Origin of the sequence: Pseudomonas sp. SJZ074 (assembly GCF_007828215.1) — a bacterium.
GTDB lineage: Bacteria > Pseudomonadota > Gammaproteobacteria > Pseudomonadales > Pseudomonadaceae > Aquipseudomonas.
In genome coordinates this window covers 115,343-208,757 of the sequence record NZ_VIUE01000007.1, presented here as the reverse complement: position 1 = coordinate 208,757, position 93,415 = coordinate 115,343, and the positions used below count along the sequence as shown (strand labels likewise).

General features: G+C 60.9%; 86 protein-coding genes and 1 pseudogene (1 of these 87 only partly in view). 52 read left to right on the top strand and 35 right to left on the bottom strand.

The genetic code is table 11. The annotated features are described in order from the left end of the window. Positions 1-184 precede the first annotated feature (184 nt). A pseudogene (locus FBX99_RS29550) lies at positions 185-304 on the bottom strand (transposase); the annotation flags it as partial. A gap of 288 nt (positions 305-592) precedes the next feature. Here FBX99_RS29550 and FBX99_RS11375 point away from each other — a divergent pair. Next, positions 593-2,200 (top strand): methyl-accepting chemotaxis protein, encoded by a 1,608-nt coding sequence (locus FBX99_RS11375; RefSeq protein ID WP_144930363.1) that lies wholly within the window; start codon positions 593-595, stop codon positions 2,198-2,200. Positions 2,201-2,330: 130 nt separating this feature from the next. On the opposite strand, the gene FBX99_RS11370 is transcribed toward FBX99_RS11375, so the two are convergent. Both FBX99_RS11370 and FBX99_RS11365 read right to left on the bottom strand, forming a co-directional pair. Continuing rightward, positions 2,331-3,008 (bottom strand): RES family NAD+ phosphorylase, encoded by a 678-nt coding sequence (locus FBX99_RS11370; RefSeq protein ID WP_047699872.1) that lies wholly within the window; start codon positions 3,006-3,008, stop codon positions 2,331-2,333. After that, positions 3,008-3,415: an MbcA/ParS/Xre antitoxin family protein gene (locus FBX99_RS11365; RefSeq protein WP_144930364.1), complete on the bottom strand. Its 408-nt coding sequence runs from the start codon at positions 3,413-3,415 to the stop codon at positions 3,008-3,010. Before FBX99_RS11365 ends, FBX99_RS11370 begins: the two co-directional genes overlap by 1 nt. A gap of 351 nt (positions 3,416-3,766) precedes the next feature. Here FBX99_RS11365 and FBX99_RS11360 point away from each other — a divergent pair, with 351 nt between their 5' ends. Then, positions 3,767-4,693 (top strand): LysR family transcriptional regulator, encoded by a 927-nt coding sequence (locus FBX99_RS11360; protein ID WP_145131614.1) that lies wholly within the window; start codon positions 3,767-3,769, stop codon positions 4,691-4,693. Here FBX99_RS11360 and FBX99_RS11355 read toward each other — a convergent pair. The 10 genes from FBX99_RS11355 to FBX99_RS11310 all read right to left on the bottom strand — a co-directional run bounded on the left by FBX99_RS11355 (position 4,610) and on the right by FBX99_RS11310 (position 15,016). Then, positions 4,610-4,927 carry an AzlD domain-containing protein gene (locus FBX99_RS11355; RefSeq protein WP_047699877.1) on the bottom strand — a complete coding sequence of 106 codons (318 nt, stop codon included), beginning with the start codon at positions 4,925-4,927 and terminating at the stop codon, positions 4,610-4,612. The two genes, FBX99_RS11360 and FBX99_RS11355, sit on opposite strands and share 84 nt — an antisense overlap. Then, a complete protein-coding gene (locus tag FBX99_RS11350) occupies positions 4,906-5,619 on the bottom strand; it encodes an AzlC family ABC transporter permease (protein ID WP_144930366.1) in 714 nt (237 codons plus the stop codon). Before FBX99_RS11350 ends, FBX99_RS11355 begins: the two co-directional genes overlap by 22 nt. Next, the gene (locus tag FBX99_RS11345) at positions 5,616-6,053 is read right to left on the bottom strand and encodes a GNAT family N-acetyltransferase (RefSeq protein WP_178111900.1); all 438 of its coding nucleotides are present in this window, start codon (positions 6,051-6,053) and stop codon (positions 5,616-5,618) included. The genes FBX99_RS11350 and FBX99_RS11345 overlap by 4 nt, the downstream gene beginning before the upstream one ends. A 13-nt stretch (positions 6,054-6,066) precedes the next feature. Beyond that, the gene (locus FBX99_RS11340) at positions 6,067-6,813 is read right to left on the bottom strand and encodes a 2OG-Fe dioxygenase family protein (RefSeq protein WP_144930367.1); all 747 of its coding nucleotides are present in this window, start codon (positions 6,811-6,813) and stop codon (positions 6,067-6,069) included. A gap of 233 nt (positions 6,814-7,046) precedes the next feature. After that, entirely contained in the window at positions 7,047-8,333 is a 1,287-nt protein-coding gene (locus FBX99_RS11335; protein WP_145131612.1) for an OprD family porin, read from the bottom strand. A gap of 239 nt (positions 8,334-8,572) precedes the next feature. Continuing rightward, positions 8,573-9,247 (bottom strand): DsbA family protein, encoded by a 675-nt coding sequence (locus tag FBX99_RS11330; RefSeq protein WP_144930369.1) that lies wholly within the window; start codon positions 9,245-9,247, stop codon positions 8,573-8,575. A gap of 200 nt (positions 9,248-9,447) precedes the next feature. Further along, positions 9,448-9,648 (bottom strand): hypothetical protein, encoded by a 201-nt coding sequence (locus FBX99_RS11325; protein WP_047699889.1) that lies wholly within the window; start codon positions 9,646-9,648, stop codon positions 9,448-9,450. Between the two features lie 244 nt (positions 9,649-9,892). Next, the gene (gene aguA, locus FBX99_RS11320) at positions 9,893-10,999 is read right to left on the bottom strand and encodes an agmatine deiminase (protein ID WP_145131610.1); all 1,107 of its coding nucleotides are present in this window, start codon (positions 10,997-10,999) and stop codon (positions 9,893-9,895) included. A 3-nt stretch (positions 11,000-11,002) separates the two neighbouring features. Continuing rightward, positions 11,003-11,881: an N-carbamoylputrescine amidase gene (gene aguB / locus FBX99_RS11315; protein ID WP_145131608.1), complete on the bottom strand. Its 879-nt coding sequence runs from the start codon at positions 11,879-11,881 to the stop codon at positions 11,003-11,005. A gap of 222 nt (positions 11,882-12,103) precedes the next feature. Next, the gene (locus FBX99_RS11310) at positions 12,104-15,016 is read right to left on the bottom strand and encodes an aminotransferase (protein ID WP_145131606.1); all 2,913 of its coding nucleotides are present in this window, start codon (positions 15,014-15,016) and stop codon (positions 12,104-12,106) included. Positions 15,017-15,269: 253 nt separating this feature from the next. Here FBX99_RS11310 and rfbB point away from each other — a divergent pair, with 253 nt between their 5' ends. The 7 genes from rfbB to FBX99_RS11275 all read left to right on the top strand — a co-directional run bounded on the left by rfbB (position 15,270) and on the right by FBX99_RS11275 (position 22,529). Further along, on the top strand, positions 15,270-16,352 hold the full coding sequence (rfbB, locus tag FBX99_RS11305) for a dTDP-glucose 4,6-dehydratase (RefSeq protein WP_144930373.1): 1,083 nt from the start codon (positions 15,270-15,272) through the stop codon (positions 16,350-16,352). Then, positions 16,349-17,224: a glucose-1-phosphate thymidylyltransferase RfbA gene (gene rfbA, locus FBX99_RS11300; protein ID WP_145131604.1), complete on the top strand. Its 876-nt coding sequence runs from the start codon at positions 16,349-16,351 to the stop codon at positions 17,222-17,224. Before rfbB ends, rfbA begins: the two co-directional genes overlap by 4 nt. Next, positions 17,221-17,766, top strand: coding sequence for a dTDP-4-dehydrorhamnose 3,5-epimerase (gene rfbC, locus FBX99_RS11295; RefSeq protein WP_144930375.1), 546 nt, complete (start codon positions 17,221-17,223; stop codon positions 17,764-17,766). Before rfbA ends, rfbC begins: the two co-directional genes overlap by 4 nt. Further along, complete coding sequence (rfbD, locus tag FBX99_RS11290) at positions 17,763-18,644, top strand: dTDP-4-dehydrorhamnose reductase (protein WP_144930376.1); 882 nt, start codon at positions 17,763-17,765, stop codon at positions 18,642-18,644. The genes rfbC and rfbD overlap by 4 nt, the downstream gene beginning before the upstream one ends. Positions 18,645-18,839: 195 nt before the next feature. Then, positions 18,840-20,648 (top strand): ATP-binding protein, encoded by a 1,809-nt coding sequence (locus FBX99_RS11285; RefSeq protein WP_047699905.1) that lies wholly within the window; start codon positions 18,840-18,842, stop codon positions 20,646-20,648. Then, positions 20,645-22,036 carry a sigma-54 dependent transcriptional regulator gene (locus FBX99_RS11280; RefSeq protein ID WP_145131602.1) on the top strand — a complete coding sequence of 464 codons (1,392 nt, stop codon included), beginning with the start codon at positions 20,645-20,647 and terminating at the stop codon, positions 22,034-22,036. The genes FBX99_RS11285 and FBX99_RS11280 overlap by 4 nt, the downstream gene beginning before the upstream one ends. A gap of 37 nt (positions 22,037-22,073) precedes the next feature. Beyond that, positions 22,074-22,529: a YiiD C-terminal domain-containing protein gene (locus tag FBX99_RS11275; RefSeq protein ID WP_144930378.1), complete on the top strand. Its 456-nt coding sequence runs from the start codon at positions 22,074-22,076 to the stop codon at positions 22,527-22,529. 81 nt (positions 22,530-22,610) lie between these two features. On the opposite strand, the gene cysQ is transcribed toward FBX99_RS11275, so the two are convergent. Both cysQ and nudE read right to left on the bottom strand, forming a co-directional pair. Beyond that, positions 22,611-23,438 carry a 3'(2'),5'-bisphosphate nucleotidase CysQ gene (gene cysQ / locus FBX99_RS11270; RefSeq protein WP_144930379.1) on the bottom strand — a complete coding sequence of 276 codons (828 nt, stop codon included), beginning with the start codon at positions 23,436-23,438 and terminating at the stop codon, positions 22,611-22,613. Continuing rightward, positions 23,435-24,001: an ADP compounds hydrolase NudE gene (nudE, locus tag FBX99_RS11265; protein WP_041024607.1), complete on the bottom strand. Its 567-nt coding sequence runs from the start codon at positions 23,999-24,001 to the stop codon at positions 23,435-23,437. Before nudE ends, cysQ begins: the two co-directional genes overlap by 4 nt. 88 nt (positions 24,002-24,089) lie before the next feature. Between nudE and yrfG the strand changes: the two genes are divergently transcribed. After that, positions 24,090-24,752 (top strand): GMP/IMP nucleotidase, encoded by a 663-nt coding sequence (gene yrfG, locus FBX99_RS11260; RefSeq protein WP_144930380.1) that lies wholly within the window; start codon positions 24,090-24,092, stop codon positions 24,750-24,752. Between the two features lie 105 nt (positions 24,753-24,857). On the opposite strand, the gene lysM is transcribed toward yrfG, so the two are convergent. After that, positions 24,858-25,307, bottom strand: coding sequence for a peptidoglycan-binding protein LysM (lysM, locus tag FBX99_RS11255; protein WP_145131600.1), 450 nt, complete (start codon positions 25,305-25,307; stop codon positions 24,858-24,860). A 136-nt stretch (positions 25,308-25,443) separates the two neighbouring features. On the opposite strand from lysM, the gene FBX99_RS11250 reads away from it, so the two are divergent. The 4 genes from FBX99_RS11250 (at position 25,444) to FBX99_RS11235 (ending at position 30,298) form a co-directional block, all read left to right on the top strand. Continuing rightward, positions 25,444-26,331 (top strand): LysR family transcriptional regulator, encoded by an 888-nt coding sequence (locus FBX99_RS11250; protein WP_144930382.1) that lies wholly within the window; start codon positions 25,444-25,446, stop codon positions 26,329-26,331. A 92-nt stretch (positions 26,332-26,423) separates the two neighbouring features. Then, a complete protein-coding gene (gene fdhD, locus FBX99_RS11245) occupies positions 26,424-27,263 on the top strand; it encodes a formate dehydrogenase accessory sulfurtransferase FdhD (protein WP_144930383.1) in 840 nt (279 codons plus the stop codon). After that, on the top strand, positions 27,260-29,608 hold the full coding sequence (locus FBX99_RS11240) for an FdhF/YdeP family oxidoreductase (protein ID WP_144930384.1): 2,349 nt from the start codon (positions 27,260-27,262) through the stop codon (positions 29,606-29,608). Before fdhD ends, FBX99_RS11240 begins: the two co-directional genes overlap by 4 nt. Positions 29,609-29,818: 210 nt before the next feature. Beyond that, on the top strand, positions 29,819-30,298 hold the full coding sequence (locus FBX99_RS11235) for a glycine zipper domain-containing protein (RefSeq protein WP_144930385.1): 480 nt from the start codon (positions 29,819-29,821) through the stop codon (positions 30,296-30,298). 66 nt (positions 30,299-30,364) lie between these two features. Here the strand turns inward: FBX99_RS11235 and FBX99_RS11230 are convergent, their stop codons facing one another. Together FBX99_RS11230 and FBX99_RS11225 are read right to left on the bottom strand one after the other, a co-directional pair. Next, entirely contained in the window at positions 30,365-30,784 is a 420-nt protein-coding gene (locus FBX99_RS11230; protein ID WP_145131598.1) for a thioesterase family protein, read from the bottom strand. Between the two features lie 40 nt (positions 30,785-30,824). Continuing rightward, positions 30,825-32,042: a 3-hydroxyacyl-CoA dehydrogenase gene (locus FBX99_RS11225; protein ID WP_145131596.1), complete on the bottom strand. Its 1,218-nt coding sequence runs from the start codon at positions 32,040-32,042 to the stop codon at positions 30,825-30,827. Between the two features lie 265 nt (positions 32,043-32,307). Here FBX99_RS11225 and FBX99_RS11220 point away from each other — a divergent pair, with 265 nt between their 5' ends. Both FBX99_RS11220 and FBX99_RS11215 read left to right on the top strand, forming a co-directional pair. Next, positions 32,308-33,372, top strand: a complete 1,065-nt coding sequence (locus FBX99_RS11220; RefSeq protein WP_145131595.1) for a S8 family peptidase — start codon at positions 32,308-32,310, stop codon at positions 33,370-33,372. A gap of 458 nt (positions 33,373-33,830) precedes the next feature. Next, complete coding sequence (locus FBX99_RS11215) at positions 33,831-34,097, top strand: hypothetical protein (RefSeq protein WP_144930389.1); 267 nt, start codon at positions 33,831-33,833, stop codon at positions 34,095-34,097. A gap of 245 nt (positions 34,098-34,342) precedes the next feature. Here the strand turns inward: FBX99_RS11215 and FBX99_RS11205 are convergent, their stop codons facing one another. The 3 genes from FBX99_RS11205 to FBX99_RS11195 all read right to left on the bottom strand — a co-directional run bounded on the left by FBX99_RS11205 (position 34,343) and on the right by FBX99_RS11195 (position 37,556). Then, positions 34,343-35,887: a phosphoenolpyruvate carboxykinase gene (locus FBX99_RS11205; RefSeq protein ID WP_145131593.1), complete on the bottom strand. Its 1,545-nt coding sequence runs from the start codon at positions 35,885-35,887 to the stop codon at positions 34,343-34,345. Positions 35,888-36,065: 178 nt separating this feature from the next. Continuing rightward, the gene (gene hslO / locus FBX99_RS11200) at positions 36,066-36,968 is read right to left on the bottom strand and encodes an Hsp33 family molecular chaperone HslO (RefSeq protein WP_144930391.1); all 903 of its coding nucleotides are present in this window, start codon (positions 36,966-36,968) and stop codon (positions 36,066-36,068) included. Between the two features lie 183 nt (positions 36,969-37,151). Continuing rightward, positions 37,152-37,556, bottom strand: coding sequence for an RNA-binding S4 domain-containing protein (locus FBX99_RS11195; protein WP_144930392.1), 405 nt, complete (start codon positions 37,554-37,556; stop codon positions 37,152-37,154). Between the two features lie 241 nt (positions 37,557-37,797). On the opposite strand from FBX99_RS11195, the gene FBX99_RS11190 reads away from it, so the two are divergent. Together FBX99_RS11190 and rimK are read left to right on the top strand one after the other, a co-directional pair. Next, on the top strand, positions 37,798-38,280 hold the full coding sequence (locus FBX99_RS11190; protein WP_047700161.1) for an ATP-dependent zinc protease: 483 nt from the start codon (positions 37,798-37,800) through the stop codon (positions 38,278-38,280). Then, positions 38,277-39,182: a 30S ribosomal protein S6--L-glutamate ligase gene (gene rimK, locus FBX99_RS11185; protein WP_144930393.1), complete on the top strand. Its 906-nt coding sequence runs from the start codon at positions 38,277-38,279 to the stop codon at positions 39,180-39,182. The genes FBX99_RS11190 and rimK overlap by 4 nt, the downstream gene beginning before the upstream one ends. 68 nt (positions 39,183-39,250) lie before the next feature. Here the strand turns inward: rimK and FBX99_RS11180 are convergent, their stop codons facing one another. Both FBX99_RS11180 and ompR read right to left on the bottom strand, forming a co-directional pair. Beyond that, complete coding sequence (locus tag FBX99_RS11180; RefSeq protein WP_144930394.1) at positions 39,251-40,564, bottom strand: ATP-binding protein; 1,314 nt, start codon at positions 40,562-40,564, stop codon at positions 39,251-39,253. Between the two features lie 110 nt (positions 40,565-40,674). Further along, entirely contained in the window at positions 40,675-41,415 is a 741-nt protein-coding gene (gene ompR / locus FBX99_RS11175; protein ID WP_025211284.1) for a two-component system response regulator OmpR, read from the bottom strand. 356 nt (positions 41,416-41,771) lie between these two features. Here ompR and FBX99_RS11170 point away from each other — a divergent pair, with 356 nt between their 5' ends. From FBX99_RS11170 to tauD, 7 genes are all read left to right on the top strand, one after another. Continuing rightward, entirely contained in the window at positions 41,772-44,096 is a 2,325-nt protein-coding gene (locus FBX99_RS11170; RefSeq protein WP_145131590.1) for a Tex family protein, read from the top strand. Further along, positions 44,096-44,479: a PaaI family thioesterase gene (locus FBX99_RS11165; RefSeq protein WP_145131589.1), complete on the top strand. Its 384-nt coding sequence runs from the start codon at positions 44,096-44,098 to the stop codon at positions 44,477-44,479. Before FBX99_RS11170 ends, FBX99_RS11165 begins: the two co-directional genes overlap by 1 nt. 255 nt (positions 44,480-44,734) lie before the next feature. Further along, positions 44,735-46,318 carry a glutamate--cysteine ligase gene (gshA, locus tag FBX99_RS11155; RefSeq protein WP_145131587.1) on the top strand — a complete coding sequence of 528 codons (1,584 nt, stop codon included), beginning with the start codon at positions 44,735-44,737 and terminating at the stop codon, positions 46,316-46,318. A gap of 187 nt (positions 46,319-46,505) precedes the next feature. Then, complete coding sequence (gene tauA, locus FBX99_RS11150) at positions 46,506-47,483, top strand: taurine ABC transporter substrate-binding protein (protein WP_145131585.1); 978 nt, start codon at positions 46,506-46,508, stop codon at positions 47,481-47,483. Between the two features lie 28 nt (positions 47,484-47,511). Next, entirely contained in the window at positions 47,512-48,306 is a 795-nt protein-coding gene (tauB, locus tag FBX99_RS11145; RefSeq protein WP_144930399.1) for a taurine ABC transporter ATP-binding subunit, read from the top strand. Further along, a complete protein-coding gene (gene tauC, locus FBX99_RS11140) occupies positions 48,303-49,142 on the top strand; it encodes a taurine ABC transporter permease TauC (RefSeq protein WP_144930400.1) in 840 nt (279 codons plus the stop codon). Before tauB ends, tauC begins: the two co-directional genes overlap by 4 nt. A 47-nt stretch (positions 49,143-49,189) precedes the next feature. After that, positions 49,190-50,032 carry a taurine dioxygenase gene (tauD, locus tag FBX99_RS11135; protein ID WP_145131583.1) on the top strand — a complete coding sequence of 281 codons (843 nt, stop codon included), beginning with the start codon at positions 49,190-49,192 and terminating at the stop codon, positions 50,030-50,032. A 60-nt stretch (positions 50,033-50,092) separates the two neighbouring features. Here tauD and mgrA read toward each other — a convergent pair whose 3' ends face one another. Further along, positions 50,093-51,130 (bottom strand): L-glyceraldehyde 3-phosphate reductase, encoded by a 1,038-nt coding sequence (mgrA, locus tag FBX99_RS11130; RefSeq protein WP_144930402.1) that lies wholly within the window; start codon positions 51,128-51,130, stop codon positions 50,093-50,095. Between the two features lie 255 nt (positions 51,131-51,385). Next, positions 51,386-52,276, bottom strand: coding sequence for a LysR family transcriptional regulator (locus FBX99_RS11125; RefSeq protein ID WP_144930403.1), 891 nt, complete (start codon positions 52,274-52,276; stop codon positions 51,386-51,388). A gap of 117 nt (positions 52,277-52,393) precedes the next feature. On the opposite strand from FBX99_RS11125, the gene FBX99_RS11120 reads away from it, so the two are divergent. Further along, a complete protein-coding gene (locus FBX99_RS11120) occupies positions 52,394-53,134 on the top strand; it encodes an SDR family oxidoreductase (RefSeq protein WP_144930404.1) in 741 nt (246 codons plus the stop codon). 11 nt (positions 53,135-53,145) lie between these two features. Here FBX99_RS11120 and betT read toward each other — a convergent pair whose 3' ends face one another. Next, on the bottom strand, positions 53,146-55,107 hold the full coding sequence (betT, locus tag FBX99_RS11115) for a choline transporter BetT (protein ID WP_178111902.1): 1,962 nt from the start codon (positions 55,105-55,107) through the stop codon (positions 53,146-53,148). A 396-nt stretch (positions 55,108-55,503) separates the two neighbouring features. Here betT and FBX99_RS11110 point away from each other — a divergent pair, with 396 nt between their 5' ends. From FBX99_RS11110 to FBX99_RS11055, 12 genes are all read left to right on the top strand, one after another. Further along, entirely contained in the window at positions 55,504-56,502 is a 999-nt protein-coding gene (locus FBX99_RS11110) for a D-cysteine desulfhydrase (RefSeq protein ID WP_145131579.1), read from the top strand. 300 nt (positions 56,503-56,802) lie between these two features. Beyond that, positions 56,803-57,597: a cystine ABC transporter substrate-binding protein gene (gene tcyJ / locus FBX99_RS11105; RefSeq protein ID WP_145131577.1), complete on the top strand. Its 795-nt coding sequence runs from the start codon at positions 56,803-56,805 to the stop codon at positions 57,595-57,597. After that, the gene (gene tcyL, locus FBX99_RS11100) at positions 57,597-58,262 is read left to right on the top strand and encodes a cystine ABC transporter permease (protein WP_144930408.1); all 666 of its coding nucleotides are present in this window, start codon (positions 57,597-57,599) and stop codon (positions 58,260-58,262) included. The genes tcyJ and tcyL overlap by 1 nt, the downstream gene beginning before the upstream one ends. A 3-nt stretch (positions 58,263-58,265) precedes the next feature. Next, a complete protein-coding gene (tcyN, locus tag FBX99_RS11095) occupies positions 58,266-59,027 on the top strand; it encodes an L-cystine ABC transporter ATP-binding protein TcyN (RefSeq protein ID WP_144930409.1) in 762 nt (253 codons plus the stop codon). 462 nt (positions 59,028-59,489) lie between these two features. Beyond that, positions 59,490-60,260 carry a hypothetical protein gene (locus FBX99_RS11090; protein ID WP_145131575.1) on the top strand — a complete coding sequence of 257 codons (771 nt, stop codon included), beginning with the start codon at positions 59,490-59,492 and terminating at the stop codon, positions 60,258-60,260. A 216-nt stretch (positions 60,261-60,476) separates the two neighbouring features. Beyond that, a complete protein-coding gene (locus FBX99_RS11085; protein WP_145131573.1) occupies positions 60,477-61,718 on the top strand; it encodes an SfnB family sulfur acquisition oxidoreductase in 1,242 nt (413 codons plus the stop codon). A gap of 23 nt (positions 61,719-61,741) precedes the next feature. Further along, positions 61,742-62,935 (top strand): SfnB family sulfur acquisition oxidoreductase, encoded by a 1,194-nt coding sequence (locus FBX99_RS11080; RefSeq protein ID WP_144930412.1) that lies wholly within the window; start codon positions 61,742-61,744, stop codon positions 62,933-62,935. Continuing rightward, complete coding sequence (locus tag FBX99_RS11075; protein ID WP_144930413.1) at positions 62,935-64,293, top strand: LLM class flavin-dependent oxidoreductase; 1,359 nt, start codon at positions 62,935-62,937, stop codon at positions 64,291-64,293. Before FBX99_RS11080 ends, FBX99_RS11075 begins: the two co-directional genes overlap by 1 nt. A gap of 55 nt (positions 64,294-64,348) precedes the next feature. After that, positions 64,349-65,158, top strand: coding sequence for a MetQ/NlpA family ABC transporter substrate-binding protein (locus tag FBX99_RS11070; protein ID WP_144930414.1), 810 nt, complete (start codon positions 64,349-64,351; stop codon positions 65,156-65,158). A 2-nt stretch (positions 65,159-65,160) separates the two neighbouring features. Next, positions 65,161-66,279, top strand: a complete 1,119-nt coding sequence (locus tag FBX99_RS11065) for a methionine ABC transporter ATP-binding protein (protein WP_144930415.1) — start codon at positions 65,161-65,163, stop codon at positions 66,277-66,279. Further along, the gene (locus FBX99_RS11060) at positions 66,269-66,913 is read left to right on the top strand and encodes a methionine ABC transporter permease (protein WP_144930416.1); all 645 of its coding nucleotides are present in this window, start codon (positions 66,269-66,271) and stop codon (positions 66,911-66,913) included. Before FBX99_RS11065 ends, FBX99_RS11060 begins: the two co-directional genes overlap by 11 nt. Positions 66,914-66,970: 57 nt before the next feature. After that, a complete protein-coding gene (locus FBX99_RS11055) occupies positions 66,971-67,597 on the top strand; it encodes a bifunctional 2-polyprenyl-6-hydroxyphenol methylase/3-demethylubiquinol 3-O-methyltransferase UbiG (RefSeq protein WP_144930417.1) in 627 nt (208 codons plus the stop codon). Between the two features lie 73 nt (positions 67,598-67,670). Here the strand turns inward: FBX99_RS11055 and FBX99_RS11050 are convergent, their stop codons facing one another. Further along, entirely contained in the window at positions 67,671-68,237 is a 567-nt protein-coding gene (locus tag FBX99_RS11050; protein ID WP_144930418.1) for a transporter substrate-binding domain-containing protein, read from the bottom strand. 133 nt (positions 68,238-68,370) lie between these two features. Between FBX99_RS11050 and FBX99_RS11045 the strand changes: the two genes are divergently transcribed. Next, positions 68,371-68,796: a DUF4399 domain-containing protein gene (locus FBX99_RS11045; RefSeq protein ID WP_144930422.1), complete on the top strand. Its 426-nt coding sequence runs from the start codon at positions 68,371-68,373 to the stop codon at positions 68,794-68,796. Positions 68,797-69,006: 210 nt separating this feature from the next. On the opposite strand, the gene serA is transcribed toward FBX99_RS11045, so the two are convergent. Beyond that, positions 69,007-70,236 (bottom strand): phosphoglycerate dehydrogenase, encoded by a 1,230-nt coding sequence (gene serA / locus FBX99_RS11040; protein WP_041020979.1) that lies wholly within the window; start codon positions 70,234-70,236, stop codon positions 69,007-69,009. A 201-nt stretch (positions 70,237-70,437) separates the two neighbouring features. On the opposite strand from serA, the gene FBX99_RS11030 reads away from it, so the two are divergent. The 4 genes from FBX99_RS11030 (at position 70,438) to FBX99_RS11010 (ending at position 74,741) form a co-directional block, all read left to right on the top strand. Then, complete coding sequence (locus tag FBX99_RS11030) at positions 70,438-71,832, top strand: FAD-binding oxidoreductase (protein ID WP_144930419.1); 1,395 nt, start codon at positions 70,438-70,440, stop codon at positions 71,830-71,832. 40 nt (positions 71,833-71,872) lie between these two features. After that, positions 71,873-72,538: a fumarylacetoacetate hydrolase family protein gene (locus FBX99_RS11025; RefSeq protein ID WP_144930420.1), complete on the top strand. Its 666-nt coding sequence runs from the start codon at positions 71,873-71,875 to the stop codon at positions 72,536-72,538. A gap of 244 nt (positions 72,539-72,782) precedes the next feature. Next, positions 72,783-73,712 carry an SdiA-regulated domain-containing protein gene (locus FBX99_RS11015; RefSeq protein ID WP_144931601.1) on the top strand — a complete coding sequence of 310 codons (930 nt, stop codon included), beginning with the start codon at positions 72,783-72,785 and terminating at the stop codon, positions 73,710-73,712. Positions 73,713-73,829: 117 nt separating this feature from the next. Next, positions 73,830-74,741, top strand: coding sequence for an SdiA-regulated domain-containing protein (locus FBX99_RS11010; RefSeq protein ID WP_144931603.1), 912 nt, complete (start codon positions 73,830-73,832; stop codon positions 74,739-74,741). A 132-nt stretch (positions 74,742-74,873) separates the two neighbouring features. Here the strand turns inward: FBX99_RS11010 and rpiA are convergent, their stop codons facing one another. Next, complete coding sequence (gene rpiA / locus FBX99_RS11005; RefSeq protein WP_144931605.1) at positions 74,874-75,548, bottom strand: ribose-5-phosphate isomerase RpiA; 675 nt, start codon at positions 75,546-75,548, stop codon at positions 74,874-74,876. 137 nt (positions 75,549-75,685) lie between these two features. Between rpiA and ilvA the strand changes: the two genes are divergently transcribed. Then, the gene (gene ilvA / locus FBX99_RS11000) at positions 75,686-77,200 is read left to right on the top strand and encodes a threonine ammonia-lyase, biosynthetic (protein ID WP_144931607.1); all 1,515 of its coding nucleotides are present in this window, start codon (positions 75,686-75,688) and stop codon (positions 77,198-77,200) included. Positions 77,201-77,241: 41 nt separating this feature from the next. Beyond that, positions 77,242-77,670 (top strand): DUF2269 family protein, encoded by a 429-nt coding sequence (locus FBX99_RS10995; protein WP_144931609.1) that lies wholly within the window; start codon positions 77,242-77,244, stop codon positions 77,668-77,670. A gap of 93 nt (positions 77,671-77,763) precedes the next feature. On the opposite strand, the gene FBX99_RS10990 is transcribed toward FBX99_RS10995, so the two are convergent. Further along, the gene (locus FBX99_RS10990; protein ID WP_144931612.1) at positions 77,764-78,420 is read right to left on the bottom strand and encodes an HAD family phosphatase; all 657 of its coding nucleotides are present in this window, start codon (positions 78,418-78,420) and stop codon (positions 77,764-77,766) included. A gap of 143 nt (positions 78,421-78,563) precedes the next feature. Between FBX99_RS10990 and FBX99_RS10985 the strand changes: the two genes are divergently transcribed. Beyond that, a complete protein-coding gene (locus FBX99_RS10985; RefSeq protein WP_003186867.1) occupies positions 78,564-79,043 on the top strand; it encodes an RNA pyrophosphohydrolase in 480 nt (159 codons plus the stop codon). Between the two features lie 22 nt (positions 79,044-79,065). Then, on the top strand, positions 79,066-81,345 hold the full coding sequence (ptsP, locus tag FBX99_RS10980; RefSeq protein WP_144931614.1) for a phosphoenolpyruvate--protein phosphotransferase: 2,280 nt from the start codon (positions 79,066-79,068) through the stop codon (positions 81,343-81,345). A 110-nt stretch (positions 81,346-81,455) separates the two neighbouring features. Here the strand turns inward: ptsP and FBX99_RS10975 are convergent, their stop codons facing one another. After that, a complete protein-coding gene (locus tag FBX99_RS10975; RefSeq protein ID WP_144931616.1) occupies positions 81,456-82,202 on the bottom strand; it encodes an NRDE family protein in 747 nt (248 codons plus the stop codon). Positions 82,203-82,402: 200 nt separating this feature from the next. On the opposite strand from FBX99_RS10975, the gene FBX99_RS10970 reads away from it, so the two are divergent. The 3 genes from FBX99_RS10970 (at position 82,403) to FBX99_RS10960 (ending at position 85,084) form a co-directional block, all read left to right on the top strand. Further along, positions 82,403-83,185: a sulfite exporter TauE/SafE family protein gene (locus FBX99_RS10970; protein ID WP_144931618.1), complete on the top strand. Its 783-nt coding sequence runs from the start codon at positions 82,403-82,405 to the stop codon at positions 83,183-83,185. Positions 83,186-83,253: 68 nt separating this feature from the next. Then, positions 83,254-84,063: a prolipoprotein diacylglyceryl transferase gene (gene lgt / locus FBX99_RS10965; RefSeq protein ID WP_041021510.1), complete on the top strand. Its 810-nt coding sequence runs from the start codon at positions 83,254-83,256 to the stop codon at positions 84,061-84,063. Between the two features lie 49 nt (positions 84,064-84,112). Next, positions 84,113-85,084, top strand: coding sequence for a thymidylate synthase (locus tag FBX99_RS10960; protein ID WP_144931620.1), 972 nt, complete (start codon positions 84,113-84,115; stop codon positions 85,082-85,084). 148 nt (positions 85,085-85,232) lie between these two features. Here the strand turns inward: FBX99_RS10960 and cadR are convergent, their stop codons facing one another. Continuing rightward, complete coding sequence (gene cadR / locus FBX99_RS10955) at positions 85,233-85,679, bottom strand: Cd(II)/Pb(II)-responsive transcriptional regulator (protein ID WP_144929730.1); 447 nt, start codon at positions 85,677-85,679, stop codon at positions 85,233-85,235. A gap of 86 nt (positions 85,680-85,765) precedes the next feature. Here cadR and FBX99_RS10950 point away from each other — a divergent pair, with 86 nt between their 5' ends. Beyond that, positions 85,766-87,979, top strand: a complete 2,214-nt coding sequence (locus FBX99_RS10950; RefSeq protein WP_145131569.1) for a heavy metal translocating P-type ATPase — start codon at positions 85,766-85,768, stop codon at positions 87,977-87,979. A gap of 77 nt (positions 87,980-88,056) precedes the next feature. Here FBX99_RS10950 and FBX99_RS10945 read toward each other — a convergent pair whose 3' ends face one another. Genes FBX99_RS10945 through FBX99_RS10935 form a run of 3 tightly spaced genes read right to left on the bottom strand, consistent with a single transcriptional unit; the run spans position 88,057 to position 93,265 of the window. Next, a complete protein-coding gene (locus FBX99_RS10945) occupies positions 88,057-91,104 on the bottom strand; it encodes an efflux RND transporter permease subunit (protein ID WP_145131567.1) in 3,048 nt (1,015 codons plus the stop codon). Continuing rightward, positions 91,101-92,165 (bottom strand): efflux RND transporter periplasmic adaptor subunit, encoded by a 1,065-nt coding sequence (locus tag FBX99_RS10940; RefSeq protein WP_144929733.1) that lies wholly within the window; start codon positions 92,163-92,165, stop codon positions 91,101-91,103. Before FBX99_RS10940 ends, FBX99_RS10945 begins: the two co-directional genes overlap by 4 nt. Beyond that, positions 92,162-93,265: an efflux RND transporter periplasmic adaptor subunit gene (locus tag FBX99_RS10935; RefSeq protein ID WP_144929734.1), complete on the bottom strand. Its 1,104-nt coding sequence runs from the start codon at positions 93,263-93,265 to the stop codon at positions 92,162-92,164. Before FBX99_RS10935 ends, FBX99_RS10940 begins: the two co-directional genes overlap by 4 nt. A gap of 93 nt (positions 93,266-93,358) precedes the next feature. On the opposite strand from FBX99_RS10935, the gene FBX99_RS10930 reads away from it, so the two are divergent. Further along, positions 93,359-93,415, top strand: partial view of an AAA family ATPase gene (locus FBX99_RS10930; protein WP_144929735.1) — the 5' end (the start) only. The gene runs 1,104 nt beyond the window's last position; the window shows 57 of its 1,161 coding nt (coding positions 1-57); it begins with the start codon at positions 93,359-93,361; its stop codon lies off the right edge, out of view.

Here is a 93,415-nt window from a genome sequence, read left to right as displayed (position 1 = left end):
GCAAAGCAGTCTGGTCGGATATGTGCTCGACTCCCTCAGCTCCTCGATCAGGAAAAACGATCGGGATCCGACATCAAGAGAGCCGTAGCCTTTTTAAGATTTCAGCCTCAGTCTCCAGGCGTTTAATCTTGGCTCGCAGTTGTTGAAGCTCTCGCTGTTCGTCGCTGATTGCCTTGGTGCCTGCCACTGGCTGCCGTTTTTCACGCTCTTTGCGAACCTGATCTACCCAGCGGCGCAGAGCCGTAGGGCCAACGTCCATTGACGCACAGACGTCAGGAACTGAGCAGTTATCATCAAGAACCATGCTTGCAGCACGTTGCTTGAACTCGCGGGTGTAGGTCTTTCGCTCTTGCATGGATCCTCCTGATGGGGCGAATCATATCGCCCTTAAGAGGTGTCCGGGATCATTAAGCCAGTTCAGGGCTGCTCCGCACCCCAGCGGGAGCAAGCTCCCTCGCCACAGAGGTTGTGGTGCATTCATCTAATTATTCCCCCCGCCGATACCCCTGGATAACAGCACGCCCCAATCACGAGGCTCCGCTGGCGCTCAACTACACTTGCCCAGAAATCCCCGCTCCAGGAGCAATCGACAATGAAGATCCGCACCAAGATCATAGCTTCGGGGTTGGTCAGCCTTTTCTTTGCTCTTCTACTAGGCGGTATCGGGTTGTGGGGCTATCACTCCATGACCGAGTCCCTGGTGGAGAACGAGACCAGCATTTCCGCCATGCGCAAGCACATGGAGGCGGACATGATGCACGATGCCATTCGTGCCGATGTCTTGGCTGCGCTGGTGGCAACGCCCGGTGACGCTCAGGAGGCCAAGGAGGTGCAGGAGGCGTTTGACGAGCATTCGCAGCGGATGCGCAAGGTGATTGCCGAGAACGCCGAGGCAAGGTTGCCGGAAACAGTCGCCAAAGCCATCGTCGAATTGAAACCACAGGCCGACACCTATATCGATAAAGCCAAGCAGGTGATCGGCAAGGTGCTGGGGGGTGCCAAGGATATACAAGCGCTGCGAACTGAGTTCAATGCAGCGTTTTCGGCGCTGGAGGAGCGCAATGAAGCCGTAAGCGAGCTGATCGAGAACCAGGCCCAGGCTTCTCGCGAGAACCAGGATGACAGCATCCGATCTTCGGGACGCTGGTTGGTCGTGACATTACTGGCCACCTGTGTGGCATTGATACTGTCGTCCTGGAGCCTGCTCAAAGCGGTGCTCACACCGTTGAACAGAATCATCCTCAATACCCAGGCGATTTCCCAAGGCGATCTGCAACGGTCCATGGGGGCGCACGGCAAGGATGAACTGGGGCAATTGCAGGGCGTCATCGAACAGATGCAAGCCAATCTGCGGCAGATGATTGCCACGATCCGCAGTCAGAGCGACGAATTGCACGGCACTTCCCGTACCTTGGGCGACACTGCCAGGCAGATTGTCTCCAGCGCCGATCAACAGGCCCAGAGCGCGACCAGCATGGCGGCGAGCATGGAGCAGATGATGGCGAACATCAGCCAGATCCACCAGCACGCCGACAGCGCGCGGACGATTTCGGCGCAGTCGGAACAACTGGCGAGCAGTGGCGGGCAAGTGATTCTTGGAGTGGTGGAAGGCATGAGCCGCATCGCCGAGGTGGTCAACCAGTCCTCAACCAAGATCACGGCGCTGGACGCTTCGTCCGAAGACATTCATTCCATCATCCAGGTGATCAAGAGCATCGCCGAGCAAACCAACCTGCTGGCGCTCAACGCCGCCATCGAGGCCGCTCGCGCCGGGGAGGCAGGTCGGGGCTTTGCCGTGGTCGCTGATGAAGTGCGTAACCTGGCAGCGCGTACCACCCAGTCCACCCAGGAAATCACCGCGATGATCGAACGCATCCAGACCAGCGCCCGGGATGCCGTTTCCAACATGCAGGCTTGCGTCAGTCGCGTGGATGAAGGGGTGAACCTGGCCCAGCAGGCCGGGGTGTCCATTAGCGAAATCCGTACTGGCGCCCGTCATGCCGCCGAAGTGGTCGAGGAGATATCCCAGACGATTGCCGAACAATCGAAGGCCAGTGATGAGATGGCTCAGCGGGTGGAGGCGATTGCTGCCCAGTCACGGGAAAACACCCTCTCGATTCACCATCTGCAGCAAACGGCCAATCAATTGAACACTGCGGCGGGGTCGATGCAGTCTTCGGTGCAGCAGTTCAAGATCTAAGTTCTCTTTTTGTGGCGAGGGAGCTGGTTCCCGCCTGGGTGCGCAACGCTCATTTGGGGTCGCTAGGCAGCCCAGCGGGAGCAAGCTCCCTCGCCACAAAGCCACTTCTGTTCGATTTTTTGTTTCCGAATCACACCTGACTCACCTCGAACACAAACGAAATCTCCCGCTTCTGGGCACTCCAGACATACCGGATATGCTTGCCCTGCACCGGAATCGAAACCGCCGGCGGGCGAAATGCGGCGACGCATTCGTGACCAGGCAGGCGGACGCTGTTATAGAGCAGGCCCCAGGACAATGTTTCACGCAGTTGCCGGGCGAATACCTGGGACGGGCCATAGGCAGTGGGGTCCGGGTCGTGGAGGTGGGGATAATCGTGGCGGATGTCGTGCAAGGGCTTGATGACTTGGTTGACGTAGGTGCGCATGGTCAACTCCAGGTCCGGCTCGTTGGTCGCTCCGAGAAAGCGCGCCTGGTGATAGCAGGTTTCGGCGATAGCGGCTTCCTGGCTGCTGGCGGCATAGTAGACGCCAAAGGTACCGTCGCTGAAACGGCTGCTTTTGCCGATATGCGTGAACGCCGCCATCACCGGCGAAGATCCAGGTCCGGAAACCCGATCTTCGGGGCGTACCCGTGACAGCACCCCGGCCTCTTCCATCAATCGATCATTGGTCAGCGCTTCCAGGGCATAGGCCGTGGGCAGATCCTCGGGATCGAGTACATCTTCGAACAGCGTGATCGGCGGGAAGCTGCTGTTGACGATCCGATAGGCACGCTTCCATTGCGGGTCCGTCAGAGGTGGCGTCATCAGCCGCGTACTCCGTCGAGATAGCGCCTAACATCGGCGATATCCACTACCCGCCCGGCCAGCATGTAGGACAGCGCCGATTGGCCGTTGAACGGCGCAGCGGTGTTGGGGCTGCTGACCCATTGATAGGCCCGGTCCCGGCTGTTGCTGAAGATGATGCTCAGCGCCTTGTGAATGCCCATGAGGTAGGAGATGCGCTCAAGCGTGTCGCGAGGCAACCTGATGTTGGAGGGTAATTGTTTGTACTTGTAGAAGGTGGTGTTCCCCACCTTACCCAATAACGTGCGCTGTTGCTCGACGCTGCAGCCCCACAACTCCATGAGGTTGAAGAAGAACTTCAAGGCGATTCGACCCGCGTCCGGGGAATCCAGTTGCTGTGCGTTGAGGGTGATGGAGGAAGTAGCCATGGGATCTGGGCTCCTTGTGCGGGTGATGTGTAGAGGATAATACACATACGGATATAAATTAAGTTTTAATTCGAAAATGAATTATCAAAGCTGAGATCAAGTCCGGGTCCATCAGATTTTGTCACTTATCCGTCTGGCATCAGCCCTGACAAAAAGAATTACACAAGCCAACACCCGCCAAACCAGCAAAAAAACAGAATCCCACATAAGCTCCAACCAGCACCTACCAGAGCTTTTCACCACAAAACCGCGACAACCGTGGCAAGCTGCACGATGATAGCCACACGCACAGCCTGACCCGGGCCAGGTGCACAACAATAGCGAGCCCACTTAAGCAGAGGGCATTACCTCATGGATAGCAGAACCCTACGCAACCTCATGCGCATCGTGCAGACCGGCTCGTTGTCGGCGGCGGCGGAACATTCGTGTCTCACGGTGCAGGCATTGGCGGCGCAGTTGAACAAGGTCGAGGAGCAATTCGGCTTCCGGTTGTTCAGGCGTTCGAACAAGGGCCTGACGTTGACGAGCCAAGGCTCGGAACTGACCCCTTTCATGGATCAGGTGCTGGTGGCCACACGGCAGCTCGAAGAAAAAGTCATGGCGCTCAAAAAGCCCCGGCAGCGCACGCTGAAGATGGCGCTCAATACCACTCTGCCGGCGGAATTCAACCGGCGGATGATCGATCGGTTGATAGCCGTTTTCCCCCAGTATCAGCTGGAATTCAGTTACGCCGAATCAATGGAGAACCTGAGTAAACTCAAGAACGAAGGCTTTGACCTGGCCATCCTGATCGGGGCGCAGCAGAGCGGCTTTTCCAGCATCGCGATGCCTGATGTGCAGGTGCGGGTGGTGGGCGCCCATTGCGGCAATGAGGGCGATTCCCTCGGTTTGCTCGGAGACAGGTTTCAGGTACGCCCCGCAGAAGAGTGTCCGTACTCCCACAGCTTCCTCCGTTTTCTCGATGCAGGTCTGAGAGAGTACGGTTCGAGTCAGCGGATGGTGTATTCCTGCAGCGAAACGCTGACGTTGTCGTTGATCACCCAACTCGATGGCCTGGGGCTGGTGTCCCGGGATGCGGCACTGCGCAACGGCCTGACGATTTTCCCAGACTTCGAGGACTCTCTCGAGGTACGCCTGGTAGTGAACAATCCCGAATTGTCCGGCGAAGCGCTGCACGACGTGGTGGACCTGGCACTACAGGAACGAACCGAGCGCGATATACGCCGCCGTACCCACCGCCACACTGAGAAACAGGTTACGGCTGAAATACGCACATAACAGCGTCGGAATTGCGGCGTAGAACTCCGGGCGGTCAAGCTGTATCTGCTGATCCTTGATCAACAAGGGGGTAAGGCTGATGGCAGCGACGATCGCCACCGGCAGGTATTCCAGAGCGCGGGCAATGAAAGGCGGCCAGTGTTCCGTGTTGACCTGCAACGGCAAGGCACGGGGCAGGAAGGTTACGGCCATCATCAGGACCACCACCAGGATCAGGAACGTTTGGTCAGGCATACGCCCACTCCGCAGCCAACGAACGTGGCGATAAAGACGTTGAATGGCGAAGTGCCCAACAGGCTTAACACGCCCATGCAGACGACGGCCGCCAGGGCTGCGATCAGCTTGTTACGGGTATTGCACAGCGAAACCAGCACGTAGAGCATCATCGCGGTCAAGGCATAGTCGAGCTGGTACTTGATCAGGTGCGCGGCATATTGCGCGCACACGGCGCCCAACAAGCCGCCGAGCACCCACGAGGTATGGCAGAACAGGTTGAAGCCGATCAGATAGCGCACACTCACCGGCGCCCCGCTGCCCAGCTTGACGCTGTGAAAAGCGAACGACTCGTCCGTAAGCCCGGATGCATAGCACCAGCGCTCAAAGCGACTGAGCCCCAATGTACGCAAGGCCTTGGCCATGTAGACCGACATCAGCATGTGTCGCGCATTGATCAGGAATGTAGTAAGCACGATGGTGGTCAGCGACGCCCCGCTGGAAATCAGCGCCAACGCCGCGAACTGCGACGCACCCGCGTAGACGAACAGGCACATCGCTACCGGCAGCCACAAGGGCAACCCGGCGTTGACCGCCATCAGACCGAACACAAACGAAACCGTAAAATAACCCGCGACCACCGGGCTGGCTTCGGCGAAGGTGCGCGAGGCTTGTGGTTCGACCACCAGCGGCTGGCTGGAAGTCTTGCTCATAGATCCCTCTCGAAAGTGATTTCACCCCGCGGTTCACAGAACCCCTGGGCTGCCCAGAAACGCTTGCCGGCCAGGTTGGCATCGTCGACGAACAGGAACATGCGCAGCACGCCCACCCGTTTCATGTCGGCGGATGCCGCTTCCACCAGGCGCTGGCCCAGCCCCCGGGTGCGATGCCTTGGGCTGACCGCCAGGTGATTGATGGTGCCACGGGTACCCAGCATACCGCCAATCACCGCGCCTACCACACAACCACTGGTATCGATAGCCAGGTAAGCCGTGGTGGTTTCCTGCAATAACACCCCCCGCAGGAACCGCGCATCCTGCCATTCGCAGAACGAGACTTCGTCGAAACCGCGAAAAAACCGCTCCATGCGTTCGGCATCCCTGACCATCGCCCGGCGCAACAGGACCTGCTGCTCCGGGTCGTCCATGGGTACCAACTGTTCAGCGAACAATGTCAAAAGCGGTCCCGGGCCGCGAGAAAGAAATTGCCAGGATCTGCCTGAACGCCATTTCATGGCTGTGGATATTACGGGCCGGGGTCACATAGTGACGCATGTCGCGGTCGAGGAAGAATGTCGTATCGAGGATGTCCTCGTAGGTAATCGCCGCCAATTGTTCTTCCTGAGGGGTATACAACCGGCTCTCCGCGCCCGCCACGTTGTGACGGCCCCAGAAATGCACGCCGCTGAACGGGTAGCCGTCGCAGTGAATGCCTTCGGGCGTGATTTCCAGTTGTTTGCCCGGTTTGATCTCGATGCGGATCTGATGGATCTGGCACTGCCAGATTTCATCGTGCAGCTCCTGCGGCAGGACGTTCTTGTAGACCTCGAAGTCCGTGTCGATCAGGCTGCGCATCACCGGGGAGTTGATCACTTCGTTGGAGAAATCCTGGAAGTGCCGCTCCAGACCGCCGACGTAGCTGTTGTTGGCCTTGGACTGGATATAGGCCCGATGTTCGAGCTGCTTGAGCTCGCGGGTCTGGGGGTTGTATTCGAAGTCGCTGTAACGGCGAAAACGCATGCCTGACTCGGCCTGGCCGTAATAGCTGTCGGGTTCCATGTTGTCCCAGCTTTTGGTCAGCCGGACAAAGTCACCGAAATGACCGTAGAGATTGAAGTCTCCACCGCGGACGTTAACGTATTTGTCACGTCGTAGCGCTTCGCCCACTTCCCTGTTCAGAACGATCATTTTTATTAGGTCTCCACTGCATTGAGCGGCCTAATCTAGTAGGTGCAGAATTTCCGTCCATGAAAAAGAATTTGAGTCACTTCAAGTCGCACTTGAAACGAAGGATGAAGGACCATCCGTGCGCTTTTTTATCGGGAAAACAGACGGCTAGAGCAATATCTCCGACGCCAAAAGCCAAAAAACCCCGAATGTGGATTCGAGGTTTTTTCCGGCTCAGTTAATGTGATCAGGCATCAGAAGACGTTGATCGGGTAATCCACGAACACTCGCAGCTCGTTGCCGCTGACGTTGTACTCGCTGGATTTCTGCGAAACACGCAGAATAGAACTACGCAACCTCACGCTGAGATCCTTGGCCGGGCCGTTCTGGACCACGTATTTGAGCTGGTTGAAGATCTCGCGCTCGGTGCCGCCTTCGCTGGTTGAAGTGGTGATGTTATCGCCACGCACATAAGCGACGTTATAGGTCAGGCCGGGAACGCCGAATGTGCTGAAGTCCAGGCCGTAGCCCAGTTGCCAGCTGCGTTCGTCTTCCGCGTTGAAGTCGGACCAGTAGGAGTTGGCCAGATAGATCGTATTACCACCGTCCCCTACCCGATTCTGTTCACGCTGATAGCCACCATAGGCATAGCCCAGATTGCTGTCGCCGGTGCTGCGCTGATGAGCGAGTGTGAAGCTGTGCGGCCCGGTGGCGAAGGTCGCGGCCAGGCTCCAGATCTTGTTATCGTCGCCGGTGACGTTGTTCTCACGAACGTAGTCGTTGTCGAGCTTGGTGCGGTAACCGTTGAAGTCCAGCGTCAGAGACTGATCCTTGGCCAGCGGGAACACATAGTTGGCGTTGACGTATTGCTTCTTCAGCACATCTTCGACATCCGAAGCGTAGAGCGAAGCCTTGAACTGCTCGGTGAACTGATAGCTGCCGCCCAATACGTTGATCGACTTCAGCCCACCGCTGTCGCGGCCTTCGGCACTCTTGCGCGATTCGGCGGTGAAACGACCGGCGTTCAGTTCCAGGCCCTTGATTTCTTTGGATGTGATCAGCGTGCCGGTATAGCTTTCCGGCAGCAGCCGCGAGTTGTCATAACTCAACACCGGCAAGGCCGGCATCTGGTCGCCATAGGCCAATACCGTGTTGGAAACTCGGAACTTCACCGCTGCACCGAACCTGGACAGATCATCCGCCGCGTTACCACTGTCGCCTTGCTTGAAGAAGTCGATGCCGCCCGCACCGCTGCGGCCTTTGCCGCCATCCAGACGCAACGCGTACAGGCCGAAGGCGTCTACCCCTACACCGACGGTGCCTTGGGTGAAACCGGACGAGAACGTGCCAATGGCCGCCTGTCCCCATTCTGCCTTGTCCTGGTTGCCATCTTTGTAGTCACGGTTGATATAGGCGTTGCGCAACAGCACTTTCAGGCTGCTGTCTTCAACGAAACCCTTGGACTCGGACTGGTCGCTGGCCAAGGCGTGTGTCGTGCTCAAAATCCCCAGTGCGATCAAACCGATGCGCGTGTTCAACATGATTATTTTCCTTGTATGGGTTGATACGCACTGCGACCGGCAGCCGAAATGGCGCTTTTTGCGCTCTTTTTCGGACTCTTGCCCCTGAAATAATAAAAAGGCCCGCCCACGAGTGATCGTGTCGGGCCTTTTTATTATTTAAGAATCATGGCTGTTAGCCACAGGCGTAGGACGAATCCTAGCCGTGCCGCCAAGAATGTGTCAATTTCGTGAATCGTCTTTGATCAGGCGAAAAACGTCTAAGAACCCGAACATCCATCGAGACTGCAAAGCGGTGTCGCAGAAGAGGTCTGCGCCGGCAGGGACAGATTCAACCATTCGACGAATGCCTCGGGCTTGCCAAGCCAAGGACCGATGTCCACTCGCGTGAACTGCCCATCTTGTTGCAGAGCCAGGGTTGGAAAGCCCTGGCCACCGACCTTGGCCAGCAAGGCGCGACTGGCGTTGATATGGGTTTCTACATCGACAGCGGTGAACGCCGACTGGAATGCCTCGGCTTCCAGCCCGATGGCCTGGGCCAACTCCAGCAGCACTGTTTCATCGGCAATTCTCCGGCCTTCGACGTAGTGTGCGGTTTGCAAACGCTCCAACAAGTCCAGCCCCCGACCACCCACCTGTTCGGCAGCGAGAACCGCCGCGATGGGTGGCGCCGAATCGAATACCGCCCGCTCGTCCCGCAACAGTCCTTCGAAATAGGCCTCGCCAAACGGCTGCCCGGTGTACTCGGCGATCCGCCGGTCATGGGGCATCACGTAATTGCGCAACTGGAGTGAGACCGGTTGGCGATGGGTACCGGTCATCATTCCGCCGCCATGGGCGATCACCGGCAACACCGCACGGGCGGCTTGCACCAGCGGTTTGGCACCGTAGCACCAGCCGCATAGTGGGTCGTAGATGTAATGAAGGATGCTCATGGAAATTCCGCTGCCTTAAGGACTAATAACGGCAGCGTAGCCTCAGGAATCCCGCGGAAAAACGTCGAAATGACTTTCAGTCTGTTTCGCGAATCGGTCAAATGCCGGGCCTCCCTGTGGGATGTTTCAGTCTCTAGTCCGAGGATATAAAAAAAGCGCTGCCATCCCGGCCAGCGCTGTTTTATCAATCCATCGAATTCTTATCCTTGCATGACATCCCACAACGCTTCCAGCTCCGCCTCGCTGAACAGTCCAGCGGGGTAGCGCTCCATGATCAACCGACGCGGATCAGGTTCTCTGATCTGACGCGTACCGTTGGACTTCAACCACTGAGCCAGGGCTTGAAGCGACTCACCATTAACGGTCAAGGGATGGCATGTGCGCTCGCTTATCATATTCATTCCAGCGCCCTCTCCTGGTCGATGAGCGGCCAATTTATCCAAGGTTTATTACAAAACAACTCAGCTCCGCTCTTCGGAACTGCTGGAATGCAGATACAAGAGCTATGCCAATGTATCCGGCGTCGCCATCAAACGGGCACAAAAAAGCCCGCACCCCAATCGGGCTGCGGGCTCGCTTGAATGGATCCAAAAACACCGCCGCAGAGCCACCGCGATCAATGTCATTTGGCTGTTACATCGCCACTCATTTTGTGTACGGCGCCGGTTGCTGTTGAGTAAGGCAATGGATATTCCCGCCTCCCAGTAACAGTTCGCGACCTGGCACCATGACCACTTCGTGCTGTGGAAACAGGTTCTGCAGAATCTCCCTGGCCGTGGCATCCAACGGATCGTCGAAGCTTGGCGCGATGATGCCACCGTTGACGATCAGGAAGTTGACGTAGGAACCGGCCAGTCGCACGCTCGGATTGCGCTCCTGGGAACCTTCCACCGCATCCACACCGGCGCATTCCGCCTCGGTGGCATACAACGGTCCCGGAATCGGCATCTTGTGCACCACGAACGTGCGCCCCTTGGCGTCGGTGCTGTTTTGCAACACGTCCATCGCGGCGTGGCAGCGCGCATAGTTCGGATCCTGTGGATCGTCAGTCCAGGCAAGTAGAACTTCGCGAGGACGCACGTAGCAGCAGAAGTTATCCACATGGCCGTCAGTTTCGTCGTTGAACAAGCCGTCCGGCAGCCAGATGATCTTGTCCACCGCCAATTGGGCGCTGAGCACCGCCTCGATCTCCTCGCGACCCAAGTGCGGGTTACGGTTGCGATTGAGCAGGCATTCCTCGGTAGTGATCACGGTGCCTTCACCATCGACATGGATCGAACCGCCCTCGAGCACGAAACCTTCAGTGCGGTAACGCGGGCTGCGCTCGATCTCGAGGATCTTGCTGGCTATTTGCGAGTCCCGGTTCCACGGTGAGTACAGCCCGTCGTCAAAACCGCCCCAGGCGTTGAAATCCCAGTCGACACCGCGTACTTCGCCATGGTCATTGATGACGAATGTCGGGCCGGTGTCCCGGACCCAGGCGTCGTCGCTGGACATCTCCACCAAGCGGATATTCGGTATGTCGAGGCGCGCCCGGGCGTTTTCATATTGAGCCGCAGACACCGCCACGGTCACGGGTTCAAAACGAGCGATGGCCTTGGCGACCGCTACGTGGGCAGCCTGCGCGGGCTTGCCGCCCAGGCGCCAGTTGTCCGGGCGCTCGGGCCAGATCATCCAGACCTGGGTCTGGGTTGCCCACTCGGCAGGCATGTAAAAACCATCCGCGCGGGGGGTACTGTGCAACGTAGTCATGAATCAGGACTCCAGTGAGCCATCGAGGGTTTTGATCGCGCCATACAGGTTCGGACGGCGATCCCGGAAAATGCCCCAGGCACTGCGAATGCGCTCCAGCTCGTCAAGATCGAAACTGTGTACCAATACACCTTCCTCGGTTTCGTTCAACTCCTGGACCTTTTCACCGAACTGATTGGCGATGAACGACGAGCCGTAGAAGGTAATGTCGTAACCGTCCTGTTCCTCATTGCCAATACGATTACTGGCCACCAGCGGCATCATGTTGGCGCCGGCATGGCCTTGTTGCACACGCTGCCAGTGATCCCGGGACGCAATAGCCTTGTCATGCGGCTCGCTGCCGATGGCGGTCGGATAGAACAGTATTTCCGCGCCCTGCAGCGCCATGCTGCGGGCACATTCGGGAAACCACTGATCCCAGCAGATGCCCACGCCGATCTTCGCATAACGGGTATTCCAGACCTTGAAGCCGGTATCACCCGGGTTGAAGTAATACTTCTCATGGTAGCCCGGACCGTCCGGAATGTGGCTCTTGCGGTACACCCCCAGGTTTTGCCCATCGGCGTCGATGATTGCAACGCTGTTGAAACGCGCACGTCCGGCCAGTTCGAAGAAGCTGATCGGCAACACGACCTGCAGCTCTTTCGCCAGCTTCTGGAAATGCTTGATGGCTGCGTTCTCTTCAACCGAGGTCGCCAGCAGCAGGTAGTCCGGATTCGTCTTCTGGCAGAAGTACGGAGTCTCGAACAATTCCTGGATCAGGATAATCTGGGCGCCTTTGGCTGCGGCCTCGCGAACCCGATTTTCAGCGGTCTCGATGTTGGCTTCGAGGTCCCAGGAACAGGCCATCTGGGTGGCGGCGACGGTAACGATACGGCTCATGAATCATCTCCGGGCGATGTGCAGCGGATGACAAAAGAGGATAAAAGCGGGCACGAAGGGATCAAGGCTTCGAGCAACGAAGACTTTATAGCCGATAAAAATCGGACTTTAAAGATAAAAAATTATTTCAGGCAAAAAAAATCGCGAATTTAATCGATAAAAATCGAAAATATTCGCGATCAATCTGCAGAAACAAGCCTGCAGGGAAGCGTCCGTCTCGGATCAGAGACCTTCGTCCAATACCTTCGATAGCATATCGACGAAGAAATCCACGCTCTGACGCGTCGTCACCATCGGTGGCTTGATCTTGAGGATGTTCAGGTAGTCACCGGTGGGTTGCATGAAGATGCCCAACTCCCGAAGGCGGTTGCACAGCGTCGCGGTTTCTTCGGTGGCGGGCTCCAGTGTTTCGCGATTACGGACCAGCTCCAGGCCCAGGTAAAACCCGGAACCATGCACCGCACCGACCAACGGGTACCGGTCCATCAGGGCTTGCAGGCGTGCCTTGAAGTGACCGCCCACTACCCGGGCATTTTCCCAGAGCCCTTCTTCCTCCATGACATCCAGCACCGCGATGCCGATCTGGCAACTGACGGGGCTGCCGCCAGACGACGAGAAGAAATAGCCCTCGGCTTCCAACGCCTCGGCGATTTCCCGGCGGGTGATGACCGCGCCCAGCGGCTGGCCATTCCCCATACCCTTGGCCATGGTAATGATATCCGGTACCACGCCCTGCTCTTCGAAACCCCAGAAAAACTCGCCCATGCGCCCGTAGCCGACCTGTACCTCGTCAGCGATGCACACCCCGCCCCGTTCGCGCACCAGCTCATAGACCTGTTTCAAATAACCAGGTGGCAGCGCGATACCGCCGGCATTGCCGTACACCGGCTCGCAGATGAAACCGGCGAGCTGGCGCTTCTGCTCGGCAATTTTCGCCAGGTTGTGCTCGACACTGCGCACGTAGTCCGGCGCGCTGTCGGGGCCACGGAACTCACCGCGATAAGTGTTGGGAGCGGTCACCGGGTGCACCCAGTCCGGGCGGCTGCTCAGGGCCTTGGGATTGTCGGCGATGGACGTCGAGACCGCATCTGCCGCCACCGACCAGCCATGGTAGGCTTCCAGCACACTGAGCATGTCTCGTCCGCCGCTGTAGGCCCAGGCCAGGCGGATCGCCAGGTCGTTGGCCTCCGTGCCGCTGTTGACCAGGAACACCCGATTCATGTTTGACGGCGCCAGCGACAATAATCGTTCGGAAAATTCGGCAATCGCCGCGTAGTGAAAACGGGAGTTGGTATTGAGCAGCGACCACTGCCGGGCAGCCACGGCCGCCATGCGTGGATGACCGTGGCCCAACACCGCAACGTTATTGAGCATGTCGACGTAGGAGCGCCCCTGCATGTCGATCAGGTGGTTTCGCCAGCCACGTTCGATGCGCGGCGGGTCGACGTAATAATGTTTCTGAGTGCGGGCGAAGCTCGCATCGCGACGGGCCAGCAATGTCTTGGCGTCGACTTCCTCTTGGGCGTCGCAAGCCAGCCCGAGCAATACCGCCGGTGAAGGGCACAATGCCTGCCAGGCCGGGGCTGTGGACGGGGTGCAGAACAGCGGTGGGTTCAGGTGCGCGCCCCGGCACAACTGCACCCGCAACGGGCCAGCCACTTCGCCCAGGACCTGTCCCTTGACCAGCGCAGCCCCGGCATGCAGCGGCGACGCCACACCCCACAGCCGAATGCTCAACTGTGAACTGTCCAGTTGCAGCATGCCGTCGGCGCTCTTGTGCAATACCCCGGCAAACGGCGACTCGAGCGGCGTGCCGTGAGGTACATGCAACTCCACATGCAGCGGGCAGGTTTCAGGCTCCACGGCACTGTCCGGCCGGGTGCGCGACAACCGATACTGGCCGTAGCGGCTGGCGGCCAATCCGTGAACGGTGGCGGCCTCGCTCAGCAGACGCTGGTCGATACCTGGCTGCACCCAGTTGCCGGCCTCGAAATGCGGGCTCAGCACACCCAGGTCGATCAGGGCGAACTCGCGGCCTACCAGGGTCGGCAACAACGGTACGAAGCCTTCACTGCCAATCGGTGGCAGATTCTGGCCAACGGCGCGCAGGATCGCCGCCTCCATCAGCTCGAACGGCACCGAGTGGGCAACCCGGAAGATTTCCCATTCATGCTCCAGGTTGGCGCGGCTGTAGGTGTTGTCCGGGTCGATGGACACTTGTTGTTCGCCACTGAGCACCAACACGGCGGCGCGTTCCACAATCATCGGCCAGAGCGCCAGCAGCTCTTCACGCTGCAACGGGTTCGTCTCGTGATAAGCCTGGACCGCCGGCAGGATGAAGAACGGATCGCCATTGGCGTGGTGCAGCAATGCCGCACAAGTCACCGACAACTCGGTAATGCGCCAGGTGCGGATCAGGTCGCCGAAATCGATGACGCCCTGCAATTGCCACTGGCGCTGGGCATCGCGCTGCCAGACCACATTGTCATCGGTCAGGTCCATGTGGATGGCTTGCACCGGCAGGTGGGCCTTGAGCGGATGCAGGCGTCGCTCGGCCTGTTGCGCAACCTCGGCGATCAGGCCGCGTCGTTGATCGTCCTGGATGACCGGCAGCAGATGGCCGATCAGCGCGTCGGCATGGCGGGCGTCCCATTGCAGGGTGCGCTCCAGGCCCGGATGGTCGAATGCGGCCAGGGCCTGGTCGACTTCCGCACACAAGCGCCCCAGGCCGCTCACCAGCTCCTGGCCCAGATGCTTGAGTTGGGTCAGAGGCTGGCCGTCGATGTATTCCAGCAATCGAACGTGAACCACCTGTCCGTCGACGTCGAGCGTCAACAGATCCTGGCCGTTATTGGCCACAATCACCCGTGGCACTTTTACCGTACCGTGGCTGGCCAGTTGCCCAAGGGCTGCATGCTGGGCCTGGAGCTCTTGGACGGCGTAGTCACCATGGCAAATTTTTAACACAAATCGCCCGCGCTCGCTGTCGACGCGGTAGTTGAGATCCTGCTGGCTGCCAAGGGGTCGCAGGTCACCGCTGAGGCCGTAGTTCAGGCGCAGCAGCACCAGCGCCTGCTTGGCGCTGATCTGTGGACTGGGCAAACTGGCACGATGAACCAACGTAGCGAGTGGCATACAACGACCCCTGATGTGGTTTTTATTGAACACCTATCACGCCATTGAGTTGGAGAATAAGCAACCCCTCTTTGCGGGAAGAAGGATATCCACACCTATTTTTTTGGAGCGACGGGTACTTTTGGCGAGTTTCCCCACCTTGGATTGACCTCCCGATTCGGGACATTCCTGGAACATCCCGCTTGCACCGTCATCCGCATGTCGACAAGCTATGCTCCATATTTTGTCGTCTCATGGAAAAAGGCTTAACCGGATGCGCATTCTCATCACTGGTGGTGCCGGCTTCATCGGCTCGGCCCTCGTACGGCATTTGATCCTTGATACCGAACACCAGATCCTGAACCTCGATAAATTGACGTACGCTGGCAATCTCGAATCGCTGAGCAGCGTCGATCACGACAGTCGTTATGAATTCGTACAAGCCGATATCGTCGATCAAGCCACAGTCAGTGCCGTGCTGGCGCGGTTCAAGCCTGATGCGATCATGCATCTTGCAGCAGAGTCCCATGTAGACCGTTCCATTGATGGCCCGGCGGACTTCATCCAGACCAATATCGTAGGCACTTATAGCCTCCTGGAAGCTACCCGCGCCTATTGGCAAACCTTGCCAGAGGCCCAGAAACAAGCGTTTCGTTTCCACCATATTTCTACCGACGAAGTGTACGGTGACCTGCACGGCGTCGATGACCTGTTCACCGAAACCACCCCGTATGCACCCAGTTCCCCTTATTCCGCCAGCAAGGCAGCGTCCGACCATCTGGTTCGTGCCTGGCAGCGCACCTACGGCTTGCCCGTGCTACTGACCAACTGCTCCAACAACTATGGGCCGTTCCACTTCCCCGAAAAGCTGATTCCGTTGGTGATCCTCAACGCCTTGGCCGGCAAACCATTGCCGGTGTACGGCGACGGACAACAGGTGCGGGATTGGCTGTATGTCGAAGACCATGCCCGGGCCCTGCTGAAAGTCGTCACCGAAGGCGTGGTCGGAGAGACCTACAATATTGGCGGCCACAATGAGCAGAAGAACATCGATGTCGTACGCAGCATCTGCGCGTTGCTCGAAGAACTGGCGCCCGACAAACCCGAAGGGATCGGGCGCTATGTCGACCTGATCACTTTCGTCAGGGACCGCCCCGGCCACGACCTGCGTTATGCCATCGATGCCGGCAAGATCGAACGGGAACTGGGCTGGACGCCCAGGGAAACCTTCGACACGGGCCTGCGCAAAACCGTGCAGTGGTACCTTGAGAATCTCCAGTGGTGCCGACGTGTCCAGGACGGCAGCTATCAGGGCGAGCGCCTCGGCTCGCTCGATGAAAAGGAATCGATTGCATGATGAAAGGCATTGTTCTGGCCGGTGGTTCCGGCACACGACTGCACCCGATTACCCTCGGGGTTTCCAAGCAACTGCTTCCGGTGTACGACAAACCGATGATCTACTACCCGATCTCGGTACTGATGCTTGCGGGTATCAAGAACATCCTGGTGATCTCCACCCCACAGGATCTGCCGCAATACCGCAACCTGCTGGGCGATGGCAGCCAATTCGGCGTGCAGATCAGTTACGCCGAACAACCATCACCCGATGGCCTGGCCCAGGCATTCCTGATCGGCGAACAGTTCATTGGCAGCGATCCGGTGTGCCTGATCCTGGGCGACAACATTTTCCACGGACAGTACTTCGGTGAACAATTGCAGACCGCTGTCAATCGGCCGCAAGGTGCGACCGTCTTCGGCTACTGGGTCAAGGATCCGGAGCGTTTTGGCGTGATCGACTTCGACGCCGAAGGCCATGCCCTTTCCATTGAAGAAAAACCCGCCGAGCCCAAATCCAGCTATGCGGTCACCGGTCTGTATTTCTACGATAACGACGTGATCCAGATCGCCAAGGCGATAAAGCCTTCCAAACGCGGCGAACTGGAGATCACCGACGTCAACAACGCTTATCTGCAACGCGGCGACCTGCATGTGGAGCGATTCGGTCGCGGTTTCGCCTGGCTGGACACCGGCACCCACGACAGTCTGCTGGAAGCCTCGCAATACGTGCAGACCATTGAACATCGCCAAGGCTTGAAAGTGGCGTGCCTGGAAGAAATTGCCTACCAACAGGGTTGGGTCAGCCGCGAACACATTCTTGAACGCGCCGAGTACTTCGGCAAGACCGGTTACGGCCAGTACCTGTTCAAGATCGCCGGAGAATCACGTTGAACGTCATCGCCACCCGACTGCCGGACGTCCTGATCATCGAGCCAAAAGTCTTCGGCGACGACCGCGGCTTTTTCTACGAAAGCTTCAATGCCCGCGCGTTCGCCGAGGCCACTGGTTGCGACCTGCAGTTCGTCCAGGACAACCACTCACGCTCGACCAAAGGTGTGCTGCGGGGCCTGCATTATCAGATCGAACAGGCCCAGGGAAAGCTCGTGCGTGTCATCGCCGGCGAAGTGCTGGACGTGGCTGTGGACATTCGCCGCAGCTCGCCCACTTTCGGCCAGTGGGAGAGTGTGCGTCTGTCGGCGCAGAACCAGCGGCAGCTGTGGATTCCGCCAGGCTTCGCCCACGGTTTCATGGTACTGAGCGAGTCAGCGGATTTTCTCTATAAAACCACCGATTACTATGCGCCCATGGCCGAACGCTGCATCCGTTGGGACGATCCGGACCTGGCCATCGACTGGGAGCTGGAGGGCGCGCCCACCCTCTCGTCCAAGGACCAGAACGGCAAGTTTCTGCATGAGGCCGACCTGTTCCCATGAGTGCGCCCTTGCGAATCCTGATCATCGGCAAGAACGGCCAGGTGTCCCGGGCGCTCCAATCGCGCCTGACCGACGCCGGTGAGCTGATCGTGCGCGGCAGCGATCAGCTCGACCTGGCGCGACCGGATCAGCTGCGCTTGCACATAGATGCCCTGCACCCCGATCTGATCATCAACGCCGCCGCACATACAGCCGTCGACCAGGCCGAGAGCGAGCCGGAACTGGCCTTTGCCATCAACGCCAGCGCACCGGGGATCCTGGCCCTCGCAGCAAATGAGCTGGGCGTCCCGCTGATCCACTACTCCACCGATTATGTCTTCGATGGCCGCAAGCCACAGCCCTACACAGAGGACGACACACCCAACCCGCTGAGTGTCTACGGACGCAGCAAACTGGCCGGCGAGGATGCCATCTACCAAGCCGGCGGCCAGTACCTGATATTGCGCACCAGCTGGGTGTATTCGACCGAAGGCCGCAACTTTCTCCTGACCATGCAGCGTCTGCTCCAGGAAAAACCGCACCTGCGGGTGGTAGCCGACCAGGTCGGAGCCCCGACTTGGGCTGGAACCATTGCCGACAGTACCGCCAGGCTTATCGAGCGCTGGATGACGGGGCGGGGCGGCGCCTGGGGCACTTATCACCTGACGGCCCAAGGCGAGACATCCTGGTTCGGTTTTGCCCAGGCCATCGGTGAACAATTGGTTGGGCAACACAAGCCTTGTGCGGTCATTGAGCCCATCCCGTCCAGCGAATACCCGACGCCAGCACCGCGGCCGCTGAACTCGCGCCTGGATTGCACCCGCCTGTTCCGGGAATGGGGGGTGAGCCAGCCAGACTGGCGAAGCGCGTTGCAGCAGTGCCTTGCCGAGCGACACTAGTGTCCGGTCTCGGAAATAAGCTGTTCATTTTTGGCGGTGTCTTGGGTGCCCGGCCGGCGTTGCCACTCCTCGCCATAGCCCTGCTATGACTCGTCGCGGCGCCTTGGCCGAACACCCAAGCCACTCGCCAAAAAAGAACGTATTTCCGAGACAGGACACTAGGCATAATGCGCTTGTTCCTACAGGCGCACGCTCATGAACTCCACCCTTCCCCGCAGACCCCGTTGGCGCAGCCTGGCCTTGCTTGCACTGTGCCTGGCACCGTTGCTATGGCCGCTGGAGCATCTGGCCGAGCGCTATTACCGCAGCGAATTGGCCGGGCAGAATCGCCAGACACTGGACCTTTACGTCGCCAACCTGCTGGGCACGTTGCACCGCTATGAGGTCTTGCCGCAGATTCTCGGTGACCTGCCGGCACTGCGCGCGACGCTATCCGCCCCGGACGATGAATTCACCCAAAGCAACGCCAACCAGCTTCTGAAAAAAATCAGCACCCAGACCGGTGCCGAGGTGATGTACCTGATGGACGCCACCGGCAAGACGCTGGCGGCCTCGAACTGGGACAAGCATGACAGTTTCGTCGGGCGCAATTTCGCCTTCCGGCCGTACTACATCGAAGCCATGGCCGGGCGTCTGGGGCGCTTCTTCGGCCTGGGAACTACGTCGGCCAAGCGTGGTTATTTCTTCGCCGCCGCCGTGCGTGAGCGCGACCGTGTCATCGGTGTGCTGGTGGTCAAGGTCGACCTGGACCATACCGAAAGCCTGTGGGGCAAAACCCCGGAACAGTTGCTGGTGACCGATCATAACGGGGTGGTCATCCTGACTTCCCGGCAGGAATGGCGATTTCGCTCGACCCGCCCGTTAAGCGACGAGGAACATAGCGCAATCAGCGCCGTGCAACCCTACCCGACTCGCGATCCGAAACCGCTGAATCTGGATCCACAGGCCTGGCTGACCCAGACCCAGACCATCGAAGAAACGGGATGGAGCGTGAGCATCCTCGCTCCACGCACCCTGATCGACAGGCCCGTGCGTACCGTCGTCGCCACTGGCGGTGCAGCGCTGCTGGTCTTGATGCTGTTGCTCGGCTTGATGATGCAACGCAGGCGCCATTACCTGGACCGGATCGCTTTCGAAGGCAAGGCGCGCCACGAGCTGGAAGGCCGGGTGGCCGAGCGCACCAGCGATCTGGAAGGCCTGAACCGGCGCCTGAAACAGGAAGTCCTGGAGCGCGAGCAGGCGCAACAGGAGCTGGTCCGCGCCCAGGATGACCTGGTGCAGGCCGGCAAGCTGTCGGCATTGGGCACCATGTCGGCCAGCATCAGCCATGAACTCAACCAGCCGCTGGCGGCGATTCGCAGCTATGCGGAAAACGCCGAAATATTGCTCGACCATCAGCGCACCGAGGACGCCAGGGGCAACCTCAAACTGATCAATGAACTGACCGGACGCATGGCGTCGATCATCGCTCACCTGCGGGCCTTCGCCCGCCGCGACCGTCATGCACCGGAAAGCGTCGCCCTGCAACCGGCCCTGGACGATGCCCTGGCGCTGCTCGCCAAGCGTCGGCGCAGCATGGAGGTGGAGCTGATCCGCGACCTGCCGGCAGCCACGCTGTGGGTAGAGGCCGGCGAAACCCGCTTGCGCCAGGTGCTCGGCAACCTGCTGGCCAACGCCCTCGATGCCCTGACCGAAAAAGGCCCTCCGCGCAAACTCTGGCTCAGTGCCCAGGCCACCGAAACCGGCGTCAACCTGTACATCCGCGATAACGGCCCGGGCTTTTGCATGGAAGCCCTGGGCCGTGCCGGCGAACCCTTCTACACCACCAAGACCCGTACCCAGGGCCTGGGGCTGGGGCTGGCGATCTGCGACACCCTGATGCGCGCCTTCGGTGGAGAACTGTCGTTCGCCAACCACAAGGAAGGCGGCGCCCTGATCACCCTCAAGCTGCGCGCCGGCGCGCCTGGGGTAAGCTTGCAACCGTCCGAGGACCGTAGCGTATGACCATCGATAACCGGATTGAGGTGGTGCTGATCGACGACGATCCCCACCTGCGTCAGGCCTTGAGCCAGACCCTCGACCTGGCCGGCCTGAATATCCTGTCCCTGGCCGAGGCCAAGGGCTTCGCTGGGCAACTGCCCCGTGACTGGCCGGGTGTGGTGGTCAGCGACATTCGCATGCCGGGCATCGACGGCCTCGAACTGCTGACTCAACTCCACGCCCAGGACCCGGAGCTGCCGGTGCTGCTGATCACCGGCCACGGTGATGTGCCGCTGGCGGTCCAGGCGATGCGCGCCGGTGCCTATGACTTCCTGGAAAAACCTTTCGCCAGCGATCACCTGCTCGACAGCGTACGCCGGGCCCTGGCCCTGCGCCGCCTGGTGCTGGACAACCGCAGCCTGCGCCTGGCCCTCAGCGACCGTCATGAGCTCAGCGCCCGCCTGGTCGGCCAGTCCGCACCGATGCTGCGTCTGCGCGAACAGATCGGCGCATTGGCGGCCACCCGCGCCGACGTGCTGATCCTCGGTGAAACCGGCGCCGGCAAGGAAGTGGTGGCCCGTGCGCTGCATGACCTTTCGGGCCGGCGCAACGGCCCATTCGTGGCGATCAACGCCGGGGCCCTGGCCGAATCAGTGGTGGAAAGCGAACTGTTCGGCCACGAACCCGGGGCCTTCACCGGCGCGCAGAAACGTCGCATCGGCAAGTTCGAGTTCGCCAATGGCGGCACACTGTTCCTCGATGAAATCGAAAGCATGAGCCTGGACGTCCAGGTCAAGCTGCTACGGCTGCTGCAGGAGCGCGTGGTGGAGCGACTGGGGGGCAATCAACAGATCCCGCTGGACATCCGCGTCATCGCCGCCACCAAGGAAGACTTGCGCCAGGCGGCCGACCAGGGACGCTTTCGGGCCGACCTGTATTACCGCCTGAATGTAGCCCCATTGCGTATCCCGCCATTGCGCGAACGAGGCGAGGACGCGCTGATGCTGTTCCAGCACTTCGCCGACGAAGCCAGTGCGCGCCATGGCCTGCCACCCCATGAACTGCAACCGGCACAACGGGCGCTGCTGCTGCGCCACAGCTGGCCGGGCAACGTCCGGGAGTTGCAGAACGCCGCCGAACGCTTTGCCCTGGGCCTGGAACTGGCCCTGGACAATGGCGTGCCGGAAGGCACGCCCGGCACACCGGTAAAGATCGTCAGCGGCGGCCTGAGCGAGCAGGTCGAGAATTTCGAGAGAACCCTCATCGCCGCCGAGCTGGCCCGCCCCCACAGTTCGGTACGCAGCCTCGCCGAAGCCTTGGGCATTCCGCGCAAGACCCTGCACGACAAATTACGCAAGCATGGGCTGACATTCGGCGACAGCAGTTCTGGCGCGGCCGATGACTCCGATTGAGTTATCGTTGCCCTCCTTACAAACAAGAGGCCCGGCAATGAACCGCAACAGCCGTTACCTGGAATCGATCCTGCATCACGACATACCGCTGACCCGTGACATGGGTCTCAAGGTGCTCGATTGGCAGGCCCGACAACTGCGGCTGTTCCTGCCGCTTGCGGCCAATGTCAACCACAAGAGCACCATGTTCGGCGGCAGCCTGTATTGCGGCGCAGTGCTCGGCGGCTGGGGTTGGCTGCACCTGGCCCTGCGCGAGGAAGGCATCGAAGACGGGCATATCGTGATCCAGGAAGGGCAGATCAGCTACCCACTGCCGGTCACCCGCGACGCGGCGGTTCTCTGCGATGCGCCTGAAGAAAAGGTGTGGAAGCGCTTCCTGGCCACTTACCAGCGTTACGGACGGGCGCGGCTGACCCTGCAAACGCGGGTGGTGAATGACGGTAGCGAAGAAGTAGCGGTGCGGTTCGAGGGGCAGTACGTGTTGCACCGCTGACAGGGCTGTCACAAACCTTTGTGGCGAGGGATTTATCCCCGCGCCACAATGATTCATGGACCTTAAGTGAACCCATCAGCCTCAGGAACGGGCGAGCGCCAGCAGCTGCTCACGCCACGCCGCTTTCGCCGGCAACGCGAGGAACGAAGCGTTCAGAAGCGACTCCCGCGGCGGATAGCAGAACCGCTCGCCGCTCAAGTCCAACACCTCGCCGCCTGCGCCTTCCAATACCCCCTGGGCCGCGGCGGTGTCCCACTGGGACGTCGGCGCCAATCGTGGATAGCAATCCGCCGCGCCTTCGGCCACCAGGCAAAACTTCAATGAACTGCCGATGCTGGTGAGCTGCAGTTCCCCCAGTTTCTGGCTCAAACCGCTCAAGAGACGCTCCTGCTCCGGGCTGGTATGACGGCGACTGGCGACCACGGTGAACGCTTCACCCGGCCCAGGCACATGACGCACCTCGACCGGCACAGGCTCGGCACCCTTGTCGCCACGCCAGGCGCCCAGCCCCGCGCCGCCGACGTAGAAACGGCCGTTGGTAGGCATCGATACCACGCCAAACACCACGTGTCCCCGCTCGATCAGCGCAATGTTGACGGTGAACTCCTCGCTACCGGAAATGAACTCCTTGGTCCCATCCAGCGGGTCCACCAGCCACCAGCGCTGCCAGCCAGCGCGTACATCCTGGGGGATATCGGCGTCCTCTTCGGAAAGGATCGGGATCTCCGGGGCCAGGGCCGTCAGCCCGGCCACGATGACATCGTGAGCAGCCATGTCCGCGGCGGTCACCGGCGACTCGTCGGCCTTCTGGACAACCTGCACGTTGGCTCGCCAGAAAGGCAGGATCGCCGCGCCGGCCTTGAGCGCCAGTTCGACCACTGGGGCCATCAGGGGATGGGGGTAATTCATGCCAGAAACGCTCCGCGCAGGGTCAGCAGGTCACGGGCCAGGTATAACGCCGCCAAGGCCCGACCCTCGGTGAATTGTGGGTTTTGTGCCAGGGACGACAATTCGCGCAGGTTGACCTTGTCCACGCGCATCGGCTCAGGCTCGTCACCTTCCAGTCGCTCTTCGTACAGGTCCGTCGCCAGCACCACCTGGATTTTCTGGCTCATGTAGCCGGGAGACAGCGACAGCTCGGTCAGATGCTCCAATTGACGCGCACCAAAACCGGCCTCTTCCTTGAGCTCGCGCTCAGCCGCCGCCAGCACGTCCTCGCCCGGCTCGATCAAACCCTTGGGCAGCGACAGCTCGTAGGCGTCGGTACCGCCGCAATACTCTTCCACCAACACCGCGTGGTCGGCATCGAGCATCGCCACAATCATCACTGCGCCGTACCCCGGGCCCTTGCCCGCCAAACGCTCGTAGGTGCGCTCCACGCCATTGGAAAAACGCAGCTTCAGTTCTTCCACGCAAAACAAGCGGCTGGTGGCGACGATCCGTCGATCGAGTATGGTGGGTTTCTGGCGCATAAACGGCTCCCTGGGCGATAGCAGGCTACTATACCCGGCCTATTCTGAATGTTTATGGCGGATATCCGATTACCGCTGGAGAAGTTTTATGGCCTTGCTGCCCTGGCACGAGATCGACACGGTGCTGCTGGACATGGACGGCACCCTGCTGGATCTGCATTACGACAACCATTTCTGGATGGAACACCTGCCCCAGCGCTACGCCGAACTGCATGGCGTGAGCCGGGCCATGGCCGAGATGGAACTGCAACCGTTGTTCGAACGCAACGCCGGCCAATTGCAGTGGTACTGCCTGGATTTCTGGAGCACAGAGCTGAAATTGCCGGTGCGCGAACTGAAACTGGAAACCGCGCACCTGATCGCCCTGCGCCCGGATGCCGATACCTTCCTGGCGGCAATCCAGCGAGCCGGCAAGCGCGTGGTGATGATCACCAATGCCCACCGCGACTCGTTGTCCCTGAAGCTGGAACGCATCGAGCTCGCCCCTTATTTCGAGCGCTTGATCAGCTCCCACGACTACGGCTTCCCTAAGGAAAACCCGCAATTCTGGGACGCGCTGAAAGCTGACCTGGACTTCGACCCGGCTCGCAGCCTGTTCATCGACGACACCCTGCCGGTGTTGCGCAGTGCCCGGGATTTCGGTGTGGCACACCTGCTGGCCGTCAGCGAGCCGGACAGCCGCAAGGGGCCGAAGGATACGGGGGAGTTCGCGGCGCTGAAGGATTATCGGGATCTGATTGCAGGGCTTTGAACAGCGTTGCGCCCAATCGCGAGCAGGCTCCCACAAGGGATCTTCGGTTCCAGCGATCCCTGTGGGAGCGAGCCTGCTCGCGATTGGGACTATACGGTCCCGAGCCTACTCAGGAATGCGCAACGACTGCCCTGGATAGATCAGGTCCGGGCTCTTGAGCATCGGCTTGTTGGCCTCGAAGATTTTCATGTACTGGTTCGCATCGCCATAGAAACGCTTGGCAATCTTACTCAAGGTGTCGCCGCTTTCGACCGTCACGAATCTGGCCTCCTTGGCGACCGGACCGGTTACCGTGATCTGATCGTCGACACCGCTGATACCGATCACATTACCCAACGCCAACAGGATCTTTTCCTTCTCTTCCTGACTTGCGGCTTCACCCGTGGCTACGACTTTTTCGCCCTCGACTTTCACCTGGATCTTCGAAGTATCAATGCCTGTCAGTGCGTCTTTCACGTGCCGGGTCAGCGCTTCACCATTGGCCTGTGCCTTGTCGGGTGTCAACGCATCAAGAATTTTCTCACCGGCATCTTTCAAAAAACTGAAAAGGCTCATCGTATTCTCTCCCTGGGTTTGAATGTCCAGACGTAACAGACTAGACCCAAACGAAACGAACCTCGTTCCCGGCCGACCAATGACCGCGCCACGTGCAGGCGCTAGAATCCAAATCTCCCCGCGCCCTGGAGCGAAGATGGACATCAAGCAGCTGAAATTTCTCATCGCGCTGGACGAAACCCGCCACTTCGGCCAAGCCGCCGCACGCTGTCACATCACCCAACCCACCTTGTCGATGCGCCTGCGCAGCCTTGAAGAGGAGCTTGACTTGCCACTGGTCAATCGTGGCCAACGCTTCGAAGGCTTCACCGCACCGGGGGAACGGGTGCTGGCCTGGGCGCGAACGGTGCTGGCGGCCTATGACGGCCTGCAGGCCGAAGCGGCAGCCTGCCGTGGCAATCTGGCCGGTACCCTGCGCCTGGGCGTGGTGCCCCTGTCCGATTTCGACCCGCTGTCGATGATGCAACGGCTGCATGCCGAGCACCCCGAGCTGCATTTCGAACTGTCGTCCCTGAGCTCCGAACAGATCCTCGAACAACTGGCAAGCAACCGCATCGACCTGGGCGTTTCCTACCTGGAGCGCCTGGACAACGAACGCTTCGAATCCCTGCCGTTCAGTCCTACTCGCATGGGCCTGCTGTACGACCAGCGCTTTTTCTTCTTCGGTGAACAACCACTGACCTGGGAAGCACTGATCGAACTCCCCCTCGGTATGCTCACCAGCGGCATGCACTTTCGGCAGTCCATCGATCACAACTTCCACAGCCGCAACCTCGCGCCCCGTCCACTGTTGCAGACCGACGCCGTGCATCAGCTCCTGCAAGCCGTACATGGTGGACTGTGCTGCGCGGTGATGCCATTGAACAGCGGCCTGGATGTCCTGACCGAAGACCTGCGCATGCAGCCCATCGTCGACGCGCAGACACTGGTCCCGCTGGGGCTCATCATGCGCCGCGGTGCCCCGCGCTCGGCGTTGGCGGAGGCCTGTTTCGCCCTCTATCAAAAATCAACAGTAACATCTTGATCGACGTCATCTATCGAAAGATCGGTAATAGCGATTAGACGTGGCAGATTGCCGCATTTAGTCTTGTCACTATTCGAACCGTTGGTGATGCCATGAAAGCCAAGCCTCCGGCCTGTCCGGTGCCCGCCGCGCAAACACCCGCGCCCAGCGCCAGCCAGAGCTACCACTACAGCAATCTGGACCACGTCCAAACGCAGAGCACGGAGCTCGCCGAGGAAGTGGCGTTGGCGATCGCCTATAACGGCATCAGCCAGGCAGTCATGCTGGTCACACCCACCGATCTTGAGGATTTCATCATCGGTTTCAGCTTGGGCAGCGGCATCATCGAAGATTCGTCGGACATCTATGACCTGCAACTGAGCGGCACCGGCTCCGCACAATATGCCCAGGTGACCATCGCCAACCGCGCCTTCTGGAACCTCAAGCAACAGCGCCGGCAACTGGCCGGTACCAGCGGCTGCGGGCTCTGCGGCGTGGAAGCCGTGGAACAGGCGTTGCCAGACCTGAAAGTGCTGCCCGGCGCAGCGCTGCCACCTGCGCAATGGCTCGATGGCCTACGCCAGCGCATCGGCCAGTTCCAACCCTTGGGCCAACACTGCGGCGCGGTACACGCGGCGCTGTTCATGAATGGCCAGGGCGAACTGCTGCTGGGCCGCGAAGACATAGGCCGCCACAACGCCCTCGACAAGCTGATCGGCGCCTTGGTCCGCCAACAGATTCCGGTGGCCGATGGCGTGGCGATCGTCACCAGTCGCTGCAGTCTCGAACTGATCCAGAAAGTGTTGCGCGCCGGCATCCAGACCCTGGTCAGCCTGTCGTCTCCCACCGGCCTTGCGGTGCAGTGGGCCCGCAAACACAACCTCAATCTTATCCACCTGCCGCAAAAAAGTGCGCCGCGGGTCTATAGCCCTGCGATGGAGAAACACGCGTGAGCAAGCATCAACAAGTCGACCAGAAACCCGTACCGCGCTATAAGCCTTACAAAGGCCCGGCCGGTGGTTGGGGGGCGCTGATCAGCGTTACCCAGGCCTGGCTGACCAGCGATAACGCGCTGAAAAACCTGCGCATGATGCTCAAGACCAACCAGAACGGTGGCTTCGACTGCCCGGGCTGCGCCTGGGGCGACTCGCCGGAAAGCGGCATGGTCAAGTTCTGCGAAAACGGCGCCAAGGCGGTGAACTGGGAAGCGACCAAACGCCGTGTCGACGCTGCATTTTTCGCCCGGCACAGCGTCACTTCATTGCTGGAGCAGAGCGACTACTGGCTCGAATACCAGGGCCGCCTGACCGAGCCGATGAGCTACGACGCCGAAACCGATCGCTACAAACCCATCAGCTGGGAAGCGGCGTTTACCCTCATCGGCAAGCACTTGAAAGGACTGTCCAGCCCGAACCAGGCCGAGTTCTACACCTCCGGCCGGGCCAGCAACGAAGCGGCCTACCTGTATCAATTGTTCGTGCGCGCTTTCGGCACCAACAACTTCCCCGACTGCTCGAACATGTGCCACGAGGCCAGCGGTGTGGCGCTGTCCCAGAGTGTCGGCGTGGGCAAGGGCACGGTGACCTTCGACGATTTCGAGCACTCCGACGCGATTTTCGTCTGGGGCCAGAACCCAGGGACCAACCACCCAAGAATGCTCGAACCGCTGCGCGAAGCAGTGAAGCGCGGGGCCCAGGTGGTCTGCATCAATCCACTCAAAGAGCGTGGCCTGGAGCGCTTCCAGCATCCGCAGAACCCGTTCGAGATGCTCACCAACGGTAACAAACCCACCAACACCGCGTTTTTCCGCCCGGCCCTGGGCGGCGACATGGCCATCTTGCGCGGCATGGCGAAATTCCTGCTGCAATGGGAACGTGAAGCGCAAAAAGCCGGCGCTCCTGCCGTGTTCGACCACGTCTTTCTCAACGAGCACAGTGCCAACGTGCTGGAATACCTGGCCGTGGTCGACGACACCCCATGGGAGCAGATCGTCGAGCAGTCGGGCCTGACCCTGGTGGAAATCGAGCAGGCGGCGCGTATGTACGCCAACAGCAAGAACGTGATCATGTGCTGGGCGATGGGCATCACCCAGCATCGCCATTCGGTGGCGACCATCCAGGAGATCGCCAACCTGATGATGCTGCGCGGCAATATCGGCCGGCCCGGCGCGGGCTTGTGCCCGGTTCGCGGCCATAGCAACGTGCAGGGCGACCGGACCATGGGAATCAACGAGCGCCCACCCGCCGCATTTCTCGACACACTGGAGCGGCGCTTCCAATTCAAGGTACCGCGGGAGAACGGCCACAACGTGGTCGAGGCGATCCATGCCATGGCCGCGGGCCAGGCGAAAGTCTTCATCGGTCTGGGCGGCAACTTCGCCCAGGCCACCCCGGACAGTCACCGGACTTTCCAGGCCCTGAGCAACTGCGACCTGACCGTACAGATCAGCACCAAGCTCAACCGCAGCCATCTGGCCCATGGGAAGGAAGCGTTGATCCTGCCGTGCCTGGGTCGCACCGACATCGACCGGCAAGCCGCTGGCTCGCAAGCGGTTACCGTGGAAGACTCTTTCAGCATGGTCCACGCCTCCAATGGGCAATTGGAACCCCTGTCGAACCAGATGCGTTCCGAGCCCTGGATCATTGCCGGCATGGCCGCCGCCACCCTGGGTGAGCGTCCGGTGGATTGGAACTGGCTGGTGGCCGACTACAACCGCATCCGCGACCTGATCGCCGATACCGTTCCCGGCTTCAAGAACTTCAACGAGAAATTGCACAACCCTGGCGGCTTCTACCTGGGCAACAGCGCCAGTGTACGTCGCTGGAACACCCCTTCGGGCCGCGCCAACTTCAAGCCCAACCGGTTACCGGCTGACCTGGTGCATGAGCGCACCCGCGCCACCGGTCAGTTGCCGGACCTGATCCTGCAATCCATGCGCTCCCACGACCAGTACAACACCACCATCTACGGCCTCAACGACCGTTATCGTGGTGTGAAAGGCCAACGTGACGTGCTGTTCGTCAATGAAGCCGACATCATTCGCCTGGGCTTCAAGCCAGGCCAGAAGGCCGATATCGTCTCGCTCTGGGATGACGGTCGCGAGCGACGGGTCAAGGGGTTTACCCTGCTGGCATTCGACATTCCTGCCGGCCAGGCCGCGGCCTACTACCCGGAAGTGAATCCATTGGTGCCGCTGGAAAGCACTGGCGACGAAAGCGATACCCCAACCTCGAAGTTCGTGGCAATCCGTTTGGAGGCGGCGAGCGAAGAGGGGTTGATCCTGGCCAGATCGGCCTGACCATCGCTTTTCATTCGCCCACAAAAAAGGCCGTTTTTTATAGAAAACGGCCTGTCCGAAGTAGCTAAAGACCGGCGCAAATACATTAAGTTCCGAAGAGAAAACAATAACTTAGAGAATTGTGCACAAGTCGTGCTACTCGTCGGATTTCGATTGTCACCAAGCGAAGCCAGCCTCAGGATCGCGCCGTCATCCCTTTGAGGCTCCTCTATGAAGTTCTCCTCCATTCTCTTGTTGTCCCTCGGCCTGGTCAGTGGCGTCGCGTCTGCCGGCGGTACCGCCGAAGCAGGTGTCGGCGGCGCATTGGGCGGGGTTTTGGGTTCGGTCGTCGGCCAGTCTCTGGGCGGCAATACCGGTTCGACCATCGGTGCGGCCCTGGGCGGCGCTGGCGGTAGTGCCGTCGGCGCAGACAAGCACAGCCGTGGCGAAGCGGCGATCGGCGGCGCACTGGGTGCAGCCGGCGGTAACGTGGTCGGCCGCAGCGTGGGTGGCAGCACTGGCAGCCTGATCGGTGCAGCGGCAGGCGGTGGCGCCGGCGGCGCACTGGGTAACTACATGGGCAAGGACGATGACGATGATCGTCGCTATGAAGGTCGCCGTGGTGACCGCCGCTACTACCGTGACGGCCATCCGGGTCGCGGCCATGCGTACGGGCATCGCAAGCATCACCACCGCCACTACCGCGACTGATAGCTGACTGATGCCAGCCGCTGAAAATCGCAGCCTACCGCTCGCCGGAGGCTGCGATTTTTCGTTTCAAACCACCAACTGCTCCAGGACCGCACGCAGGCGATCCGGAATCGCCACCGGCCGATTCGACGCCCGATCCACGAACACATGGACAAAGCGCCCCGCTGCGCAGGCCTCTTCCTCGCCCGCCTTGAACACAGCCAGTTCATATTGCACCGAACTGCTGCCCAATTTGCCGACCCGCAGGCCCACTTCAATTCGCTCGGGAAATGCGATGGACGCAAAGTAGTCGCAGGCCGAACTCACCACAAACGCCACGACCTCCCCACCCTGGATATCCAAGCCGCCGACCTCGATCAGATAGGTGTTCACCGCCGTATCGAAGAAGCTGTAGTAGGTGACGTTATTGACGTGACCGTACACGTCGTTGTCATGCCAGCGCGTGGTGATGGCTTGCAGATGAGGGTATTCGGTACGTTGGGGCATCAGTTTCCCTTTTCGGTTGTCAGTGATCGTTGCGAGATGGCTACCGTTGCGCGAATCCCTTGCCCTGCGCCGCCAGCTCCCCGATCAGGCGTGCAGGTCTCCACTGGTCCCCCTGCTTCGTCTCGAGCTCCAGCAATCGCGCGTGGATATCCTCAAGCCCTTGCTGGTCAGCCCAGGCCATCGGACCACCTTTGTCCGCCGGAAACCCGTAGCCGTTGAGATACACCAGATCGATGTCGTGTGCCGACCCGGCAATGCCCTCCTGGAGGATCTTCGCCCCCTCGTTGACCAGTGCCAGCAGGCAACGCTCGAGAATTTCCCCGCTGCCGATTTCCCGACGCTGGAAACCCAGTTCTTCACTAACCCGCTGCACCAGCGCATCGACTTCTACGTCATGCTCGGCCTGCCGGCTGCCGGGCTCGTAGTGATAGTACCCGTTGCCGCTTTTCTGGCCGAACCGCCCGAGCTCGCACAGGCGATTGTCCACCTGCACCTCGGGCGCATCCTGGCCTTTGCCGGCCAGTTCCCGCGCCCGCCACTCCAGGTCGATCCCGACCACGTCGTACATCCGGAACGGCCCCATGGCGAAGCCGAAACCCTGTAGCGCCGCATCGACCTGATGGGGAAAGGCGCCCTCCAGTAACATTTTGCGGGCTTCCAGCACATAAGGGTGAAGCATCCGGTTGCCGATGAACCCGTGGCAATTGCCCGACACCACACTGACCTTGCCCATGCGGTTGCCCAATGCGAGGGCGGTGTCCAGCACCGCTCTGGAGGTCTGTGCGCCGCGCACGATTTCCAACAGCTTCATGATGTGCGCCGGACTGAAGAAATGCAGCCCCAGGACCTGGCTTGGGCGGCGCGTGACGGTGGCAATGGCGTCGATATCCAGGGCCGACGTGTTGCTCGCCAGAATCGCCTCAGGCTTGAGCAGGCCATCCAACTGGCGGAAGATCTGCTGCTTGAGTTCAAGATTCTCATAAACCGCTTCGATCACCAGGTCCACCTCTCGGATCGCCGCGTAGTCGCTTGCCCTGGTCACTCTGGCGATCCGGGCATCGGCTTCCCCCTGGTCAATACGGCCCTGGCGCACACCATGGGCGTAGGTCTCAGCTACGGCTGCCAGCGCCTGCTCGAGCATCTGCGGATTGTTATCGACCCAGCGCACCGTCACGCCGGCATTGGCCAGGCACATCACAATGCCCCGCCCCATGGTGCCTGCACCGATCACGGCGGCGTGCTCAATCGTCTGGCTCATATCTGCTCTCTCGTCGGCGATCCAAAGACAGCCTTCACCTTAGTCAGCCGCAGGCTGTTTTTGAAATTTATTCGTGTGATAGGCGGCATTCAGCGGATGGATGCAGCTCACAGGTGCGCTTACCTGCCTGCCATGAGGTGATACAAATCCGGGCACTTTGATGCCTCGTTCCGGCACCGCTCCCGGGTTAAGGTGCACCGTCAATTCACGCGACACATCGGGCCAGGAGGCCCGGTGATCAAGAGCTCTGTTCAAGGACCGAACCATGCCACACCTGTTTTCCGCGCTACGCGCCCTGGCCATCACGTCAGCGTCACTGCTGGCCGGCTGCTTGAGCATTCCTGAACAAACCGGCGTGGAACCGGCCGTGTTCGAAACCCCCGAGTATCTCGCGCAACGAGGCCTGTCCGTCGTAAAGGCTTCGGCTTTGTATGCACGTGGCGGCACCGGCCAGGACGTGACCGTGGCGCTGGTCGACTCGGGACTCAACGCCCATCTGCAAGAGTTCGAAGGCAGGTTGAATGATCCGGGATACGACTATGTCGAGGATCGTCCCCACACGGTTGACCGCGTCGGCCACGGCACCCAGATGGCGGGCATCCTCGCCGCCAACAAGGACAATCAGGGCATGCATGGGATCGCCTTCAACGCCCGGCTGATCCCCTTTCGCTTTGGCGACGACAACGAGCCGTTTTTCTTCGACAGCGAAATTGCCAGATCCTGGCAAAGTGGCTTTGACAAGGGCGCCCGCCTTTTCAACAACTCGTGGGCCAACGCCATCCCTGCAACCGAAATCACCGAAGCACGTTACAACCAGGTGATGCCTGACTCACTGGGCGTCGCCCGAAAGCTGGTATCGGAAGGTGCAGTATTTGTCTTTCCGACCGGCAATGAACTCAAGCGCCAGCCCCTGGCAGAACCGGGCTTGCCACTGGCGTTGCCTGAGCTGGAAAAGGGCTGGATCGCCGTCGTGGCACTGAAGAGCGACGGCAGCGCCATCAATGGCAAATCCAATTATTGCGGGGTCGCGGCAGCCTGGTGCATCGCCGTTCCCGGTGGAGACGCAGGCGCTCAGGCAGGCCTGCTCACCGTTGCCAAGGATGGACGTTACGTATCCACCGCCGGCACCTCCCCGGCTGCCGCGCTGGTCACCGGCGCATTGGCTGCACTGCAGAGCCGTTATCCACAACTCAGTCCGCAGCAAGTACGCGAGCACCTGCTGGCAACCAGCAATCGCACGGGTATCTACGCCAATAGCGAGGCCTATGGGCGAGGGTTGATGGACCTTGAAGCGGCGTCTCTGCGCACTCCTGCATCAATGGTTGATTGATAAACTTTCAAAGGGAAAAACCATGTCGCACAAACTCACCATCCTCTTCATCACCTCCCTGCTGTTGGGCGGATGCATGAGAGTCCCCGAAATACCGCCCCTGCTTGCCCACGACAAAGCCCAGACCGTGATGCCTGCGATCTCGTCATTGCCTGGCTGACCTGCGCAACGGCCGGTTTCGCTCAGCAAGTATTTGATGATAGGGCCGTGATCCATTACGGCCTTATCAGAAGCAGCCTACCGCTTCTTGGGCCATGCCTACAGAGCATGTGTAGGACCTAACGGAGATTTACGCGGAAAACAGGACAGCGAGCAGGCATCAGGAATAAGGCGCTTATCGAGCGTCAGACGCCGGTAAACGTCCTACACAACCTGTCCCTCCAGGCCATATTGCGATCCCTGAATAGAGCTCTCTATAGTCCATGGCGCGATTCAAACGTCGTACCGAAGAGGCTCAAATGCAACCATCCAACCCGCCTGTCGAGCAATACCAGCGGCTCAACAGCACTCCTGTGCTGGTCATCGACACCGAGGCCGATCTCCAGCACCTCTGCGACGCCGCCGCCCAACGAATCCAAGCCTCCAGCGATCTGCTCGAAACCCTGCATTGTCTTTGCTTCGAGCATGCCGATGTAAAGGACATCCCCAGCATCGTCCATGCGCTTTATCTGTTGGTGCAGGATGGCAGCGAACTGCTGGAGGTGGTGCGGCAGCGATTGCGCTAGGCATCAGGGTGGACCTTGAGCTTGTCCTGGAAGTAGCTGAGTACTTTCGGGTCAACCAAAAGGATGCGCAGGGCATCATTTCGCAGTTTAAAGAGGTCGTCAGCCAATGGTCCGTATTGGCTGGAGCCTTGGGGTTGTCCAAGCGTGATCAGGACAGCATGGCACCCGCCTTCCACCTCTCCTCACACAAATAGCCGCCCATAAAAAACCGCCCCAAAGGGCGGTTTTTTATGGCTGACCAAACCTTACAACTGCGGACCGGCAGCCTTGATCGCGTCGCTCACTTCGAACTTCTTGAAGTTCTCGATGAACAGGCCAGCCAAGGCCTTGGCGGCTTCGTCGTAGGCAGCCTTGTCGCCCCAGGTGTTGCGTGGGTTCAACAGGCCGGTCTCGACGCCCGGAACAGCCAACGGCACGTCCAGATTGATGATGTCCAGGTGTTCGGTTTCGGCACCAATCAGCGCACCGCTCTGGATCGCCGCGATCACCGCACGGGTGGTCGGGATGTTGAAGCGTTTTCCGACACCATAGCCACCGCCGGTCCAGCCGGTGTTGACCAGATAGACCTTGGAGCCGAAACCACGGATACGCTTGATCAGCAGTTCCGCGTATTCACCGGCCGGGCGCGGGAAGAACGGCGCGCCAAAGCAGGTGGAGAAGGTCGACTTGATACCGCTGCCCGAACCCATTTCGGTCGAGCCTACCAACGCGGTGTAACCCGACAGGAAGTGGTAGGCGGCTTGCTCTTCGCTGAGAATCGACACCGGTGGCAGCACGCCGGTCAGGTCGCAGGTCAGGAAGATCACGGCGTTAGGCTCGCCACCGAGGTTTTTCGGTGCGCGTTTTTCGATCAGCTCGCGCGGATAGGCAGCGCGGCTGTTCTGGGTCAGGCTGTTGTCGGCATAGTCGGCTTTCTTGGTGACCGGATCCAGGACGACGTTTTCCAGTACGGCACCGTGCTGGATGGCTTTCCAGATCACCGGCTCGTTCTTCTCCGACAGGTCGATGCACTTGGCATAGCAACCGCCTTCGATGTTGAAGACCACACCCACGCCCCAGCCGTGCTCGTCGTCACCGATCAGGTAGCGGCTTTCGTCGGCGGACAGGGTAGTCTTGCCGGTGCCCGACAGACCGAAGAACAGGGTCACATCGCCCTCTTCGCCCATGTTCGCGGCACAGTGCATCGGCAGTACGTCAACCGCCGGCAGCAGGAAGTTCTGGACGGAGAACAGGGCTTTCTTCATTTCACCGGCGTAGCGCATGCCGGCGATGAGGACTTTCCTGGCCGCGAAGTTGATGATCACGGTACCGTCGGAGTTGGTGCCGTCACGCGCTGGCTCGCAAACGAAGTTCGGCGCGTTGAGGATCTGCCATTCATCCTTGCCACCGGCGTTGTATTGCTCAGGGTTGATGAACAGGCAACGACCGAACAGGTTGTGCCAGGCCGTCTCGGTGGTCATCTTGACCGGCAGGTAGTGCGCAGGATCGGAACCTACATGGACGTGGGACACGAAACGCTCGCGCTCGCCCAGGTAGGCTTCAACGCGGTTCCACAGGGCATCGAACTTGTCGGCCGGGAACTTGCGGTTGATCGGGCCCCAGGCAATGGCGTTCTGGGTGGTCGGTTCTTCTACGATGAAACGGTCGGCTGGCGAGCGACCGGTACGATGACCGGTACGAACAACCAGCGCGCCAGTATCGGCAAGCTCGCCTTCACCGCGATTCAGGGCTTCTTTGACCAGATCATCGACACTCAGATCGGTGTACACGGCGTTATTGGCTTGCGTCATGTGGTTCCCCATCGGCCCTTGGCCGAGTGCTCCAAACGTTTTGTAGTAGGAAGTCGCGCACTACTACCCGAAAAAAGTGGGCCGGATTATGCCAGAAAAGCCCAAAAAGAGTAGGGCCCTCCCGTCAGTACGGCGTAAATCCGGCGTTTGTCAGGAGATTTACCTACACTGAACCGATTCAGTGACGAGTATCTGACGGTGCCTCGACACCCGCTCCGGCGAACAATTGCGCAACGTCCGCCCCATCGAACAGGTAACGCTCATTGCAAAACTGACAATCGATCTCGATGGCACCGCCATGCTCGATGACCAGATGCTGCGCATCTTCCAGACCCAGACTGACCAGCGCATTGCCGGATCGTTCACGAGAGCAACTGCATTGGAAGCGCACCGGCAACTCGTCGAACAGACGCACGGCTTCTTCGTGGTAGAGACGACGCAGTACCGTTTCGTTGTCCAGGCTCAGCAGCTCGTCGGCGTTCAAGGTGCTGGCCAGAGCCGTGACGTGCTGCCAGCTGGCCTCACGTTCTTCCGGGTCACGGATGCGGTCGACGGGCAATTGTTGCAGTAGCAGGCCGCGGGCGCGCCGTCCGTCGGCATAGAGCCAGAACCTGGTATTGGTCTGCTGGGACATGACGAAGTAATTGGTGAAGCATTCGGCCAGGGACGCGCCGTCGAGATCGACAATGCCCTGGTAGCGCTTGCCATGGGTCGGGTCGACCGTCAGGGCCAGCACACCATTGGGCATCAGGTCGGCCAGCGCCGCGCCTGGGGCGATCTGATCGGCGTGATAGCGGGCCAGGCCCCGGATCTCGCGTTCGCTGGAGCATTCGATCATCAGCATCGGAACCGGCCCTTCGGAGCGGGCCTGGAGGATCAGCAAGCCATCGAATTTCAACGTACCGATCAACAGCGACGCCGCCGCCATCAACTCACCGAGCAGTTGCGCGACCGGCTCCGGATAGGGGTGCTTGGCAAGGACTTCGGCATAGCTACGCTCCAACGCCACCAGTTCGCCACGGGCGTCGATGTCATCAAAGATGAAACGTTGGGTGCAGTCATTATCCGGTAAATCAGTCATAAGGATGGGTATCTGAGGTGATGGCAAAGGATGTCGAACATTTTATGGGCATTCGAAGGTGGTTCCAAGCAAGGGAGGGACAGCCGCACCGTTCGTTGCATCCAATACCTTTCTGTGGCGTTTCGCTAAATCCCCTCGCCACAGTAGATCCTCCAGACAATGCGCATTGTTCTGGAAGCGTTTTTATTCGCTGTTGCTGCCGCGGAACTTGAACAGATCCCGACGCTGTTTCTTGCTCGGCTTGCCGTCGGTACTGACCCCCAGGGCTCCGGCCTTGCATTGAGCAGCGGCGGCTTCGCGCCTGGCAATGCTGGCTTCGGTTTCACGATACAGGGTCTGCGCCTCAGGTGCCCCACGCCGCACGATCGACAGGGCCTCGACCACTACGGTCTTTTCATCGAACCCGGCGCGAATGACGTACTCATCACCGATGCGCGGCTCTTTGCCCGGCTTGCAACGTTCGCCCCGATGGTGAACCTTGCCGCTTTCGATGGCGGCCTTGGCAAGCGCACGTGTTTTATAAAATCGTGCCGCCCACAACCACTTATCGAGACGGACCTTGTCGTCCTCTTCCTGTTTTTGTGTCACTGCAATTCCTCTTTCTGCCAATAGCCAGAACTGTACTACCGTTTTTGTCGGGCGCACGAATTCGCGCCGACAGATAGAATGCCGACCGAACCGGCCCTTCCGGCAAATCTTGCGCTGAAATCAAGTGCATGAATCAGCCAGACAGGCCACTGGATAACTGTCGCCATTTTGTGATTATTCTGTACGAATGCCGCGACTCGCAGGTTCGCTGATCCGAAGTACCGATCACAGGTTGTTTCTATTGAAGACTTTTGACCATTTGACCGTTGTCGGTCTACGCGAGTGGGTGGCGCTCCCGGACCTGGGAGTCGCGGGCCTACGGGCAAAAATAGACACCGGTGCCAGTACCTCCAGTCTGCACGCCACCGATATCGAGCCATTCGAGCGTGACGGTGAAAAATGGGTACGCTTCACTGCGCACCTGGGCACGGTGGTACAACTGCGTCATCGCCGCTGCGAAGCCCCGCTGGTGGCGCGCAAAACGATCAAAAGCTCCAACGGACATGCCCAGGTCCGCTACGTGATCAGCACCACGCTGGCACTCGGGGATCGGATCTGGCGGGTCGAATTCACTCTGGCTTGCCGCAAGTCCATGCGCTATCGCCTGCTGTTGGGTTCCAAGGCCTTGATCGACGGCCAACTGGTGGTCAATCCAGGCATCAAATATGTTCAAGACAAGCCGGCATTCCCGGTATCCACTACCCCTGCCACAGGTGTTGCATGAAGATCGCTGTGCTGTCGCGTAATCCGCGTCTGTATTCCACTCGTCGCCTGGTTGAGGCCGGGACAGAGCGTGGCCATGAAATGGTGGTGATCGACACCCTGCGCGCCTATATGAATATCGCCAGCCACAAGCCCCAGATCCATTACCGGGGCCAACCACTGGAGGGGTTCGATGCGGTGATCCCGCGCATCGGTGCATCCGTGACCTTCTATGGCTGCGCCGTACTGCGCCAGTTCGAAATGATGGGGGTATTCCCTCTCAATGAATCCGTGGCAATCGCCCGCTCCCGGGACAAGCTGCGCTCGCTGCAATTGCTGTCGCGGCGTGGTATCGGCCTGCCGGTCACCGGTTTTGCTCATTCACCTGACGACATTCCGGATCTGATCGCGATGGTCAATGGCGCACCGCTGGTCATCAAGGTACTGGAAGGTACCCAGGGTATCGGCGTGGTCCTGTGCGAAACCGCGACGGCGGCAGAGTCGGTGATTGAAGCATTCATGGGCCTCAAACAGAACATCATGGTTCAGGAATACATCAAGGAAGCTGGCGGCGCGGACATCCGCTGCTTCGTGGTCGGCGACAAGGTCATCGCTTCGATGAAGCGTCAGGCCCGGCCTGGGGAATTTCGCTCCAACCTGCATCGCGGTGGCAGCGCCAGCCTGATCAAGATCACCCCGGAAGAACGCATGACCGCCCTGCGCGCCGCAAAAGTCATGGGCCTGGCCGTGGCGGGTGTCGACATTCTGCGATCCAATCACGGCCCGTTGGTGATGGAGGTCAATTCCTCGCCTGGCCTGGAAGGCATCGAAACCACCACGAACAAGAACGTGGCGGGAATCATCATCGAGCATCTGGAAAAGAATGGCGGGCCGAACATGACCCGGACCAAGGGCAAGGGGTAGGAGCAGTTGCGAGCTTCAAGCAGAAGCCAATCAGCTTGTAGCTTGCCGCTCGTAGCTCGCCGCTGCTTCTATACCGCATCCCTAGGCAGCATCAACCCCAACGGCAACCGCACCCGCGCTTCGAGCCCGCCGCCGACGCGGTTGCGCAGCTCGACGTTGCCACCGTGCATCGAGGCAATGCGCTTGACGATCGCCAGGCCCAACCCCGTGCCCTTTCCGCCCCGGGCACGGTCGCCACGGGTGAAGGGATTGAAAATGGCCTCCAGCTCCGACGGATCGATGCCGGCGCCACGGTCCATGACGCTCAACACCACATAGGGCGCGTTGGTGTCGCCAGAGACATAAGCCGCTACCTCGACGCCAGCCCCGGCGTGGTTCAGGGCGTTGCCGATCAGGTTGTTCAGCAGCCGCTTCATCGACACCCGGCGCAACGGGAACGGCTGGATCGGCTCCAACTGCAGGTGCACTTTTTCATCGCCCTGGTTATAGGGCGCGACCACCTCCCGTACCAACTCGCTGAGGTCCACTTCCTCCACCGACTCATCGCGTCCGTCGCGAATGAACGCCAGGAACTGGTCGAGAATCGCATCCATGTCTTCGATATCACGGACCATTTCATGGGTCAGGTCGGTGCGCTCGCCCATCAGCTCCAGCGACAGCCGCAACCGGGTCAGCGGCGTGCGCAGATCATGGGAGACCCCGGCGAGCATCAGCTCCCGCTCGCGTCCGGCCTGCTCGACATCCTCGGCCATCTGGTTGAAGGCCCGATACACTTCGGTCATTTCGCTGGGCGTGTCACTGATGGGCAACCGCACGCTACGCCCCTGGCCCAACTGTCGGGCCGCGTAGACCAGGCGTTTCAACGGTTGGTTGAGCTGGCTGACGAAGATCCATGCCGACGCGGTCGACAACAGACCGATGGCCAGGAACCAGCCCAGCACGTTCCAGATTTTCTGGCCACGCAGGGGATGCGGGTACAACGGCACCTTCAGCCAGCCATCCCCCAGGCTTGGGGCACGCACCCACAATGCCGGGGGCGAATGCATTCTCAGGCGCACCTCGGTATCGGTGCCCAGTTCGGCCTGCATCTGCCGTTGATAGATTTCACTGTAGGGCCAGTGCTGTTCGCCTTCGGGCACTCCTGCACCGACCACCCGGATCAGCGTCGCCGCCTCGGCGATCTTCGCCCGATTGGTTTCATCGGCAGCCCAGTAGGCGCGCAGGGTCAGAGCAACGCCGTGACTGTACTGGCGGTCCACCAGGACATCTTCGTTCATCAGCAGGTAGACCAACGTCAGCGCCTTGGAAAAGAGCACGACGATCAGCACCAGCCAGAGGGTGCGGGAAAAGAAACTCTGGGGGAACCAAACCGGGGTTTTCATGGATAACCGCTACACACTTGCAGGAGCGAGCGATGCTCGCATACTGATGGACCGCGAGTCGCCTGGAAGAAACTCAACCTGCCAGGCCACCCGCTCCTACAAATCGCCGATCACTTGCTGGCGGCACCATCCGGCACGAATACATAGCCTACGCCCCAGACGGTCTGGATATAGCGCGGCTTGGAAGGGTCAGGCTCGATCATCCGACGCAGGCGGGAAATCTGTACATCGATGGAGCGCTCCAGCGCATCCCACTCGCGCCCACGGGCCAGATTCATGAGCTTGTCCCGGGTCAGCGGTTGACGGGCGTTCATCACCAGGGCCTTGAGCACGGCGAACTCACCGGTGGTCAGCATGTGGATTTCATCACCACGCTTGAGCTCACGGGTGGCCAGGGACAGCTCGTAATCACCGAAAGTCACGCTTTCATCTTCGCTGCCTGGGGCTCCAGGCACCGGGGCCGACTGACGACGAAGAACCGCCTTGACCCGGGCCATGAGTTCGTCGGGGTTGAACGGCTTGGCCAGGTAATCGTCGGCGCCCAATTCCAGGCCCTTGATACGGCTCAACTCGTCGCCCTTGGCAGTGAGCATGATGATCGGGATCTGGTTGTTCGCGCCGCGTAGGCGGCGGCAGGCCGTCAAGCCGTCCTCGCCAGGCAGCATCAGGTCGAGCACCACCAGGTTGAAGACTTCACGGGCCAGCAGCCGATCCATCTGTTCGGTATTGGGTACGGTGCGGGCCCGATAGCCCTTGCTGACGAAAAAACGCTCCAGCAGGCTGCTCAGCCCCGGGTCGTCGTCAACAATCAGAATTTTTTCGCCTTCAGCAGTTTGTGCAGTGCTGCTCATAGGAAGCTCCTTTGATCTCGGCGCGCATTATGGCCTAGCTGCCGTTATACGCACCGTGTGCATTGTTAGCAGATTTTTCCTCCATCTCCACCCATACGGGTATCGGACCTACAGACCCTGACACCCCGAAAGCCGCAACGCTGGTTATAATGCGCGGCCTTTTGTGCCTGGGAATGTCGGATCGTCCCCCTCGATGGGTCTTTTTCCCTCTGGCCAGGCAGCACTTTTTGAATTTCGCGGGTCAACAGGCAGCCTCTCTTGACCCAGGCAGCGGCCCACGCCAGGCCGCTCAACCAGTCTCGCCGAGCCCTGTTCTGCGCCGGCGGGCCTGATTTCATCATTTGTCAGGTGGTTTTATGGACAGCATCAACAGCCGCATCGCCGAGGAACTCGGCGTACGCCCGCAACAGGTCGAAGCGGCCGTCGCGCTACTCGATGAAGGCTCCACGGTGCCTTTTATCGCCCGTTACCGAAAAGAAGTGACCGGCAGCCTCGATGACACTCAACTGCGTCATCTGGAAGAGCGCCTGCGCTACCTGCGTGAACTCGACGAACGGCGTATCAGCATCCTGGCCAGCATTCAGGAACAGGGCAAGCTGACCCCGGCGCTCGAACGCGACATCAAGTTGGCGGACACCAAGACCCGTCTCGAAGACTTGTACCTGCCCTACAAACAGAAGCGCCGCACCAAGGGCCAGATCGCCCTGGAAGCCGGGCTTGGCGAACTGGCCGACGGGCTGTTCAACGACCCGACCCTGGCGCCTGAGGCCGAAGCCGCACGTTTCGTCGATGCCGAAAAAGGCGTGGCAGACGTGAAAGCGGCGCTGGAAGGTGCCAAGTACATCCTCATGGAGCGCTTCGCCGAAGACGCCAACCTGCTGGAAAAATTGCGCAACTTCCTGAAACAGGAAGCCATCCTCAGTGCCCGCGTGATTGCAGGCAAGGAAGAGGAAGGGGCGAAGTTCCGGGATTACTTCGAGCACGACGAACCGCTCAAGAACGTGCCGTCCCACCGCGCCCTGGCAATTTTCCGTGGCCGTAACGAAGGCATCCTCAGCTCCGCGTTGAAAGTCGGTGATGAATTGCCCGGCACCATGCACCCCTGCGAAGGCATGATCGGCCAGCAGTTCGGCATCCAGAACCAGAACCGCGCCGCCGACAAATGGCTGGCGGAGGTGGTGCGCTGGACCTGGAAGGTCAAGCTCTACACCCACCTGGAGACCGACCTGTTGGGCGAACTTCGCGACAACGCCGAAACCGAGGCCATCAACGTCTTCGCCCACAACCTGCACGACCTGCTGCTAGCGGCACCGGCCGGCCCACGCGCCACCTTGGGCCTGGACCCGGGCCTGCGTACCGGCTGCAAGGTGGCGGTGGTGGATTCCACCGGCAAGCTGCTGGACCACACGACGGTCTATCCTCACGTCCCGCACAACAAATGGGACCAGACCCTTGCGGTGCTCGCCGCCCTGTGCGCCAAGCATTCGGTGGACCTGATCGCCATCGGCAACGGCACCGCCAGCCGTGAGACGGACAAGCTGGCCGCCGAGCTGATCAAGAAATACCCGGCCATGAAAATGACCAAGGTCATGGTGTCCGAGGCTGGCGCTTCTGTTTACTCGGCGTCGGAACTGGCGTCCAAGGAGTTTCCGGAGCTGGACGTGTCGATCCGTGGCGCGGTATCGATTGCCCGTCGCCTGCAGGACCCCCTGGCGGAGCTGGTGAAGATCGACCCGAAATCCATTGGTGTCGGCCAATACCAACACGACGTGTCCCAGTTGAAACTGGCCCGCGGCCTGGACGCCGTGGTGGAAGACTGCGTAAACGCCGTGGGCGTGGACGTGAACACCGCTTCGGTGGCGCTGTTGGCGCGGATCTCGGGCCTCAACGCTACGCTGGCGCAGAACATCGTGACCCACCGCGATGAGCACGGCGCCTTCAAAACCCGAGCCGCGCTGAAGAAAGTCCCGCGCCTGGGGGAAAAAACCTTCGAACTGGCCGCCGGCTTCCTGCGCGTGATGAACGGCGACAACCCGCTGGATTCGTCGGCCGTCCACCCCGAAGCCTATCCGCTGGTGCAACGCATCGCCGCCCAGACCGATCGCGACATCCGTTCGCTGATCGGTGACGCCGCGTTCCTCAAGCGCCTGGACCCGAAGAAATTCACCGACGAGACCTTCGGCCTGCCCACCGTCACCGATATCCTGCAAGAACTGGAGAAGCCCGGCCGTGACCCGCGTCCCGAGTTCAAGACCGCCGAGTTCCAGGAAGGCGTCGAAGACCTCAAGGACCTGCAACCCGGCATGATCCTGGAAGGCGTGGTGACCAACGTCACCAATTTCGGGGCATTCGTCGACATCGGCGTGCATCAGGACGGCCTGGTGCATATCTCCGCCTTGTCGGAGAAGTTCATCAAGGACCCGCGCGAAGCCGTGAAGGCCGGTGACGTGGTGAAAGTGAAGGTCATGGAAGTCGACATCCCGCGCAAACGCGTCGGCCTGTCGATGCGCATGAGCGACACCCCCGGCGAGAAGGTCGACGGTGCCCGTGGCCCGCGTCCAAGCTCGGCGCCGCGCCAGTCGCAAAACACCGCGCCGCGCAAGGAAACCGTCACCGCAGCCCCGGCCAGCAACGCCATGGCCTCGCTGTTCGCCAACGCCAAGCAGTTGAAGAAGCGCTGATGGACGCGCCGGCCGGGCTGGTGGAAAGCGCCTTCTTCAAGCTGCTCGGCTGCCGCCTGCACAGCCTCGGGGACGGGGTAGCGCAAGTCGCCCTGGCCCTGGAGCCGCCGTTGCGCAATCGCGGCGGCAAGCTGCACGGCGGCGCACTGTTCAGCCTGGTGGACATCGCCATGGGCCTGGCTTGCTCCAGTGTCCATGGCTTTGATCAGCAGAGCGCGACCATCGAATGCAAGATCAACTACATTCGCGCCGTGTCCGACGGCGAGGTGCTGTGCACGGCCCGGGTCCTCCATCCAGGCCGACGCACGCTGGTGGTCGAGGCTGACGTGACCCAGGGCGACAAGCTGGTCGCAAAAGCACAAGGCACCTTCGCTGTCCTATAGCTCCCTGTCATCGATTTGGGTTAATTTCGATGCTGCAATGCGGCGCCGGGCTTCTCTGTGGGAGCGGGCTTGCTCGCGAAAGCGGAGTGTCAGGCCACATCAATGCTGACTGATAGACCCTCTTCGCGAGCAAGCCCGCTCCTACAGGGGTTGTGGCGCGCCAAAACCAGGCGATAACGCCAGTTTCAACTTCACCCTTGTAGAGCGCCTTGCCCACCCCCATATTGGGGCGACTGACGCGTGAAGGAATTCAACTTGAGCGACCTCTTAAACCGCCGCCTGGCCCTGCTCGGCGAGCGCGCCAACCTCTCCCTGCTCGAGCAGTGCCTGCACGGTATCGAACGTGAATGCCTGCGTGTCACGGACAGCGGGCGCCTGGCGTTGACTCCGCATCCCGAAGCCCTGGGCTCGGCGCTGACCAACGAGCAGATCACCACCGACTATTCCGAGTCGCTGCTGGAGTTCATCACCCCGGCCCTGGCAGACCCGGCCGATACCCTGAGTAGCCTCGACAGGATCCACCGGTTTGTCTACAGCAAACTCGGTGATGAATTCCTGTGGAGTCCGTCGATGCCGTGCCCGCTGCCGGCGGAAGAAGAGATTCCCATCGCGTATTACGGCACCTCGAACATCGGTCGGCTCAAGTATGTCTATCGCCAGGGCCTGGCCCTGCGCTACGGCAAGACCATGCAATGCATCGCCGGAATCCACTACAACTTTTCCCTGCCGGAAAAACTCTGGCCGCTGCTCCGCCAGGCCGAGGCGGCAGACGTCAGCGACCGTGATTTCCAGTCGCTGGCCTACATCGCGCTGATCCGTAATTTCCGTCGCTACAGCTGGCTGCTGATGTACCTGTTCGGCGCCTCGCCAGCCCTGGACGCCGGTTTCCTGCGGGGTCGCCCGCATCAATTGGAACAACTGGACCCGGACACCCTGTACCTGCCTTATGCCACCAGCCTGCGCATGAGCGACCTGGGTTACCAGAGCAACGCCCAGGCCGGCCTGACGCCGTGCTACAACGACCTGGCGAGCTATACCGACAGCCTGCGCAAGGCGGTGGCGACGCCTTATGCACCGTATGTCGAAGTCGGCACACATCGGAACGGCGAGTGGGTGCAGCTCAACACCAACATCCTGCAGATCGAAAACGAGTACTACTCCAACATTCGTCCCAAGCGGGTGACCTACACCGGCGAACGTCCGATCCAGGCCTTGATGGCCCGGGGCATTCAGTATGTCGAAGTACGCTGCCTGGACATCAACCCGTTCCTGCCATTGGGCATCGACGTCACCGAGTCCCGTTTCCTCGATGCGTTCCTGCTGTATTGCGGCCTCAATGAGAGCCCGTTGTTCGAAAGCAGCGAATGCGGCAATGCCACGGACAACTTCCTGACCGTGGTCAAGGAAGGCCGCAAGCCGGGCTTGCAACTGCAGCGCCAGGGCCAATCGGTGGACATGCAAGCATGGGCCATCGAACTGCTGGAGCAGATCGCTCCGCTGGCATCGTTGCTCGACCAGAGCCACGGTGGCGCTGCTCACCGCCAGGCCCTGGATGCACAACTGGCAAAGGTCCGGGACCCATCCCTGACTCCATCCGCTCAGGTCCTGGCGGCCATGGCGGAACATCAGGAAAGCTTCGCCCAGTTCTCCCTGCGCCAGAGCAAGGCTCACGCCGAGTTATTCCGTGCCGAACCATTGCCGGCCCAGGAACAGGCTGCGTTCGAAGCCTCCGCTCGCGAGTCCCTGGCCCAGCAAGCCGAGCTGGAACAGAACGAAGTAGGCGATTTCGACGTGTTCGTGGGTTCGTACCAGGCGAGCATCCTGGCGATCAGTAACTAGATCGCATTTGTCGAGCAGGTCCTTGTGGCGAGGGAGCTCGCTCACCTCGCCACAAGGACCTCGCCCCTCCCTGTGATCAACTTTTTCGCTGATAAGCTCATGCGAAAAAGTTATTTATTTTTGAATTCTTAGATCATTTAGTCTCCTCCAACGCCGAATACCCGGCGGCCTGTTGAGGAGTTCTCCCATGACTTTGAGTTTCCCCCTTCGCCTTCTCGCAGCCGCCTCCCTGGCTGCCGCGAGTCTGTTTGCCCAAGCCGCCGACCTGACCGTCGCCTACCAGACCACCGTCGACCCGGCCAAAGTTGCCCAGGCCAACGGCGCTTATGAAAAAGCCACCCAGGCCAGCATCGACTGGCGCAAGTTCGATAATGGCGCCGACGTCATCACCGCCATCGCCTCGGGTGATGTGCAGATCGGCTACCTCGGTTCCAGCCCTCTGACCGCCGCCATCACCCGCAAGGTCCCGGTGGAAACCTTCCTCATCGCCACCCAGATCGGCGCCGCCGAAGCCCTGGTAGCCCGCGACGGTGCCGGGATCAAGACCCCGCAGGACCTGATCGGCAAGAAGATCGCCGTACCGTTCGTTTCCACCGGTCACTACAGCCTGCTCGCCGCGTTGAAGCATTGGGACATCGACCCGTCGAAGGTCACGGTACTCAACCTTGCGCCACCGGCCATCATCGCCGCCTGGAAGCGTGGCGACATCGATGCCACCTATGTCTGGGACCCGGCCCTGGGCGTGGCCAAGGAAAACGGCACGGTGCTGATCACTTCGGCGGAACTGGCCAAATTCGGCACGCCAACCTTCGATGCCTGGATCGTGCGCAAGGACTTCGCCCAGAAGCACCCTGAAATCGTCACCGCCTTCGCCAAGGTCACCCTGGATGCCTACGCCCAATACCGCAAGGACCCGCAAGCCTGGCTGGCGGACACGGCCAATATCGACAAGCTGGTGAAGCTCTCCGGTGCCAAGGCCAGCGACATCCCGCTGTTGCTGCAAGGCAACGTGTACCCGCTGGCGGCCGACCAGATCGCGAGCCTCGGCGCACCGACCACCCAGGCCATCACCAATACCGCTGCGTTTCTCAAGGAGCAAGGCAAGGTGGAAGCGGTCCTGCCCGACTACGCCCCCTACGTCAGCGCCAAATACATCGCTCACTGATTCGCCAAGAAAAAAGGGGGGCACCGCCATGGCCTTGTTACAGCTGGAGCGCATCGGCGCACAGTATCCCGGGGCGTCGGAAGCCGTGTTGACGGACATTTCACTGACCCTGGGGCCACAGCAACTGCTGGTTGCCCTGGGGCCGTCCGGCAGCGGCAAGACCTCGCTGCTGAACCTGATCGCCGGATTCGTCGAGCCCGGTGCCGGGCAGATCACGCTGGACGGCGTGCAGGTCTCGGGGCCCGGCGCCGAACGCGGCGTGGTGTTCCAGGACGACGCGCTGCTGCCTTGGCAGAATGTGCTGGCAAACGTCGGGTTCGGCCTGGAACTGGCCGGGGTCGCCAGGGAACCACGGGAAACCCGCGCCCGGGAGATGCTCGCCCTGGTGGGCCTGGCCGGCTTTGAGCAACGCCGTGTCTGGCAGCTTTCCGGGGGCCAGAAGCAGCGCGTCGGCCTCGCCCGGGCGCTGGCGGCCGACCCACGCGTGCTGCTGATGGACGAGCCCTTCGGCGCCCTCGATGCCTTCACCCGTGAGCAGATGCAGGAGCTGTTGTTGCAGGTCTGGCAACGCACCGCCAAACCGGTGTTCCTGATCACCCATGACATTGAAGAAGCCGTGTTCCTCGCCACCGAACTTATCCTGCTGGCGCCCAACCCGGGGCGGATAGTCGAACGACTGCACCTGGATTTCAGCCAGCGCTACCGGGCCGGCGAGTCAGCGCGGTCGATCAAGTCCGACCCGCGCTTCATCGACATCCGTGAACACGTGCTTGCCAAAGTGTTCGCCCAACGCAGTGGCACCCGACACCAGGAGCCAGTATGAGCAGCTATGAAATCCCGGCGGTGGCCAGCGAAACCCTTGCCAGAGATCCAGCCCGCCGCTTCCGGCGTCCCGTGAGTACGCGATGGATCAGCGGCCTGACCCTGATCACGCTGCTGGTCCTGTGGTGGGTGGTGACGGTGAGCGGGCTGGTCGAACCGTTGTTCCTACCCTCGCCTTCCGCCGTGCTGCAAAAAGGCTGGCTGCTGGCGACCAGCGGCTATATGGATGCCACGCTCTGGCAGCACCTGGGCGCGAGCCTCGGACGGATCGGCCTGGGCCTGTTGCTGGCCGTGCTGACGGCGGTGCCGGTGGGCATTGCCATCGGCTCCAGCCGTATCGCCCGGGGCGTCTTAGATCCATTGATCGAGTTCTATCGGCCAATTCCGCCGCTGGCCTACCTGCCGCTGATCGTGATCTGGTGTGGCATCGGTGAGTTGTCGAAGGTGCTGCTGATCTACCTGGCGATTTTCGCTCCGATCGCCATCGCCACCGCCACTGGCGTACGCACGGTCGACCCGGCCAAGGTACGGGCCGCGCAGTCCCTGGGCGCAACACCGGCACAGTTGATTCGCCATGTGATCCTGCCCAGCGCCCTGCCCGACATTCTCACCGGCATTCGCATCGGCCTGGGTGTGGGCTGGTCGACATTGGTAGCCGCCGAGTTGATCGCCGCCACCAGCGGCCTGGGGTTCATGGTGCAGTCAGCGGCGCAATTCCTGGTCACCGACGTGGTGGTGCTGGGGATCCTGGTCATCGCACTCATCGCCTTCGCCATGGAAATGAGCCTGCGCGCCCTGCAACACAAGCTGGTGCCGTGGCATGGCCAGGCCCATTGAGATCGAATGACCACGCCAACCATTCGGCGCTCCACAGGAAAACAACGATGAACCGCCCAACCGTCACTCCTTTGAGCATCGCCCTCGGCGCGCAGATCAGCGGCATCGACATCAGCCAGCCGCTGAGCGTTGAACAGCGCAATCTTATTGATCAAGCGTTGCTCGAACACCAGGTGCTGTTCTTTCGGGACCAGCCCATCGACCCAGCCCAGCAGGCACGTTTCGCCGCCTGCTTTGGCGACCTGCATGTCCATCCCATCTATCCGAATGTGCCCGGGCAGCCCGAAGTGCTGGTGCTCGACACGGCCGTTACCGATGTACGCGACAACGCCGTCTGGCATACCGACGTGACCTTCCTGCCGACCCCGGCCATGGGCGCGGTGCTCAGCGCCAAGCTGCTGCCGGCGTTCGGTGGCGATACCTTGTGGGCCAGTGGCATCGCGGCTTATGAAGCCCTTTCGACGCCCTTGAAGCAGATGCTGCAAGGCCTGACTGCGACCCACGATTTCACTCGATCCTTTCCCCTGGAGCGCTTTGGTCATACCGCCGCGGACCAGGCTCGTTGGGACGAAGCACGACGGAAAAACCCACCGCTGTCACATCCGGTGGTTCGCACCCATCCGGTAAGCGGGCGCCGGTCGCTGTTCGTCAATGAAGGTTTTACCACCCGCATCAATGAACTGTCCGAAACCGAAAGCGAAGCCATCCTGAAGCTGCTGTTCGCCCACGCCAGCCGCCCGGAGTTCACCGTCCGCTGGCGCTGGCAGGTCAATGACGTAGCGTTCTGGGACAACCGCGTAACCCAGCATTTCGCCGTGGACGACTACCGTCCTGCCCGACGCGAGATGCACCGGGCGACAGTGCTGGGGGATGTGCCGTTCTTCCGCTGAACAGCTATGCAACCACCGTGGCGAGGGAATTTATCCCCTCGCCACAGGGGTTGAGTTGCGTCACTCCGCCGACGAAGGCTTCTCCCAGAGATTGATACCGCCCTCCTGGGCAAACCGATCGATCTGCGCCAGTTCCTCGGCACTGAAGTTCAGGTTCTCCAGCGCCCCGACGTTCTCGACAATCTGCTCCGGGCGGCTGGCGCCGATCAGGGCAGACGTGATCCGTGGATCGCGCAGGGTCCAGGCCAGGGCCATTTGCGCCAGGCTTTGGCCGCGTCGCCGGGCGATCTCGTTGAGGGCGCGTACGTGGGCGATGTTCTCCTCCGACAAGTGCGAAGCTTGCAGCGAACCGCCGCCCGGACGATTGACCCGAGCATCGGACGGGATGCCCTTGAGGTACTTGTCCGTGAGCAGGCCCTGGGCCAGCGGGGTAAAGGCGATCACACCGGTACCCAATTCGTCGGTGGCGTCCAGCAGGTCTTTTTCAACCCAGCGGTTGAGCAGGTTGTAGGCCGGCTGGTGGATCAGCAGAGGAATTTTCCACTCCTTGAGCAGCGCCGCCATTTCCCGGGTCTTCACCCCGGAATAGGACGAAATACCGACGTACAACGCCTTGCCTTGTTGCACCGCTGTCGCCAGGGCACTGGCGGTTTCTTCCAACGGGGTATCGGGATCGAAGCGGTGGGAATAAAAGATATCCACATAATCGAGCCCCAGCCGTTTCAGGCTCTGGTCGAGGCTGGCCAACACATACTTGCGCGACCCGCCGCCCTGGCCATACGGTCCGGGCCACATGTCCCAACCGGCCTTGCTGGAGATGATCAACTCGTCGCGGTAGTGCTTGAAATCTTCACGCAACAACCGACCGAAATTGATCTCGGCGCTGCCGTAGGGCGGGCCGTAGTTGTTCGCCAGGTCGAAGTGGTTGATGCCCAGATCAAACGCCGTGCGCAGCAAGGCACGCTGGGTGTCGATCGGCGTGCTGTCGCCGAAGTTGTGCCACAACCCCAGCGACAACGCCGGCAACACCAGCCCGCTGCGACCAACGCGGCGATAGGGAATGGACTCGTAGCGGTTTTCAGCAGCGATGTAGGTCATCGAAGGCTCTCTGTTCGGGGATGATGCGGATGGCAGAAGCTAACATTTCACAGACGCATCGTTCAGGTCGAAAGTTCGCATCGTAACCATGAAAGCAAACTCATCTTCACCAGAGGATCGCAGCGAGATCCAATGTGGGAGCGAGCCTGCTCGCGATGGCGGCGGAACAGGCGATGATACGTCGGCAGACAAGACCTCATCGCGAGCAGGCTCGCTCCCACGGACGGCGCAGCGATGTTCAGCCTGAAATAAGCGCTAACGTGCCCCGGCAAACACTTCCGCCACCCAATCCACAAACACCCGCACCCGCGGCGACAGGTGACGGTTGTGTGGATAGAGCACCGAGATCGGCATGGGCGGCGGAGGGGTGTCGATGAGGATTTCCTGGACCAGGCCCTGCCGGATCTGCGTTTCCATCCGATAGTGCGGGCATTGGATCAGGCCCAGGCCGGCGATGGCCGAGGCGGCGTAGATTTCGGCGCCGAACACAGAGAGCGCACCCTCGATAGCCACTTCCTTGAGTTCGCCTTCAACCATGAACTCGAACGGATATTGTCTGGCGGTGGTTCGCGACACGTAGTTCACCGCCCGGTGCCGGCTCAGGTCGTCGAGGTTCTTCGGTTCGCCGTACTGGCGTAAATAGGCGGGGCTGGCGCACGTGATCTGGCGCAGGGTGGCGACACGCCGGCCAATCAATGATGAATCACCCAGCGTGCCGGCCCGCAGCACGCAATCGATCCCTTCGCCGATCAGGTCGACGAAACGATCGGCCTCGCTGATGGACAACTCGATATCGGGGTAACGGGCCATGAATTGCGGCAGGGCCGGAATCACGAAATGCCGGGCCAGGGTCCCGTGCAAGTCCACCCGCAGCCGCCCCTTGGGCGCCACGCTGCGAAACGCCAACTCGGCCTCTTCAAGCTCTGCCAGCAATTGCACACAACGCGGGTAATAGGCCTCGCCGTCCAGCGTCGGCCGCACCTTGCGGGTGCTGCGCTCCAACAGACGTACACCCAGCCAGGCTTCGAACTGATTGAGGGTATGAGTCAGCGTGGCGCGGGGCAGGTTCAGGTCATCGGCGGCCAGGGTAAAACTGCTGCGCTCGTAGATACGTACGAACACCTTCATCGCCTTGATTTGATCCATGGAACGGCGCGCTCTGATTGTTGGTGATTATTGAACAGTCAAGGCAACTCTCGTGCATTTATCGCTCTACGTAAACATGTGAATCTGGCCTCATCCCACTCAACGAAGGAAACAGCCATGTCGACTCAAACCGCCAAAGTAGCCATCGTCACCGGAGCCTCCCGCGGCATCGGTGCTGAAATTGCCAAGCAATTGGCCCACGACGGCTTCGCTGTCGCCATCAACTATGCCAACAGTGCTACCGAAGCGTCGAAACTGGTGGTGCAGTTGCGCCAGGCCGGTCACCGGGCCATTGCGATCAAGGCCGACGTTTCCTCCGCCACCGACGTTCGCCGGATGTTCGATGAGACGGAAGCACAGCTGGGCAAGGCCGATGTACTGGTCAACAACGCCGGCATCTTGCAGGTGATGCCCCTGGCGCAACACAGCGACGAATTGTTCGACCAGACCTTCGCGATCAACACCCGGGGTACGTTCAACACCTTGCGCGAAGCCGCGACCCGCCTGAACGATGGCGGCCGCATCGTGAACTTTTCCAGCAGTACCGTTGGCCTGAACCTGCCCGGCTATTCGGTGTACATCGCCAGCAAGGCGGCGGTGGAATCGCTGACCCAGGTGTTCGCCAAGGAGCTGCGCGGCCGTCAGATCACGGTCAATGCCATCGCGCCCGGCCCGGTGGCGACCGAACTGTTCATGCATGGCAAAAGCGAAGAGCAGATCCAGCAGTACGCCAAGATGCCGCCCCTGGAGCGCCTCGGCCAGCCGGAAGACATCGCCAGCGTCCTCTCCTTCCTGGTGAGCCCGGCCGCCGGCTGGGTGAATGGCCAGATCCTGCGGGCCAACGGCGGGCTTGTCTGAGACGCCCCCGGTCAGCGCACCAGGTGCAGGAACTGCATGTGCCGCTCGTACTGATCGAGGATGTCGTTGATGACCTGCTCCCTGGTATAGCCCACCAGGTCGTAGTCCTGGCTGCCTTCGCTCAAATGCACCTCGGCGCGGTAGTAACGACGGTTGTTGATCTGCTTGGAGCCCATGCCGCCTCGGGCGAAGGATGGCGTGAAGTAGCCGCGCATCTGCACCTGGTAAATGAACGGGTGCTGCTCGCCATGGCCGATTTCCAGGCTGACGCTGTCGTTGGCCGGGTCGGGCTGGGTCATCACCGTCAGCCCCTTCTCGGCGAACACTGCCTTCACGTCCTCAACCGCCGGACGCACCGTGGTGTCGAGGAAGCGATAGACCTCGTCCCGGGACGGGAAATGCACCGCCTGGCTCAAGCGCTGGCGCCAGCCGCCTTTGCCTCGCCGCGAACCCGACACCGGCGCCAGGGAATGCAGTTGCGCGATCTGTTTCTGGGACTCGAGGTGAAACGCCTTGTGCAGGCCCCACATCATCAACAACAGGATCAGCGAGAATGGCAACGAAGTCAGTACAACCGCCGACTTCAACGCATCGATGCTGCCGGAGAACAACAGCGCGCTGGTCACCAGGGCGGTCATCGCCCCCCAGAACACCCGCAGCCATTTCGGCCCGTCCTCATCGGGGTTGCCGCCCTTGGCCGAGAGCGTTGAAAGCACCACGGTGCCGGAGTCGGCCGAGGTGACAAAGAACACGAAGCTGATGAACACCGTGACCGCGATGACCGTCTTGCTCCATGGATAGGTTTCCAGCAGCAGGTAAAGACTCATCGACGGATTGTCCAGGGCTGACATGCCCAGGGCGCTCATGCCGTGGTTGAGCACCTGGTCGATGGCGCTGTTACCGAAGATCGACATCCAGGCGAGGGTGAAACCCAGGGGAATCAGCAACACGCCGAACACGAACTCACGGATGGTCCGACCACGGGAAATCCGCGCGATGAACAGCCCCACGAACGGCGACCAGGCGATCCACCAGGCCCAATAGAACACCGTCCAGCCCCCCAGCCAGTCGCTGGGTTTGTCGTAGGCATACAGGTCGAAGCTTTTCATCGGCAGGGCGCCGAGGTAATCGCCCACGTTCTGGATCAGGGTGTTGAGCAAATGCTGGGTGGGCCCGGCGAACAGCACGAACAGCAACAGCGCGCAGGCCAGCAGCATGTTGATGTCGGACATGACCCGCACGCCTTTATCGACGCCCGCCACCGCCACGATGATCGCCGCTCCCATCATCAGCGCGATCAGGCCCACCTGAATCCATTGGGTATGAGGGATGCCCAGCAGGTAATCGAGACCGGAATTGAGGTGCAGGACCCCAAACCCCATATCGGCGCCGAGGCCGAACACGGTCGCGATGATGCCGAAGCCGTCGACGGCATAGCCGATGGGGCCATTGATACGTTTGCCGATCAGCGGATACAACGCAGAACGCAGGGCCAGCGGCAGATTATGCCGATAGGCAAAGTAAGCCAGGGCCATGCCGACAAACGCGAACACGCCCCAGCCGTGCAGGCCCCAATGCAGGAACAGTATCTGCATGGCCTGGCGCGCCGCATCGGCGGTTCCGGCCTCACCCTGGGGTGGTTGCGCCAGATGCGTCAGCGGCTCGGAGACGCAGAAGAAGAACAAGGTGATGCTGATCCCGGCGGCGAACAACATGCCGGCCCAGGACAGGTAACTGAATTCAGGCTCGTCGTGGTCGGCACCGAGCTTGATCTTGCCGTAGCCGGATAAGGCGGTGACCACCACGAAGACCAGATACAGGGCCATCGCCAGCAGGTAATACCAGCCGACCGTATTGGCCGCCCAGTTCTGGGCCGCCAGCAACCAGGCGCCGGCTTGCTCGGGCATGGCAATCACCACCAGGCCGAACAACAGGATAAAGGTCGCCGCGAAGTAAAACACCGGCGGATTCATGCGGACCAGGCCGCTGGGTGGAAGGGACGAAGCACTCATGAACGAAGCACTCCGACGTGCAAAAACGTGAAAGTCGATAACGGACTCGGCAAAGGCAAGCCTCCAGTTGTGAGCGGGCAGCAAACCAATGGTTTAACTTGAATGACCGTTCAATTTAAACATGAATAGGCAGCTAAGGACTAATCACCGGGCCCGACGGCACGTTTCCTACACCTATGGAAGGGTATGACGTTTCCTGGGGAATATTCGTTCAGTAGCTGCAGACCACACCCGCTCCCATAGGTCCAGCGTTGCTCGGCAATCCAATCGTCTTACTCCCCGCTAAACGATTGCCAGTTGCCCACCCATACCCACCCTGCCTATAGTCCAGGCATTGCCTACAACCAGTACGGACTCATGATCAAACAACAGCTGTCCCGCTTTAACCGCCTCGACCTGCTCGGCCATCCGACACCGCTGGAAAAACTCGAACGCCTCTCCACCTGGCTCGGCCGCGACCTTTACATCAAGCGCGACGACCTGACGCCCCTGGCCCTGGGCGGCAACAAATTGCGCAAGCTCGAATATCTCGCCGCCGACGCCTTGGCCCAGGGAGCCGACACCCTGATTACCGCCGGTGCGATCCAGTCCAACCATGTGCGCCAGACCGCTGCACTGGCAGCCAGGCTGGGCCTGGGTTGCGTGGCGCTGCTGGAAAATCCCATCGGCACCGAGGACGCCAATTACCTGGGCAATGGCAACCGATTATTGCTGGAGCTGTTCGACGCCAAGGTCGAACGGGTGGAAAACCTGGATAACGCCGACGAGCAACTGCAGGCCCTGGCTGCCCGATTGCGCAACAACGGCAAGAAGCCGTACCTGGTGCCGATTGGTGGCTCAAACGCCTTGGGTGCATTGGGGTACGTGCGCGCCGGCCTGGAGCTGGCCGAGCAGATCAAAGACACCGGCCTGGATTTCGCCGCCGTGGTGCTGGCCTCGGGCAGTGCCGGCACTCACAGCGGCCTGGCTCTGGCCTTGAGTGAAACCCTGCCGCAACTTCCAGTGGTTGGCGTAACGGTTTCGCGCAGCGAGGAAGATCAGTTCCCTAAGGTCCAGGGGCTTGCCGAACGCGTCGCCCATCTGCTTGAAGTGGCGCTTCCGCAGGCCTTCAAGGTGAACCTGTGGGATGAGTATTTCGCCCCACGCTACGGCGAGCCGAACGCCGGTACGCTGGCAGCGGTCAAGCTACTGGCCAGTCTCGAAGGCCTGTTGCTGGATCCGGTCTACACCGGCAAGGCCATGGCGGGCTTGCTCGATGGCATCGGCCGCGACCGCTTCGACGAGGGGCCGATCATCTTCCTGCACACCGGCGGGGCCCCGGCGTTGTTTGCCTACAACGCAGCGTTTAAGGTCTGAGAAGATCCCCTGTGGGAGCGAGCCTGCTCGCGAAGGCGGTGGGTCAGTAAGATAAATTTGGCTGACCCACCGCCATCGCGAGCAGGCTCGCTCCTACACTGAAAACTCATTCCATATTGGAATATTTGTAAGATTTAATATTATTTTCCAATCTATAAAACCCATCTTATAGTTTCGCCGAAGGCGCATTTGCCGCGAGACGCCCGAGCTGCTTTGAGGCAGGATGTGGCAATCTTTTCGAATCGCGGCTACGCCTTCTTCATCCAAATAATGTTTCATAAGAAAACACAGGGGCTTGTCATGAATTTTTCCGCATTACGTCGCAACCTGTTGATCGGTTCGCTGGGCCTGGCATTGAGCGCGGGCCTGCTGGGGCAAGCAACTGCCGGTGAGCAACTGCAAAAAATCAAGGATGCGGGCGTGATCAACGTCGGCCTGGAAGGCACTTATCCACCGTTCAGCTTCGTCGATGCCGACGGCAAGCTGGCCGGTTTCGAAGTGGAGTTTTCCGAAGCCCTGGCCGAGGAGCTGGGGGTGAAGGTCCAGCTGCAGCCAACCAAATGGGACGGCATTCTTGCGGCGCTGGAGTCCAAGCGTCTGGACGCGGTGATCAACCAGGTGACCATTTCCGAAGAGCGCAAGAAGAAGTACAACTTCTCCAAGCCGTATACCGTTTCCGGGATCCAGGCACTGACCCTGACCAAGAACAAAGACAGCATCAAGACCGCCGCTGACCTTGCGGGCAAGAAAGTCGGCGTGGGTCTGGGCACCAACTACGAGCAGTGGGTCAAGGCCAACGTACCGGGTGCTGACGTGCGCACCTACGAAGATGATCCGACCAAGTTCCAGGACCTGCGTGTCGGCCGTATCGACGCCATCCTGATCGACCGTCTCGCCGCCTTGGAATACGCCAAGAAAGCCAAGGACACTGCCGCCGCCGGCGAAGCGTTCTCTCGCCAGGAAGCCGGGATTGCCCTGCGCAAAGACGAACCTGAACTGCTGGACGCGGTAAACAAGGCGATCGACAAGCTGCGCGCCAACGGCAAGCTGAAAGAGCTTTCGCAAAAATACTTCAGCGCTGACGTCACTCAATAATGGAAGAGGCTTTCCAACTCGCGCTGGACTCCGCGCCCTTTCTGCTCAAGGGCGCGTACTACACGGTGATCCTCAGCCTGGGCGGCATGTTCTTCGGCTTGCTGCTGGGGTTCGGCCTGGCGCTGATGCGCCTGTCGCGCTTCAAACTGGTGAGCTGGGTCGCCCGCATCTACGTGTCGTTCTTTCGCGGCACGCCGTTGCTGGTGCAGTTGTTCGTGATCTATTACGGGCTGCCGCAACTGGGGGTCGAGCTAGACCCGCTGCCGGCGGCGCTGATCGGCTTCTCGCTGAACATGGCGGCTTATGCGTGTGAAATCCTGCGGGCCGCCATCAGCTCCATCGAGCGTGGCCAGTGGGAAGCGGCGGCGAGTATCGGCATGACCCGCGCCCAGACCCTGCGCCGGGCCATCCTGCCGCAAGCCGCACGCACAGCCCTGCCACCGTTGGGCAACAGCTTCATTTCCCTGGTCAAGGACACCGCGCTGGCGGCGACCATCCAGGTGCCGGAGCTGTTCCGCCAGGCGCAGCTGATCACCGCGCGAACCTTCGAAATCTTCACCATGTACCTTGCCGCCGCGCTGATCTACTGGGTTCTGGCAAGCGTGCTCTCGCACCTGCAGAACGTCCTGGAAGCCCGGGTCAATCGGCATGACCAGGAGTCCTGATCCATGATTGTCGTGGAAAAACTGACAAAGCAGTTCAAGGGTCAGGTGGTGCTTAATGGCATCGACCTGAAGATCGAAGAAGGCGAAGTCGTTGCAATCATCGGCCCCAGCGGCTCGGGCAAGACCACGTTCCTGCGCTGCCTGAACTTCCTCGAAGAACCCAGCAGCGGCCGGATCAAGGTTGGTGACATCGAAATCGATGGCAGCCGCCCGCTGAACCAGCAACAGGGCCTGGTGCGTCGTCTGCGCCAGCAAGTGGGTTTTGTGTTCCAGAATTTCAATCTGTTTCCCCATCGCACGGCCCTGGAAAATGTCATCGAAGGCCCGCTGGTGGTGAAAAAGACCCCACGTGCCGACGCCGAAACCCTGGGCCGCAAGCTGTTGGCCAAGGTCGGCCTGGCTGGCAAGGAGGACGCCTATCCACGACGCCTCTCCGGCGGTCAGCAACAACGGGTGGCGATTGCCCGGGCTTTGGCGATGGAGCCGCAGGTGATCCTGTTCGACGAACCGACCTCGGCGCTGGACCCGGAACTGGTCGGAGAAGTCCTGGCGACCATTCGCGGCCTGGCCGAAGAAAAACGCACCATGGTCATCGTGACCCATGAAATGAGCTTTGCCCGTGACGTGGCGAACCGCGTGGTGTTCTTCGACAAGGGCGTGATCGTCGAACAAGGTGAAGCCAAGGCAATGTTCGCAGCGCCCAGGGAAGAACGCACCCGGCAGTTTCTCAGCAAGTTTCTCTCGGCCGGTCACGGTGCACAGTAACTTATCGATAAAGACTTACTTCCAGGGACGGAAGGGGCTGTCGACTTGAATACAAGCCAGCAATTTGAACCCCGCTTAAAACCTTCAATGAATTGAAGTGCGATATATACATACCTCTCGCAGCACTTTCCTTCGCGCCAAGCTCTCTGCCCCGCTCTTGCTCCACAACCCTTCGGCCACACCTTCAAGCCGAGGCAAAAGGCGATTCGCTCTGTATATTTTTAACTTCATCGCGTAGGACATTTCTGAAGAGCTGCACCGTCCACCGATAAGCAACCACCTCTATTGACACTGAAACTATCGACCCCGTATTTAGACCAACAGGCGCAGCACACTATTTTAGTTGTACGCAGCGATAACCATAGAAACAGCATTCAAGACTGCACAATAAAATAGTCGTGTATATCAGCGCCTTTGCTCTTTCCGAAACGGACTTCGTTTTTCAGCATCAAGGAGATCACCATGACAGGTACGTCAACTATTCCGGAACTCGCCGCCCCCGCCCTGGCCAACACCTGCCGTAGCGGTATCAACATCACCGGTGCCGCCCGCCTGGAAGTGCTCATCGCACCTTACCCCGGCATGGACGCCGGCGACTTGATCGAACTGTTCTGGGACAACTGCTACGTCGGCTCGCGCCTGCTGACCGAGGCCGACACACATGCCAGTGTCACCTTGCGTGTACCGGAGAGCTTCATCGTCAACGGGACCTCGCGTATCCATTATCGTGTGATGCGGGTCGGGCGCGGGCCGGCGCTGTCGGCAACGCATCGGGTGCAGGTCAAGCTCGACTGCCCCGGCGGCCAACCGGCGGCCCTGAGTGGCGATGAGAACCAGGGGCTGGCACCGGTGCGTATTCCGGACGCCATCCGTCGCCAAGGGGTGAACCCGAGCCAGATCAAACGCGGCGTCCCGCTGACTATCGAGCCCTACCTGAACATGGCCGTCGACGATGCAATCACCTTGCGCTGGGGCGATGTGCGCATGGACCTGCCCCGGATCAAATCCAGCGAAGTGGGCCAGCCGATCAATGTCTGGGTCCCCCCGGAGATCATTCTGGAGGCAGGAGAAGACCTGCGCCTGGAGGTGAGCTACTGCATCCTTGATCGTGTGGGCAACAACTCCCATTGGGCGCCGCCCCGGACGCTGACGATAGGGTGTGCCAGGTCCTATTTGAAAACGCCGCCGAAAGAAGCGCTCATGGCCGCCGAACCGCGGCGTAAAAAGCCTTGATACAACAGGTTCCGGGTGAGGAAGTTTTCTGTGGCGAAAGACCTCTATACATATTCCTAAACGTTAGTTCAAAAAGAATTTCCATCCGTTTAGGGTATATACACCGGACCACCGGACATTCCTGATTTTCTTGAGATGTGAGGTGGGTATGGTACGGAACACAATCACCCGGGCGCAGCCCCCCCAGGCTCTGCCAACAGCCATGGAGCGGCGGTGATGTCTGGTCTGGCGCAAGCAAAGGTCCAGAGCGATCTGGACGTCTCCCCCCCGTTGCTGCCCGCCCAGGTGCTGCGCAACGATGCCGAGGCAATCCAGGCCGCGCGGGAGTTGGCACAGGTTGCCCGGCAACAGGCCGCACGAAGGGATCAACAGCGCAAGCTGCCTTGGTCTGAGATCGAGCAATTCACCCGCAGCGGGCTCGGCAGTATCGCTGTCCCTCGAGAATACGGCGGGCCGCAAGTCTCGTTCGTCACCCTCGCCGAAGTCTTCTCGATCATTTCCGCTGCCGACCCGGCCCTCGGACAAATTCCGCAGAACCAGTTTGGTGTAATCCAGCTGATTCTCGGCACGGGTACCGAACGGCAGAAAGAAATCCTCCTGAACAGCGTGCTCGAAGGCTGGCGCATCGGCAACGCCGGGCCGGAACGGGGTACCCGCAACACCCTGGAACTCAAGGCGCGGATCAGCGCCGACAGCCGCGGCTTTGTCATCAACGGCCAGAAGTTCTATTCCACAGGCGCACTGTTCGCCCACTGGGTGGCGGTCAAGGCCCTGGATGACGAGGGCCGGCAAGTGCTGGCCTTCGTGCGACGCGGCACACCGGGCCTGCGCATTGTCGACGACTGGTCGGGGTTCGGTCAGCGCACCACCGCCAGCGGCACCGTGTTGCTGAACAACGTGCGCGTTGACACCGGGCTGGTGTTAGACAACTGGCGCATCAACGAGACGCCAAACGTGCAAGGCGCGATCTCGCAATTGATCCAGGCCGCCATCGATGCGGGCATTGCCCGTGGCGCAATCGACGACGCCATTGCCTTCATCCGCGAACGCTCCCGGCCCTGGATCGAGGCCAAGGTCGAGCGGGCCAGCGACGACCCGTACGTCATCGCCGACATCGGCCGACTGAAAATCGACCTCCACGCCACCGAGGCGCTGTTACGCAAGGCCGGCCAGGTGCTGGACCAGGTCAATACCGCACCCATTACCGCGCAGTCCGCCGCCCGGGCCTCGATAGCCGTGGCCGAAGCCAAGGTGTTGAGCACCGAAATTGCCCTGCTGGCCAGCGAAAAGCTGTTTGAACTGGCCGGCAGCCGGGCCACCCTCGCTGAATTCAACCTCGACCGTCATTGGCGCAATGCACGCGTCCATACCCTGCACGACCCGGTGCGCTGGAAGTATCACGCAGTGGGGGCCTACCACCTGAACGGCACCTTGCCGGCCCGGCATTCCTGGATCTGACCACCCGACTTCTGGAGCAGCACATGACGCTTTCCCAACACGTCGCGGTGATCACCAGCGACGAACAAGCCCTGATCGTGGCCAGCGACCTGGCCGATGACTTCAAGCGTGACAGCGCCCTGCGCGACCGCGAACGTCGCCTGCCGCATCCGGAGCTGGAGGCATTCTCACGCTCCGGCTTGTGGGGCATCAGCGTGCCCAAGGCCTATGGCGGCGCCGGGGTTTCCAACATCACCCTGGCCAAAGTCATCGCGTTGATCACCCAGGCCGACGGCTCCCTCGGACAGATCCCGCAAAATCACTTCTATGCCGTGGAAGTGCTGCGGGTCAACGCCAGTGAGGCGCAGAAACGGCGCCTGTACGCCGAGGTGCTGACCGGCCAGCGGTTCGGCAACGCCCTGGCGGAACTGGGAACCCAAACCGCCCACCACCGCACCACTCGACTGCGCCGCGATGGCGACGGCTATCGCATCAACGGTCGCAAGTTCTACGCCACCGGTGCGCTCTACGCCCAGCGCATCCCCACTGCCGTGGTGGATGAAAACGGCGTGCAACAGTTGGCATTCGTGCCGCGCAGCAGCCAGGGCCTGACGATCATCGATGACTGGAGCGGTTTCGGTCAGCGCACCACCGGCAGCGGTTCGGTGGTGTTCGAAGACGTGTATGTCGGCGCCGCAGACGTCGTGCCATTCCAGAGCGCCTTCGAGCGGCCGACGCCGGTGGGGCCACTGGCGCAGATTCTTCATGCCGCCATCGACACCGGCATCGCCCGAGCCGCCTATGAAGATGCCCTGCAGTTTGTCCGCAGCAAAACCCGACCATGGATCGATGCCACCAGCGACGTCGCCACCGACGATCCACACACGCTCAAGATTTTCGGCCAACTGAGCAGCCGCCTGCATGCCGCCGAAGCGCTGCTGGAAAGGGCCGGAGAATTTCTCGACCGGGCCCAGGCCGACACCAACGCCGAAACGGTCGCCGCCGCGTCGATTGCCGTGGCCGAAGCCCGCGCCATCAGTACCGAGATTTCCCTGGCCACCGGCAGCACGCTGTTCGAGCTGGCCGGCAGCCAGGCGACCCTGGCCGAGCATGGTCTGGACCGCCATTGGCGTAATGCCCGGGTACATACGCTGCATGACCCGGTGCGCTGGAAATACCACGCGGTGGGCAACTTCTATCTCAATGACGAAAAGCCGCCGCTGCGGGGGACCATCTGATGGCGCCCGGCAAGAAAAAGATCCTGCTCAACGCGTTCAACATGAACTGCATCGGGCACATCAATCACGGACTGTGGACACACCCCCAGGACACTTCTACCCAGTACAACACCCTCGAGTACTGGACCGGGTTGGCACAGCTGCTGGAACGCGGGCTGTTCGACGGGTTGTTCATCGCCGATATCGTCGGGGTCTACGACGTGTACCGGCAATCGGTAGACGTCACGCTGAAAGAGTCGATTCAGTTGCCGGTCAACGACCCGTTGCTGCTGGTCAGCGCGATGGCCGCCGCCACGAAGAACCTGGGCTTCGGCCTCACCGCCAACCTGACCTACGAACCGCCGTACCTGTTCGCCCGGCGCATGAGTACCCTCGACCATCTGAGCCGTGGCCGAGTCGGCTGGAACATCGTCACCGGCTACCTGGAAAGCGCCGCCAAGGCGATGGGCCTGACTGCGCAGGTCGAGCATGACCGCCGCTACGACCAGGCCGACGAATACCTGCAAGTGCTCTACCAGCTGTGGGAAGGCAGCTGGGAAGACGATGCTGTGCTCAACGACCGCGAGCAGCGGATCTACGCCCAACCGGAAAAAGTCCATAAGGTCCGACACCGGGGCGAGTTCTATCAGGTCGAAGGCTATCACCTCTGTGAGCCGTCCCCCCAGCGCACACCGGTGCTGTTCCAGGCCGGCAGTTCGGAGCGCGGATTGCTTTTCGCCGGACGCCACGCCGAATGCGTATTCATCAGCGGCCAGAACAAGACGGCGACCAGAAGCCAGGTGGACAAGGTTCGCGCCAGCGCCATCCAGAGCGGACGCAAGCCTGAGGATATCAAGGTGTTCATGGGCCTGAACGTGATCGTCGGCGAAAGCGAAGCAGCTGCCTGGGCCAGGCACGCCGAGTACCTGAGCTACGCCAGCGCCGAGGCCGGGGTCGCACATTTCTCGGCGTCGACGGGCATCGATTTTTCCGAATACGCCCTAGACGAGCCGATCCAGTACGTGAAGAACAATGCCATCCAGTCCGCCACCCGGATCCTGCAAAACAACGACTGGACCCGGCGCAGGCTACTGGAACAACACGCCCTGGGCGGCCGCTACATCACGCTGGTCGGCTCGGCCGAACAGGTGGCCGACGAGTTGGAGTCGTGGATTGCCGAAACCGGTCTCGACGGTTTCAACCTGACCCGCATCGTCACACCACAAAGCTATGTGGACTTCATCGACCTGGTGATTCCTGAGCTGCAGCGACGCGGGTCGTACAAGACTGAATATGACCGCGGCACCCTCAGGGAAAAGCTGTTTCATGCCGGGGCTCATTTACCGGAGCAACACACCGGTTTCACCTACCGACATTGACCCCCCCCCCTCGCCACAAAAACTGCAACCGACCATTAATGACTGGAAAAACCTCATGACCAAGCGCTCCCTTTCTTTGCCAGTCAAAGCACTGGCCCTGCTCCTCGGCCTGTTCAGCTCGACACTGTTTGCCGCCGACGCACCGCTGAAAATCGGCACCACCGCCGCCTTCGCCATTCCCCTGGAAGCCGCGGTGGCCGAGGCAGACAAGCAAGGCCTTAAGGTCGAGCTGGTGGAGTTCAGTGACTGGATCGCACCGAACGTCAGCCTCGCCTCCGGCGATATCGACGTGAACTATTTCCAGCACATCCCATTCCTGGAAAATGCCAGGGCCACCGCCGGGTTCGACCTGGTGCCGTTTGCACCGGGGATCATCAACAACGTCGGTCTCTACTCGAAGAAATACAAAAGCTTCGACGCACTGCCCGAAGGCGCGAGCGTCGCCATCGCCAACGATCCGATCAACAGCGGTCGCGGCTTGCAACTGCTGGCCAAGGCCGGGTTGATCACCCTCAAGCCTGGGGTGGGTTACAAGGCCACCGAGGACGATATCATCGCCAACCCGAAGAAGCTGCGGATCCTGCAGGTCGAAGCCGTGCAACTGGTGCGTGCCTATGAAGACGCCGATCTGGTGCAGGGATACCCCGCCTACATTCGCCTGGCGAACACCTTCGACGCCACCACCGCGTTGCTGTTCGACGGCCTCGACCACAAGGAATATGTCATCCAGTTCGTGATCCAGCCCAAGAACCGGAACGACCCGCGGCTGATCAGGTTCGTCGACATCTACCAGCATTCTCCTGTGGTGCGGGCAGCCCTGGACAAGGCTCACGGCAAGCTTTACCAGGCCGGTTGGGAGGGCTGACCATGAGCGTCGCCAATGCTCGTCCCTGCCTGGAAACACCCCGGCCCCTCAGCGCCGAGCATACCGAGCTGCATCCGGAGCTCAACCGCGCCCACGTTCGCTTCATCGGCGTGAGCAAGACCTACAGCGGCGCCCGGGTGGCGGCGCTGCAAGGCATCGACCTGGCGATCCAGCACGGCGAAGTGTTCGGCATCATCGGCCGCAGCGGAGCCGGCAAATCATCGTTGATCCGCACCATCAACCGCCTGGAACAACCCACCCACGGACGGGTACTGATCGATCAGGTCGACATCGGCGGGTTCGATGAAGATCGCCTGGTGGAACTGCGCCGACGCATCGGCATGATCTTCCAACATTTCAACCTGATGTCGGCCAAGACCGTGTGGCAAAACGTCGAGCTGCCGCTGAAGGTCGCCGGCGTACCGAAGGAACAGCGTCAGCGCAAGGTTCGCGAACTGCTGGAACTGGTCGGCCTGCAAGACAAGCACAAGGCTTACCCGGCACAGCTCTCGGGCGGCCAGAAGCAGCGCGTCGGCATCGCCCGGGCATTGGTGCACGATCCACAGATCTTGCTATGTGACGAGGCCACCTCGGCGCTCGACCCGGAAACCACCCAGTCGATTCTCGGCCTGCTGCGCCAGATCAATCAGCGGCTGGGCCTGACCATCGTGCTGATCACCCATGAAATGGCGGTGATCCGTGAAGTCTGCGACCGCGTGGTAGTGCTCGAACAAGGGCGGATCGTCGAGCAGGGGCCGGTCTGGGAGGTGTTCGGCAACCCTCGGCACGAAGTCAGCCGGACGTTGCTGGCGCCGTTGCAACAGGCCTTGCCGCAGGAGCTGCAAAGCCGCTTGCAGGCGCAGCCGCCATCGGCGGATGCCGCCGCCGTATTGCGCCTGCAGTTCACCGGCACAGGACGGGAGGAAGCGGATCTCGCAGCGCTATTCAGTGCCCTTGGCGGGCGAGTGCGGCTGCTCCATGGGGGCATCGAACGAATTCAGGGGCACGGGCTGGGACAGTTGCTGCTGGCAGTCAGCGGCTCGTCCTGGGGCGTCGAGGAACTGCGGCAACGCGCCGGCAATTGGGCACAACAGGTGGAGGTGCTGGGCTATGTGGTTTGATCGGTTGCTGCAGGGGTTTATCGACACGCTGCTGATGGTGGGCGTGTCGTCGCTGATCGCGTTACCTACCGGCATCGCGCTGGCGGTGATTCTGGTCACCAGCGGCAAGGGCGGGATCTACGAAGCGCCCACGCTGAACCGCGCCCTGGGCGCGTTCGTGAATCTGTTCCGCTCGATACCGTTCCTGATCCTGATGGTGGCGCTGATCCCGTTCACGCGGCTGATCGTCGGCACGACCTACGGCGTGTGGGCCGCCGTGGTGCCCTTGACCATCGCCGCCACGCCGTTCTTCGCCCGCATCGCCGAAGTCAGCCTGCGGGAGGTCGACCACGGCTTGATCGAAGCCGCTCAGGCCATGGGCTGCCGACGCTGGCATATCGTCTGGCACGTGCTGTTGCCAGAAGCCCTGCCGGGTATCGTTGGCGGTTTTACCATCACGCTGGTGACCATGATCAATTCCTCGGCCATGGCCGGAGCCATTGGTGCCGGCGGCCTGGGGGACATCGCGTATCGTTATGGTTACCAACGCTTCGACAGCCAGATCATGTTCACCGTGATCGTCTTGCTGGTGGCACTGGTGGCGCTGATTCAGGTGGGCGGTGACCGCTTGGCGCGAGGGTTGAACAGGCGTTGAGTCGATGGGCGCGACGATGGGGTATAGTCAGCTTTCGCTCCTCACTCAAGCCTCGCCATGAAACACTCCCCCGACGACCTCCACGCTATTACCACCACGACCCTGGGCCATTACAACTCAGTCGCCGAGAGCTTTCGCGAAGGCACTCGCGATCACGACGTCAGCCAGAACATCGACGCGCTGTTGCGGCATATCCATGGCCAGGCACCGCTCCACATCCTCGATTTCGGCTGCGGCCCGGGGCGGGATCTGCAGACATTCACCTGCATGGGGCACGTTGCGGTGGGTCTCGACGGCTCACAGGAATTCGCCCGAATGGCACGCCAGGACAGCGGCTGCGAAGTCTGGCAGCAGGATTTCCTGCAACTGGACCTGCCAAGCGAACGTTTCGATGGGATCTTCGCCAACGCCGTGCTGTTCCATGTTCCCGTCCAGGAATTGCCCAGGGTGCTCAAGCAGCTGCATGCCACCCTCAAACCCGGCGGCGTGCTGTTCAGCTCCAACCCACGGGGCGAGAACCAGGAAGGCTGGAACGGCCAGCGCTTCGGCGCCTACCACGACCTCGAGGCCTGGCGCACGCTGCTCATCGCAGCCGGCTTTGTCGAGCTGGAGCACTACTACCGGCCAACGGGGCTGCCTCGGGAGCAGCAGCCCTGGTTGGCGAGTGTCTGGCGCAAGACTTGAGGACATATACCCCCCTGTGGCGAGGGGAGATATCCCTCGCCACAAAGACCCCGCCTGACTCTTTAATAACCCGTCATTGCTGCTTACCCAACCACTTCTGCGTCAGTTGCTCCAACCTCCCATCATCCTTGATACGCGCCAGGGCGTTGTCCACGCTGGCTTTGAACGCCGGGTTGCCCTTCTGGAACGGAATCACCAGGCTCGGCGCCGGGCCGCTCTTTTCTTCCGGCTGGAAAGACTGCGCCATCACGAGTGGACGGGGTGTTTCGTCCTTGCTCGCCAGCAGTTGCGCATCCGGACGGCTGTAAGCGGCGCTGGTATCGAAACGTTCCGCCAGTTCCGGGGTCATTGCTATGTGGTTGATGGCGACGTCGTACTTGCCGCTTTCCACGCCGCTCAGCAGATCCGCGGCATCGGTAACCACAAAGTCGGCGCGCACATCGAGTTCATTGGCCAGCATCTGGCCCAGTTCCACTTCGAAACCGGTGAGTTTGCCGTCTTCCTTGAAGTTGAAAGGAGCGGCATTGGCTTCGAGGGCGATGCGCAGTTCGCCACGGTCGTTGATGTCGTCGATCAGCTCGGCATGGGCCAGGGGGCTCAGAAGGGGTAGCAGGCAGATCAGGCCAGGCAGGAAACGCATGGTCACTCCTTTGTATGGGTACAAGCGACGCTCGTTTCAGGCTCGCTTTGCTATGGTTGTTGCAGGCTTCGACAACGATTGGTCATGAAGTTGTCACGACCAATAGGATTTCATGGAAAAACTGGAGAGAAAAATGAAAAGCTTTATGTCACGTGCAGTTTTGACAGGCCTGTTGCTGGGCACTTCGATGCTGGCGGCAGCGGCCACCCCTGCCCCCAAAGGCGCTGAAGTTTCTTTCGTTTCCTTGAAAAATGGCGACACGGTCCCTCAGGAGTTCACGGTCAAGTTCGCCGTCAAGAACATTGCCCTGGCCCCGGCGGGAGATGTGACCAAAAATACCGGGCATCATCATCTGCTGATCGATGTCGACGAGTTGCCTGCCAAAGACACACCCATTCCAAACGACGCCAACCACATGCACTTCGGCAAGGCCCAGACCGAGGCCACCATCAAATTGGCACCGGGCAAACATACTTTGCAGTTAGAACTGGGCGACTCCGGGCATATGCCGTTCGATCCCCCCATCGTATCCAAGAAGATCACGGTGAACGTGAAATAACTTCTGAACAAAAGGCCCCCTGTGGGAGCGAGCCTGCTCGCGATAGCGGTATTCCAGTCTACATCCATGCTGACTGCCCCACCGCTATCGCGAGCAGGCTCGCTCCCACAAAACCTTTCGCACAGCCGCTATTACGTTTCAGGCAAAAAAACGGGAGCCTTTGCAGGCTCCCGCTTTTTTACTGCAAGCCAGACATCAGCCCTGCTTCCTTTAGAACAACACGCGGGACCGGATGGTGCCTTTGATGTGCTGCAGCTTCTCTTGCGCCAGGTCCGAGTACTCGGCGTCGACGTCGATCACGACATAGCCGACTTTGTCGTTGGTCTGCAGGAATTGACCGGAAATGTTGATGCCGTTTTCCGCGAAGACCTTGTTGATCTCGCTCATCACACCCGGGATGTTTTCGTGGATGTGCAGCAGGCGGTGCTTGCCAGGGTGCGCCGGCAGGGCCACTTCCGGGAAGTTCACGGACGATACCGAGGTACCGTTGTCACTGTACTTGACCAGCTTTTCCGCCACTTCCAGGCCGATGTTGGCCTGGGCTTCAGCCGTGGAACCGCCGATGTGCGGGGTCAGGATCACGTTGTCCAGGCCACGCAGCGGGCTTTCGAAGATATCGTCGTTGGAGCGCGGCTCCACCGGGAACACGTCGATGGCAGCGCCGATCAGGTGCTTGTCCTTGATCGCGTCGGCCAGGGCGTCGAGCTTGACCACCGTACCGCGGGCGGCGTTGATCAGGATCCCGCCCTTCTTGATGGCGCGGATTTCCTTCTCGCCGATCATCCACTGGGTGGCTGCGGTTTCCGGCACGTGCAGGGTCACGATATCGGACATGCCCAGCAACTCATGCAAGTCGTTGACCTGGGTGGCATTGCCCAGTGGCAATTTGGTCACGGTGTCGTAGAAGAACACTTGCATGCCCAGGCCTTCGGCCAGGACCGACAACTGGGTGCCGATCGAGCCATAGCCGACGATACCCAGTTTCTTGCCGCGGATTTCGAAGGAGTTGGCCGCGCTCTTGATCCAGCCGCCACGGTGGCAGGAAGCGTTTTTCTCGGGAATGCCGCGCAGCAGCAGGATCGCTTCGGCCAGCACCAGTTCGGCAACGGAACGGGTATTGGAATACGGTGCGTTGAACACCGCGATACCACGCTCGCGAGCCGCGTCGAGGTCAACCTGGTTGGTGCCGATGCAGAAGCAGCCGACCGCCACCAGTTTCTTGGCGTGGTCGAAGATCTCTTCGGTCAATTGAGTGCGGGAGCGAATGCCGATGAAATGAGCATCGGCGATCTTTTCCTTGAGCTGGGCTTCCGGCAGAGAACTGGTGATGTACTCGATACTGGTATAGCCCGCCGACTTGAGGACGTCGACAGCCGATTGGTGGACGCCTTCGAGGAGAAGGAACCTGATCTTGCTCTTATCGAGTGAAGTCTTGCTCATCTGCGTAAACCTGTGTCCCGGAAAAAATGGCAGGGAATCGGACAGCGCATGCTGGCCCGATCGGCGTGATGGCCGTCGCCGCAGAACGACCTTCGGCACTGTCCTGCGGGGGCGGTATGCTAGCATATGCGACCTGCAAACACTCATTCTGCGACATGAAGCGTTCTCAGGGTGACCATGAATTGTTCGAGAGTTTTGCCGATGACCAATCCTGCCCTGATAGAAGAACTCAAGTCCCTGGTCGAGTCTGGCAAGGTCCTGACCGATGCCGACTCTCTGCAAGCCTATGGCAAGGATTGGACCCGGCACTTCGCCCCGGCGCCGAGTGCCATCGTTTTTCCCAAGACCATCGAACAGGTGCAGGCCATCGTACGCTGGGCCAATGCACACAGGGTTGCCCTGGTGCCATCGGGCGGGCGTACCGGGCTTTCCGCCGCAGCCGTGGCGGCCAACGGCGAAGTGGTCGTGTCATTCGACTACATGAACCAGATTCTCGAGGTGAACCTCACCGACCGCACCGCCGTCTGCCAGCCGGGCGTGATCACCGAGCAACTGCAGAACAAGGCTCAAGAGCATGGGCTGTATTACCCGGTGGACTTCGCTTCTGCCGGTTCCAGCCAGATTGGCGGCAATATCGGCACCAATGCCGGCGGGATCAAGGTGATTCGCTATGGCATGACCCGTAACTGGGTGGCCGGGATGAAGGTCGTCACCGGCAAGGGCGACCTGCTGGAACTGAACAAAGACCTGATCAAGAACGCTACAGGCTATGACTTGCGGCAGCTGTTCATCGGCGCCGAAGGCACCCTCGGTTTCGTGGTCGAGGCCACCATGCGCCTGGATCGCGCACCGAAAAACCTTACGGCGATGGTGCTCGGCACGCCAGACTTCGACTCGATCATGCCAGTGCTCCACGCCTTTCAGGGCAAGCTCGACCTGACGGCCTTCGAGTTTTTTTCCGACAAGGCCCTGGCCAGGATCATGGGCCGTGGCGACGTACCGGCGCCGTTCGAAACCGACTGCCCGTTCTACGCATTGCTGGAGTTCGAAGCCACTACCGAAGAGGTTGCCAATCACGCCCTGGAAACCTTCGAACACTGTGTGGAGCAAGGCTGGGTGTTGGATGGCGTGATGAGCCAGAGCGAAACCCAGCTGCAGAATCTGTGGAAACTGCGTGAATACATCTCCGAAACCATCTCCCACTGGACGCCGTACAAGAACGACATTTCGGTGACCGTTTCGAAAGTCCCGGAATTCCTCAAGGAGATAGACGCGATTGTCGGCAAACACTACCCGGACTTCGAAGTCGTCTGGTACGGCCACATCGGCGACGGCAACCTGCACCTCAATATCCTCAAGCCGGACAACCTGGGCAAGGACGAATTCTTCGCCAAATGTGCGACAGTGAACAAATGGGTTTTCGAAATCGTCGAGAAGTACAACGGCTCGATTTCGGCGGAACACGGCGTGGGCATGACCAAGCGCGACTACCTGACCTATAGTCGCTCGCCAGTGGAAATCGAATACATGAAAGCCATCAAGGCCGCATTCGACCCGAACGGCATCATGAACCCAGGCAAGATTTTCGCGGTGTGATGCAAAGCACCTGATGAGTTTCAGATAACAGGAGTCGGTAATGAGCTATCAGCACCAGTATGTCGACGGTACCCGCATCCACTTCCCGGTCGGGAAAGTGGTGTGCATTGGCCGTAACTACGCCGAGCATGCAAAGGAACTGGATAATCCGGTACCCACCGAACCCTTGCTGTTCATCAAGCCCGGCAGTTGCGTGGTTCCGCTGGAAAGCAGCTTCAGCATTCCCGTCGATCGGGGTTCGGTGCATTACGAAGCGGAAATCGCCGTGCTGATCGGCAAGCCGCTGTCGCCCCGGCCAAGCGTCGAAGAAGTGCTCGATGCCATTTCCGGCTTCGCTCCGGCCCTGGACCTGACCCTTCGGGACAAGCAGGCCGAACTCAAGGCCAAGGGCCTGCCATGGGAAGTCGCCAAGTCATTCGATGGCGCGGCGGTGATTGCGCCATTCGTATCAAACGCCACCTTTGCCGACCTGGCCGATATTTCCGTTCGCCTGACCATCAACGGTGAAGTGCGCCAGGACGGCAACAGCAGCCTGATGCTCAATCCCATCGTACCGATGATCCAGTACATGGCCGGCTGCTTCTCGCTGCAGGCCGGCGATGTGATCCTCACCGGCACCCCGGCGGGCGTCGGGCCATTGAATGTGGGGGATGAGCTGGTGCTGGAACTGCCGGGGGCCAGCCGTTTCGAAAGCAGCGTTTGCTGACTCGGGCGTCTGATCACTAGAGATCATTGTGGGAGCGGGCTTGCTCGCGAAGGCAGTATAGCAGCCAACGTAGATGTTGAATCTGATGGCCTCTTCGCGAGCAAGCCCGCTCCCACATTGGTGCCTGACTTATCCTGAAGACCGCCGATTTACCGTTTTTTTCACATGCCATCCGGATAATTCCGAAGAATGCGGCATCTGAGCCAGCCATTCCCCAGCCCGAATCCCCGGAACGCAATTACCGATGGCCAAGACCCAAGTACTGCCCCACGCCAAATCTGCCCCCCGCTCCCGCTTTGCCCTGCCTTGGTATGTCTGGTCGCTGCTGGCCGTGGCCGCCTATGGGTTGGCGTTTGCGATGCATTGGGATGACCGGGGCCGACTTTGGGTTGCGGAACACTTTCAAAGCCCCGCTCAGCGCCAGGAAAGCGTCTGGCTACCGGACTATACGGCGGTGATCGATGCCAAGCCGCTCCCGGGCATGGAGAAGGATGAAGCGTCCGATGTGACCTACAACCCACAGACCAAGACCCTGTTTGCCGTCATGGGCAAGAACCCGTTCCTGGTGGAGCTGACCTTGCAGGGCGATGTGCTGCGCAAGATGCCTTTGGTGGGCTGGAGCAATCCGGAAGGGGTGTCTTTCATGGAGAACGGACTGCTGGCCATTACCGACGAGCGAAGCCACACGCTGTCGATCGTCCATGTCGACGCCAATACGCACGAACTGAAAAAGAGCGATTCCCCTCTCTACGATCTTGGCCCTTCAAAGAACCAGAACAAGGGCTTCGAAGCGGTTGTCTGGGACCCACGCAACCAGCAACTGGTGCTGGGCGAAGAACGTCCGCCAACATTGTTCACCTGGAAAAGCGATGGCAGCCTTTTGCTCAAGGGCGACAAACAGATCCATGTCAGCAATGAACTGGACCTGCGCAACCTCTCGGCCCTGGCGATAGACCCTCGAACCGGCCACATGCTGGTGCTTTCGGCCGATTCGCACCTTTTGCTGGAACTTGATGAAAAAGGCCAGCAGGTCAGTTTCATGACCTTGCTGGGCGGCTTCAACGGCCTGAAGGGCACCATCCCTCGCGCCGAAGGTGTCACCATGGATGAAGCCGGCAATGTGTACATGGTCAGCGAGCCAAACCTGTTCTATCGTTTCGAGAAACAACGCTGACAGCGCAACTCTGTAAGGCAATTCCTCCTTCGCTGTAGGGTGTGGCACACAGCCATTAAGCTTCAGTTCAGGCAGTCGTGGTATTTCCAACCACCTGTTCTTACCCGAGCCCACCCCATGCGTCGACTTGCCCGCCCCCAACCCTTGATCCTGATGTTACTGGCAATCGCCCTGATCGTCCTGATTGCGGCGGGCCAGTATCTGCGCCTGTTCGAACGGGCCTGGTTCAACTTCAATACACTCTGGCAACCCACCAACGAGCAGGCCATCGCCCTGGACCAGTACCGGGTCACGATGGAGGCCCAGGTGATCGAAGGCCTCGACGACGTGTCGGCACTGACGTTCGATCCGGTACGCAAGAGCCTGTTCACCGTCACCAACAAGAATGCCGAACTGATCGAGCTGTCACTGGACGGCAAGATCCTGCGCCGCGTGGCACTGATCGGTTTCGGCGATCCGGAAGCCGTGGAATTCATCAGCGAGAACATCTACGTCATCAGTGACGAGCGCCAGCAGCGGCTGATCAAGATTCACCTGGACGAAGACACCCGGTTTCTCGACGCGGCCGACGCCGAACAAATGACCCTCGGCGTGCATATGAGCAAGAATAAAGGATTCGAGGGATTGGCCTACGACTCAGTGGGCAAGCGGCTGTTCGTAGCGAAGGAGCGCGACCCGATGCTGATTTATGAAGTGCAGGGCTTTCCCCATCACAATTCGGAAAAGTCTTACGCAGTCCACGTCATCAACAACCCCAAGCGCGATGCCGGACTGTTCGTGCGGGATCTGTCGAGCCTGCAATACGATGAGCGCAGCGGCCACTTGCTGGCATTGTCTGATGAGTCGCGGTTGATCATCGAACTGGATATCGACGGGAAGCCCCTGAGTACCCTGTCATTGAGCAAAGGTCGTCAGGGACTGCAGAAAAATGTGCCACAGGCCGAAGGCATTGCCATGGACGATGACGGCACCCTTTATCTGGTGAGCGAGCCGAATCTGTTCTATGTGTTCAAGAAACCACAGCCCTGAACCACCAGAACCCATGTGGGAGCGGGCTTGCTCGCGAATGCGGTGGGTCATTCAACGGGTAAATGACTGATCTAATGCATTCGCGAGCAAGCCCGCTCCCACAGGAAAAGGTACCAGGCACCTGTCACCGATTCATTCGGCCCGCAGGGTCTTCACCCCTTCCGCCGTGCCCAGCAACAGCACATCCGCCGGACGGGCAGCGAACAAACCGTTGGTGACCACGCCGACGATGGCGTTGATCTGGCTTTCCAGTTCCGTCGGGTTGGTGATTTGCAGGTTATGCACGTCCAGGATGATATTGCCGTTATCGGTCAGCACGCCCTCGCGATACACAGGGTCGCCGCCCAGCTTCACCAGCTGGCGAGCCACGTGGCTGCGAGCCATCGGAATGACTTCGACCGGTAGCGGGAACGCGCCAAGCACCGGCACCAGTTTGCTGGCGTCGGCGATGCAGATGAAGGTCTTGGCCACCGCTGCGACGATCTTCTCGCGGGTCAGGGCTGCACCACCGCCTTTGATCAGGTTCAGGTGTGCGTCGCTTTCGTCGGCGCCGTCGATGTAGAACTCCAGGTCGCTCACGGTGTTGAGCTCATATACCGGGATCCCGTGGCCCTTCAGCCGTGCGGCGGTGGCTTCGGAGCTGGCAACCGCCCCGTCGAAGGCACCCTTATGCTGCGCCAACGCATCGATGAAGCAATTGGCCGTGGAGCCGGTGCCGACCCCGACGATGCTCTTGTCATCCAGTTGCGGAAGGATGAGGTCGACGGCGGCCTGGGCCACGGCCTGTTTGAGTTGATCCTGGGTCATGCGGGCTCCGAAAACGGGCAGGGAGTAAAGAGGGGCGCGAGTATAACCCAACAAAACCTCGGGATTCGTGTGGTCGCCCGGCCAAAAGCCGGGTTAGACTCCCTGACCCTGCCCAACCCGCCCAGTGATGCTTTCCGATGCTCGAACAGTACGTCAAAAAGATCCTCACCTCGCGCGTCTACGACGTCGCCGTAGAAACCCCGCTGCAGACCGCTCGACAGCTTTCCGAGCGACTGGGCAACAACATCTGGCTCAAACGCGAAGACTTGCAGCCGGTGTTCTCATTCAAGATCCGCGGGGCGTACAACAAGCTGACCCAGCTCAGCGATGAAGAACGTTCACGGGGCGTGGTCACGGCGTCGGCGGGCAACCATGCCCAGGGCCTGGCCCTGGCCGCCAAGGTCCTGGGTGTGAAAGCTACCATCGTGATGCCCAAGACCACCCCGGAAATCAAGGTCGAAGGCGTGCGCTCCCGTGGCGGCAAAGTGGTGTTGCATGGCGACTCGTTCCCCGAGGCCCTGGCCTATTCGCTGAAACTGGTCGATGAAAAGGGTTACGTCTATATCCATCCCTACGACGACCCCCACACCATTGCCGGGCAGGGCACGGTGGCAATGGAAATCCTGCGTCAGCATCCAGGGCACCTGGATGCGATCTTCGTTCCGGTGGGCGGTGGCGGACTGATTGCCGGGATCGCGGCCTACGTGAAGTACCTGCGCCCTGAAATCAAGGTCATCGGTGTCGAACCCGATGACTCCAACTGCCTGCAGGCCGCCATGGCCGCTGGCGAGCGGGTGGTATTGCCCAGCGTCGGGCTGTTTGCCGATGGCGTCGCCGTGGCGCAGATCGGCCAGCACACCTTTGATATCTGCAAGCACCACGTTGATGAAGTCATTACCGTCAGCACCGACGAGATCTGCGCCGCAATCAAGGACATCTACGACGATACCCGCTCGATCACCGAACCTGCCGGCGCCCTGGGTGTGGCCGGGATCAAGAAATACGTCGAGTCACGGGGCATCAGCGGCCAGACCCTGGTGGCCATCGATTCCGGTGCCAACGTCAACTTCGACCGCCTGCGCCATGTGGCCGAGCGCGCCGAGCTGGGCGAAGGGCGCGAAGCAATCATCGCGGTCACCATTCCCGAGCAACCCGGCAGCTTCAAGGCGTTCTGCGAAGCCGTCGGCAAGCGTCAGATCACCGAATTCAACTACCGCTACAACACCGGCAGCGAGGCGCACATCTTCGTGGGCGTGCAGACGCACCCGGAAAACGATCCACGCAGCGCACTGATCGCCAGCCTCACCGAGCAAGGTTTCCCGGTATTGGACCTGACCGACAACGAACTGGCCAAGCTGCATATCCGCCATATGGTCGGCGGACACGCGGCCCACGTCATCGACGAGGTGGTGCTGCGCTTCGAATTTCCCGAGCGTCCGGGCGCGCTGTTCAACTTCCTCAACAAGCTGGGCGGACGCTGGAACATTTCGATGTTCCACTATCGCAACCATGGCGCGGCGGACGGCCGTGTGGTCGCCGGTTTGCAAGTGCCCCACGATGAGCGCCACCTGGTGCCGGCCGCCCTCGAAGAGATCGGCTATCCGTACTGGGATGAAAGCGATAACCCGGCGTACCAGTTGTTCCTGGGTTAACAAAGGCTAGGCTGTTGGGCACGGCTCAAGGAAATCGAACAATGGAAACGTTGACTGCGCTGAAGATCGCTCACGTCCTGGCCACTGCCCTGCTGCTGGTGGGCGCTTTGGGGCTGGCTGTCTGGGTTTGGCGGACATGCCGCCACGGCGACGACACAGCCCCTGCCCGCTTACTGCAACGCCCACGGGTGTTTGTCTGGCTGGTGATGGTGCTTGCCCTGGCGAGCCTGCCCTTTACGGGCTGGTGGATGGTTCATCAGGTCGGCTGGCCGCTGGGACAGACCTGGCTGCTGGCTTCCAGCATCCTCTACACCCTGGCGGCGCTGACGGGGTTCTGGCTGTTGGTGCGTCTGAACAAGCGGCGCAAGCTGCCGACGGCGGGCAACGGTACCTTTACCTTGGCCTTGGCGCTGTTCAGCTTTATCTGCCTGATCGCCATTGCCGGATTGATGGGTGCCAAGCCGGTTTAGGCCTGGAACCGAGTCGACTTCATCGCGAGCAGGCTCGCTCCCACAGGGGAAACGCGTTCCATTGTGGGAGCGAGCCTGCTCGCGATGACGATTTCAGTCGCGCAGACTGATCACCGGCCAACCGCGCTTCTGCGCCTCAGCCCGCAGGTTCGGGTCCGGATCCACTGCCACCGGATGCGTAACTGCCTCCAGCAACGGCAAGTCGTTCATCGAATCGCTGTAGAAATAGCTGTCTTCGAGGGAATACCCGGTTTCTTCCAGCCAGCGGTTCAGGCGGGTCACCTTGCCCTCGCGGAAGCAGGGAATGTCGGTGCTGCGCCCACTGTAGCGGCCATCGATCATCTCGCACTCGGTGGCGATCAGGGTTTCGACCCCCAGGCGCTCGGCAATCGGGGCGGTGACGAAGCGATTGGTAGCGGTAATGATCACCAGCTTGTCGCCAGCGTCACGGTGCTTCTTCAACAGTTCGATGGCCTGGGGCAACACGATGGGCTCGATGCAATCGCGCATGTAGTCCAGATGCCATTGGGCCAGCACTTCCATTTCGGTGCGACCGAGGATTTCCAGGCAAAAGTTCAGGTAGGCGGCGTTGTCGAGCTTGCCGGCCAGGTAATCCTGGTAGAACTCATCGTTGCGTGCCTTGTACGCGACGGCGTCCAGGAAGCCACGCTCACACAGGTAATCGCCCCAGGCGTGATCGCTGTCGCCGCCCAACAGGGTGTTGTCCAGGTCGAATAAGGCCAGCCGCATTGCAGTTACTCGCTGAAAATTCTGAAGAAAGGCGCTCAGAATACGGACTTTTCACAAGAGTGCACATAACCTGGGCGGGCTCGTTGCTGCTTTCACAACCTTTGTGGAACAATGCGGCGACATGCGCTTGCGAGGTTGTTGCCGTGATCGATCCCGATGGTTTCCGACCCAATGTGGGAATCATTCTTACGAATGATGCCGGGCAGGTGCTATGGGCTCGCCGTATCAATCAAGACGCCTGGCAGTTTCCTCAAGGCGGGATCAACCCGCAGGAGACGCCGGAAGAGGCTTTGTACCGCGAGTTGAACGAAGAAGTGGGGCTGGAGCGCGAAGATGTTGAAATACTCGCCTGCACTCGCGGCTGGTTGCGCTATCGTTTGCCGCAACGCCTGGTCAGGACGCACAGCCAGCCGCTGTGCATCGGCCAGAAGCAGAAATGGTTTCTCTTGCGCCTGATCTCCAACGAGCAGCGGGTGCGGATGGATTTGACCGGTAAACCGGAGTTCGATGGCTGGCGCTGGGTCAGCTATTGGTATCCGTTGGGCCAGGTGGTGACATTCAAGCGCGAAGTGTATCGACGCGCTCTCAAAGAGCTTGCCCCGCGCCTGCTGACGCGCGACTGACGACGGAGTTCGACCCCGAGCCATGCTCAATACGCTGCGCAAGATCGTCCAGGAAGTTAACTCCGCCAAGGATCTCAAGGCGGCGTTGGGGATTATTGTATTGCGCGTCAAAGAGGCCATGGGCAGCCAGGTCTGCTCGGTCTACCTGCTGGACCCCGAGACCAACCGTTTCGTGCTGATGGCCACCGAGGGCTTGAACAAGCGCTCCATTGGCAAGGTCAGCATGGCCCCCAATGAAGGCCTGGTCGGCCTGGTCGGCACGCGCGAAGAACCCCTGAACCTCGAAAACGCCGCGGACCACCCGCGCTACCGCTACTTCGCCGAAACGGGTGAAGAGCGTTATGCCTCGTTCCTCGGCGCACCGATCATCCACCACCGCCGCGTCGTCGGCGTGTTGGTCATCCAGCAAAAGGAGCGCCGCCAGTTCGACGAAGGTGAAGAAGCCTTCCTCGTGACCATGAGCGCGCAACTGGCCGGGGTCATCGCCCACGCCGAGGCCACCGGCTCGATCAGCGGCCTGGGCCGCCAGGGTAAGGGCATCCAGGAAGCCAAGTTCGTCGGCGTGCCGGGCTCGCCAGGCGCGGCCGTGGGCACGGCGGTGGTCATGTTGCCGCCGGCCGACCTCGACGTGGTGCCGGATAAAGCCATCAGCGACATCGACGCCGAACTGGGGCTGTTCAAGACCGCCATCGAAGGGGTGCGCGCCGACATGCGCGCCCTGTCGGCCAAACTGGCGACGCAACTGCGCCCCGAAGAACGCGCGCTGTTCGACGTCTACCTGATGATGCTCGACGACGCCTCCTTGGGCAGCGAAGTGACCACAGTCATCAAGACCGGCCAATGGGCCCAGGGGGCGTTGCGCCAGGTGGTGACCGACCACGTCAACCGTTTCGAACTGATGGATGACGCCTACCTGCGCGAGCGCGCCTCGGACGTCAAGGACCTCGGCCGCCGCCTGCTGGCCTACTTGCAGCAGGAGCGCCAGCAGACCCTGGTCTACCCCGACAACACCATCCTGGTCAGCGAGGAGTTGACCCCGGCCATGCTCGGCGAGGTGCCCGAGGGCAAGCTGGCGGGGCTGGTCTCGGTATTGGGTTCGGGCAACTCCCACGTCGCGATTCTCGCCCGAGCGATGGGCATCCCCACGGTGATGGGCCTGGTGGACCTGCCGTACTCCAAGGTCGACGGCATCCAGATGATCGTCGACGGCTACCATGGCGAGGTCTACACCAACCCCAGCGACGTCCTGCGCAAGCAGTTCGCCGATGTGGTGGAGGAAGAAAAACAACTGTCCCTGGGCCTCGATGCGCTGAGGGACCTGCCCTGCGTGACGCCCGACGGCCATCGCATGCCGCTGTGGGTCAACACCGGCCTGCTGGCCGACGTGGCCCGGGCGCAGAAACGCGGCGCCGAGGGTGTGGGCCTGTACCGCACCGAAGTGCCGTTCATGATCAACCAGCGTTTCCCCAGCGAAAAGGAACAACTGGCGATCTATCGCGAGCAACTGGCAGCGTTCCATCCGCAACCGGTGACCATGCGCAGCCTGGACATCGGCGGCGACAAAGCCTTGTCCTACTTCCCGATCAAGGAAGAAAACCCCTTCCTGGGTTGGCGCGGGATTCGCGTGACGCTCGACCATCCGGAAATCTTCCTGGTCCAGGCCCGCGCCATGCTCAAGGCCAGCGAAGGGCTGAACAACCTGCGCATCCTGTTGCCGATGATCTCCGGCACCCATGAGTTGGAAGAAGCCCTGCACCTGATCCACCGGGCCTGGGGCGAAGTGCGTGACGAAGGCACCGACGTGCCGATGCCGCCAGTTGGCGTCATGATCGAGATCCCGGCAGCGGTGTACCAGACCAAGGAACTGGCGCGGCAGGTGGACTTCCTCTCGGTCGGCTCCAACGACCTGACGCAGTACCTGCTGGCCGTGGACCGCAACAATCCACGGGTGGCCGACCTGTACGACTACCTGCACCCAGCCGTGCTGCAAGCCTTGCAGAACGTAGTGCGCGACGCCCATGCCGAAGGCAAGCCGGTGAGTATCTGCGGTGAAATGGCCGGTGATCCGGCGGCGGCGGTGCTGTTGATGGCGATGGGCTTCGACAGCTTGTCGATGAACGCCACCAACCTGCCGAAAGTGAAATGGATGCTGCGCCAGATCAACCTGAGCAAGGCCCAGGAGCTGCTGGCGGAGGTGATGACCATCGATAATCCGCAGGTCATCCATAGCTCGCTGCAACTGGCGCTGAAGAACCTTGGACTGGCGCGGATGATCAATCCGGCTTCGAACAAGACGCTCTAGCCGGAGGCCTCATCGCGAGCAGGCTCGCTCCCACAGGGGATTTGTGTCGTTTACAAAGCCTTTGTGGGAGCGAGCCTGCTCGCGATGAGGCCAGCACCATCAGCGCAAAACTAAACCCTGACCTCCACCTCCCCCAAATGCCCCCCATGCGGCCCGAAGCTGCGCTCGACTATATGCCGCGTCCCATCGGCATGGACGATCAACGCCGTGCTCGCCCGCGTCCCATACGCCGGGCTGGCAATGAACACACTCGACAGCAAGGTCTCGGTCGCCAGTCCTACGCCGGTGTCTGGCAAGTCCGCCACCGGGGCCGGTTGCGGGTCGTTGAGCAGCGCCAGCAGGGCCTGTGGCTGCGGATCGGCCAGCACCTCGCCCAGTGCCCTGCGGGCCTTGAGCAGTTTCGGCCACGGCGTGTTCAGCCCGGCATTCGATAAGCCGTAGACGCCTTCGGCCAATCGCTGTGGCCGGACATCGCGGGCGTTGTAGTGCCACAGCTCGCTGCCATCACCGAGCAGCAGGTTGAACCCGCCGTACTCGCCGGCACGAGGCACGATTTCGCTCAGGTAATCACCAATCGACAGATTCCCGCTCAGAAACCGCGCCACCAACTCGCCCCGCGACTTGAACGCCGGCAGTTGGCCTGGATCACGGATATTCGTCAGGGCCGCAAAGCGACCATCCGCACCGATACCGAGCCAGGTGCCGCCGGCTTCCAGGTCGCGACCGGCGTAGACCTGGGGAGCGTCGGGCCACTGGGCCAAGGGCAGGGTCGGGCGCGCGTAGAACTCGTCGCGGTTGGCCGCCACGATCAGCGGTTGGGCGTGACCGGGTCGCCAGGCAAATACGATCAGGCACATCAGGTAGTCCCGTTAACGATGCCAAACAGCTCAAAGGATAAATCGAATGCGCCTCTTTTGTGGCAAAAGGGTTTATCCGCGCAAAAGGATGTACCTGCTAATGAGCACTGTCTCCCGGCATCCATCGCCTTCAGTGGAGCCCGAGGCCATGGATCCGTTACCATGCCGCTCTTGTTTCGGGGATGGGCGGGGGGACGCTGGTGGAATTCGTGATCTATCTGCTGCTCGGCGCCTGCGCCGGGGTGCTGGCTGGGTTGTTTGGCGTGGGTGGCGGGATGATCATAGTCCCGGTGCTGGTGTTCAGCTTCACCCTGCAGGGTTTCGACCCGCAGGTATTGACGCACCTGGCCGTCGGCACGTCCCTGGCGTCGATCATCTTCACCTCGATCAATGCCGTACGTGAGCATCAGCGCAAAGGCGCGGTACGCTGGCCGATCTTCACCTGGATGACCGTCGGGATCCTGATCGGGGCCGGTTTCGGTGCAGTCACCGCCGAGGCGATTTCCGGCCCGCACCTGCAAAAGATCATCGGCGTGTTCGCCATGATCGTCGCCGCGCAGCTGGCCCTGGATTTCAAGCCCAAGGCCAGCCGCACGGTGCCTGGCAAGGCCGGGTTGACCCTGGCCGGCACGGTCGTCGGCTGGGCCTCGGCGATTTTCGGCATCGGCGGCGGTTCGCTCACCGTACCGTTCCTGACCTGGCGCAGCGTGCCCATGCAGCAGGCAGTGGCCACCTCGTCGGCCTGCGGCTTGCCGATCGCCCTGGTCAGTGCATTAAGTTTCATGATTCTGGGCTGGCACGATCCGCTGTTGCCGGCCCATAGTCTCGGTTTTGTGTATTTGCCGGCGCTGCTGGGCATCGCCCTGACGAGCATGGTCTTCGCCCGCGTTGGCGCACGACTGGCCCATCGCCTGTCGCCGCGCTTGCTCAAGCGGCTGTTCGCGGCTTTGCTGTTCAGCGTGGGCTTGAGCTTCCTGCTCTGACGCAATCCTGGCTTAATCCCAGAGTGACAGGGTCACTCAAGTATTTTTGACGTTTACGAGGAATATCAATGCTGCCTTACCCGCAGATCGATCCGGTGGCCCTGGCTATCGGCCCGCTGAAAATCCACTGGTACGGTCTGATGTACCTGGTCGGCATCGGCGGTGCCTGGCTGCTGGCGTCGCGACGGCTCAACCGTTTCGACCCGACCTGGAACAAGGAAAAGCTCTCCGACCTGGTGTTCTGGCTGTCCATGGGCGTGATCGTCGGCGGACGCCTGGGTTATGTGCTGTTCTATGACCTGAGCGCCTACCTGGCGAATCCAACGCTGATCTTCGAGGTCTGGAAGGGCGGCATGTCGTTCCACGGTGGCTTCATCGGCGTGATGCTGGCGGCGGTGTGGTTCGGCAAGCGCAACAACAAGTCGTTCTTCGAGCTTATGGACTTCGTCGCGCCGATGGTGCCGATCGGCCTGGGCGCCGGGCGCATCGGCAACTTCATCAACGCCGAATTGTGGGGCAAGCCGACCGACGTGCCGTGGGCAATGATCTTCCCGCCGTTCAGCGATCCGGCGCAGTTGCCACGCCATCCGTCGCAGTTGTACCAGTTCGCCCTTGAAGGCGTGGCACTATTCCTGATTCTCTGGCTGTTCTCGCGCAAGCCGCGGCCGACCATGGCAGTGTCCGGGATGTTCGCGCTGTTCTACGGCATCTTCCGCTTCATCGTTGAGTTCGTCCGCGTACCGGACGCCCAGCTTGGCTATCTGGCATGGAACTGGCTGACCATGGGCCAGGTGTTGTGCCTGCCGATGATCGTCGGTGGTCTGGTGCTGATCTGGCTGGCTTATCATCGTGCGCCGGCTGCGGCGGCCAAGGCTTAAAATTCGAAACCCGAGGCGCAGGCCTCGGGCTCAAGGACACAGGTAATTCATGAAGCAATATCTCGAGCTGGTGGCGGACGTCATCGAGAACGGCACCCGGCAAGCCAACCGAACCGGTGTCAATACCATTAGCCTCCCTGGCGCCATGTTGCGCTATGACCTGAAGAAAGGCTTCCCAGCCATCACCACCCGCAAACTGGCTTTCAAATCGGCCATCGGCGAGATGTGCGGTTTTCTCCGTGGCGTCAACAACGCCGCCGAATTCCGTGCCCTGGGTTGCAAGGTATGGGACCAGAACGCCAACGAAAACACCCAGTGGCTGGCCAACCCGTTCCGCCAGGGCGAGGATGACCTGGGGGAGATCTACGGCGTGCAATGGCGCAAGTGGCCGGCCTACAAGCAGGTCCCCGTGAGCAACCCGGCGGCCATCGAGCAGACCCTGGCCCAGGGCTACCGGCAGATCGCCGAAGGTGAGGAAAACGGCCAGGCCTATGTGGTGCTGTACAAGGCTATCGACCAGGTTCGCCAGTGTGTCGATACCATCATCAAGGACCCGGGCAGCCGGCGCATCCTGTTCCACGGCTGGAACTGCGCCCAGCTCGATGAAATGGCCTTGCCGCCGTGCCATCTGCTGTATCAGTTCCACCCGAATGTCGAGACCAAGGAAATTTCCCTGACCCTCTACATCCGCTCCAACGACCTGGGCCTGGGCACGCCGTTCAACCTCACCGAAGGCGCCGCTCTGCTGAGCCTGATCGGTCGCCTGACCGGCTACACGCCGCGCTGGTTCACCTATTTCATCGGTGACGCCCACGTCTACGAAAACCACCTGGACATGCTCAAGGAACAACTCACCCGCAAGCCGTTCCCGATGCCAAGGCTGGTGATTTCCGAGCGGGTACCGGAGTTCGCCAAGACCGGCTTGTACCAGCCCGAGTGGCTTGAGCTGGTGGAGCCAAGCGACTTCTCCCTGGAAGGCTACCAGCACCATGCGCCGATGACTGCGCCGATGGCGGTCTGAAGCACACCGCTACCCATCTCTGTGGGAGCGGGCTTGCTCGCGAAGGCGGTGTATCAGATAAAGGAACCTTGTCAGATACACCGCCTTCGCGAGCAAGCCCGCTCCCACATTGGATCTTCATGACCTTCAAGTTCCGGCGCAAGGGCACTCAATGCCCGTGACTGCGCCCCACATGCGAAGGCTCCGGCTCCGGCACCACCGCCCCGCTCACTTCCAGGCGCTGCAAGATCCCGCATTGCTCGGGATCCGGCCCTTCGCCGCAGCGACGGCGCAGGTCGATCAGTTGCGCTTGCAAGGCCAGCAGGCCGTCGATGCGGGCCGTGACGTGCAGGATGTGTTCGTCGATCAACGCGTTGACGCTCTCGCACTGATCCTGGGGGCTGTCGCGCAAGGCCAGCAAACTGCGGATTTCTTCCAGGGTCATGTCCAGGGTGCGGCAGTTGCGGATGAACGTCAGCCGCTCGGCGTGGGCCTGGGTGTAGACGCGGTAATTGCCGTCGCTGCGGGCCGGCTCCGGCAGCAGGCCTTCGCGCTCGTAATAACGGATGGTTTCGACTTGGCAGTCGGTGATTTTCGCCAGCTCGCCGATCTTCATGACATTGCCTCCTGAACAGGTGCTTGACCCTATAGTGGCTACAGGGTCTTTACTGTGCAACAAGCACTTTTCATGGACGTCACCCAATGAGCGATTCCCTTCACATCCACAAGCCCGTCCACGGTCATGACCACGGGCATTCCTGCTGCGCTTCGAAAGCAGCGCCGTCCGTGGTCAACCTCGGTAAAGCGCCGACGGACGGTGCCCGGCTGAGCAGTTTTCGCATCGAAGCGATGGACTGCCCCACCGAGCAGACGCTGATTCAGAACAAGCTCGGCAAGCTCGAAGGCGTGCAGCGACTGGAATTCAACCTGATCAACCGTGTGCTGGGCGTGACTCACGATTTGCCCAGCGACGCGCCGATCATCCAGGCCATCGAGTCCTTAGGGATGCAGGCCGACCCGCTGGCCCCAGGCCAGAAACCGCAAACCAACGACCTGCCTGCCCCGGCCAAACCCTGGTGGCCGTTGGCGCTGTCCGGCGTGACGGCCTTGGGTGCCGAGGTGATTCATTTCACCAATGCCGCGCCAAACTGGGTGGTCGCGCTGGTGGCGTTGGTGTCGATCCTCAGCGGAGGCCTGGGCACGTACAAGAAGGGCTGGATCGCCCTGAAGAACCGTAACCTGAACATCAATGCACTGATGAGCATCGCCGTGACCGGTGCCGTGCTGATCGGCCAATGGCCCGAAGCAGCAATGGTGATGTTCCTGTTCACCGTGGCCGAGTTGATCGAAGCCAAATCCCTCGACCGGGCGCGCAATGCCATCAGCGGCCTGATGCAGATGGCCCCGGAACAAGCCACCGTACTGCAGGCCGATGGCACGTGGCAGGTGCAGGAAGTCAAGGTCATTGCCCTCGGCGCGCGGGTACGGGTTCGTCCCGGCGAGCGCGTCGGGCTGGACGGTGAAGTGGTGGCCGGTCGCTCGACCATCGACCAGGCGCCGATTACCGGCGAAAGCCTGCCGGTGGAAAAAACAGTGGGCGACAAGGTGTTCGCCGGCACCATCAACCAGGCCGGCGAGCTGGAATACAGCGTGACCGCGGTAGCCGATCAATCCACCCTGGCGCGAATCATCCACGCCGTGGAGCAGGCCCAGGGCTCCCGCGCGCCGACCCAACGCTTCGTCGACCGATTCTCGACAATCTATACCCCGGCGGTGTTTGCCCTGGCGCTGGCGGTAGCCGTCATTCCACCTTTGTTCATGGGCGCGGCGTGGTTCGACTGGATCTACCGGGCCCTGGTACTGCTGGTGGTGGCCTGTCCCTGTGCGCTGGTGATTTCCACCCCGGTGACCATCGTCAGCGGTCTTGCCGCGGCAGCGCGCAAAGGCATCCTGGTCAAGGGTGGCGTATACCTGGAGGGTGGCTACAAGCTCGACTACCTGGCCCTGGACAAGACCGGTACGATCACCCACGGCAAACCGATCCAGACCGACTACATGGCACTGGACCCGACCGTGGAAGGCAGCGCCCCAGCCCTGGCCGCCAGCCTCGCCGCCCGCTCCGATCACCCGGTGTCCCGAGCCATTGCCGCTGTGGATAAACAATTGGCGCCACAGCCTGTGGATAACTTCGAGGCCCTCCCGGGTCGTGGGGTACGCGGTGATGTCAACGGCCAGACCTACCACTTAGGTAATCATCGCCTGGTGGAAGACCTGGGCCTGTGTTCCCCGGAACTGGAAGAGAAACTCTTCGCCCTGGAAAAACAAGGCAAGTCGGTGGTGCTGCTGCTCGACGCTACAGGCCCCTTGGCGCTGTTTGCCGTGGCCGACACCGTAAAGGACTCCAGCCGCGAAGCCATCCGGCAATTGCACGACCTGGGCATCAAGACCCTGATGCTCACCGGCGACAACGCCCACACCGCCGAGGCGATTGCCGGCCAGGTCGGCATGGATCAAGCGCGAGGCGACCTGCTGCCGGGGGACAAGCTGCAGGCCATCGAAGACCTGTACACCCAGGGTCACCGGGTCGGCATGGTGGGCGACGGCATCAACGACGCCCCCGCCCTGGCCCGATCGGAAATCGGCTTCGCCATGGCGGCGGCCGGCACCGATACGGCCATCGAGACCGCCGATGTCGCCTTGATGGACGATGATCTGCGCAAGATCCCGACCTTCATCCGCCTCTCGCGGCAAACCTCAAGCATCCTGAAACAGAACATCGCCCTGGCGCTGATCATCAAGGCGATCTTCCTCGGCGTCACCTTTGCCGGGTTCGCCACGATGTGGATGGCGGTGTTTGCCGACATGGGGGTGAGTTTGCTGGTGGTGTTCAATGGGTTGCGGTTGTTGCGCAAGTAAAGAAGTGCTCACTAAAAACCAAGCACATAACCTGTGGCGAGGGGATTTATCCCCTCGCCACAGGACCTGCCCAGGTCTCAATCGCGCTTCGGTTCGCGAATTTTGTACCAGGCCACATACAGCGCCGGCAGGAACAGCAGGGTCAGCAGCGTGGCGATGATGATCCCGCCGATCATCGCGTAGGCCATCGGTCCCCAGAACACTTCCCGGGCAATCGGGATCATCCCCAGGCTCGCCGCAGCCGCCGTGAGCAGGATCGGTCGTCGCCGGTGTTGGGTAGCTTCCACCACAGCATCCCAAGGCTCATAGCCGTCGCGCTCATACTCATCGATCTGGGTGACCAGGATCACCGAGTTACGGATGATGATGCCGATCAGCGCTAGAATCCCCAGGATCGCCACGAAGCCCATGGGCGTGCCTGTGGGAACCAACGCCAGCACCACGCCGATCAACCCGAGGGGCGCGACGCTGGCCACCAGGAACAGCTTCTGCACGCTGTGCAGCTGGATCATCAGGAACGTCGCCATCAGGAACAGCATCAGCGGCACGACACTGGCAATCGGCCCCTGGGCCTTGCCGCTCTCTTCCACCGTCCCCCCGGTGGCGACCTTGTAGCCCACGGGCAAGTCGGCGGCGAACTTGTCGATGTCCGGTTGCAACTGCTTCACCAGATCGGTGGGCTGGATTTCATCGCGTACGGCGGCCTTGATGGTGATCGTTGGCTTGCGGTCGCGACGCCACACCAGCGGCTGTTCCAACTCATAGCGCACCGTGGCGAACGCCAGCAACGGAATCGACGTGCCGCCCGGCGTGACGATCTGCAGATTCTGCAAGGTTTCCGGCGAACCCCGTTCACTGTCCACGGCACGCCCGACCACGTTGATCAGGTAGATGTCGTCGTCGACCTGGGTGACCGGCGATCCGCTGACGATGCTGTTCATCAGCTTGGCCACGTCATCGGAGGACAACCCCAGTTGCCGTGCCTTGTCCTGGGCGATGTCGATGCGCAGAACCTTGCCCGGCTCGTTCCAGTCGTAAATGATTTCGCCGATGTGCTCGTTCTTGTCCAGTTCGGTGGCCAGTTCGATGGCATGCTTGCGCACCTGGTCGATGTCCTTGCCGCTGACCCGGTACTGGATTGGCCGTCCTACCGGCGGGCCCATTTCCAGGGCCTGCACGTAGCTGCCAATGCCGACGAAGTCCTCGCGCAGGCGTTTTTGCAGGCGCTCGGTGAGGGCCGTGCGCGACTCCAGGCCCTTGCTGACGATCACCAATTGCGCGTAGTAGGGATTCTGCAGTTGCTGGTCCAACGGCAGGTAGAAACGAATCGCGCCTTCGCCGATGTAGGTGCTCCAACGCTCGATGTCCGGGTCGCCCTTGAGCGTCGCTTCCAGGCGGTCGACAGCCTTGCGCGTCTCGTTCATCGAGGCGTTCTGCGGCAGGTTGAGGTCCACCAGGATCTCCGGCCGGTCCGAAGACGGGAAGAACTGGTTTTGCACGAAGCGCATGCAAAATACCGCCAGCACGAACAGCAGCACGGTGATGCCGATGGCCCACCAGCGATTGCGCATCGCCCACAGCAGGCCGCCATTGAACGCCCGGCCGATTCGCCCCGGCTCGGCACTGTGAGGCTTCACGTTGGTGCTGAGAATGTGCACGCCAATCACCGGGGCGAACAGCACCGCGACGATCCACGACACCAGCATCGCCACGGCGATTACCGCGAACAGGGTAAAGGTGTACTCACCGGCGGAACTCGCATTCAGGCCGATCGGCACGAAACCGGCCACGGTCACCAGGGTGCCGGTGAGCATCGGGAACGCGGTCGAGGTGTAGGCGAAGGTCGCGGCCTGCTCCTTGGTTTCGCCTTTCTCCAGGCGCGTGACCATCATCTCCACGGTAATCATCGCGTCGTCCACCAGCAGACCGAGGGCGATGATCAACGCGCCGAGGGAGATCCGCTGCATGGTGATGCCGCTGTATTCCATGAACACAAAGACCATCGCCAGCACCAGGGGAATCGAGCAGGCCACCACCAGCCCGGCGCGGATGCCGAGACTGATGAAGCTGACCACCAGCACGATCACCACCGCCTCGAACAAGGCGCTGGTGAAGCCGCCGACGGCCTCCTGTACCACTTCGGCCTGGTCCGACACCGTATGCACGCCGATGCCCACCGGCAGGTCGGCGGTCAGCTCGGTCATACGGGCGTGCAGCGCCTTGCCGAACTCCTGGATGTTGCCACCCTTCTTCATGGCGATGGCCAGGCCGATGGCCGGTGTGCCGTTGAAACGGAACAGCGGCGTAGCCGGATCGACGTAGCCGCGACTGATCTCGGCGATGTCGGCCAGTCGATAGAACCGGTCATTGAGGCGCAGGTTGACGTTGGCTAGGTCCTTTTCCGATTGGAACTGCCCGGACGTGCGCACGGAAATCCGCTCCGGCCCGGCGTCGATCACCCCGGCGGGCGTCACCGCATTCTGGGATTGCAGGCTCTGCACCACCTGGCGTTGGTCGATGCCCAATGCAGCAAGCTTGCGCGTGGAGAAGTTCAGATACAGCACTTCATTCTGCTCGCCGAGCATTTCCACCTTGCCCAGGCCGGGCACGTCGCGGATTTCGGCCCGCACCTGTTCCACGTAGTCGCGCAACTGGCGCATCGACAGGCCGTCACCGGTAAAGGCATACACCGAACCGTACACGTCGCCGAACTCGTCGTTGAAACCCGGCCCCTGCAAACCTTCGGGGAAGTCGCCACGAATGTCGTTGATCTTCTTGCGTACCTGATACCAGATCTCGGGGATGTCCTTGGCGCTGGTGGTGTCGCGCAGGTACACGAAGACCGTCGACTCGCCCGGCCGGGTATAGCTTTTGACGTAGTCGAGGGAGTCCAGCTCTTCGAGTTTTTTCTCGATGCGGTCGGTGACCTGCTTGAGGGTCTCCTCCTGGGTCGCGCCCGGCCAACGGGTCTGGATGATCATGGTCTTGATGGTGAACGACGGGTCTTCTTCGCGGCCCAGGTTCACGTAGGAAAATACGCCCATCAGCAACGCAACGAACATCAGGTACCAGACAAACGACTGATGCCGCAGGGCCCACTCGGACAGGTTGAAGGGCCCTTTCATCGTGAATCCTCGTCGAGTTTCACTTTCTGCCCCGGCTGGAGGCTGTTGACGCCGGCACTGACCACGCGGTCGCCGGGCTTGATGCCGTTGGCCACCAACACCGAGTCGGCCGAACGTTCGAGAATCTTCACCTCACGGGGGGAGACGGTCTGGCTCTGCGGGTCGACGAGCCAGATTCGCGCCTTGCCATCGGCCTCCTGCAACGCACTGAGCGGCAACTCGATGCGCGGTTCGATGGCCGAGCTCAGCGTCACGCTGATGGCCGTGCCCAGGCGCAGGCCCGGTGGGGTATCGGTCAAGGTCAGGCGCGCGCGACGGGTGCGGGTGGCGCTCTGGGCCTGAGGCTCGATCTCGCGCACGGTGGCGGTGGTGCGGATACTCGGGTCGAGTTGCGCCGCGACTTGGAACACCACGCCCTCGGGCAAACGTTCGACCAGCCCGGCCGGCAGGTCGATCACCGCCTCCTTGATATCCGGGCGAGCCAGGGTCACCACCTGTTGGCCGGCAGTCACCACCTGCCCGGCTTCTGCAGTCCAGGCCGTGACAACGGCATCGTGGTCGGTGCGCAGCTCACTGTAGTTGAGCTGGTCCCGGGCCTGCTCCACCGCGGCCCGGGCCTGTTCGAGGGAGGCGCCGGTGGTTTTCAGGTCGGTCTGGGCGACGTCCAGCTGCGCCTGGGCACCGACACCCCGATCGAATAACTGCTGCTGGCGACGGGCATTGGCCTGGGCGTTGATGTACTGCGCCTCGATCCGCGCAAGGTCGCCCTGGGCAGCACGCAACCGGTTCTGTTGGTCGGTGGGGTCGAGGGTCGCCAACAGGTCGCCTTTCTTCACCTCGGCGCCGACATCGACATTACGGCTGGCAATTCTCCCCGGTACGCGGAAACCCACATTGCTCTCGTAACGCGCCTGGATATTCCCGGCGAAGCGTCCGAGGGCCTGCTGGTCGAGCGCCCGGACTTCGATGGACAACACCGGACGTACCGGCTCGGGTGGCGCGTCTTCCTTCGAGCAGGCCGTCAGGGCCAGACTCGCCAGGACCATCCACAAGCGCTTCATGGCTGGGCTCCTGCCGGCGGTTTGTCATGGCTGTTTTCAGCGATCTCGACACGCACGCCAGGATGCAGCAATTGCCCGCCGGCTGTGACGACGGTCTCCCCTTTCTTGAGCCCGTCGCTGATGATGACTTTCCCGGTCAGGTAGCGGCCGACAGTGACGGTGCGCAATTGCGCCTTGCCCTCGCCGTCCACCAGCCACACGGCCGGCTCGCTGAGGCTCTTGGTCAATGCCGACCAGGGCAGCTCCACGGCAGTCTTGCCGGCGGATTTGGCGGTGGCACTGACCACCGAGCCCAGGCGCATGCCCTCGGGCAAATCGTCGAGGGTCACCTTGACCTGTACGGTGCCGGTTTCGGCGGACACTGCCGGGGTGATCTCGCGCACCTTGCCGGTGGTCTGGATGGCCGGGTTGTCCAGCAAGCTTATGACAATGGCCGGATCCGAGGGGGGCTCGCTCAGCAGCGATTCGTAGATGTTGAACACCGCGTCACGCTCGCCGTCCCGGGCCAGGCTGAAGATCGGCTCCGTGGCCTGTACCACCTGGCCGACCTCGGCCTGACGCGCCGTGATGATGCCCGGCGCCTCGGCTATCAGTGCGGTGTAGCTCAGTTGCTCCCGCGCATTGGCCAACTGGGCTTGGGCGGCCGTCAGCGCGCTCTGGCTGCTGCGCAATTGCGCCTGGGCCGCGTCGTATTCGCTTTGGCTGGTATAGCCCTTGGGCAGGAGTTTCTGCTGGCGCACGAAGGCCGCCGCGCTTTGCTTGACCCGCGCCTGTTCGGCAGCCACCTGGGCCTCGGCGGAGTCGACGTTGGTCTGCAGGTCCCTGGGATCGAGCCGGGCCAGCACTTGCCGGGCCGAGACACGGTCACCGACATCGACCTTGCGCTCGATGATTTTGCCGCCTACACGAAACGACAGATCGGTCTGCACCCGAGCCTGGACATCCCCGGTCAGGGTCACCGAGGCCGCATATTCGGTTGGCACGGCTTGCTGCACGAAAACCCGTGGCAGGGCTTTTTCACCGATTTTTTCGTCACCGCATCCCGCCAGCAATGCACACAAACCCAAGCCAGCAACCAGTTTGATTCGGGGACCAGCCATGCAGACTCCTTGCATTGCACGAATGTGCCAGTGACGATACGACTGTGAGCTTAGAACAGGGTTCCACGGATCACTCGGCAACAGGAAACGCTCATGCTCAAAACCCTCGCGGTGGCAAATTATCGATCCATCAACACGTTGGTGATCCCT

Bases quoted from the DNA above. Each gene is read 5' to 3' on its own strand.
- FBX99_RS11180 (WP_144930394.1), bottom strand. From the start codon at position 40,564: ATGAAAACCCCGGTTTGGTTCCCCCAGAGTTTCTTTTCCCGCACCCTC.
- FBX99_RS10940 (WP_144929733.1), bottom strand. From the start codon at position 92,165: ATGAAGCGCTTGTGGATGGTCCTGGCGAGTCTGGCCCTGACGGCCTGC.
- FBX99_RS11340 (WP_144930367.1), bottom strand. From the start codon at position 6,813: ATGATCGTTCTGAACAGGGAAGTGGGCGAAGCGCTACGACGTGACAAA.
- FBX99_RS11280 (WP_145131602.1), top strand. From the start codon at position 20,645: ATGACCATCGATAACCGGATTGAGGTGGTGCTGATCGACGACGATCCC.
- FBX99_RS10950 (WP_145131569.1), top strand. From the start codon at position 85,766: ATGAGCGATTCCCTTCACATCCACAAGCCCGTCCACGGTCATGACCAC.
- cysQ (WP_144930379.1), bottom strand. From the start codon at position 23,438: ATGAATTACCCCCATCCCCTGATGGCCCCAGTGGTCGAACTGGCGCTC.
- FBX99_RS11325 (WP_047699889.1), bottom strand. From the start codon at position 9,648: ATGAATATGATAAGCGAGCGCACATGCCATCCCTTGACCGTTAATGGT.
- FBX99_RS11170 (WP_145131590.1), top strand. From the start codon at position 41,772: ATGGACAGCATCAACAGCCGCATCGCCGAGGAACTCGGCGTACGCCCG.
- FBX99_RS11220 (WP_145131595.1), top strand. From the start codon at position 32,308: ATGCCACACCTGTTTTCCGCGCTACGCGCCCTGGCCATCACGTCAGCG.
- fdhD (WP_144930383.1), top strand. From the start codon at position 26,424: ATGAAAGCCAAGCCTCCGGCCTGTCCGGTGCCCGCCGCGCAAACACCC.
- FBX99_RS11345 (WP_178111900.1), bottom strand. From the start codon at position 6,053: ATGGACGACCCGGAGCAGCAGGTCCTGTTGCGCCGGGCGATGGTCAGG.
- cadR (WP_144929730.1), bottom strand. From the start codon at position 85,679: ATGAAGATCGGCGAGCTGGCGAAAATCACCGACTGCCAAGTCGAAACC.
- FBX99_RS11080 (WP_144930412.1), top strand. From the start codon at position 61,742: ATGACGCTTTCCCAACACGTCGCGGTGATCACCAGCGACGAACAAGCC.
- ilvA (WP_144931607.1), top strand. From the start codon at position 75,686: ATGCTCGAACAGTACGTCAAAAAGATCCTCACCTCGCGCGTCTACGAC.
- FBX99_RS11015 (WP_144931601.1), top strand. From the start codon at position 72,783: ATGGCCAAGACCCAAGTACTGCCCCACGCCAAATCTGCCCCCCGCTCC.
- tauA (WP_145131585.1), top strand. From the start codon at position 46,506: ATGACTTTGAGTTTCCCCCTTCGCCTTCTCGCAGCCGCCTCCCTGGCT.
- tauC (WP_144930400.1), top strand. From the start codon at position 48,303: ATGAGCAGCTATGAAATCCCGGCGGTGGCCAGCGAAACCCTTGCCAGA.
- FBX99_RS11235 (WP_144930385.1), top strand. From the start codon at position 29,819: ATGAAGTTCTCCTCCATTCTCTTGTTGTCCCTCGGCCTGGTCAGTGGC.
- FBX99_RS11030 (WP_144930419.1), top strand. From the start codon at position 70,438: ATGACCAATCCTGCCCTGATAGAAGAACTCAAGTCCCTGGTCGAGTCT.
- FBX99_RS11335 (WP_145131612.1), bottom strand. From the start codon at position 8,333: ATGTTGAACACGCGCATCGGTTTGATCGCACTGGGGATTTTGAGCACG.
- FBX99_RS11110 (WP_145131579.1), top strand. From the start codon at position 55,504: ATGATCAAACAACAGCTGTCCCGCTTTAACCGCCTCGACCTGCTCGGC.
- lgt (WP_041021510.1), top strand. From the start codon at position 83,254: ATGCTGCCTTACCCGCAGATCGATCCGGTGGCCCTGGCTATCGGCCCG.
- FBX99_RS11370 (WP_047699872.1), bottom strand. From the start codon at position 3,008: ATGACGCCACCTCTGACGGACCCGCAATGGAAGCGTGCCTATCGGATC.
- FBX99_RS10990 (WP_144931612.1), bottom strand. From the start codon at position 78,420: ATGCGGCTGGCCTTATTCGACCTGGACAACACCCTGTTGGGCGGCGAC.
- FBX99_RS11365 (WP_144930364.1), bottom strand. From the start codon at position 3,415: ATGGCTACTTCCTCCATCACCCTCAACGCACAGCAACTGGATTCCCCG.
- lysM (WP_145131600.1), bottom strand. From the start codon at position 25,307: ATGAGCCTTTTCAGTTTTTTGAAAGATGCCGGTGAGAAAATTCTTGAT.
- rfbD (WP_144930376.1), top strand. From the start codon at position 17,763: ATGAGTGCGCCCTTGCGAATCCTGATCATCGGCAAGAACGGCCAGGTG.
- rimK (WP_144930393.1), top strand. From the start codon at position 38,277: ATGAAGATCGCTGTGCTGTCGCGTAATCCGCGTCTGTATTCCACTCGT.
- tcyL (WP_144930408.1), top strand. From the start codon at position 57,597: ATGGAAGAGGCTTTCCAACTCGCGCTGGACTCCGCGCCCTTTCTGCTC.
- FBX99_RS11215 (WP_144930389.1), top strand. From the start codon at position 33,831: ATGCAACCATCCAACCCGCCTGTCGAGCAATACCAGCGGCTCAACAGC.
- FBX99_RS11250 (WP_144930382.1), top strand. From the start codon at position 25,444: ATGGACATCAAGCAGCTGAAATTTCTCATCGCGCTGGACGAAACCCGC.
- tcyJ (WP_145131577.1), top strand. From the start codon at position 56,803: ATGAATTTTTCCGCATTACGTCGCAACCTGTTGATCGGTTCGCTGGGC.
- FBX99_RS11070 (WP_144930414.1), top strand. From the start codon at position 64,349: ATGACCAAGCGCTCCCTTTCTTTGCCAGTCAAAGCACTGGCCCTGCTC.
- FBX99_RS11205 (WP_145131593.1), bottom strand. From the start codon at position 35,887: ATGACGCAAGCCAATAACGCCGTGTACACCGATCTGAGTGTCGATGAT.
- betT (WP_178111902.1), bottom strand. From the start codon at position 55,107: ATGAATCCGCCGGTGTTTTACTTCGCGGCGACCTTTATCCTGTTGTTC.
- FBX99_RS10995 (WP_144931609.1), top strand. From the start codon at position 77,242: ATGGAAACGTTGACTGCGCTGAAGATCGCTCACGTCCTGGCCACTGCC.
- FBX99_RS11275 (WP_144930378.1), top strand. From the start codon at position 22,074: ATGAACCGCAACAGCCGTTACCTGGAATCGATCCTGCATCACGACATA.
- rfbB (WP_144930373.1), top strand. From the start codon at position 15,270: ATGCGCATTCTCATCACTGGTGGTGCCGGCTTCATCGGCTCGGCCCTC.
- FBX99_RS11085 (WP_145131573.1), top strand. From the start codon at position 60,477: ATGTCTGGTCTGGCGCAAGCAAAGGTCCAGAGCGATCTGGACGTCTCC.
- FBX99_RS11120 (WP_144930404.1), top strand. From the start codon at position 52,394: ATGTCGACTCAAACCGCCAAAGTAGCCATCGTCACCGGAGCCTCCCGC.
- FBX99_RS11045 (WP_144930422.1), top strand. From the start codon at position 68,371: ATGAAAAGCTTTATGTCACGTGCAGTTTTGACAGGCCTGTTGCTGGGC.
- FBX99_RS11375 (WP_144930363.1), top strand. From the start codon at position 593: ATGAAGATCCGCACCAAGATCATAGCTTCGGGGTTGGTCAGCCTTTTC.
- FBX99_RS11360 (WP_145131614.1), top strand. From the start codon at position 3,767: ATGGATAGCAGAACCCTACGCAACCTCATGCGCATCGTGCAGACCGGC.
- FBX99_RS11350 (WP_144930366.1), bottom strand. From the start codon at position 5,619: ATGAGCAAGACTTCCAGCCAGCCGCTGGTGGTCGAACCACAAGCCTCG.
- tcyN (WP_144930409.1), top strand. From the start codon at position 58,266: ATGATTGTCGTGGAAAAACTGACAAAGCAGTTCAAGGGTCAGGTGGTG.
- FBX99_RS11310 (WP_145131606.1), bottom strand. From the start codon at position 15,016: ATGCCACTCGCTACGTTGGTTCATCGTGCCAGTTTGCCCAGTCCACAG.
- rpiA (WP_144931605.1), bottom strand. From the start codon at position 75,548: ATGACCCAGGATCAACTCAAACAGGCCGTGGCCCAGGCCGCCGTCGAC.
- FBX99_RS11025 (WP_144930420.1), top strand. From the start codon at position 71,873: ATGAGCTATCAGCACCAGTATGTCGACGGTACCCGCATCCACTTCCCG.
- FBX99_RS11010 (WP_144931603.1), top strand. From the start codon at position 73,830: ATGCGTCGACTTGCCCGCCCCCAACCCTTGATCCTGATGTTACTGGCA.
- yrfG (WP_144930380.1), top strand. From the start codon at position 24,090: ATGGCCTTGCTGCCCTGGCACGAGATCGACACGGTGCTGCTGGACATG.
- FBX99_RS11050 (WP_144930418.1), bottom strand. From the start codon at position 68,237: ATGCGTTTCCTGCCTGGCCTGATCTGCCTGCTACCCCTTCTGAGCCCC.
- FBX99_RS11165 (WP_145131589.1), top strand. From the start codon at position 44,096: ATGGACGCGCCGGCCGGGCTGGTGGAAAGCGCCTTCTTCAAGCTGCTC.
- FBX99_RS11075 (WP_144930413.1), top strand. From the start codon at position 62,935: ATGGCGCCCGGCAAGAAAAAGATCCTGCTCAACGCGTTCAACATGAAC.
- FBX99_RS11330 (WP_144930369.1), bottom strand. From the start codon at position 9,247: ATGAGCATCCTTCATTACATCTACGACCCACTATGCGGCTGGTGCTAC.
- FBX99_RS11285 (WP_047699905.1), top strand. From the start codon at position 18,840: ATGAACTCCACCCTTCCCCGCAGACCCCGTTGGCGCAGCCTGGCCTTG.
- aguB (WP_145131608.1), bottom strand. From the start codon at position 11,881: ATGAGCCGTATCGTTACCGTCGCCGCCACCCAGATGGCCTGTTCCTGG.
- tauB (WP_144930399.1), top strand. From the start codon at position 47,512: ATGGCCTTGTTACAGCTGGAGCGCATCGGCGCACAGTATCCCGGGGCG.
- tauD (WP_145131583.1), top strand. From the start codon at position 49,190: ATGAACCGCCCAACCGTCACTCCTTTGAGCATCGCCCTCGGCGCGCAG.
- FBX99_RS11225 (WP_145131596.1), bottom strand. From the start codon at position 32,042: ATGAGCCAGACGATTGAGCACGCCGCCGTGATCGGTGCAGGCACCATG.
- FBX99_RS11125 (WP_144930403.1), bottom strand. From the start codon at position 52,276: ATGGATCAAATCAAGGCGATGAAGGTGTTCGTACGTATCTACGAGCGC.
- FBX99_RS11090 (WP_145131575.1), top strand. From the start codon at position 59,490: ATGACAGGTACGTCAACTATTCCGGAACTCGCCGCCCCCGCCCTGGCC.
- FBX99_RS11230 (WP_145131598.1), bottom strand. From the start codon at position 30,784: ATGCCCCAACGTACCGAATACCCTCATCTGCAAGCCATCACCACGCGC.
- aguA (WP_145131610.1), bottom strand. From the start codon at position 10,999: ATGACTACGTTGCACAGTACCCCCCGCGCGGATGGTTTTTACATGCCT.
- FBX99_RS11060 (WP_144930416.1), top strand. From the start codon at position 66,269: ATGTGGTTTGATCGGTTGCTGCAGGGGTTTATCGACACGCTGCTGATG.
- FBX99_RS10935 (WP_144929734.1), bottom strand. From the start codon at position 93,265: ATGGCTGGTCCCCGAATCAAACTGGTTGCTGGCTTGGGTTTGTGTGCA.
- mgrA (WP_144930402.1), bottom strand. From the start codon at position 51,130: ATGACCTACATCGCTGCTGAAAACCGCTACGAGTCCATTCCCTATCGC.
- FBX99_RS10945 (WP_145131567.1), bottom strand. From the start codon at position 91,104: ATGAAAGGGCCCTTCAACCTGTCCGAGTGGGCCCTGCGGCATCAGTCG.
- FBX99_RS11055 (WP_144930417.1), top strand. From the start codon at position 66,971: ATGAAACACTCCCCCGACGACCTCCACGCTATTACCACCACGACCCTG.
- rfbA (WP_145131604.1), top strand. From the start codon at position 16,349: ATGATGAAAGGCATTGTTCTGGCCGGTGGTTCCGGCACACGACTGCAC.
- FBX99_RS11355 (WP_047699877.1), bottom strand. From the start codon at position 4,927: ATGCCTGACCAAACGTTCCTGATCCTGGTGGTGGTCCTGATGATGGCC.
- hslO (WP_144930391.1), bottom strand. From the start codon at position 36,968: ATGACTGATTTACCGGATAATGACTGCACCCAACGTTTCATCTTTGAT.
- FBX99_RS11065 (WP_144930415.1), top strand. From the start codon at position 65,161: ATGAGCGTCGCCAATGCTCGTCCCTGCCTGGAAACACCCCGGCCCCTC.
- FBX99_RS10975 (WP_144931616.1), bottom strand. From the start codon at position 82,202: ATGTGCCTGATCGTATTTGCCTGGCGACCCGGTCACGCCCAACCGCTG.
- ptsP (WP_144931614.1), top strand. From the start codon at position 79,066: ATGCTCAATACGCTGCGCAAGATCGTCCAGGAAGTTAACTCCGCCAAG.
- ompR (WP_025211284.1), bottom strand. From the start codon at position 41,415: ATGAGCAGCACTGCACAAACTGCTGAAGGCGAAAAAATTCTGATTGTT.
- serA (WP_041020979.1), bottom strand. From the start codon at position 70,236: ATGAGCAAGACTTCACTCGATAAGAGCAAGATCAGGTTCCTTCTCCTC.
- FBX99_RS10960 (WP_144931620.1), top strand. From the start codon at position 84,113: ATGAAGCAATATCTCGAGCTGGTGGCGGACGTCATCGAGAACGGCACC.
- nudE (WP_041024607.1), bottom strand. From the start codon at position 24,001: ATGCGCCAGAAACCCACCATACTCGATCGACGGATCGTCGCCACCAGC.